The organism is Haloferula helveola (assembly GCF_037076345.1).
Lineage (GTDB): Bacteria > Verrucomicrobiota > Verrucomicrobiia > Verrucomicrobiales > Akkermansiaceae > Haloferula > Haloferula helveola.
Genome location: NZ_AP024702.1, coordinates 5,297,805 through 5,413,147, shown reverse-complemented (window position 1 = coordinate 5,413,147; position 115,343 = coordinate 5,297,805). Strand labels below are relative to the sequence as shown.

Here is a 115,343-nt window from a genome sequence, read left to right as displayed (position 1 = left end):
CTCGTTGTAGTTGCCGGTTCCGAGGTGGACGTAGCGCCGCAGGTGACCGGACTCCCGCCGCACGATCATGCAGATCTTGGCGTGGGTCTTCAGGCCCTTGACGCCGTAAACGATCTGCACGCCGGCGCGCTGCAGTTCCTCGGCACGGTCGAGGTTGCGGGCCTCGTCGAAGCGTGCTTTCAGTTCGACCAGCACCGTCACGCTCTTGCCGTTCTCGGCGGCACGGATGAGCGAATCGATCACGCGCGAGTTCTTCGCGGTCCGGTAGAGGACCTGCTTGATCGAAACGACATCGGGATCCTTCGATGCCTCGTCGATCAGGCGCAGCACCGGCTCGAAGCTTTCGTACGGATGGTGTAGTAGCACATCGCGCCGGGCGATCGCCTCGAAGACGGATTCGGCAGGCGAGATGTCGGGAGACTGCTGCGGTGGCCAGTCGGTGTCCCGGAGGTGGTCATAGCCGTCGGCGAATGCCAGCTCCATCAGGGAGGAGAGGCCGATCGGGCCGTCGCAGCGATAGACCTCCTCGGTGCCGGCCCGGCAGGCGTCGCGGATCACGGTGCCGAGGTCGCGGGACAGCGGCACCGGCAGTTCGAGGCGGACGGTGTCGGCGATCTTCCGCGCGGCGAGGACGTCCTCCATTTCTCCGGCGAGATCGATGGCATCCTCTTCCTGCACCGCGATGTCACCGTTCCGTGTGACGCGGAAGCAGGCGGTGGCGGTTGGCTTTTCGCCCGGGAAAAGGGACCCGATGTGAGCGGCGACGAGGTCCTCGATCAGGACGAATCCGCTGCCTCCGCCGGCACGGTCGACGGGCACGCGGCGGTTCAGGCTGTCCGGGATCGGGACAAGGGCGTAGCGGGTGGAGTCGTTCTCTTCATCGACAAGCTTGCAGGCGACGGTCAGCTGCAGGGCCGGAAAGTGGGGAGGTTCGTCCTCGGCGTCGATCGCGAGCGGCGTGAGAAGGGGTTCGACCGAGCTGTGGAAAAAGGCGGCGACCTGGTCCTTCTGGGTCGGGTCGAGATCGTTGACCTTCAGCAGGTGGATGCCTTCGGCTTCGAGGGCGGGAAGCAGTTCCTTGGAGAGAAGCGAATACTGGTCGGCGATCATGCGCTGGACCCGTCGGCGGATCGCCTGGATCTGACGTATTGGCGTGAGACCGGATGGATCCGGCCGGTTGCGACCGCCGCGGCGCATCAGGATCAGGCCGCCCACTCGCACTTGGAAGAACTCGTCCAGGTTCGAGGCGGTGATGGCGAGGAACTTGACCCGCTCAAGGAGCGGAAGGTCGGGACGCTGGGCCTCGGCCAGAACCCGCTGGTTGAACTCCAGCCAGGACAGCTCGCGGTTGACGTAGGGAAGCTTCATGACTTTCAGGCGGGATCTTCGATGACGACCTCGAGGCCGAAGACCTGTTCGAACAGGTCGCTCTTCCCGTGCATGGCCAGACGTTCGACGGCGACATCGGGGACCCCGGGAAGGGCAAGATGGAGTTGGTGCCGGTCCTGTCGGGTGACGATCTCATGAACCCGTTGGTCGTGGGTTCTTTCGAGGGCATCGGCGACGCGGAGGATGGCGGCGAGTTTGGAAACGAGAATCCGGTCGCTGGGAGCGAGTTCCCGGTAATTGGGATGATCGAGCCGCGGACCGGAGTGGCGATGGTAGCGGGCCACCAACGCGATCACGGTGACGTCCCTTCGATCGAGACCGAAGATCTCGCTGTTGAGGATGATGTACTCCGAGTGCTTGTGGTGCGCCCTCGGGCTGACGAAGGTGCCGACCTCGTGAAGGATCGCCGCGACCTCGAGCAGCATCCGGTCGTGGGTGCCGAGACCGTGGAGGTCGGCCAGGAGGTCGAAAAGGTGGAGCGAGATCTTGGCGACATGCTCGCCGTGGCTCGGATCGGAAAGGTATCGGGATGCCAGGATTCGGGCCGAGCGCAGCACTTCGAGATCGAGCGACTCCGTCAGTTGATTGGAGACTAGCAGGTCGAGAAGGAGGCCCTGCTCGTAGTCGCTCGACGGCACGTAGAGATCGTCGACGTCGAGCGCTTCGGCGATCGTGAGATTCGTCTCCATCGCCGGCACGAGTGCCTCGGCGGTCTGGTAGTCGATCTGGAAGTGCTGCACGAGCTCCAGGTCGCTCATCTGCGACGCTTGGGCCGAGAGCCGAGCGAGAGTCTTGCGGCTGCATCCCCCTTTTGAGTCGGTCAGGAAGCGGCTGATCTGTTGGATTTCGTAGCCGATCAGGACAAGAGCGTTGGCCTTGATGTCGTGGTAGTCGAACTTTAGCTGGCCGAGGTTGCCTGAAGCGTGCTCGCGGATCACGCGACGCATGGCTTCGCCTCCCGCGTAGGATCCCTCGATCGACTCACGGGTCCGGTGGGCACCCATCCGGTAGCTGGTGTAGCGGCTGATCGCTCCGTTCTCGAAAAGCAGTGCGCGGGTGTTGCCCGGGCCGACGTGGAGGACCATCGAGGTCTTCCGCTTCATCGGGGGTGTGTCCTTCAGCCTCCGGCGGGTCTTGAGGTAGATCAGCCGGGTCATCTCCCCGTCATCGATGGGATTAATCGCGAGGCCGCAGGCGATCCTCACGCGGTTGAGAAACCGTTCGTGATTGCTCGCTTCGACGAGGATGTTGGTCGCAACCGCGCGCGAAGTCGTATCGAGCCGGGCGCCCGTTTCGGCCGCGGCCGCGCGGAAGCCGTCCAGGATCTCGACGATCCGCTCGGTCGTCTCTCCGCCCACCTCGCCGTAGCGGAAGATGTCCCGCGCGAGCGGTGCCGGCTGCTCAAGAAAGTCGAGGGGCCGGTGGCTGCCGTCCTCCTGCTGCTCGGCGATGAGCATCGAAACCGAACTGGCACCGATATGGACCGCCGTCGCGGGCACGGGGGCGGGCATCGGGGCATCGGCCGGGTCGCTCATGAAGCTGCTAGGTTGGTCATGGAAGGGTCGCTTGCAACGCCGATTTTGTGACACCCGCCCGGATCGTGGCAATCGAATCAATTGATGCTTTCCAACTCACGGATGGGACGGAAGCATGAGGACGCATGAAGCTTGGAGATCCCCGAAAAGCCTATCGGATCGCCCAGGGAGCGAAGGTCCGGCTGAACGAAGACGACGCGGCCGACATGAGCCTGTGTCCCGAGGGTGGAAAAAACAGCACCCAAGGGCTCTTCGATTCCCTCCGCGACCGCATCCAGACGCTCCAGAAGGTGCTCTACGCCGAGAACAAGCGGCGGGTGCTGGTGATCATCCAGGCGATGGATACCGGGGGCAAGGACGGCTGCGTGAAGCATGTGTTCTCCCGGGTCGACCCGCAGGGCGTGAACGTGAAGGCATTCAAGAAGCCGACCGAGGACGAGTTGGCGCATGATTTCCTGTGGAGGGTCCACCCGCATGTGCCGGGAAATGGTGAGATCGTGATTTTCAACCGCAGCCACTACGAGGACATCATCGCGGTCCGGGTGAAGAAGCTGTTGCCGGAATCGGTCTGGAAGAAGCGCTACCAGCATGTCCTCGATTTCGAGCGGATGCTGGCGGAGGAAGGCACGACCATCGTGAAGCTTTTCCTCCACATCTCGAAGGACGAGCAGAAACGGAGGCTTGAGAAGCGGCTGGAGAATCCGGCGAAGCACTGGAAGTTCCATGTCGACGATCTGGCCGACCGGAAGCGCTGGCACGACTTTACCGGAGCCTACGAGGACCTGATCGAGCGCACGAGCACCGACTACGCCCCGTGGTTCGTGATCCCGGCCGACCGCAAGTGGTACCGCAATCTCTGCGTGGCCAAGTTGTTCGCCGACACCCTGGAGGATCTCGAACTGAATTTTCCGGAACGGGACTTCGATCCGTCATCCATACGGATCGACGATTGACAGCCTGAGGCGACGCGAATCATACACCGGCCATGGGTTCTTGGGACACGACCTCTTTCGGCAATGACGCCGCCTGCGATTGGCTGGCGGAACTCCTCGATTCCGGCTCGATGGCGATGATCGACGACGCTCTCGACAGCGTACTTTCCTCCGGCGACGAGCCGATCGAATCGCCGGCCGGCGAGGAGGCGGTTGCCGCATGCGAAGTGTTGGCCTGGATCCAGGGCCGGCCGGGCCCGAGTTCGGACGAGACCGAGGGTCTGGAAGACTGGGTCGACGAGCAGGAGCCCGACGAGGATGACGGGCGACTTCGGCGTGCGCGCCGCGCGATCGACCGGATTTTCAACCATCCCTGCGAGCTCCGCGAGGCGTGGGAAGAGTCGGCCGACTTCGACGAATGGCGCAAGTCCCTCACCGATCTCAAGGGACGGCTCGCCGATTCCTGAGGAACGGGCCGCACCGGGAGGATTCTCAAGGAGCCGGGGGAGTGTAAGGGTTTCGGGTTTTTCTCCCTGAGAATCCAAAGCCGGCAGCGGGCGGTCTGCGTCGACGCGGGGGGATTGGCGAATCCCGGGTGCGTAGGATCCGTATGAGGGAAACGGCCAACGGCTGCGGGCGGATGCCGTTTTTCTGAGAAACTTTCGGTTTCTGATTTTTTCGCGACCGGGTGCGTCCGATCCCGGCGATCCGGCGTTCCCCGGATGACATGTTCAAGGAACTCATCGCCCTCTCCTGCATCCTCATCGGTGCGCTCTGGATCATCGCGGTCGAGGGGCCGCTGTTCTCCAATCCGGCTCCGCACCCCGAGGTCGAGGCGCTGTCGGCGGATCCCGATCCGCGATTCCCGGACGCGAAGGCTGCCGGGGAAATCGACCCGGCAGGCGGGCTTGGAACAGAGCGCCTGATCGTGGCCGAGGAGCCGTCGGATCCTCGCTGAGAGCTCCTCGGAGTCGAAAAAACTATCGGACCTAGCCATGATTCTGCCTATCGTTTCCCCACCACTGGCCCGCCTTGCCGGAGCTGGTCCGATGACCATGGGAGACGATGCCAACCAGGATCTGCACCGGCTGACCGCCGAGTTGTTGGCACGGGTAGCCCACCAGGACGGGGATGCGCTTCGCCGCCTCTACCGCGAGCACGGCGGGCGGCTTTTGGGAATCATCCAGTCGGTCGTCCGGGACCGTGGCGAGGCGGAGGACGTTCTGCAGGAAGCTTTCGTCACCATCTGGAACAAGGCGGGCATGTATGATCCGAAGTTGGGCAAGGCGCTGACGTGGATGATCACCGTGGCGCGCAACCGTGCCTTCGACCGGCTTCGATCACTGGGTCGCAAGGCGGATCTCAAGCGCGAACAGGAGGGCGAGTTGCAACAGCGTGTGACCGAACAGCTCCGCCGCCAGTCGGAGCCGTCGCTCCCGGATGACGAATTGCAGGCGATCGATCGGGCGCTGAACGAATTGCCCGAAGAACAGCGGGAGGCCATCACGCTCGCCTATCTCAACGGACTGACCCAGCAGGAGATCGCCGACTGCCTCGACTCGCCGCTGGGCACCGTCAAGGCCCGCATTCGCCGCGGACTTGCGCGGTTGAAGTCGCGCCTCAGCCAGCAAACCTTCTACGACCAAGCCTGAAACCCCGAACGCCCTTGAAACTCGAACCCGAGGAACTCGCCGAGCTCGCCCACCTTTACGCAAGTGAAGGACTGGAAGGTGAACGCCTGCAGGCGTTCGAGGCATGGCGGTCCGCCGCCAGCGACGAGGAGCTTGCGCAGTTCGCGGCCATGCTCGACACCTGCGCGATCCTCGCCGAGGCGCACGCGCCGGTGGCGGATCTGCCGCCCGAGCTTGAGCAACGGGTGCTCGGCTCGATTCTCCCGACGGCTGAAGAGCCGACGCTTGAGGAGGATCACTTTTACCTGCGCAGTGACGAGGGCGACTGGGTGTCATTGCCGGTGCCGGGGGTCCGGCTGAAGGAGCTTTCCGCACGCGATGAGGATGGCGTGACCGTTTTCCTGCTCGAGATGGAAGCGAACACCCGGCTTCCGGCTCATTCGCATCACGGGGTCGAAATGGCATTCATGCTCGAAGGCGACCTGCGGATCGGTGACGTCGTGCTGACCGCCGGGGACTTCACCCGGGCGCCCGCCGGGAGCGATCACCACCAGCTTTCATCACGCGGCGGCTGCCGTGCTTTGCTCATCACCGCGAGCGAGAATTTCCCACGCCACACGGTCGGCGCGATGCAGAAATTTCAGGACACGATGCGCGCCCTCAAGGACGTGCTCGGTGGCGGGCCGAAGGGCTGAGCCATGTCCGCCTTCGCTGGCGTTGTTCCGGCACGCGCGTTCGCGGTTCTCCACCAGCCCCGAAGGGGCGACGGCGGTTAGCCCCGGGGTTCACCCCGGGGAATCAGGTAGCGAGAGCGATTCGAGCTCCGGAGGAGCGTAGGCAGAGTCCGAAACATCTCTCGGCTCGCCCTCCATCAGCGTAACCGCCCGGCAGCTAGAAACGGCAGGTTCCGGATAGCACCCACCAATGGGTGAGCAGGCTCAGCTTGCTGTTCGAATACTCGCCGGCGCGGTAGCCGCTGGTTCCGACCTTCTCGGTGCTGCGGAAGTCGAGTTGGTAACCGAAGTCGACTGACCAGGCCGGCTGACGATAACCGACCCCGACCGTTGCGGTGTGTTCGGCGATGGCTCCGTTGAGGGGCGTGACGTAGGCGGTCGAAATGGCGGAAGGCGAGTAGATGTAGCCCGCCCGGAGTTGCCAACACGCACCGAGGTCGTACTCGGCGCCTAACCGGTAAGTGAAGCGGTCCTTCCACGACAGCGGCACGTAATCGACGGCGTTGGGCAGGCCGAGTCCCGGATTGGTTCCGCCGGCGAGCTGCACCCGCATGCGCTCGAAGTGATCACTCCACGGAATCCAGTCGGTCTGGAACATCAGCCTGAAGTCATCGCACGCCCGCCAGACGAGACCGGCGCTGAGGATGTCCGGAAGTCGCAGCGCGACCTTCGCCTGATAGCCGAAGTCGGTGCGCGGAAGCATGGCGCCGAGGGCGGCAAGTTGTGCGGAAGCATTGCCGGTCGCCGTGCCTTCGCTCGAGAGGGTGGTGGTGGTCCGGTAGCGGATCCCGAAGTCGATGTCGTCGGTGACTTGATAGAGCAACCCGATGTCGGCATTGCCGGAGAAGCCCTCGGTTTCAAGGTCGAGCAACGTCTTGAATCCTGCTACTCCGGGTGTGCTCTGGAAGATGAAGGGCACGGTCAGTTCGATCCGGTCGTAAACCAAACCGGCACTGCCGCCGATTGAAAGACGGTCGGTGACCTTCCAGCCGATGCCGACCGCCGTGCGCACCGCGACAAACTCGGAGCGATGACGTTGGAAACCGTAGCTGACGGTTCCGTCGAGTCCGCCCGGGGCGTCGATGTAGCTCCAATCGCCGAGCAGAGCCGTTTCCGGAATGACCGAGAAACCGAGGGTCCCGCGTCCGCTGGCGAAGGGATGGGCATAGGCGATCTCGGCGCCGTGGCCGTCGTGGGTGTCGATGCCCACACTGCCATTCACCGCATTGGTGAAGTCGCCATGCGCGTAGGCGCCGAAGTAGCCGAGTTCGAAAGTCGGTTGGTCGATTCGTGTCAGCGCCGCGGGATTTCCCCACATCGCGCCGAGCGGACCTTCGGCCCCCGCCACTGAGGTGCCGGCGAGGCCGGTGGAGCGGGCGCCCGACCCATTGCGGAACAGGCCCGTCGCGTCGGCCGTCGGAATCAATAGCAAGCTGACGGAGAGCGCGAGGGGGAGCGGGGTTTTCATGTCTGGGCTTTGTTGAACTGCGAGCTAGCCAAAAGTGCGGCTCTGTCCGAGTCAAAACCGTCCTGCGTGATCACTAAAGGCTTCGGAGCAGGGCGATCGCTTCGTCGAGTTTCGCACGGGGCTTGACGGCATCGAGCCGGGGAAATCGGCCGCCTTCGAGAAGGATGTAATCGCCGTTCCGCTGCAGCATGAGACGCTGCCCCTTGATCTCGATATTCTCGACTCCCTTGCCCCCTGCGATCAGTCGGAGTCGGCTGATGTCGAGCAGGTTGGCTGCCTCGGCCGGCAGGCGGCCGAATCGGTCGGCCCAACGCTTCGACATGGCATTCAGTTCGGGTTCATCGAGGCACTCGGCCATTTCCCGGTAAGCGCCGACACGCAGACGCGTTTCGGCTAGCCAGCCGTGGGGAAGGAAAGCGGGCAGCAGGGGGCCGTCGCCGGATCCTCTCTGGAACTCGTTGTCGGAGAATGCGACGAAGTCGCTGCGGAAACCGGTCTCGATCCGGCTCCTCGGTGCCTTGCCCTGGAGTCGGTCGACCGACTGGCGGAGCAACTGGCAGTACAGCCCGAATCCGACGGCCGCGATCTGGCCGGATTGTTTGGTTCCGAGCAGATTGCCGGCGCCGCGGATCTCAAGGTCGCGCATGGCGATTTTGAAGCCGGACCCCAACGCGGTGTATTGCTTGATCGCATGGATCCGTTTCCGGGCATCGCCCGCGGTGACCATTTCCCGGGGCAGCAGGAGAATCGCGTAGGCCTGCTCGCCGGCACGCCCGACCCGCCCACGCAGCTGGTAGAGGTCGGCCAGGCCGAAGCGGTCGGCGCGGTCGATCAGGATCGTGTTGGCGTTCGGAATATCGATGCCGGTCTCGATGATGGTGGTGGCGAGGAGAATGTCGGCCTCGCCGTGGACGAACCCGCGCATGACGACTTCCAACTCGTCTTTCTCCATCTGTCCGTGACCGACGAGGATGCGTGCTTCGGGAACCAGGTCCGCGAGCTTCTTGCGCATCATCTCAATCGACTTCACCCGGTTGTGGAGGAAGAAAACCTGTCCGCCGCGCCGCACCTCGCGCCGGATCGCATCGCGGATGATGCGTTCGTCGTAAGGAGTCACGCTGGTGTGCACAGGCACGCGGTTCGGTGGTGGAGTGTCGATCGTCGACATGTCCCGCGCGCCCATCAGGGCCATGTAGAGCGTGCGCGGGATCGGTGTCGCGGAAAGCGTCAGCACATCGATCTGGCGGAACATCTCCTTAAAGCGCTCCTTGTGCTTCACGCCGAAGCGCTGCTCCTCATCGACCACCGCCAATCCGAGGTCCTTGAAGCGGATGTCGCTCGACAGCAGGCGGTGCGTTCCGATCACGATGTCGACCGATCCGTCGGCGAGCGCGCGGACCGTCTCGCGGGTCTCGGCCGCCGTGCGGAAGCGGTTGAGCAGGTCGACCCGGATCGGGTAATCGCTCATGCGCTCGCGGAACGTCCGCCAGTGTTGCTCGGCGAGCACGGTTGTCGGACACAGGATGACGACCTGCTTGCCGCCAGTGACGGCCTTGAAGGCGGCCCGGATCGCGACCTCGGTCTTGCCGAATCCGACATCGCCACAGACCAGCCGGTCCATCGGTCGCGGCGCTTCCATGTCGCGCTTGGCCTCCTCAATCGCCCGACGCTGGTCGGGGGTCTCGGTGAAATGGAACGAGTTCTCGAATTCCCACATCCACTTCGAGTCGGGAGGGTGGGCGAAGCCGGGAACGGACTCGCGCTCGGCCTGCACCCGCAGCAGACGCGCGGCGTAGTCGAGGATCGTCTGCTCGGCACTCTTGCGGACATTCTTCCATGCGGTGCCACCGAGTTTCGAAAGCTCGGGAGTGCGACCGCCGAGGCCGACGTAGCGGCCCACGAGATGGGCCTGGTCGATCGGAACGGAGAGGATCCCGCCGTCGCGGTACTCGATGGCGATTTCCTCCTCGCCCTCGGGAATCCCGATGAAACGGCCGATGCCGTATTCGCTGTGAACCACGAGGTCGCCCTCCGAAATGTCGTCCAGCGAAGCCCGGGCGGTGGCGATCCGTTGTTGCTCGGCACGGCTCCGTCGGGTGGCTCCCGGGTTCTGGTAGCGCCCGAAAATCTCACTCGACGAGAGCAACGCGAGTCTGGCGGTCGGGACGGTGAAGCTCTCCATCAGCTCGCCCCGGAGGAACTCCGGCCGCAGTTCGGCGTCGGTTGGTAAGAGCTCTTCGAAACGTTCTTCCTCGCCGCGGTTGGCGAAGACGATGCCGGTCAGCCAGCCGTCGCGTTTCCACTCGGCGAGCTGGTCGAAGAACCGTTTCCGCAACGCCTCCTCAAGCACGAAGTCACCTGCCTCGAACGAGCCGAAAGGGCGGGGATAACAGGCGGTTGAGAAGTCCTCCTCGGAATCCGGATCGACCGGGCCTTCGAGGATCGCAACGTCGGTAGTGTCGTCCGTTTCGCCGAGTGTGATCACCAGATCGTCGATATGACGGTAGGACTCGACGGCGTCGTTTGGATCGACTTCGCCCAGGAGCAGTTCCGCCTGCTTGAGCTTGCGGACGGATGCTTGGGAATCGACCTCGAACTCACGGACCGAATCGATCTCGGTGTCGAAGAATTCGATGCGCAGAGGCCGACCGCACTGCCATGGGAAGACGTCGATGATTCCACCCCGCACCGCGAACTGCCCTCGGTCCTGAACGAGGTGACCCCGCTCGTAACCCTGATCGGAAAGCAGCCGGGCGAGTGTCTCCGGGTCGTGCGTCTCGCCCTGCCGGAGAATGATCCGTCGATCCCGCAGGGTTCCGGGCTCGGGGGCCGGTTGCGTGAAGAAGTCGGGTGCGGCAATTACGACGAAACCGCCGCCGCGCGCCACGCGGGCGAGCAATTCGAGTCGGGCTGCCTCTCCTTCAGGATCGGTCATCTCCGATCCGTCGAACTCCAGGGAAGGGTCGGGCAAAACTTCCGCCCGGATCCCCCAGAGCTCGAGTTCGATCGCCAGGCGTTCCCGATGCTTGGGAGAGGGAACCCGGATCCAGGTGCGCTTGGCGCCATCGCCTGCGGCTTTCCGGATCAGGGCGAGAAGCCAGCCGCTTGCGGCCGGATCGATGTGATCGAACACGACTGTCCCTTCGCCAATGCCCACACGGGTCAGACGTTTCCGGAAGTCGGGTTGCTCGGTGGCCCGTGACAACCAGCGTTGGTGATCGTGCGCCGGTGGAGGCACGCCCGGAAACTGGAGGCTGGGCGGGGCTTTGGCAAGCGGACCCGCCGGCACGCATGCGGCCCGCGTTCTCTCGAGCGCGCAAAACTTCGAAATCAGCGGAACCGAAGTTTCCCAGCTTTCCGCTTGGGACAGACGGTGGTATAGGCGTTGGCATGAAAGCGTTGTTGATTCCGGTCCTCGGCCTGGTGGTGCTGGCGTCGGTCCAGTGCGCGAAGATCGATCCGGTTTCAGGGTACAGCGACGACAGTCTGCCGCTTTGGGGCGCATCCAGCGGGAGCGGAGGTTCTGCTTCGGTTCCCGTCAGCAGCTACAACGGAACGGCGGCATTGCTCCGCTCGGTAAATCTGAAACAGGACATGGTCGCAAAGGGGACCCACGGACGGCGGGTTGTGCGGCCGATGAACCCGCGATATATCACGATTCACTCGACCCAGAACTATTCCGCTGACGCCGATCGCCATGCGTTGGCATTGAAACGCGGTGCCTTGAGGGCCCCGAAGCGGCGGGGGGGCAACCGGATCGGTTACCTGATTTGGCACTACACGGTCGATGACCGTCATGCCGTTCAGCACATGCCGACCAGCGAGCAGGGCGAGCATGCTGACTTTGACGGCCCCGGCAATCGCTACTCGATCGGGATCGAGATGTGCGAGCAACGCGGATCGAACATCAACGCGACGATCGACCGGACCGCTCGGCTAACCGCCTACCTGATGCACCGCGAAGGTATCCCATTGAGTCGCGTCGTCCCGCACTACCACTGGGAGCGCAAGGGTACCAGCAAGCCGCACAAGAACTGCCCGCACTTCTTGATGGACAACGGGCGTCCCGGACGGAAGTGGAAGGCGTTTCTCTCGAAGGTGAATGGCTACTACAAGGCCGCTCAGGCCCAGCAAATGGCCCAGCGGTGATGTCGAGCGGAAGTCCGGCGAACCGGGAGGTGCTGCTCGACCCGGATACCTACTACGTTTGTCAGAGGTGCACCGCGTGTTGCCGCTGGCCCGGTGACGTCCGGATTGAGGAGGACGAGGTCCCTCGCATTGCGGAGTTTCTCGGCATGAGCGAAGAACGATTCCTCGAGAAGTACACCCGGCTCCGCACCAACCGTCAGGGACTCTCCCTGATCGAGCGGTCCGACCACTCCTGCATCATGCTTCAGGACGGCGGCTGCCGGATCCACGAGGTTAAGCCGTCACAATGCGCCGGCTTTCCCAACTACTGGAACTTTCCCGGCTGGCGGAAGGAATGCGAAGCCGCACCGATCCCGATGACCGAGGCGAGGCGTCTCGGCTTCGTCGATTGAGCGGCTAATTGGAGTCCATCGCACTGCTGCCACTCACAAAGCCCCGGAGGGGTGCAGGCAATTAGCCCCGGGGTTCACCCCGGGGATTTCCCCAATGGAAGATTCGAAGCGCCAAAGGTGCGCAGGCGAACTCCTTTCGTCCCCGCAGACCGAACCGACTTCGCCTTCGCCCCTCCGGGGCTCCATCCTGCTGGGCCGACACTTCCCCGGGGTTAAATCCGGGGCTAAACGCCGACGCACCTTCGGTGCTGAAGTGCCGGATCGTCGGTCATGGCGCATTCGAACGGAAATCCGTTGGCCTCCAACCGCGTATTCCGTTGATATGCTGACCATGCGATACCGCCTTCTCTTCACCGTCTTGTCGTCGTTCCTCCTCGGTCCGGCCACCCATGCCGAGCCCGCGGTCTCACTCTTCGACGGCAAGTCCCTCGATGGATGGGAGATCCGGAAAGGCGAAGAAGGCTGGTGGACCGTTGCAGATGGCGTGATCCGCGGCGGTTCCATGGAAAAGAAAGTGCCGCACAACACCTTCATCGCCAGCAAGGCCACCTACTCGGACTTTGAGCTGAAGTTGAAGGTCCGGTTGGTGAAGGGCGAGGGCTTCATGAATTCCGGAATCCAGGTCCGCAGCGTCCGTTTGCCGGACAATCACGAGATGAGAGGCTACCAGGTTGATGCCGGAATCGGTTGGTGGGGAAAACTCTACGACGAGTCCCGTAGAAAGCGAGTGATCGGCGAACCGGTGAATCCCGAGGCTTTGGCGGTTGTCGTGAAGGATTGGGATTGGAACGAAATCCGCATTCTTTGCGAGGGTCCGCGGATTCGCACCTGGGTAAATGGCGTCGCCGCGGTCGATTATACCGAGCAGGACCCGGATATCCCCCTCACAGGACGTCTCGGTCTCCAAGCCCACGGCGGCGGAAGGTTCGTCGTCGAGTTCAAGGACCTGACGATCCGGGAAGTCACGAAGTAGTTGCGGACCGGGAGGGATTGCCTGCGCTCCGCTCCGGCGATTCCAGTTTGGGTGCCCCGCCGGGCACCGGGCGTGCGTCGCCGTCACGGACGGCTCTCCGATTTCAAACCCGTCTCGCCTGCGGCTCGCCAGTGTCCTCGGCCCCGCCCGGAAACGCCACGACCCGACCCCAGCGAGCTGGGGTCGGGTCGTGGCGGACCGGGAGGGATTCGAACCCTCGATATGCCCGTCGCAAGCCTCTGAGCATGAGGAGTTAAGCGAAGGAGGGGGAGGGCGATCATCCCCCATATCATCCCCGCAAGCTGGGCAAGATCGGCCTGAGTTGGCCGAGATTGTCGATTCTTGGCCGAATCTCAGTGAGGACACGCGGCGGGCCGTTTTGGCCATCGTTCGCGCCAGCGGAAGGGAGGTGGTGCCGTGAAGCAGCCACCCCCGGACGAAAAGGGGGCCGCCGATGCGTCAACATCAACGGCCCCGAATCGAGCATCTTCCTGTGGCGGGAATCAGAACTCGACGGGATCCTATCCTGTGTCCCCGGATGGGGTCAACCCGCGGGAGGCCGGCGCCGGGGCGCACCTTGGGGCGCCCGGCACGGCTCCCGCGGTGGCTCGGCTCAAGGAACTGGCAGGATCTCGAGCGGAGGCGTTCTACTTCGCCCTTTGTCAGGCTCTCACGGGTCGGGACATCGACGTCGGCGCGAAGGACAAGCAGGATCAGTTGCGCGCCGTGCTCGTGGAGCAATCCTACCGGATCGCGGACGCGTTGGAGTCACAGGGCATCAAGGCGTACGGGACGGCCAAGCTCTCGATGGTCGGCGTGATCTCGGGTGAGTCCATCGAGCTACCTGACTTCCGCAACATCGTATTCATCCCGTTGGTCGCGCAGCGGAAACGTAGCCAGATGCTCAAGCAGCTGGAATACTTCGTCCAGGCTCACCCCTTCTCCCGAATGTGGGTGTTCACCACCGGCGTCCGGACGCCTCTTCACGAGGTCAAAGAGCGTGTCGAGTGGCTGTCCCGCAGGATCTCGAAGCTCAACGCACGCCCATTCATGCGTGCGGCCGGAGTTTCGATCGTATTTCGGTCAACGGAATTGGGGTGCGTCGCTCGCGATGAAACGGGGACTCCCACTTTCCACATCCACGCGCACGCAATTGTCGATGTGGAACGAAAGCTGCCGCTGGAAGAGTGGTGCAAGTTTAGGGACAAGGTTCAGACGTGGTGGAATTTCTACTTCCATGAAGCGGGGAAATTGGAGGGCGTTCGGGAAACCTGCAAATACGTGGTGAAGCCGGCCGAGCTCGAAATTCTGACGGCACCCGAGCTGGCGGAACTTCATCGGCAGCTGTTTGGGCGAAAGCTCGTGCAATGCCTCGGGGAGCTGAAGCTTCAGCGGAAAGAGCTTGAGGAGACGCGGCAGTGCTTGGTGCGGATTCCTGGCAGCGGTCAGAGCCACCTGAAAGCGCTTCCCAAATGGAACGGGGGAGGGTGCCGGAAGGAAGTCGAGGAGAAGCCGAAGCACTACGACGAGCCGCCGAAGGACTGGATCGTTGCGAATCTGCCCCCGTCCACGGTTCTAACCACGCGGGCGGAGCCTATAGTCGTGGTGATGAACTACACGGGATCCGGCCAGTTCCACGGGAATCGACGGATCGAGGCTTTGCGGGAAATCTGTGGCCCAAAGTTCGTGGGCGGCTCGGATCCACCCGAAGGAGAGTCCCCGACTCTTCTTCACCGAAGAAGAGTCATAGACGATCCCCAAAGCGGAGGGGCGGGCGGTCAAGCGGAATAGGGGTCGGACGTCGAAAAGGTTCCGCTTGATGGCCCGCCCCGGAGCTTTCCGGAACGACGTGGTGCTCTCGCGAGATCATTCCACAGATTCTCTGGTAGTGTGTAGCTTCCGGATTTCCTTGTCTCAATATTTAGTACCCGCCAAATATCCCCTGAGATGGTTGAGGATCCACGTCCAGCCATGGCAGCCGCTCTGCCTGCCGGCGGTATGGCGGAGAATCACCCGGTCCGCTCCCCGGGCCTCCCGTCCTTCAACGTTGGGCTAAGAAACTGAGCCCGGAGGCGTTCCAAAAGGATGAATCGCTTTCTTTGCATCATCCCGGTCCTTTTGACCACCGGGTGCGACGAATCCGAAACGGGGCAGGACGCCAAATTGGCCATCCCGGCAACCAAGCACGTAGAACCAGAATTCGAACAACCGATTGGTGCCGGTGAGGTCAACACCAGGATGGGACTGCACCCTGAATCGGCATCCCAGTCGTTCGAGCACGTAGAACCAGACTACGGGCAACTCATTGCCGAGCTTGGAATCGAAGCCGTGGTTCTGGCGATGCGGACAGATGGCGGAGAATTCGTAGAGTCCGAATCAGCGGGCAGAACGGACATGATTGCTGCCTGCCGGAGCCGGCTCGACACGCTAGATCTAAGCTTCCATGGGGAGGGCGTATTGATGATTTATGCCAGTCCCCGTTTCGGTGAGAGTCTGGATCAATCGAGCTCAGTCATTGGTGGGCGTTGCACGATCGTTGACATGGAGGAAGACGAGCTATCGGTTTCACCGGTCCTCTTGATCCGAGCGCTTCTAGAGGCATCTCGGCAAGTTTCTCGGGAGGATAAAGACACCAAATGAACAAGCCCAACAAGACACTGGAGGCGATCCCTCACAGCGGCTTTGTAGCAAGCTTGCCGCCCACTTCGGTAACTGATTGAATGCTTGCGGCGTTCCTGGTGAGGTTACCGGGATCGCCTCAGTTTTGACGTTGGGTGAAGACAACATGAACTCGCAGCTCCGACACTGGCTCCGAACAACTCAGATGGCGCTCCTCATTGTGCTATGTCTCGGGACAGTGCACGGGGACACATTGGCATCTTCTCTAATGCAAGCTCGCCAAGCTCAGATTGATGGAGACTACGAAGCAGCCCTCCGTGGATATCGGGGGGCGGTTGTCAAAATAGGCTGTTCTACCGGGTTCGTGCCATCGCGTTTGTGGTTTGAGGTCGGAGTTTGTGAGCGAGCAGTTGGAGCGCACGAGAAAGCAGTGGATGCGTTTGAAAGGGCAATTGAAGCTAATACTCTCCACCAAGAGAGTGTTGTATGGCTGGCCCGACTTGGGATGGCTCGGGCGTTGGAGGATCTTGGTCTTCACAAGGAGGCTGACGCAGCGCTCGAACCTTGTATTAATGAGCTGAGCTCCAAAGCTGCCGACAGCGAGAATGTGAATTGGAAACTTGAGAGGCTCGCCGTGACGCAAGATTGGTTGAGGAAGTGCAGGGCAAAAGAGAAATCCACGACCGGCGTTTCTCGCTGAGGCTCTTGGTGTGCTATGACGTTCCCCATTTAGGTTCACACCACTACCGCAACTGTCCACCCCCACTCACCGAGAACGTTGACGAAACTCCAACTTCCGGTTGACGTTCCGTAACTTTCCGGTATTTCTCGGGTCATGGCCCCCGAGGAAGCGCGAATTGTGGAGATCCCCGAAGAGATCCGGCATGTGTTCGGATCGTGCGTTCCGGGGACGCGAATGTACCAGGCCGAGGGCCCCGAGGGGACCTCTGGACCGTGGTTTGAGGCGGTCTGCGAGGTTGCCGGCCGGTGTGTCTCACCCGGTGGGGCCAGTATGTTTGCGCCCGTCTCTCGCGCTGCCGTTCACAAGAGCGTGAAGGAGGGAAAGCTGTCGGCTTTTTGTTTCTACGTCACGTCGACCCGCAGGAGCCTGTTTGGGAAGCAACGGCAGGCCCGCGAAACTCCGCTCGTCTACATTCCTGTCTGCGAGCTCAAGCTGTGGGCGTCCGAGCTTGAGGACCGGATGATCCGCCTCGGCCGAGTTACCCAGGAGGAACTCGAGGGGGACAGGCCAGATTGGGAAGGTAAGTTCTGGGAGTGGCACTCGCAGTGGCAGGCAAGCAAGAGGGGAGACTAGAAGTGAGTGAGGACGAGATTCTAACGCTCCGTGACGTGGCAGAGCGGCTTAAGACCTCGGTGAAGTCGGTTCGGCGCCGGATCCGGGACGGTCACCTGAGGGCATTCAAGGAGGGTGGTAGGGTCCTCGTTTTGAAGTCGGATCTCGACGATTACCTGAGGCGTCAGATTGAGGCGACGGCAACACGATGAGGGTTTTCAGGCAGAGTGGGTGCAAGACCTACCGCGTTCGGTTCTCCATTCGCGGTCGCCAATACGATGAACCGCTGGGGGTGCGATCGAAGGAGGCGGCGGAGTCACTTGCCCGGGAGCTCGTTCTGAGTCGCGAGAAGGAACTGGCCGGCATTCTGGTGGCGAAGATCCAGCGGGAATCCGCCCTAGCTCCTCTCTCGGAACTTCTGGAGCAGTGGATCGAGGAGGGACTTGCCCCGGACGTCACCGAAAAGCACCGGGTGAACTGCCGCAACAAACCGACGCGGGTGTTTCGGGATTGCGACTGGCGGCGGATCGGCGATGTGTCCGCCGTCGAGTTTGAGCGTTGGCGAAAGCTCAAGCGCAAGGGCGGTTTGCAGCCGAAGACGCTCAACGATCACCTCGCGCCGTTGAGCGCGTTCCTCGGTTGGATGGTCGACCAGGAGATGATTGAAAAGAACCCGCTCCGGTCCGTGAAGGCTTTGCGCGTGATTCGGGACGATGAGAAGCGGGCGTTCACGCTCGGGGAGCTGTCGTCCTTCATCCGAAGCGTTCCGGAGTATCGTGGCCACCTCTACACAGTCGCGGCGTTCACCGGTCTCCGGAAAGCCGAGCTGAAGGCCCTTGAGCGATCGCGAGTGACTTTGGAGGGGACGCGCCCCCGGATTGAGCTGGCTGCATCGACCACGAAGAACCGCAAAGGAGGCTGTCTCGTCCTTCACCCTGACGCCTTGGCATCGCTTCGCTGGCTAATTGCCAATGCGCCGGACGGATCGCGGAAAGTCTTCTTTAAAGGCGTTACTCAGATGGAGCGATTTCGGCTCGATCTGGCTTTGGCGGGAGTGGCCGAGTTTGACGACCGGGGCCGGGGGCTAGAGTTCCATTCCTTCCGGCGGACGTTTGCCACGTTTCTGACCTCTTCAAGCGTGTCTCCGGCTGTTGCTCAGAAACTCATGCGTCATGGGGACATTCGCCTCACGATGAATCTCTACACCGACGGCCATCAGCTCGAAATGGCGGGTGAGTTGGCCAAGGTGCCCCGGTTGCAATCATCCCCTATATCATCCCTCAAATCTGGGAAAAGTGGTCCAGCGGTGTCCAAGTCTGGCCACTTCTCCGACTCCCGTAGTAGTTCGGGATCGGCTCGTAAGTCCCTCAATGGGAACGGATTGGTCACCGCTGTCCATCGTTGTCCAAGGAGTGCGATGGCGGACCGGGAGGGATTCGAACCCTCGATACCCTTTTGGGGTATACTCCCTTAGCAGGGGAGCGCTTTCGACCTCTCAGCCACCGGCCCGGGACTTTGGTCGGGCGGAGGTTGCACACACGGGGCGCCCTTGGTCAACCGCCCGCGGGGAAAAAGTGACGGCAACTCACCGCTTGAATCGAAGAGGCTGCTGGCGACGCTAACGGTCCTGATGAGAGGCCTTCATTCGATCCTGTGCGCGCTCGCCTGTCTGTTGACTGCCGGCTGCGGGCTCTTCGGAAGCGACGACGAACCGGAAGAGTCGCCGACTGCGGCCAAGCTGGTCGGTCGCGTCGCATCGGTACATGAAGCGGATGGCTTCGTTTTGGTCCAAGGCTTCGATGACCTCAAACTCGGCGACGGATTGTTGCTCTCGGCTCGCGGAGAAGGGGAACAGACGGCCACCCTGGTGGTGACGGGCGAGCGCATGGGGCGCTACACGGCGGCGGATCTGAAATCGGGCTCGGTGTCGGTCGGGGATTCTGTGTATGCGCGACCGATTGAGGAAGAGTCGGAAATGCCGGCTACGGATGCGCCGATCGGTCTTCCAACAGGGGGGTTGGGCGCTGAGTAGAGGTGTTCAAACCCCTGTTTTAAAAGGAATCGCCAAAATAAGGTGATTTTTTTACAATTAGGTCTTGCTTATGATCAGCGGTAGTTGCTAGCTTTCTCCCCGCAAAGGCTGTGCTCCCTTACATGTCCCAACATGAACACTACAACCAGCCATCATGAAACTGAGCACCCCGGGGCCGAAGGGCTCCACGTCGCATGCCGATGCTGATCGCCTTGCTGACTTCGTCCTGTTCACGCAGCGTAGCTGCATCCTGAACCTCTCGTCGAAGCTCAACAAGGGTAACGTGTCGTTCCCCCAATTCTTCCTTATGGCCTATCTTTCGAGCGAGGAGTATCTGACGATGTCGGATATCGCGAAGAAGATGGGTCACTCGACCGCCGCGGCCACCGGCCTCGTCGATCGTCTGGAGAAGTTGGGATACGTGGAACGTGTCCACGCTGCCGAAGACCGCCGGAAGATCATGGTTCGCATCACCCAGAAGGGTGTCGAACTGGTCTCCAAAATGCGGAAAGAGATCGCGACGGATCTCGCCGGAATCCTGTCCGAGATGGATGAGGACCAGGCGGAAGCCGTTGAGCACACGAAACGCGCGCTGAACAGCCGCGAGATTGCGTGAGCATCGTAGCCTGCTGAAAAAACACATCCCCCCAACTGGCGGATTACCTGCGCCTCCGTTACGTTAGTGCCGTGACGGAGGCGCTCTGTTTTCTGGATCCCTTGGCCGAGTTGCCGGGGCTAAGGGTCGATTTCATTTCGAAAGTTCCCGGTGTCGACATCGACGGGGAACGCGACGAGGTGCTGGAGCGTCTTGAGCCATTCCACCGGGCGCATGTCCTCGAGACCTTCGGTCAGGACGACTGGTGGCGCGCGGCGCAGGTCCACGGACGAGAAGTCGCGGTGATTGAGGAGTCGTTCCGAGGGGAGCGGCGGCCGACGATTCCGGATGTCGATGGTCTGGTGACCGATGTTCCGGGGGAAATTCTCGGAATCTACGTGGCCGACTGTGGTCCGATCTGGCTGGCGGACCGCGTCAGCGGGGCCGTCGGGGTGCTTCATTCCGGCAAGAAGGGTACCGAGTTGGGAATTCTGGAGGAGGGACTGCGCGTGATGGCCGAGCATTACGGGACAGAGCCGGGCGACGTGACCGTCGTGCTGGGTCCGTGCATCCGCCCGCCTCATTATGACATCGACTTTGCCGCGGATATCGCCCGCCAGGCCGCGGGCGTGGGAGTCGGACAGTTTCACGACTGCGGCCGGGATACGGCCGTCATGCCGGACGACTACTACAGCTACCGTATGGAAAAGGGCCGGACCGGAAGAATGTTGGCGTTGATCATGCGCGTGCCGGAGGCATGATCGGTGGCGTGACCGTCGAGGCTCCCGCCAAACTCAACCTATCCCTGCGGGTGATCCGTCGCAGGGACGACGGGTTCCATGAGATCGACTCGGTGATGGTCACGCTCCCCGGTCTTCATGACCGGATTACGATCACTGGGGCCGATGAGGACCGGTTCGAGTGCGATGAGCCCGGGGTGCCGACGGACGGCTCGAATCTGGCGATGAAGGCGTTGGCGGTTTTCCGCGAGGAGACGGGGGAGATGGATCCGCTTGCAGTTAAGCTTGAGAAAAGGATTCCTCACGGTGCCGGTCTCGGCGGCGGGAGCAGTGATGCGGCGGCGATGCTCCGGGCGCTTGATACCCACTTCGGAACGAAGCTGGGTGTTGATGCCCTTGTGGAACTGGCGGCGCGAATCGGATCGGACATTCCGTTTTTCCTTGGGCCCCCGGTGGGTCGGGTGCTCGGCCGGGGGGAGATCCTCGAGCCGGGGCCTGAACTGCCCGAGTTGCAGGTGGTTCTGCTAAAACCGTCTTTCGGTGTTTCGACACCGGATGCCTATCGGCGCTGGAAGGATGCCCCTGCGGTTGCGGACGTTGATTTTGCGCCGCAGGTTTTGGATTGGGGCGAACTGGTGAACGATCTGGAGCGCCCGGTGTTCGGAAAGCATTTGTTTCTCGCGGAGATGCGGGAGTGGCTTCGCGCGAGACCCGAGGTCGCTGGAGCTTTGATGAGTGGCTCAGGCTCGACCGTGTTCGCGGTGCTGGAAGATCCGGGGAAGGCGGGAGAGGTAATCTCCGCCGCTAAAGAAGAGCTCGATCCGACCTTGTGGGCGTGGAGCGGGAAGACAGGGAGCGGCGTCTTTCAGGCGCCGGAGGGGATGCCGGAGTAGGCATTGGCGACTTCGAAGTCGCCACCCCGTCATATGGCGCTCGCAGAGCGCCACTCCTTACGCGTGGTGGAGCAGGATGGAGTTGGCGGCGATGTGGTCGGAGAGGAGGTCCGAGACGATCACCATCGGGCCGCCGGGTTGCACGAGACCGCGGTCGATGAGGAATTTGGCGGCGCGCTCGATGGTTTCGTCGATTCCTGCGGCGAAAGGCATCTTGAAGGCTTCGATGTTCCGGGTGAGCGCGAGTTGCCGGCAAACCGTTTCACGGGGCGTGAAGGCGTAGAATCCCGCGGTCTTCGGGCGGAGCATGGCGGTGTGGTTGGCCAGAACGCCGCGACGGGTGAGCACCACCAGGCGGGCATCAGGGAGCGAGTCCGACAGCGTCACCGCGGCCCGAGCGGTCTTCTGGCGCTCGTCGCGAAGCAGGACGCCGGTGCCGTAGCCAAGGCCTCCCGATCGTTCGATCCGGCTTGAGATTTTGACCAGTGCCTCGACGCAGCGCAGCGGGTGTTTCCCGATACTCGTCTCGCCGGAAAGCATGAGGGCGTCGGCTTCCTCATAAACCGCATTCGAACAGTCGGTCACCTCGGCGCGGGTCGGGGTCGGGTTCTGGATCATCGACTCCAGCAGCTGGGTCGCGACGATCACCCGGCGGCCGAGCTCATGGCAGCGTTTGATGATTCGGCGTTGCAGGATGGGGAGCTCCTCGAAGGCGACTTCGATGCCGAGGTCGCCGCGGGCGATCATGATCGCGTCGGACGCCTGGATGATCGCGTCGATGTGACGGACCGCCTCCTGGTCCTCGATTTTCGAAATGATCTGAGCGTTGCCCTCGAGGGCTTCGACCGCCGAGCGGAGTTCCTGGACGTGGGCGGCGTCGCGCACGAACGAGCCGGCGATGTAGTCGGCATCGCACTCGACCGCCAGCGACAGGTCCTTGCGGTCCTTGTCGGTCATCGCCGGAAGATTGAGGCGGGTTCCCGGAAGGTTGATGTGGCGTCGCGAGCCGAGCTTTCCGGCATTGCGGACCTCGCAGATGATCCGGTCGTCCTTTTTCGTCCGGATCTCCATCAACAGCGTGCCGTTGTCGACCACCAGGGTCTTGCCCTCGGAGACGTCATCCATCATTCCCGGGTAATTGACCGTGGTGGAAAGGGGGATCGACGGTTCGGTGTCGGCCTTCCTGAACTCGACGAGATCGCCGATCTTCAGTTCGTAGGGTTCCTTCAGGTCTCCGGTTCGGATCGAGGGGCCGGTCAGATCGAAAAGGACCGCCACATGGGTGTGTCGGGCGGCCGACTCCCGGCGCACGAGCTTGGCCATCTCGGCTGCCCACTCGTGTTTGGCGTGGCTCATGTTGAGCCGGAACACGTTCGCGCCGAGCTCGATGAGCTGGCCGATGGTTTCCGGGGATTCGGTGGCCGGGCCGAGAGTGACAACGAGCTTGGTCTTGCGGGGCATGGGGAGTGGCGGTGGCGGATTGGTTCAGGTCCCTGAGTGGATCGGGACGCGTTCGAGCAGGGACGATGCCACTTGGTGGAAGGCGGCGGAAGCAGGACTCGCGTCTGTAGGCAAAAGTGCGACCGGTTTGCCTTGGTCGCTCCCTTCCCGGACAGGCATCTCGATCGGGATTTGGGCAAGTAGCGGTGTTCGAAGATTGGCGGCTTCGCGCGCTCCTCCGCCATCACCGAAAATCGGGTAGCGGGTGCCGTGCTCGCATTCGAACCAAGCCATGTTCTCGATCATTCCGAGAATCGGCACGTTCACCTTGGCGAACATCGAGACGGCCTTGCGGGCGTCAATGAGTGCGACCTCCTGCGGTGTGGTGACAATGACCGCGCCATCGACGGCCACGGTCTGGACGATGGTCAGCTGGATGTCGCCAGTGCCGGGAGGAAGGTCGAGCACGAGATAGTCGAGATCGCCCCACGCGACCTGTCGCAGGAATTGCTGGGTGTAGCGGGTCGCCATTGGTCCGCGTACGATGACAGGCGACTTGTCCTCCAGGAGGAAGCCCATCGACATCAGCTTCAGCCCGTGAGCTTCGATCGGAATGATCTCGTCGTGTTCGTTGGCCATCGGGCGCTCATCCGAACCGAACATCATCGCGATCGAAGGTCCGTAGAGGTCGCAATCGCAAAGGCCGACCTTGGCGCCGGTGGCGGCGAGCGAGATCGCGAGGTTGGAGGCGACCGTTGATTTGCCGACGCCTCCCTTGCCCGACGCGACCGCGATGATGCGTTTCACGCCGGGGATCGAGCTCTTGCCATCCGATGAGTCTCCACCTCCGGCGCCCGGCGGCTCCTTGATGTCGATCTCGATCTTGACCGGTCCGATATCGGGTAGCTCGGCGAGGACGGCGTGACATTCTTTGAAGATCGTCTGCGGAACTTCCGGGTCCTTCGTGGCGACTTCGATCCTGACGAAAGAGCCTTGCTCATCGACCCGGATGTCCTTGACCAGGCCGAACGAGACGATGTCGCGGGAAAAGCCGGGATAGCGGACCTGCGTGAGAGCTTGCTTGATGAGTTCGGGTGTCATGCGTCTGGCCAGACCCCTAGGGAGGAATCCGGGCGGGATCAAAGAGAACTCAGGAAAAGCTTCGCCGCAGGTGGGAGGGGAGGATCCCCAGCTGGTCGCGGTATTTTGCCACCGTGCGGCGGGCGACGGGAATGCCCTGTGCCTTCAGAGCCTTGGCGATGGCGTCGTCGGAGAGCGGCTTGGCCGGGTTCTCAGCGGAGATCAGCCCCTGCATCGCCTCCCGAACCCCGGCGTTGGAGACCTCCTTGCCATCGTCGGTCTGGTAGCCGGCGGCAAAAAAGGAGCGCATCTCCATGAGGCCGTGGGGAGTGAGCACATACTTCCCGGCAACTGCTCGCGACACGGTCGTAGCGTGTAGCTCGAGTTCGTCGGCGATGTCGTTCATCGTCAGCGGCCGCAGGAAGCGCGGGCCCCGTTCGAAGAAGTCCGGCTGGTGCTGGATCAGCTTCTCGGCGATTGAGAGAATCGTTTCCTGACGCAAAGAAAGCGACCGGATCAGGGTGCGGCCTTCGCGGAGATTCTCCCTGAGGAAATGGCGGGCTTTGGCATCGCTCGAGGCCTTGCCCAGCAGGTCCTTGTAGAAGTCGTTGATCCGGAGCTTGGGCAGATACTCGTGGGTCAGGCGGGCGGTCCAGCCGTCCTCTCCGCGTTCGATGATCACATCGGCCCGGATGTAGGGGTTGCCGGTCGGATTGAAATCGCCACCCGGGTTCGGGCTGAGTCGGCCGATGGCAAGCGCCGCTTCGGAGATGCGCTCGATGCTGGTTCCGAGAGCGCGGGCAATCCGTGGAAAGCGTTTTCTTGCGAGGTCTTCGAGGTAGTCGCTGACGATTCGGAATTCGATCGTGTCGCGGTCTCCCCGGCGCTCGAGCTGGATCAACAAGGAGTCGCGGAGATCCACCGCGCCAACGCCGGCGGGATCGAAGCCGCGGATCAGCTTGGTGGCTTCGTCGATGTCTTCCTTTGCCAGTCCGAGACGGATGCCGAGTTCGCTCGGAGGCAAGTCGTAGAAGCCCCGCTGGTCCATGTTTCCCAGCAGGGCTTGGGCGGCTTCGCGAACCGACGGCTCCAGCAGGGATAGCTCCAGTTGCGCAGCGAGGTGCTGCTGGAGCGTCTCCGGGGCGACGATCGAGTTGTAGAGGTGCTCGCGGCGTTCCTCATCGTCCGCCGACCAGCTCAGATTCCGCCGTTCCATGATCGCCAGGTCCCGCCAGTCGTCATCCGTCTGGTTCATCGACTCGAGCGAGTCAGCCTCCTCGGGAGACGGTGAGTCCTCATCGAGGGAAATGGACTCGGTGACGTCCTCCAGCACCGGGTTGGTATCCAGTGCCTGACGCACCATCTGCGTCAGTTCCATCGAATTCGCCTGCAGGATCTCGAGGCTCCGCCGCATTTGGGGAGCCAGCGATTGCTGCTGGGAAAGCGATTGATGGAGCGACTGCTCAGCCATGGATTCGAGCCCGCAGAACCGCGGTTGCCCGAAACGTGGCGAAAAAGGGAACCGGTAGACAGCAGAAAATGTGCCAACCGGCAAATAAAAGTATTTGACCGAATGCCGGACCTGCCCCGATTTCGGGCGTGACGTGCGCCACGACCGGCTTAGGCGTGGGCGCAGCAACCCGATGCATCTATGAAAGCAGCAGACTTTTCGCCATTTGAAGAAAAAATGCAGTCCGCCGGTGTGGCGCGGGCGGCGATCGAGGCCTTCCGTCGCAATTATGAGGCCCTGTGCCGCGACGAGTCGGGGATGATTTCCGAAACCGATATCGAGCCGGCAACGGGGCTTCCCGAGTATCCCGAGTCGGTCTCGGAGCTCGATTCCGAGCTGCTTGCCCAAACAGTGCTGATCAAGCTGAACGGCGGCCTCGGGACCAGCATGGGGCTGGAGAAGGTGAAGAGCCTGTTGGAGGTCCGCCCCGGGGTGACATTCCTCGATCTCATCGTCCGGCAGGTTTCCTCGCTGCGGGAATCGTCCGGTGCTCCGGTTCGGCTGCTGTTCATGAACAGCTTCGCGACGAGCGAGGATACCCTCGGACACTTGGAAGAGCATGCGCCCGATGGTCTGAAAGGGGTGACGGAGGTCGAATTGATGCAGAATCAGGTACCGAAGATCAACGCCGGATCGTTGCAGCCGGTCGAGTGGCCGGAGAATCCGGCACTGGAATGGTGTCCTCCGGGTCACGGGGACCTGTATCCGGCGCTGATCGGCAGCGGGTGGCTGGATCGGCTGCTGGCCGACGGGGTTCGCTATGCCTTCGTTTCGAATTCCGACAATCTCGGTGCGGTGCTTTCGCCGGAACTCCTCGCATGGTTCGCGGAGTCCGACGCCCCGTTCCTGATGGAAGTGACGCGGCGCACGCCGGCGGACCGGAAGGGGGGGCATCTGGCCGTCCGCAAGGCCGACGGTCAACTGCTGCTGCGCGAGGTAGCCCAGTGTCCTGAGGAGGATCTTGAGGCCTTCCAGAACATCGACACCCACCGCTACTTCAACACCAACTCGATCTGGCTGAGGCTCGACAAGCTGAAGGAGGCTCTGGAGTCGGCAGGGGGAGTGCTCCCGCTACCGATGATCCGCAACCTCAAGACGGTCGATCCCCGCGACAAGTCATCCACGCCGGTGATCCAGCTCGAGACCGCCATGGGGGCAGCGATCGAGTGCTTCCCGGGAGCACGAGCCATCGAAGTTCCACGGTCCCGCTTTGCTCCGGTGAAGACCTCGGGCGACCTGTTCGCGCTGCGTTCCGACGCCTATGAAATCGGTGCCGACGGGCGGGTGCAGCTCATCGAGGAGAGGGCTGGGAAGCCGCCGGTTGTGAAGCTGGACGACCGCTACAAGTTCGTTGACTCACTGGCCTCGCTCGGAGTCCCGTCCTTGGCAAAATGCAATTCTCTAACCGTGACTGGGGAAGTCCGGTTCGAAGACGGCGCCGTCGTTGAGGGCGATGCGGTCTTCGACGGATCGGAGGATCCCGTCGTGGTCGAGAAGTAAGTGGTCGCTGGGAGTCAGCGGGTTGCGGAGGGCGAGACCGCGGGTGCACCGCCGTCCGTGACGAAAAACTGTGTTTTGAATCCTTGCCTTCGGCCCGCCGACTGCTACGCCGTCCGCGCGATGGCGAAAGTCGGTCCCCTTGAACTAGCTGTGGATGGCATTGAAGCCATCGTCTTCGACTGCGACGGAACCTTGGTCAATTCGATGCCCGCCCATTTCGCGGCGTGGTGCGATGCCCTGGCCTACTACGGCGCAGCCAATGTGTTCCAAGAGGACGTCTTCTACGCAATGGGCGGTCGCCCGACCAAGGACATCGTGGTCGACCTCAACGGCGAATACGGGTTGAGGTTGGATCCCGAGGCGGTCGCGATGAAAAAGCGCGAGGCGTTTCTGGAGCGGCTAGCAACCATCGAACTGATCGACGAAGTCGTCGAGTTCGCCCGGAGCCAGCGTGGCAAGCTGCCGATGGCGATCGCGACCGGCGGCACCCGGATGGTGATCGAGAAGACTCTGCAGGCGGTCGGGATTTCCGACCTTTTCGACGACGTGGTGACCGCTGACGATGTCGCGGTCGGCAAGCCGGCTCCCGACATTTTCCTCAAGGCAGCCGAGCTCCTTGGCGCCGATCCGCGGAAGTGTCTCGCCCTTGAGGATGCCCCCGCGGGCATCATGGCGGCCCAGCAGGCCGGGATGAGGGTCGTGGCGGTGCCGGCTCCGATGGATTTCGCCAATTACTGATTCGGAATTTCGCGCCGGTCCCGATTCGGGCTTGATTCAGAGCGGCGCGCTCCATTGACTCCGCCATGGCGGACATCACACTTGGGCTTTCTTTCGACGACGTCCTTCTCGTGCCCCGGTTGAGCGCGGTGCTCCCGGCAACCACCGACCTGTCCACCCGGCTTACCGGAGAGATCGATCTTCGAATTCCGGTCGTCTCCGCCGCGATGGACACGGTGTCCGAGTCGGAGCTGGCGATCGCACTCGCCCGTGAAGGCGGTATGGGTGTGATTCACCGGGCGTGCACCATCGAGCAGCAGGCGTCGATGGTCTCACGGGTCAAGCGCTCCGAGAACGCGGTGATCCTGAAGCCCCTGACGGTCCGCAAGGATCAGACGGTCGAGGATGTCCGTGCGATCATGCACGAGCATGGCTTTTCCGGCTTTCCGGTTGTCGACGAGAACGGCCGCCTCGAAGGAATGATCACCGGCCGGGATATCCGTTATCTCGATCGTGAGAACGCCGCGGTGTCCGAAGTGATGACGCCCCGCGAACGCCTCGTAACCTCGACGCCGGATACGGAACTCGAGGAGGCACGGCGGATTCTCTATCAGAACCGCATCGAGAAGCTTCCGCTGGTCGATGCCGATGGAAGGCTGGTCGGATTGATCACAGGTGCGGACATCGAAAAGCGCGCGGCTTTCACCGATGCCGCGAAGGATCCGAACGGTCAGCTCCGCTGCGGTGCGGCGGTGGGTGTCGGACCGGATTGCGTAGAGCGTGGCCAAGGCATGCTAGAAGCCGGTGCCGATGCGTTGTTCATTGATGCGGCGACCGGTCACACGACTCGCGTGATGGAAGTGATCAGCAAGCTGCGGTCGCTTTCCGACCGTCCTGTGGTGGCAGGCAATGTCGTCACCGAGCAGGGCGCAAAGGATCTCATCGATGCCGGTGCCAGCGCACTGAAAGTCGGTGTCGGTCCGGGTTCGATTTGCACCACGCGGGTGATCGCCGGTGTGGGGATGCCTCAGTTCACCGCGATTCAGAACGTCGCACCGTATGCCCGCTCGAAGGGGGTGAAGGTGATTGCCGACGGTGGTGTTCGTTACTCCGGCGATGTCGTCAAGGCGCTCGCTGCCGGCGCGGATCTGGTGATGCTCGGATCTCTGCTGGCCGGAACACGGGAGAGTCCCGGGCAGACGGTCTACTCACAGGGCCGCCGTTTCAAAACCTACCGCGGCATGGGATCGATCGGTGCCATGAAGAAGGGCGCGGGTGACCGCTACAGCCAGAACTCCTCGGGGAAACTGGTGGCGGAAGGTGTCGAAGGCCGCGTGCCCTACAAGGGGCCGCTTGCCGACGTGATTTTCCAACTCATGGGCGGCCTTCGCTCCGGCATGGGCTACCTAGGTGCCGGTTCGCTGGAGGAGCTCCGCGAACGTGCCGAGTTCACCCGGATCACGCCGGGAGGTCTCCGGGAAAGCCACGTGCACGACATCGTCATCACCGAGGAGCCGACCAACTACCAACCTATCAGCTGAGCCTCGAACACCTGCCATCATGGAGGAGATTCAACACGTAGCCGTCATCGATTTCGGCTCCCAGTACACGCAACTGATCGTACGTCGGGTTCGGGAGCTCGGGTATTTCGCCAAACTGTACGCTCTCGAGGAGTTCCCCGATATCGGCAAGCCGGGTGCGATCATTCTGTCGGGTGGTCCTAAGAGCACCAGCGAGCCCGACGCGCCGGATATCGATTTCGAGGCCTTGTCAGGATTCGGTGTCCCGGTTCTTGGCGTTTGCTACGGCATGCAGCTCCTCAACATCAAGTTCGGTGGCAGCGTGCATGCGAGCGACCGCCGCGAGTATGGTCCTGCCAAGTTGGTTCCGGCGGCTCCCGAAGGTCTCTTCGAAGGGCTTTCGCACGAGTCGCAGGTTTGGATGAGTCACTCGGATACCGTCGAGAATCTGGCGGACACCTGTTCGGTCATCGCCCGCAACCAGCATGGGACGCCTGTCGCTTTGAGCTGGGGCAACGGTTTCTTCGGAATCCAGTTCCATCCCGAGGTGACCCACAGCCACGAAGGCACCCGAATCCTCCACAATTTCCTGCTGCAGGCGGAGAAACTCGAACCGTTCCGGATCGAGGACTTCAAGAAGGAGGTCATCGACGGGATCCGTGCAACGGTCGGCGACAAGCAGGTCGTTTGCGGTGTGTCCGGAGGTGTCGATAGCACGGTCCTCGCGGTGCTCCTCAATGAGGCGGGAGTCAACGTCAGGGCGATCTTTGTCGATCACGGGCTGATGAGGAAGGACGAGGGCGACGAGGTCCGGAACAACTTCCACCGAATGGGCGTTCCGATTGAAACCGTCGAAGCCAGCGAGCTGTTTCTCTCGAGGCTTGCGGGTGTGACTGAGCCCGAGAAGAAGCGCGACATCATCGGGAACCTTTTCATCGATGTCTTCTGGGACGCGGTGGGCGACGCCGAAATGCTCGCGCAGGGTACCTTGTATCCCGACGTGATCGAAAGTGCGTCGAACGCGAAGTCCAAGGCTTCCAAAATCAAGACGCACCACAACCGCGTCGACCGGATTCTCGAACTGCAGGCGGAGGGCAAAGTCCTCGAGCCGCTTGCCGAGCTGTTCAAGGACGAGGTTCGGGCGCTGGGCAAGTCACTCGGAATCCCGCACGATATCCTGCACCGCCATCCGTTCCCCGGGCCGGGGCTCGCGGTTCGTTGTCCCGGTGAGGTCACGCAAGACCGGTTGGAGATCATCCAGGACTGCGACGCGATCTTCATCAACAAGCTCAAGGACTCCGGTTGGTATGACCGTGTTTGGCAGGCGTATGCGGCCTTGGTTCCCGTGAAGACCGTTGGGGTCAAGGGCGACGAGCGGAGCTACGAATGGGCGATCGCATTGCGGGCGGTCATCAGCGAGGACGCCATGACCGCCGACTGGGTGGAGCTTCCGTATCAGCTCCTTCGCGAGACAAGTCACGAGATCCTCAACGAGGTCGCCGGGATCAACCGGGTGCTCTACGATATCTCGACGAAGCCGCCGGCGAGCATCGAGTGGGAGTGATTCTCTAGGGTGCGGACCGGGGCGACTCGGTCCAGGCGAACCGCTCGAGCAGCCACTTGCCGTCGGTTTTCCGCCAGCGGCTATCGACATCGACGATGCCGTCCACCGGGCGCCGGTCGGGCAGGTCGACGACGGCGTCGGCCGAGAAACGGACGGTCGCCGTCTCGCCGTCCACGTCGACCGACTGGATTTTCAGGTCGTTGACGGTGATCGAGCGGCAGTACTTCGCGACCGCCGAATAGAGGGCCGAAACTGTGTCGCGATTCAGATCGGGGCCAAGGTCCTGGGCGAGCGAAGGTGGGGAATCGATCTCGAGGGAGCCGGCAACGAACTCGGCGACATTGGGACCGCGGGCACCCCTGCCGATGTCACTCATGGAAGCCGGTACGACAGCGGTGTCGATCAGACTCGAGACCCGCCGCTTCAGGACTTGGGTGGCGGAGAACCACCAGAGAAGGAATGCCACCGCGGCAGCGGCGATCGCGACGACCATGAGGGGTTTCTTCACCCGGAAAAGCTCAGGGTGGAGGCCAGCCCGGGCAAGTTTGGATTCGGGACTTTGTTGGCTTGCTTCCGGACGGCGATTTTGGGGTGCTGCGGCCTGCCATGACGCCGCTGTTGCGCAAATTGCTCGGAATCAACTGGGCGCTCGTCATCACGATGTACGGGTTGCTGGTGTTCGGCGTCTTTTCGATCGAGAGCGCCGCCCGGCATCTGCCCGGCGGCGGCGAGCAGTTCGCCAACGCGCAGAAGACGTGGATCCTGATCGGCTCAGGCGTTTACCTGATCACGGCTTTGATCGATTACCGGTGGTTCCGGTGGCTCGGGATTCCGATGTATGTGGTGGGTGTCGGTCTCTGTGCCGCGATCATGAATTCGGACAGCGAGGTGCACCAGATCACGGTTGCCGGTCTGAGCTTTCAGCCGGCGCAGCTCGCGATCGCCTCGGGAATCCTGATGCTTTCCTGGTTGCTACAGGATCTGCCCCGGCTCGGTCGGATGATCCCGAAGGTCGGTTGGCTGTTGGAGGAGCCGTTTGTGAAGGTCGGTCTCGTCGGAGTGCTTACCGGCATACCTTTTCTCGTGGTGGTGAAGATGGGAGATATGGGATCGGCGCTGGTCTGGATCCCGGTGGCACTGGTCGCCCTGATCGTGAGTGGCGTGCCTTTTCGCTACCTGAGCTTCATGGGGTTCATTGCGATGGCCATCCTGCCATTGCTCTACTTCATCGTCCTGCCGCAGGCGTCGGAACGCGGTGCGGCGCGGATCGACCTGTTTCTGGACATGCTTCAGGACAAGCCGGTCGACACCAGCGGAGATGCCTACGCGCCTTACAACATCGCGATCACCATCGGGCATGCGGGCTGGGGCGGTCTCGGTTGGATGGCGACGGAGGAGCACGGGTCGATGCACGACCGACGGATGATTCCGGTCAACACGGTGCACAACGACTTCATCTTCCCGGTCATCGCCGAGGAGCAGGGCTTCCGTGGCGGGCTGCTGCTGATCTCCGCGTTCATGCTGTTGCTGGTGATCTGTCTGTTCATCGCCAGCTACGCCCGCGACCCGATGGGCCGGATCATCGTGGGCGGGGTGGTTGCGCTTTTCTTCGCCCACATTTTCGAGAACATCGGGATGTGTATTCAGCTGATGCCGATTACCGGTATTCCGCTGCCGCTGATCAGCTACTCCGGAACCTTCGCGGTGATGTGCATGTTCCTGCTCGGGCTGGTGCAGAGCGTGTGGGTTCACCGCAAGCCGGTGAGGGTCGAGGCGGTGGTCGAGAAGGAGGAGCCTCAGTCGCCGGGATTGATCATCTCGAGCGACGTCCGGTAGGCCTTTTCGTCGAAGGGCTTCTTGGATCGGTACATCCGGTCGGTCTCCTCCGCCAGACATCGGGCGATCGCCTCGCGGGCTTCGTCATCGGACAGCCCGGCTTTGGTCAGCCGGTCGTACTGTTTCCGAACGTAGGGAGTGGAGTCCGATTCAAGTTGCTGGTCGACCGCGCCGAGCAGTTCTTCGAAGAACGCGTCAGCCTGTTCGTCTTCATCCATGGGAAAGTTCATCGCGGAGGTGGTCGAGGGGTGGATCGAGAATTTGGAGCCAGGGCGTGAAGTCGGATGGCACCGGGGCTTCGAACGAGAGTCGCCTGCCATCGAGATGATCAAAGGCAAGCCGCCACGCGTGTAGCATCAATCGCCCGGGCTTGGCTCGTTGTCGGGCGGGTTTGGCGTAGATCGGATCACCGATCAAAGGGCAGCCGGAGTGGAGCATGTGGACGCGGATCTGGTGTGTCCGGCCGGTGTGCAGGTGGCAGTGGACGAGGCTGCTGTCGGTCGCCGGATCGGTCACGAGCAGTCGGTAGTCGGTGATCGAAGCCCGTCCGCCGGGCGGGTTCACGACGGCCATTTTCATCCGGTTGACGGGGTGCCGTCCGATGTGGGTGAAAACGGTATCCTGTTCCTTCGGCGGCTTTCCCTGGACGACCGCGAGGTAGTGCTTGGCGGTCGAGCGACCGGCGAACTGTTCGACCAACGAGCGATGCGCGGTGTCGGTCTTGGCAACGACCATGCAGCCCGAGGTGTCCTTGTCGAGGCGGTGAACGATGCCCGGTCGCTCGACTCCGCCGATCCCCGAAAGCTTGCCCTTGCAGTGGTGCAGCAGCGCGTTGACGAGGGTGCCGTCGGGATTGCCGGCGGCCGGGTGGACGACCATGCCGTGGGCCTTGTCGATCACGATCACGTCGTCGTCCTCGTGCAGAATCGAAAGCGGGATGTCTTCCGGCAGCGCCTCGTCGGGTACGGCTTCCGGGACTTCGACCTGGATTCTGTCTCCCAGTGACACCGCATCCCTCGGTTTGGCCGGCTGTCCGTTGATCCGGATGTGCTGCTCCCGGATGAGAGACTGGATCCGCGAGCGTGACAGGTCGTCGAGCCGGGATGCCAGGTAGGCATCGAGCCGGGTGCCAGCGTCGTTCTCGACATGGATCTCCATGGGTCGGGCGAGCCTCGGTCCTCCGCCTCGTCCCTGTCAACCCGTGGGGCGGATCGGCGGATCCTTTGAATGTTTGAAGTTTTCCGCGAGACCCGTTCGTAGGTAGATTCGGCCATGTCGAAGGGAGAAGCGGAGATCGCGTACTGCCACGCCTGTGGTGGGGCGATGGACGTTTCGGCGGTTGAACCTTTCTCGAACGTCGAGTGCCCGAACTGTGGCAAACACACCCGGGTCAAACGGGAGTTCGGTCCCTATACCTTGCTGCGGCGGCACGCGATCGGCGGCATGAGCCTGGTCTTCACCGCTCAGGACAACACCCTCGACCGCGAGGTGGTCGTCAAGATCCTCAACAAGGAGTATTCGGAGGACGAGAAGAGGATCACCGCATTTGAGGAAGAGGCGCGGATCACGGCATCGATCAGCCACCCGAATGTCGTGCGGGTGTTCACCACGGGCCGGGCCTTCGGAAGGTTCTTCATCGCGATGGAATTCGTTCCGGGCGGTCACTTCGAGCACCAGGTGCGCGAACGGGGAACCATCCCGGAAGGTGAGGCGCTGCCGTTCGCGATCGAGGTGATCGAAGGGCTCAAGGCTGCGCACCAGTCGGGGCTGATCCACCGCGACGTCAAGCCGGGCAACATCCTCATCGATGGCTCCGGAAGTGCCAAGATCGTCGACTTCGGCCTGGCTCTGGTGACCAAGGGCGGCAAGGCGACCGCGAGCGAGATTTGGGCGACTCCTTACTACGTTCCGCCCGAAACCATCGAAGGCCAGAGCGAAGACTTCCGCTCCGACATGTACGCTTTCGGCGCGACCTTTTACCACGCCTTGGCCGGCAAGCCGCCCTGCAACGAGGAGTCGATGGATACCAAGCGGCTGCGGCAGGCGAAGCTTGAGGTGAAGCCCTTGGCGAAGGTCGCAAGCTGGCTCGATCCGGCGACCTGTGAGGTGATCGACCGGTGCATGGCCTATGATCCGAAAGGGAGGTTCAGGACCTACGAGGACCTGATCGCCGCCATGCGCGACGCGCAACAGATGGTCCGGCAGCGTCCACCCGCTCCTCAGAAAACGGCGGTGCCGGTTCCGTCGCTCCAAAGCAAGAAGCGGAGCGGTGGTGCCAAGGCGGGCATCGCGCTCGCCTGGCTTGCGGTGCTGGTCGCGGTAGGAGTTGCTGCCAAAGTCATCTTCGGCAGCGGTTCGAAGCCGCCCGGCGGAGCTGGCGGAGGGGCGGACGATACCGTCAATCCCGGTCCGATTGCCGTCGGAGGAAGCAATGCGGGCGCCGGCGTGGCGAGAACCTATCGCGAAGCCGGGGAAGCGTTGTCCGCACACGATTTCGCCACGGCAGCGAAGAAGTTCGCGGAAGTTCGCGACAATCCCGGCGTGCTTGAGCCGACCGGTTCGTGGGCCGCTTGTGAAGTGGTGGTCATGAACTATCTGGACGGCCGAAGCGGCGATGCCGACCGCGAGATCGTTCGCGCCATTGCCCACATTGAAAAAGCGCGAGGCCTGAACCGGCAGCTTCGCGACCGCTTGCTCGAGGCTCTTGGTGACTTGCGACGCTTCCCGCCGATCGCTCCCGATGAATCGAAGGGCCGTGGCGGAGCGGACGAGTTGGTCGCCATTTTGGGAGGTCTCAAGAACTGGGAGCAGGGCACGCTTGGGGCCGCGGAGCCGCTTTTACGGAAAGTGGCGGAATCTTCGACCGGGGGCGGGAATGCGTGGCTCAAACCTTACGCGGATCTGGCGAAGGACTACCTGTCGGATCTCGGGACGCTCCGACGGAATGAACCGAAGCGCTTCAATCTGGGTGCGTCCGGGTGCAGAGAGCGGATCGAGGAATTGAAGAACGTCGAGGGTTCGCTGAAGACCAAGGGACGTGCCCGTTTCAATGTTGGGGTTTGGATCAAGGAGTTCGAGAAAGCGGTGCATCTCCCGCCACCGCCACCGCCGCCGGGGTCGCTTCCCAAGGAGCTGAAGGATCTGCTGGCCGGTTGTCGGTTTGTGGAAGCGGTCGACGTCCTGCGTGCTTGGGAACCGCACGAACCGAAGCTAGTCGAGCAACGGTCGGCCCTGATGCTCCTGTGCCAATCCGCGGCAACCTTCGTTTCCGAACTTGGTGAGCTGGCCGGCCCGGAGGTGGGGAAAGTGAGCATTCGGAGTCGGACGGGCAGGAAGTTCGAGCGCGTTGTGGGTGGCGGAGATGAGGGGCTGCGCGTTGCCGATTCCGCCGGCTCCGAGGCGGATCTCAGGTGGGGTGAGCTTGACCCCAACAGCCTGATCGACCTGCACCGTGGTTTGGTGAAGGACTCGGTGAACGACTTGGACAAGTTCCGTCGGCATGAGCAGGCGGTGGCCTTCGATTTCCTGGCTGGGGATCCGGAACGTGCCAAAGCGGCGGGCGACCGTCTGGCAGGATATTCCGAGGCATTCCGCCGCCGGTGGCAGAAGGTCGCGCCAGCCGTGAGGCCCTGATTTTGTGGTCTTTCCCGGATTTCCCGATTGGAAAGCGGGGCCAGTGCCGGTTGGGTTTGCCGGTTGCATGCTTGCCACAGCGCGGCGAGGTATTTAGCTTTTCTTAAGGAAATTCCCCATGGCAGCGAACTACACTGAAGCCGACATCAAGTCCCTCGATTGGCGTGAACACATCCGGCTCCGGCCCGGGATGTATATCGGCAAACTCGGTGATGGATCGTCGCCGGATGACGGCATCTATGTCCTGCTGAAGGAGGTGCTCGATAACGCCATCGACGAGCACATCATGGGCTACGGCAAGGAGGTCCGGATCGATATCGATGACGAAGGTCGCGTCGAGGTCCGCGACTTCGGCCGGGGTATTCCGCTGGGCAAGCTTTACGACTGTGCGGCGCAGATCAATACCGGCGCGAAGTACGACAGCGAGGCCTTCAAGAAGTCGGTCGGCCTGAATGGTGTCGGCATCAAGGCGGTCAATGCGCTGTCCGACTTTTTCGAGATCCAGGCGTGGCGCGAGGGGCAGACGAAAGCCATCGAGTTCTCCCGCGGCGAGGTGACAGAGGAGATGAAGACCCCTCGGAAGGAGGCGGCCGATTCGGGCACGCGACTCGCGTTCGAGGTCGACCGGAGCATCTTCCCGGAGCGCGCCAAGTTCCGCGATCCGATCGTCGAGCGGATGTGCCGCTACTACAGCTACCTGAATCCGGGGCTGACGCTGGTATTCAACGGCAAGAAGTTCAAATCGAAGAACGGTCTTCTCGATTTGCTCTCGGAGGAGATGGAAGGCGAGTCGCTCTACGGGCCGATCCACCTGGTCGGAAAGGACATCGAGATCGCGTTCACGCACACGGTTGAGGGTGGCGAGGAGTACTACAGCTTCGTCAATGGCCAGAACACGACCCAGGGCGGCACGCACCTCGCGGCTTTCCGCGAGGCTTTGGTGAATGTCATCCGCGGTTTCTACAAGAAGCAGTATGACCCGAGCGACATCCGTGCGGGCATCGAGGCGGCGATCTGCGTGAGGATCGAGGAGCCGGTTTTCGAGTCTCAGACCAAGACCAAGCTCGGTTCGGCCACGGTCTCGCCGGAGGGCGAGACCCTGCGCACCTTCATCGGCAACTTCCTGAAGGAGCATCTCGACAACTACCTTCACAAGCATCCGCCCGCGGCCGAGGCGCTGCAGAAGCGGATCCTCGCGGCCGAGAAGGAGCGCAAGGACCTGAAGGGGGTGAAGAAACTCGCTCGGGAGCGGGCGAAGCAGGCGAAGGTGCACAACAAGAAGCTCCGTGACTGCCGCGCCCATCTCGGGACCAAGCACAAGCTCGCGAGTGCCAGTACGCTTTTCATCACGGAGGGCGACTCGGCATCGGGATCGATCACCAAGAGTCGCGACGTCGAGACCCAGGCGGTGTTCTCCCTGCGCGGCAAGCCGCTCAACACCTTTGGTCTCGGCAAGAAGGTGGTTTATCAGAACGAGGAGTTCGCGTTGCTTCAAGCGGCCCTCGGAATCGAGGACAGCATCGAAGGCCTGCGCTACAACAAGGTGGTGGTCGCGACCGATGCCGACGTCGACGGCATGCACATCCGCTTGCTGCTGCTGACCTTCTTCCTGCAGTTCTTCCCCGAGATCATCCGTGAAGGGCACCTGCACATCCTCCAGACTCCGTTGTTCCGGGTGCGGAACAAGAAGCAGACGGTCTACTGTTACGATGAGGCGGAGAAGGAAGAGGCCTTGTCGAAACTCGGGAAGACCGCCGAGATCACCCGATTCAAGGGGCTTGGAGAAATCTCACCGGACGAGTTCAAATTCATGATCGGGCCCGACATGCGATTGGATCCGGTGGAGTTCGAGGAAGGCAAGGGAGTGAAGGAACTGCTGGCCTTCTACATGGGCAAGAACACGCCGGACCGGCAGGAGTTCATCATCAACAACCTGCGCGAGGATGTGGACCGCCAGGTGGATGAGGAAGCGGCCTGAGGCGTGGATCTATCGACGGGCCGCGCATTCGCGGAATCAATGGTGCGCGGCAGCGCCGCGCGGTCGGCTCCGCCACGGAAGAAATCATCCCTACTCAGGGTTCACATCGACGCGGTAGAAAGCGGCCGGATCGGGAGCGCTTTTGTCCGGGAGTTCGTAGTCGAGGAAGGTCGATCCGACGACCGTGTCGTAAAGGGGAGCCCAGTTTCCAGGCTGCAGATTTGTGGACCTTTCGAGGGTGTAGCGGGTGCCGGGGATGACTTTCGACAACTCGAGGATCGCGGTGCTCGGGCTCCGGTCGACAATCCGGAATGTCAGGAACGATGACGGGTCGTTGGGGTCGTAGCCGGTCAGGAACTCGAAGAGGTTGTCGTAGGGGTCCGCATCGGGGTTCTCGCCGGGAGCGGCGTCGCTGTTCGGCGGCAGACCGAAGTTGCTCACCTGCCAATCGTCGTCGATGCCGTCCGCGGCATAGTCCTGATAGTTGTCGGGGTCCGAATCGATGACGGTAACAAGTCCGTCGCCCGAGATGCCCGCGTAAGTCGCGCGTAGAGTTCCCGTTTCGTTCTGGTACACGATGTCGGCGGTGGCGAGACCGCCAGCGGTGATGCCGGTGAAGGGCCCCGCCATGACTTCCCAAGCCGGCGTGGTGTTCGCGAGCGGAAGCAAGGTCGAGTCATCCATGACAACCGTGGCGGAGGCCTGGGTGGTGGCTTCCTCATCGACGGGATCCGGGCTGGCAGAGACGAGAACGGATACAGGTTCGTAGAGTTGTCCTGCGAAACCCGGCTTGGCGAGGTAGTCGGCGGAGGCTCCTTCCGCATCGGCCATGTGGCCGGTGGTCGCGGCCGAGGTGTAGTTGCTGGAGGTGATGATGCCACCTGCCGACGAGTGGGTATCGGCATGGACCAAGGTGTAGGTTGCCGGGATGACGAGCTTCGCGCGGAGCAGAACCTCGTTGCCGTCAAGCTCGGTCGCGATGACGGCCTCGTTCCGGTTGTTGAGGTTGCGGCCATGGCCCGAATCGTCGCCCATCGTGCCATTCAACGAAAGATCGCCGACCGTCTGGAACGTTCCCGGGGAGGTCTCCAGAGGGCTTCCTTCCTGGGCGATGAGTTGCAAGCCGTCCGCAACGGTCCAGAAGTAGAGCGCCTTGTCGTTGGCACCGGTGATGCCGGTTCCGGTGAGATCGGCGAGGACCAGAACGATGCCGTTGGCGTTGATGGCGAACCGGACACCGATGCCCGGGTTCAGATTGTTGATCAGGACTCCCGGTGCGAGGCCCTCGGCTTGGTCGCCTTCGCGAATCACCGGATGCAGGGTGCCGTCGAGCTCCGCGTAGATGGCGGTATTGTCGTCGCTGGTGACCGCCCCGGTCAGGCTGGAGATGAATGCGGAGTCCCCGTTGGAGGCGAGAGCGATGATCCGCTCGTCGGGATTGAGTGACTGATAGATGGAAAGGTCCACACCGGGCGGCAGACCGGGCGCCGGATCGCCGCGGCGGGCAACGATGCGGTAGTTGCCGGGTGTGCCGGTCCAGAGCGCGATGAAGTTGCCGGTGCCTGCGGTCACGTTTCCCGAAATCCCCGTGCCGGACAGGGAAGAGATGAACAGGAGCTCGCCGGCGTTATTGACCCTGACAGGGGAGTTGTTCGAGAACCCGAGGAACTGCGCATCGCCCGGAAGTCCGGGTGCCGATGCCGGGCTGCCGGATTGCAGGGCGAGCGTGAAGGCCCCGGGTGTGCCGAGAATGATCCCCGAGCCGTTGTCAGGTCCGCTGGCGCCCGGCCCGGTGAGGCTGGCGCAGTAGGCGGTGGTGCCCGCGCTGCTGGTGCGCGTCTCGTTGAGGACGCCATTGACAGAGTCGAAGAAGATGTCGCTCTCGCCATTCACGAGATCCCCTTCGCGCGCCAGCAGCTGCACGGAACCGGAGGGGCCGCCGCAGAGAACGTCGTTGTTGGCGCTGGTCACCATGGCTCCCTCGATCGAGCTGTGGAAAAATGAGCTGCCGTTGAGGGCGAACGCGGTGGTCTCCAGATTGCCGAAATTCATCTGGAAGGTCGTGCCGGGGGCTCCGGGAACCGCTTCGCCGTGGCTGGCGATATGCTGAAGGACTCCGCCGATGTGGGTGAAGATGCCAATGCCCGTACCATCGGTCGCGCCAATGAAGGCCGAGTCACCGTTGTCATTGATGATCGGATAGATGGCGCTGTAGTTCGCGAGGTTGTTGAATGCAGGATTCCCCGGGGCCGGGGACGCCTGGTTGCCCTCGGCAATCACCTGCAGAGCGGTGGGGTCACCCGCCCAGACGATCGGCCCGGCGCCGTTGGTGCGGCCCCCGAGGATCACTTCCCCGGAGTTGTTGGTGGAGCCCTTGTAGATGCGGGTTACGGTCGCGGCCGTGCCCGGGCCCGGATCACCCTCCGACAGGATCACGTCGAGTTCGATCGGCGCGGCAAGCGCGGACTGGGCAAGGACGAGCCCGATGTAAAACAGTCGGTTCATGGAATTCCGGGTCATTTGTCTTCGAGGAAAATCAGGTAGTTTGCGAACTCGGTCACGTCGCCGATCCGGAGTTGGGCCGTCTGTGGCTTCACGTCCCGCAATCGGATCCATGTGGCGCCGCCACTTCCGTTGGTGTCGAGGATCGTGCCGATGACTCCGGGATTCCCCTCGGTGGTGTTGAATCCGACGGGAAATGCGAGGTCAGGAATTTGGGGCGGCGAATGGAGCGAGATGTCCTCACTTCCCGCGAGCCACTTGTAACGCCCATGCTCGTATTCCCCGGGGTCCATGGCGATCCAATGGCATTCGTAGGTCGGTGACTGGGCGTACACCGTGAAGGTGGTCGCGGTCGTCGGTGCGTTCAGGCGGATCCACTCGGGATTGTTATATGGCGACGGCCGTGCGGCCATTACGAAGACGATCGGGGGCGCGGCGAAACTTTGGGGGAAGTTGATCACCTGCGGGTTCGAGGTGACGCTCTCGACGCCGGCCATGACGGATTTCCCCGAAATCGTGTGGACGCCCGGCTCGATGGCGAACCAGTGAACCCGATCGCACGCGGCATTCGTCCGAAATGCCACCTCGTTGGAGCGGGTTCCGTTCACCTGCTGGGCGATGAAGGTTCCGCCATTGTCGTCAATGGTCTCGTCGATTCCGGCAATGCAAACCGGGGTGGTGTCGAAGTTCTTCGGGAAGTGGATGAAGCCGCCCCAGTTGCTGGCGGAAATCGAGCCGGCGGTCGTGTTGCCCGCAAGCACCAGAGGATTGGTCGCGTATGGCGGCGGCAGTTCGAAGCTGAGCTTGCTCTCCGTGATCGAACTGTCGGGCACTGTCGCGGCTGCGTGTGCGAAGACAACGGCGGCGATCTGTTGGTCCGGCGCGAGTTGCTGGGAACCGTTGATGCCATTGTCGAACCAGGTCCGGAGATAGAGGGTCTCACCCGCCGGAGGAATCAGGTCGGACGGCAACACGGACTGCGGCGCTTCCCCCAACCGGAGGCTGTAAAGGCCTTGGGCAACGGCGAGGGAAACGGAAGTGGCCGGCTCGTTGAGGTCGGAAGGGGATGATTCGTCGTTCTTCCACACCGCGGTTTCGTTGCCTGATCCATGGTCGGCATCGGAGTCCGTGAAGAGTAGGAATTTGAAGTCACCCGTCCCGGTGAAGTTGACATTGTTCACGGTGATTCGCCCTTGGTGATGCAAGGTCGTGGGGACGTCGGCAAGGGCGACCGGGAAGGCTAAGACGATGACGGAAGCGATGAGGGGTTTCATGGGCTTCGGGGGCGGGGGCATGTAGGAGATCGGCGTGCGGAAGAACGGTCAGGGGGTCACGGTGTCGAGCGTGTAGGTGATTTCAGCGCCGTAGAGAGTTCCGCTCGCCGAAAGCACGTTCACTTCGAGCGAATAGAAGGTGTCGGCTTGAACCGTGTGCGGTGTGGACAAGGGGAAGTCGTAAGTCGCGTTTGCGGAGGGAACCGTCATGCTCAACGATTCGACAACCGTTGGGGTCCCGGCAGGAGTGTGGGTGCATGCCCATGGTTTCGCCTGGAGGGTTCCTGCGGTGGAATCGCAATGCACCTTGATGCTCTGGATGGTAGCGCCTTCGGGAAGGTTCAAGGCTGCCACGGTGTTCAGCCCGCTCGCTTCGGAGAGGGTTCCGCCTGGAGCACGGGTAGGCTCGCTGATTCCCGTGGGGGTGAAGGCGGCTGCGGGAATGCGCATCTTGAAGGTTCTCGCCGTGGTGTAGCGATAGTCGCCTGCGACGGACACGTCCCCGCTGCCGTCGGGCGCAAGATAGCCCGCGTCGTTGTTGAGCGACGAGATGTCGAGTCCAGTGATGTCTGCGTGACGCGCGAAGGCAACCGACGAAATCTGCTGGTCGGGTGTCAGTTGCTGGATGCCGTTGACACCATTGTCGAACCAGACACGGAGATACAGGTTCTCTCCGGGTGGTGGGATCAGGCTGCCGGGCAATCCGGCCTGCGGGCTTTCGCCGAGTCGCACGCTATAGAGCCCCTTAGCAACAACAAGCGAAAGGGCGGTGACGGGTTCCTTCAGGTCGGTAGGAGAGGGATCGTCATTCTTCCAGATTGCGACCTCGTTGCCGGAGGCGTGGTTGGTGTCGGGATCGGTGAAGAGTGCGAAGCGGAAGTTGCCGGTGCCGTCGAAGTTCACGTTGCTGACGGTGATGCGCCCCTGGTGGTGGAGGACGGAAGGAACGTCAGCCACGGCTGCGGTGGCGAGGCAGAGTGCGAGGCAAAGGGGATCGATCCTAGCTTTCATAAGAGCGACAAGGGTTAAGCTTACGGCTGGATGGAGTCGATGGTATAGTCCACCGTGGCGCCGAGGAAGCGGGTGCCGTTGGAGCTGCCGTTGGAGTCGATCTGGACAAGCAGGGTGTACTGCCGGGTATCGACAACGGTGGCATCGGCAATCGTGGTGATGGTCTGGACGTTCGAGTCGATCGCGAACGGATCACTGACCGTTCCCATCGTGGTCGTGCCGACCGAGCCTTGGTTCCTTCGTCGGAGCCAGCCGTCGAAGTTCGACCACGCGGCGCCGCCCTCCTCGTCGTCGAGATAGAAGCGCACCTCCGTGATGACGGCGCCCTTCGGGAGATTCACCTGAGCCGCGAACTGATGGGTGCCCGAGGCAGCGGGGGAGATGTAGTCGTCGACCGGTTCGTAGTTGGTCACCGCCAATGCATCGATTCGGAAGGCTGCCGGGCTCACGGTCAGACTGCAGCTCTTGGCGGTCTTGTACTTGAAGTCGCCGGATACCAACACGTCGTCGTTCACACAGAGCTCGCCGTTGAGTTCGGTGTCACCATTCTTGAGCATGACGAGCGCGTCGGCCTTGGCTGCGCTGCCCGTGCCATTGCCGATCACGAACAAGCGGTCGGCCGCATTCCATGCCGAAGTCGAAGCGGGTGCGTAGTCGGTATCATAGCGCCCGATGACCGTTTCGGCGAACGACTCCGCGGCCGTGTTTTCTCCGAAAGCGGTCGAACTGTCGCCGGCTGCGTTCGAGAGCCTGCCCCAAGCGGTCGACTGCAGGCCCGAAGAGACGCTGCTGATCCCCCAAGCGGTCGAGCGGACCCCGGAAGCGGTCGTCTGGCTGCCCCATGCGGTTGAGCTCGTGGTGGTGGCGTTTGACTCGAATCCCCAAGCCACCGAGTTCAGTCCAAGCGCCTCGGTGCTGTGCCCGAAGGCCACGGCGCGCTGTCCCGGACTGGCTGTGGTGGTCAGTCCGTTGCTGATCGAGTCGCTGACGTAGAGCGTTCCAGCGGTAATGGGCGAGGTGCTCAGATTCAGTGAGCCGTTGAGTGTCAGGTCCCCGTTCAGCGTGGTGTCTCCGGATTTCAGCACGACCAATGCGTCCGAGCGTGCGGCGTCACTGTCGCCATTTCCGATCACGAAGAGACGGTCGGTGGTGATCCAGGCAGTGGGGTCCCCGGCGTAGTCCGTATCGAACCTTCCGAGCACCGTTTCGGCCTCGGACTCCGCGACTGTGCGATCTCCCCATGCGGTTGAATGAGTTCCCAGTGCTTCGGCCTGAAATCCCCAAGCGGTTGCCCCGCTTCTCGTTGCAAGCGTTCCTGTACCCCATGCCGTTGCGACGACACCACTGGCTTCGCTGAGGTTTCCCCAAGCGGTGGCGCCTGTGTTGCTTGCCGTGCATGCGCCACCGAAGGCTGTCGCGTACAGGCTCTCGGCGCTCGAGAGTCCTCCCCATGCGAAGCAGTAGTTGCCGTCCACCGCGGTGCCGTCACCGAAAGCGACCGAATTGGTTCCGATGACCGTGCTTGTTCCGACGCTGATTGATCCGTTGATCGAGATGCTTCCGTTTCCCGACAAGTAGTTCGCATCGTTGGCGAGGAGAGAGACATTCTCGCCCTCCAGCATGACACCCGAAGGGAGGGAGCCAGGGAGTGTGGCGGAGGTGATGTAGCCTGCATCGTTGGCCAGCAGGGAGACGCTTTCTCCCTGTAGCATGATGTTCGGTGGCAAGGTGGCGGCTGTGAGGAAGCCCGTGTCGTTGGTGAGCTCCGAGACATTCAAACCTGCGATGGAGCTGATGAAGCCGGTGTCATTGGTGAAGTCGGACAGGTTTTCTCCGGAGGTACCCGAGTGAAGGGCGAAGGCGACCGACGCGATCTGTTGGTCGGGCGAAAGTTGCTGGGAGCCGTTGACGCCATTGTCGAACCAAGTGCGGAGAAACAGGCTCTCCCCAGGTGGCGGGACGAGGTCGGTTGGCAACGCGACCTGTGGTGCCTCGCCGAGGCGGATGCTGTAGAGGCCTTGGGAGACGGTCAGCGAGACCGCTGTGACCGGCTCGTTGAGATCGGAAGGAGTGGCGTCATCGATTTTCCAGATTGCCGTTTCGTTTCCGGAAGAGTGATCCGAATCGGAATCGGTGAAGAGGAGGAACCTGAAGCTTCCGTTGCCGTCGAAATTGACGTTGTTGACGGTGACCCGCCCTTGGTGATGGAGGACGGCGGGGAGTTCGGCGTGGGTAGTCAGAACAAAACCGGAAGTGGCGAAGACGAGATAGCAGGGGGCAAATGCCTTAAGAGAACGCATGATGGGAGGGGATGTTCAAAACGAGCATCCCTACAATGTCAGTCCGTTTGACGTAAAGGACATTGGGGTGACAGCTTGGTATGCTTGGGGTGAACAAAATCCCAACAGGCCATGCAATCTGCACCGGCCCACACGCGGAAGCCGACATGGTGGGCGAGGAATGTCGCTGTGGTTCAGGCGCGTGGCGCTCGTCCCTAACCAGGTTTGCGGAAGATCAGGAAGTGCTGCCACGGGAGGTGGCCGTGGTTCACCACGAATTCGAGTCCGACGGCTGCCATCTCCTTGCGAACCTGTTCCTCGCTCATCTTGTGGAGGCGCTTGATCGGAACGTCGGGATCCTCCGCGCGGTACTCGAGCAGGATGACACGCCCGCCCGGGCGAAGTGCGCGGACAATCGATTGGAGCATCTCCACCGGATGGGAGAACTCGTGGTAGGCATCGACCATCAGGGCCGCGTCGATCGAGTTCGTTTCGAGCTTGGTGTCCTCGATCGTGCCCAGCTGGGTGCGGACGTTGTTCACGCCGTTGGCTTTCGCACGCTTCTCGAGATGGGCGATCATCTCCGGCTGGATGTCGACGGCAATGACGCTGCCCTTCGGAACCAAGGGAGCGATACGGAAAGTATAGTAGCCGGAACCCGCGCCGATGTCGGCGAGGACGGCATTCTCGGCCAGATCAAGCCCCCGGATGGCTTTCGACGGTGCTTCCTCCTCTTCCCGGTTGTCACGTTCCAGCCAAGAGATGCCCCGGTGCCCCATCACCTGGGCGATCTCGCGTCCCATGTAGTATTTTCCGGTACCGCCGGAAGTCGTCTCACCCGTCTCGTAGGCCGGGGGATCGGGTAGGGGTGCGGGAGCCGGCTCGGTGACGGAAACCGATGGCTCCACTTGGGCACCGGGTGAGTCGGCCGCATCGGGTGTCTCCCCCGGTGCGCTCCACGGCTGCCACGCAAGGAGCGCGACGATCGCGATAAGCAGCAGAATGGGGAGTATGAGCGCGCGTTTCATGGCAGAAGAACGGGGTCGGGAGTCAAAACTTTCGGTGTAAGGGGGCCGGGTGGGACTTGAACCCGGGCGGGTAGGGGTTTCAATACCGGCAGTCAGACAAAATCCATGGGAAGAGCCTTCGAATGCCGCCGTCGTGCCAAGGAAGCCCGCTGGGACAAGATGTCCAAGGTGTTTCCGAAGCTTGCCAAGTCGATCACCCTCGCCGCGAAAAACGGGGGAGGTGATCCGGATATGAATCCCTCGCTCCGCTTGGCCATCTCCAACGCCAAGGCGGAGAATTTGCCGAAGGACAAGATCGAGGCGGCGATCAAGCGGGCGACCGGGAACGACGCCGCGAACTTCGTCGAAGTGAACTACGAGGGCAAGGGCCCCCATGGCTCGCTGTTTTACATCGAGTGCGCGACGGACAACTCGAACCGGACGGTCGGCAACCTGAAGACGGTGTTCAGCAAGAACAACGGGCAGATGGTCAACAGCGGGCAACTCGACTTCATGTTCAACCGCAAGGCGGTCGTCGAATTCGAGGTCACCGACGAGCTCAATATGGAGGAGGTGGAACTCGAACTGATCGACTGCGGACTTGAGGAATTGGATGTCGAGGACGGGCTCGCGCGGGCGATCGGCGATTACTCGGACTTCGCGAACCTCAGCGATGGGGTTGAGAAACTGGGGATTACCCCGAAAAAAGCGGGGCTTGAGCGGATCCCGACCCAGCCGGTGGAGCTGACCGAAGAGCAGATGAACGACGTTGAGGCCTTGCTTGAGAAGATCGAGGACGACGACGACGTGCAGTCGGTCTTCACCAACGTCGGCTGATCGGTTACCCGAAGAGCGCCTCGAAGTGCGGTGTGACGGCCGCACCGAACTCGTCGACCGTCACGGGGCGGCCGGCTTCGTTCTCGACGCAGCTCATCACGACGCCATCGATGCCGCAGGGTGTGATGGCGAAGAAGGGCAGCAGACATTCGCGGGTGACGTTGATCGCGAAGCCGTGCATCGATATCCACTTGCTGACGCCGACGCCGATTGATGCCAGTTTGCGGTTCTCGACCCAGACGCCGGTCAGTCCCTCGCGGCGTCCCGCATCGATGCCGAAGTCGCGACAGGCGAGGATGAGAACCTCTTCGAGTTTGCGCAGGTGCTCGTGGAGATCCTTGCCGCGCTCACGAAGGTCGAGGATCGGGTAGCCGACGAGCTGTCCGGGGCCGTGGTAGGTAGCTTGGCCGCCGCGATTGATTTCAAAAACCGGAGCCGGCAGACCGGTCTTGTCCTTGAGCGAGGATTGGTCGCGCCGTCGGCCGATCGTGTAGACCGGTTGGTGCTCGAGGAGGAAGACGGTTTCCTCGGTGGTTCCTTCAAGGATGCCGGAGACGGTTTCGTGTTGGAGGGAGAGGCCGTCTTCGTAGGCGAGGGGTTTGTCGAGGTGGCGAATCTTCATGGGAGAGCCCCCTGAAGGGGGAACTACGAACCACCGGAGGCCGGCTGCTAGAGGGGCTTGCGGTCAAGGAGTTTGGCCCGGAAAGGGTCGGATGCCTGGAGGTGGGCGAGGGCGATTGCGAGAGCGTCGGCAGCGTCGTGGGGCGGCGTTTCCGAGAGCCCGAGGAGGGCCCGGATCATGAAGGCGACTTGCGCCTTGTCAGCCTTGCCGTTGCCGACGACCGCCTGCTTCACCTTGCTCGGCGAATATTCGTAGATAGGCAAACCGGCATCCGCGGCGGCGATCAGGGTGGCGGCGCGGGCGGCACCCATGCTGATCGCGGTCTTGTGCGACTGGACGTAGATGATGCCCTCGACGGCGATTTCATCGGGCTCGTGGTCCTTGATGACGTTCGCGATATGGGTGCGGACGGCCGCAAGCGCTGACGATTGGGGAAGCTTCGAGGGGATCGAGATGACCTCGTAGCGGATGACCCGCGCCTCGCGATGGTCGCCCTCCACCACGGCATAGCCCGTGTTGCGGATGGCGGGGTCGATGGAGAGGACGCGCACGTCGGAAACTTGAAACCTTAAACTCGAAACTTCAACGCTTCCGGACGCTACCAACCTCCTGACTCCCGACGATGATGATTGGGAGTTGAGGCTTAGGGTTTCAGGTTCCTACCTCCGGCGCTTGCGCCCACCACCGCCTTTTCGCTTCTTGCGGAGCGGAGCGGGGTTCTCGTCGAGAAGCGCGGTGTAGATGTAATCGAAGTTCTCCAGCTTGCGGCGCGGGATGTCCTGCTCGATGAAGACTTCGACCGACTTGGCGAAGTCGAGTTCGTCTGCCGTGAGGATGGTGAAGGCGTCGCCTTCGGATTCGGCCCGGCCGGTCCGCCCGATCCGGTGGACATAGTCTTCGGCATTTTCGGGAACGCGGTAGTTGATGACGTGCGACACGCCGGAAATATCGATGCCGCGCGCGGCGACGTCGGTGGCGACGAGAACTTCATATTTCCCTTCCTTGAATCCGGCGAGTGCCTTCATCCGGTCGGACTGGTTGATGTCCGAGTGCATGGCCACGACCTTGTCGTGGCTCTTGTCCTTGATCATCGCGCACACCTGGTCGGCTTCCTTCCGGGTGCGGGTGAAAATCATCACCGAGTGGTAGTCGGTCTGGTCGAGGAGCGCGAGCAGCAGGTCGTCGCGCTGGTCCATCGAGACCGGGTAAAACGCGTGGCTTACGGTCTTGGCGACCGAGCGGCGCGCGATTTCGACTTCGACGGGATTGTCGAGGCACCACATCGCGAAGGTTTGGATCGCGGGCGGCATGGTCGCCGAGAAGAACAGGGTCTGACGCCCTTCCCACGGGCAGAGGTTCACGATCTTCCGCACCTGCGGCAGGAAGCCCATGTCGAGCATGCGGTCGACCTCGTCGAGGATCAGCACCTTGAGTTCACCGAAGCGCATCGAGCCGCGGTAGAAGAGATCGACGAGTCGGCCGGGAGTAGCGACGACGATGTCCGCGTCCTGCAGTTGATCGGTCTGGTTGCCGTAACCGACGCCGCCGTAGAGCAGCGCGACCTTGCAGCCGGTGTGCTTGCCGTATTTCTCGAACTGTTCGGCGACCTGGTGGGCGAGTTCCCGGGTGGGCTCGAGGACCAGCACCTGCGGTTTGCCGATCTTGTGAATCTTGCTCAGGGACGGCAGCGCGAAAGCCGCGGTTTTCCCGGTTCCGGTTTGCGAGGCACCGATGACATCCCGGCCCTCGAGGATGAGGGGGATGGCCTGCGCCTGGATCGGCGTCGGTGTTTCGTAGCCGGACTCCTGGACGGCCTGTAGGACGCCTTCCGAGAGGCCGAGTGTATCAAATCCCATGCGCGCGAGGCGTAGTCGGCCGAGGTGGCAGGGTCAAGGGTGGTCTGAGAAAGGATTGAGCCCTCTCAGTTGGGTATCGGGGACACCGGGGAGTGGATCAGCAGGCACTCTTCCAACAGCGGCTGGATCTCCTGAAGGAGGGGGTCGCCATGAAGGAGCGGCTCGTGGAAGGTCTTTTCGATCCTCCGGTGGGCGTAGTCGAGGTCCGGTTCGGCCAGCGGATCCGGACGGCCGCGGACCAAGGCGACGAGAATCGTCAGCTCCCCGTGCCGCACGCTCGCATGCAGGCTCTTGTCAAAGCGGAACTGCGTCCGGTCGGGCTGATCGGTGAGCTCGGTGGCCAGTTGGCTTACCGTCGGCCGGACCTTGCGCGGGTCGGAATGGCGGCTCGGTTTGACGCTGGCGAAGGAGATGAGTTCGAGCGTCGACTTGTCGAGCAGGTGGACTTCCTCGATGCGGAAACGGCGGATCTTACGATCCAGCGTTTCCTCGTAGCTGCGGCTCGAGACCAGCGCATCGAAGCGCCACAGCGCCCGGCGAAGAATGTCCGGGGGGTCGAAGGGGCTGCCAGTGTACTGCGCGAAAGTCCGGCGGAAGGCCGAGCGCAGGGCCGACTCGAACTCCTCAAGACTGCCAAAGGGCCCGGGGCTCGTGGCGCCGGTGCCGACCAAGGGGCGGAGGGCTTCGGCGAGGTCGCGGTCGCTGTAGCTGTCGCCGGCCGGACCCGGCAGTGGGTTCATCTGCGGTCGCTGCGCTTTCGGGGCAGGACCTCGTTGCTCCGGTTCCGCTCCGAGGGGCGCCGAGTAGTGCGGGGTGCTTGGGGCCGGTGCGGGGCTGGATGCGGAGTCCATCGGGGGTAGTCCGTGCACGCTTGAAGGAAGCGGGTTCGCTCCGGTTGGCATGCCGAAAGGCAAGGGGGGAATGGCGGAGGTGCTCATGGGTTCGGTTTCGGGGGGAGGGTGTCGGCAATAGCTTGGGCGGATGCCGCGAGTTGTTCGAAGGCGGCGTGGAGCCTTGCGGCGTCGGATTGGGCGGAAAGCTCACCGCGCATCCAGTGGCGCATCCGGTCGAGCTCTTCGCGAAGTTGCTGGATCAGGTGGTTCTCCCGTTTTTGCAGAGTCTCGTAGAGCTCTCCCTGCCAGCGGCTGAACCAAGGGCGGAGCTCGGTTTCGAGTGTCTGGCGAGCCTCATCGGCCATCTGGCGGCGTCCTCGGACCACCGCTTCGATGCGCTGGGCCAGCATTCTCGCCTCCTCCTGCTGACGGAGGCGTTCGGCGTCGAAGTCATCGCGCAGGCGCACTGCCGACTCGCGGGATTCCCGGCGCAGGGCTTCGAGTTCCTCGGTCCAGGCGTCGGATCCTCCGACCGGCATGGGCTCGAGCCGGGCCTCGAGTTGGTCGAGGCGCCTTTCGACGGCCTCCATCTGGCGACCGACAAGGATCTCGCGAATCCTTTCGACCTGGCGGGCGGGATTGGGTGTGGGGGATGTCGGTGGCATGGGTGATGCGCACGGGGGGATGAACCCTTCCAAAGTAGGGGATCGGGGAAGTTCGGGAAAGGGGAAGATGCACGCTTCGCATCGCCGGATGGTTTGGAAATGCGGAGTTTTTTTTTGGGAACCGGCTCCGATCCGGGAGTCGGTGAAAGACAAGGGTTGCGGCCCGTGGTATGGGGAGGCCCGATGGCTGACCAATCAGAGGACAAGGAACGCGAAAAAGTCCTGCAGGAAGCGTACGAGCAGACCCGGAAGAGTCTGATTGCACGCCTCGACAACTGGGAGGACCAGCGCACGTGGGAGGAATTCTACCAAACCTACTGGCGCCTGATCTACGCGGTTGGGATCAAGGCCGGATTGCGTCCTGAGGAGGCTCACGATTGCGTTCAGGAGACGATTCTCTCCATCGCCAAACAGAGTAAAAAGAAGCTCTACGACCCGAATCAGGGCTCCTTCAAGACTTGGCTGATGAACATGACCCGGTGGCGGATCAATGACCAGTTCCGCAAGCGGAAGAAGGATACCGCGATGGCCGGAGGTGATTGGGACAGCGATCGCAAGACCGCGGTGATCGACCGCTTCGAGGATCCGAAGGGCGACCTGCTGGAGCGTCTGTGGGACGTCGAGTGGAAGAAGAACATCGCCGACGCGGCGCTGGCGCGGGTCAAGGCGCAGGTTTCCCCCAAGCAGTATCAGATTTTCGACTACTACGTGGTCAAACAGTGGGATGCCAAGAAGGTGCAGGAGCACCTCAACGTGAGCATGGCCCAAGTCTATCTGGCCAAGCATCGGGTGGGTGCGGTATTGAAAAAGGAGCTAGCCCGCCTCGAAGAGAATGCCGACGACTAGAGTCCGCCCCGATCCGAAGATCCCGGACCATGAGGTTCTGAGGAGGATCGGCGGTGGCGCCTACGGCGAAGTCTGGCTCGCGCGTGGCGTGACCGGGGCCTTGCGGGCGGTCAAGGTGCTCTGGCGGGAGGATTTCGAGGACGAGCGTTCGTTCGAGCGGGAGTTTGAGGGCATCCTCAAATACGAGCCGATCTCGCGCGATCACCCCGGCCTCGTCAATGTGCTGCACGTCGGCCGCAGCCTCGAGGGGCCGGCGTTTTACTACTACGTGATGGAACTCGGGGACGACATCGTCTCCGGCGGCGACATCAACCCGATCGAATACGAGGCACGGACGGTGCGGAGTGACGTCAAGAGGGCGGGCGGCAAGCGGCTCGACACGGGATTGTGCATCGAGGTCGGGCAGCGTCTGGCCGAGGCGCTGAAGCACCTCCACGACAGCGGGCTCGCGCACCGAGATGTCAAGCCGGCCAACGTGATCTTCGTCAATGGCAAGGCCAAGCTGGCGGATATCGGCCTCGTCGCCACCCGCGGCCAGCGGACATTTGTCGGGACGGAGGGTTTCGTGCCGCCCGAGGGTCCCGGGTCGGCGCAGGCCGACGTGTATTCGCTCGGCAAGGTGCTCTACGAGATGGCGACCGGAAAGGACCGGCTGGACTTTCCTGAGCTGCCTGACGAGCTGCCCGACGGCCCCGAGAGGCGCCAGTGGCTTGCCCTCAACCAGGTAATCTGTGACGTCTGCGAGCCGCATGTCTCGCGCCGCACGATCCGGACCGCCGGTGAGTTGGGCGAGGCGCTCAACTCGCTGAGGACGGGAAGGCATCGTCGCCGCCGTCGGCCGATCGGCGCGTTCCTGATGTCGATGCTGCTCGGTGTCGGCTTGATGTGGGGCGGCTGGGAAGCGGTGCATCGCAGTCCGCTGGCGGATGCCTTCGGGCTTGTCCCTCCACCCACGCCTCCCGCGCCGCCGCGAAAGGCGTTCATCAAGGTGACCAGCACGCCCGACGGGGCCGACGTGATCGACGTGGTCGATCGGGAGTCGGGCATGGGCGAATTGATCGGCCGGACGCCGACCGACGTGCTCGATTCATACGTCGGCGAGGAGTTGTCGCTGCGCATCCTCCGGGACGGCTACCAGCCCTATGAGGTGACCACCGTGGTTCCGATGTCGGCGGCCGAGGAGCCCTTGGTGATTTCGGCGGTGCTGAAAGTTTACTCGCCACCGGCCCAAAACGAGCCATGGACGGATCAGGTCGGGGTGGACTATCGCCCTCTCGGCGAAGGTCATGAAAGTGTGGGACCGGTCGGGGAGAAGGCATGGAAGGCCTACGCCGAGGCCGAGCAGCGTCCACAGGACGTCGCGCAGATCATCAAGATGGATCTGGGTGGAAAGAAGGTCTCCGCGGTTGTGACCAGCGATGCGGAAGCGAAAAAGTACTGCGAGTGGCTGGTCCGCGCGGGAGTCGAGCAGGGGTACCTGACCACCGATCACGAGGCCCTGCCGCAGTTTCAGAAAGACTTCCCGAAGAACGGGCTGAAGCCTGCCGCCCGAAAGGAGAACTGGAAGCCGTTCCGGGTTCTGGTACGGCGGATCCCGTACAGTCGGGTGATGGTCGAGACCGTTCCTCCCGGTGCGGAGATCTATCTCAACGGTTTGAGCCAAGGGTCATCCTCGGGGCCGCTGCTTCTCGATCAGGTGCGGCCGGGGCGCATCGAGCTGATGGCATCCCTCGAGGGTTACAAGTCGGAGACCCGGACGATCAACCTCGGCGAAAAGGAGTTCAAGGAGCTGAAGATCGAGCTGCGGAAGAACAAGAGCGTGGTGATCACCGACCTCTGGGACAACTCGCTTGGCATGCGGATGATTCCTGCCGGTGACGGCTGGATGGTCGCGGCATGGGAGACGAGGCGGTCGGATTACCAAGCGTATGTCCGGGCGACCGGCGCCCGTTTGCCGGAACTGCCGATCGTCGGTGAAAAGGAGGGTGAACACCCGGTGGTGTCGGTCTCACGGGAGGAGAGCGAGGCGTTCTGCGAGTGGCTGACCGAGAAAGAGCGGAAGGAGGACCGGCTGACCCGCTCTCTGGAATACAGGCTGCCAACGGATTTCGAGTGGAGCGAATTGGCCGGGACGATGGAGATCGCCGGCACTTCGCCGGCGACACGCGACCGGCTGAAGCCGAGAATCTTCTTCTGGGGCGCCAACTGGCCGCCGGTCGCGGCGATCGCCAATCTCGGGCCGATCGAGGGATTTCAGGACGGCTACGACACGACCGCGCCGGTCGGCTCATTCCCTGCCAATGAGAACGGCGTCTTCGACCTATGCGGCAACGTCCAGGAGTGGGTGAGCGATTCCTACAGCCGCCTCAACAACGAGAACGGCGTACTCAGGGGCGGGAGCTGGGGCAGCGTGCAGGAGAAGGACCTGTATGTGGGTTCTCGCAATCCCCAGCCGCCGGACGCCACCGACCCGACCTACGGCTTTCGGGTGGTGCTGGCCAAGAAGAAGGCCGAGCCCGCCGAAGATCCCGACGAAGAATCCGAAGACGAAGATGGTTCAGATCCAGATTGATTATGAAGGGGAGCTTCATTGCTCCGCGGCGCATGGCCCCTCGGGCAATGTCATCAGCACCGATGCTCCGGTGGACAACAACGGCAGAGGGGAGGCGTTTTCGCCGACCGATCTTGTCGCGACCGCGCTCGGTGCCTGCATGTGCACGGTGATGGGAATCGCCGCCCGCCGGAAGGAGATCCCGATCGAAGGCATGAAGGTCACGGTGAGGAAGCACATGGCTTCGGATACGCCCCGGAGGATCTCGAAGTTGGAGCTCGATCTCCACGTCCCGCTGCCGCCGGATCATCCGGAAAGAGCTTTTCTCGAGGCTACGGGGCGGGCCTGTCCCGTGCACCACAGCATCCATCCGGATATTGAGGTGGTGATGAATTGGGAGTGGCTCGGTTGAGAGCCGCAGGTCCGACTCGGTTCCGCTTCTGATGCCCCACTTTTGGGGATTTTCGCTTGCGTCACAGGCAGGGGCGGTTGAGTCTCCGGCACATAAGTTTACAAAACAAGGTAACACACTAAGGTAATGCTTCCAGAGCACGCACCCTTTTCTCCCGAGCAGCGCAGCGCCGCGGCTTCCCTTCTGCAAGGCCTGACACCCGGCCAGCGGCTGTGGCTGGCTGGATATCTCTCGGCCGAATCCGGATCGGAAACGGCTGCTGCCACGCCGTCCGCCAGCCCCCTGCTCGTGCTTTACGGCACGGAGTCGGGCAATGCCGAGGCACTTGCCGATCTCACCGCGAAGCAGGCCAAGAAGCGCGGCTTCAAGCCCAGCGTGAAGAACATGGCCGACCTCTCACCGGCGGATCTTGCCAAAGCCGGCAAGCTGTTGGTGATCGTGAGCACCTGGGGCGATGGCGATCCGCCCGAGTCGGCCACTGGCTTCTACAACGGACTCATGCAGGAAAAGGTCGATCTGTCCGGTGTGAGCTTTTCGGTGTGCGCGCTCGGTGACACATCCTACGAGCAGTTCTGCAAGACGGGGAAGGACATCGACGCGCGTCTTGAGGCGCTCGGTGCGAAGCGGACGACGCCCCGCAAGGATTGCGACGTCGATTACGATGAGGATCATGCCGCGTGGCTGGATGAGGCGCTGTCCTCATTCGGTCCTGCGGTTGCCGCACCGGCTGCTCCTGCGGTCGCGATCCCGGTCGCCGGTGAGGCATTTGGGAAAAAGAACCCGTTCCCATCCGAGATGCTGGAGAAGGTTCTCCTGAACGGGGAGGGCTCGCAGAAGGAGACGTGGCACTACGAACTCTCGCTTGAAGGATCGGGCATGAGTTATCTGCCCGGCGATGCATTGGCGGTCGTACCCCTGAACGCCCCCGACATGGTCGAAGGCGTGCTCAAGGCCGCGAAGCTCAAGGGCACCGAGAAGGTGAGCCTCAAGGGTGGCGATGAGAAAGTCTTGGCCGACGCACTTCGCGAGGACTTCGAGATCACGGTCCTTTCAAAGGCGGTTCTGAAGAAGCTTCAGGCTGTCGCGAAGTCCGAGCGTCTCGAAGGTTTGCTCGCCGACGACGCGAAGGATCAATTGAAGGACTACCTCTGGGGTCGGTGGGTTGCCGACGCTCTCGCGGAATTCGCGCCGAAGGGTGTCTCGGCGGATGAACTCGTCGGAATCCTCCGCAAGCTTCCGCCGCGCCTCTATTCGATCGCTTCAAGCCCGCTCGCTCATCCGGATGAGGTTCACCTGACGGTGGCTTCGGTTCGCTATGAGGCGCATGGGCTGCAGCGCAAGGGGGTTGCATCGACCTTTCTCGCCGACCTTGTCGAGACCGGTCAGCAGGTTCGGGTCTATACCCACGTGAACAAGAACTTCCGACTGCCGGATTCGGACGACACGCCGATCATCATGGTGGGCCCGGGTACGGGCATCGCTCCGTTCCGTGCCTTCGTCGAGCACCGTGCCGAGACCGGTGCGAAAGGCGACTCGTGGCTGATCTTCGGAGACCAGCGCTACACCTACGACTTCCTCTACCAGCTCGAGTGGCAGGATCATCTCTCGAATGGTGCGCTCAACCGCTTGGACGTCGCCTTCTCGCGCGACCAACCGGAGAAGGTCTACGTTCAGGACAAGATGCGTGAGAACGCCGCCGAGTTGTTTGCATGGCTTGAGAAGGGTGCTCACTTTTACGTCTGCGGCGACGCCTCCCGCATGGCGCACGATGTGAACGAAGCGCTGATCGGTATCATCGAAGCCGAGGGCAAGCGCAGCAGGGAAGAAGCGGAGGCCTACGTCGAGGGGTTGCGCAAGTCCAAGCGCTACCAGCGCGACGTCTATTAATCATCAACGTTTCAGATTTTCAGAGAGATGAGTGAAGAGAAGCTTTCAGCAAACGAAGGGATCAAGATCCGTTCGAACTACCTGCGGGGAACCATCGCCGAAGGATTGGCTGACCTTTCGACGGGATCGCTGTCGGAAGACGACGGCCAGCTTTTGAAGTTCCACGGTTCCTACCAGCAGGACGATCGCGACCTGCGGCCGGGCCGTCGGAAGCACAAGCTGGAGAAGGCGTTTTCCTTCATGATCCGGGTCCGGGTTCCGGGTGGTGTTGCGACGCCGAAACAGTGGCTCGAGACCGACCGCATGGCGGATCAGTTCGCCAACGGTACGATCAAGCTGACGACCCGCCAGGCGTTCCAGCTTCACGGGATCATCAAGTCGAACCTCAAGCGGACGGTGAAGGAGATCAACGATGCCGCGATGGATACGATCGCCGCCTGCGGCGACGTGAACCGCAACGTGATGTGCAATCCGAATCCGCATCTGTCGTCGATCCACGAACAGGCGCTGCGCGCCGCACAGGAGATTTCCGACCACCTGACCCCGCAGACCAGGGCCTATCACGAGATCTGGCTCGATGGCGAGAAGCTCGAAAGCTCCGAGGAGGAGGTCGAGCCGATCTACGGCAAGACCTACCTGCCGCGGAAGTTCAAGATCACCGTCGCGGTGCCGCCATCCAATGATGTCGATGTCTACGCCAATGACCTGTCGTTCATCGCGATCGTCGAGGACGGCAAGCTCACAGGCTACAACGTCGCGGTCGGTGGAGGGCTCGGCATGACTCACGGTGCGGAGGCAACCTTCCCGCGGATTGCGGAGGTGATCGGCTTCTGCACGCCTGACAAGGTTGTCGATGTCTCGGAAAAGGTGGTGCTCGTCCAGCGGGACTACGGTGACCGGACCGATCGCAAGCACGCTCGGCTCAAATACACCATCCAGGACCGCGGGACCGACTGGTTCCTCGCCGAGTTGAACAAGTATCTCGGCTATGACCTCGAGCCTGCCCGCGATTTCCACTTTGAAGACAACGGCGACCGGTATGGCTGGGTGGAGGACGAGCGTGGCAATTTCCACTACACGCTGTTCGTCCAGGGCGGCCGTGTGATTGATACGCCGGGCTATCCGATGCGCGAGGGTCTGCGGGAGATCGCGAAAGTCCACGAGGGCGACTTCAGGCTGACCGCGAACCAGAACGTCATCATCGCCAATGTGGCGGAGGAGAAGCGTCCGGAGATCGAGGCGCTGCTCGAAAAGTACGGCATGCACCGGAGTCACGAGCGGAGTGCGATGCGCCTCGCATCGATCGCCTGTGTCGCGCTTCCGACCTGCGGTTTGGCACTCGCCGAGGCGGAGCGCTATCTGCCGGACGTCATTACCGATCTTGAGGAGAAGCTCGAGGAGTTGGGCCTTCGGCACGATGCGATCACCATCCGCATGACCGGGTGCCCGAACGGCTGCGGACGTCCGTTCATTTCCGAGATCGGCTTCGTCGGTCGTGGTCCGGGTCGCTACAACCTGTATCTCGGTGGCGGCTTTGCCGGGCAGCGGCTCAGCAAGCTTTACCGGCAGGATCTTGATGCCAACCAGATCGGTGCGACTCTGGGTCCGATTCTTGAGCACTACGCCAAGGAGCGCAGCGAGGGCGAGCGATTCGGGGACTTCGTGATCCGGGCCGGTTACGTCAACGAAACCATCCAAGGGCCGGACTTCCACGAGAACATCAAGCCGGAAGCCATTCAGAATTGAGCATGTCAGCGACCGCTCCAACCGCGGACGCCCTGACGTCCGAACTGACCGGCCTGAGCGCGCCCGACCGGATCCGGTTGCTACGCGACCGGTTCGAAGGTCGTCTTGCGGCATCGACGAGCTTCGGCATCCAGTCGGCAGTGATGCTCGACCTCCTGTCGAAGCACGCGCCCGATGTCCCGGTCGTCTTTATCGATACCGGCTATCTATTCCCCGAGACCTATCGCTACGCGGAGGAATTGGTGAAGCGTTTCGGAACCGATCTTCGTGTTTATCAGCCGCAGATGAGCGCGGCCCGGATGGAGGCGGTGCACGGGCGCCTTTGGGAAGAGGGAGGCGAGGGCTTGGAGCGCTACGGCCTGCTGACAAAGGTCGAGCCGATGGCCCGCGCGCTTTCCGAGCTGGGAGCGGAGGTCTGGCTGAGCGGATTACGGCGTAGCCAGTCGAGCACCCGGGCCGACCGCCCTTTCGCGGAGTCGCAGAAGCGGACACTCAAGGTCTATCCGATCCTGGACTGGGCGGACGCCCAGGTTTCCGCCTACATGCATGATCACGACTTGCCACCCCATCCGCTGGCGTCGCAGGGTTATGTGACCATGGGAGATTGGCACAGCACGCGACCGGCCGATCCCGAGCAAAGTGCCGAGGCCACCCGCTTCAATGGCGAGAAATACGAGTGCGGGCTGCACCTCGACTCCGGCAACAACGATTTCCAAATCTAACCCAAACCACCCCAATCATGGCTATTGCAGAGAACATGGTTGCCACCGTTGGCAACACCCCGCTGATCCGTCTCAACAAGGTCGGTGCCGATCTCGGTGCCGAGATCTGCGTGAAGGCGGAATTCTTCAACCCGCTGTTCAGCGTGAAGGACCGCATCGGAAAGTCGATGATCGAGGCCGCCGAGAAGGATGGCTCGCTCAAGCCGGGCGGACTCATCATCGAACCGACTTCGGGAAACACCGGGATCGCACTCGCCTTTGTTGCCCGCGCCAAGGGCTACCGCTGCATGCTCGTCATGCCTGAGAGCATGTCGATCGAGCGCCGGGTCCTGCTGCGGATGCTGGGCGCCGAACTCGTGCTCACTCCCCGTGCGAAGGGGATGGGTGGAGCGATCGCGATGTCGAAGAAGCTCCTCGAAGAGAACGAAGGATCCTTCGGGCCAGGACAGTTCGATAACCCTGCGAATCCTCAGGTTCATCGCGAGACGACCGCTGAGGAGATCTGGGCGGACACGGGTGGCGAAATCGCCGCGTTCGTAGCGGGTGTCGGAACCGGTGGAACGATCACCGGTGTCTCGGAAGTGCTCAAATCCCGCTGCGACATGAAGACCTTCGCGGTCGAGCCTTCGGCCAGCCCGGTGATTTCGGGTGGCGATCCGGGCCCGCACATGATCCAGGGCATCGGTGCCGGATTCATCCCCGGAAACCTCAATGTCGACATCATCGACGGCACCGTTCAGGTGAGCAACGAGGATGCGTTCGCGACCGCACAGGCGCTTGCTCAGGACGAAGGACTGCCTGCGGGAATTTCCACCGGTGCCAATGTCTGGGCGGCGATGGAGATCGCCAAGCGTCCCGAGTTCCAAGGGAAACGCATTGTTACGGTCGGATGCTCATCGACCGAGCGTTACCTTTCGACATTGCTCGCCGAAAAGATGCGCGAGGAAGTGTCGAACCTTCCGGTGGAAGAGGTCTGATTCGCACTTCGATAAGGTTTTGACGCGCTCCGTTCCGATGTCGGGACGGGGCGCGTCGGCGTTTCAGGGGGCGATTGTTTGACAAGGATTTGCGGCGGGCCGATGCTCCGCTGCAGAAACGTCATGTGGACTCCTGACGACACGTATGCGATCGCGCGCATCGACTTGCCGAGTGCCAGCACTCACGGCTGGCAGGTGCGGCTGCAACGTCGGGGGGAGAAGTTCGGCAAGTACTTCGCCGACCGGCAGTGTGGCGGATCCCGGGCGTCCTATCGTGCGGCGAAGGCATGGCGCGATGCCTTGGTCGAGAGGCTCAAGGAGCAGGATCAGGCGCCGAGGATCTGTCTGAAGTCGGCGCGGAACTCATCCGGCGTGGTAGGGGTTTCAAAAGTCGCCGTGTCCGCCTCGAACGGGGAAACCTACTATTTCTGGCAGGCGACATGGTGTCCTGAGCCGGGCCAGCGGCGATGTGTGAAGTTCTCGATCCGCCGTCATGGCGACCGCAAGGCCTTCCGTCTGGCGGTCGAGGCTCGGCGGGAGGGCGTCGCTTCCTGACGCCGGATCCGCGATTTGGACTTGGATTGTCGGCTGGAGGGTTTCTGAATCGCCGCAATGTTCAGCGCCAGCCAACTCACCGAAGACCAGAAGTCCGCCCTTCATCAATGGGCCGCCGAGGGCGCGACGATCGCCGATCTCCAAAAGCGCCTGAAGGACGAGTTCGGTGTGGGTATCACCTACATGGACGCGCGGTTCCTTGTGCTCGATCTCGGAGTGCAGATCCAGGAAGAAAAGGAGGAGGAACCCCAAGCCCAACCTGAAGAGGCGGTGGTCGAGGAGTCCGCTCCCGCAGGTGGGGGTTCCGTCACTGTCACGATGGACAGCGTCGCGGTGCCTGGTGCGATGGTCAGTGGCAAGGTGACGTTCTCCGACGGCGAAGGTGCGATCTGGATGATCGATCAGATGGGGCGTCCTGGCCTTGACCCGGACACCCCCGGCTACCGCCCGTCACCGGAGGACATCGAGTCGTTCCAAAAGCAGCTTACCGAATTGGTGAGGCAGCAGGGGATGTGACTCACTTCAACTCGTCCGCCGTCCACGGCCGGCCGGAACGTTCCGCAGTAGCGGCACGAACTTTCTTGGCCGTTCCCGCTTCCACAGCGGAAGCTTTGTTGTCCCACTCGTTGCGGATGTAGGTCGTGATGTCGGCCAAACGGGCATCGGTCATCGCCGGGTTGAACGAAAGGCCGGGCATCGCGGCCGGCGGGTTGTAGGTTTCCCCGGCGACCTTGACGGGTCCGGTCATCCCATGGAGCAGGATCTTCAGCAGGCGCTCCGGATCTCCCGTGACCCATTCGGAGCCGTCAAGCGGCGGGCCGAGATTGGGCAAGCCGGCACCGTCGGCACCGTGGCAGCCGACGCAGGCGGCTTCTCCGTGGTAGAGCTCTTTGCCGCGGCCATAGGAAGCGAGTGCGGCGCCCTTCAGGTTCGGGCCGGACTTCTTGCTTGGAGCCTTCGCTGCTTGTTCGAGCCAACCCTTGAGTTGTTTGTCCTTCAGGGCTTCGGGGTGGGAATCGATGAAGCTCCGCTCGTGTCCGGAGAGGCCCGCCACCGCCGCTTCGCGAACGAATGGCTGCTTGCCGGATTCGAGCAGCAGCTTGGCAAGGGCTTCCAAGGCGGCAGGATCGCCGGTCTTGCCAAGGACCTTCGCTCGGTAGGGAAGCGACTCGCCGTCGCCCTTTGAAGAGGCGAGCGCGCTCGCGATGGCACCAAGCTGGGAATCCGGCAAACGCGTGGCCGCCCACAGGGCGCTGGCGCGGAGTTTCGCCTCGGTCGAGGTGAAAACCGGAAGTAGATCGTTGGCTTCAAGGACTCCCAGACCCTCAAGGCACCAGATCGAGTGGATCGCACCGAGACCGTTGTCCGGCTTGATCTGGTCGCGGAGCAGCGGCGCATACACGGAAGGATCGCTCTGGACGATCAAACGCTGGGCCATCTCCCGGTGCCATGCATTCGGGTGGGAAAGCAGCGCGACCCGCTTTTCGGGTGAGAGCCCGGCGAGGTCTTCCGGCTTTTCCAGTTGTCCCTCTTGCGCCCGGATCCGGTAGATCCGCCCGTGCCCGTAGCCGGGTTTGTCCAGACCGCGGGACAGCGTCTGCTCCCGCAGATAGCTGGTCATGTAGGTCTTGTGCTGGATGATCCCGTGATACATGTCGACGAGGTACAACGATCCGTCCGGCGCGCTGTAGAGATTGACCGGACGGAAACGCTCGTCGGTCGATGCGAGGAACTCGGTTTCGCCGGGAAGGTGGCTTCCGGTCAGCTTGCCATCCTTGTCCTCGATCTTGATCGCTTTGACGAGGTTGGCGGTCGACTCCGAAACAAACGCGGTGTCTTTCCATGCCTCGGGGAAGTTGGTGCCGCGATAGACGGTCATGCCGGCCGCGGCCGTGCAATTGATGAGCTTGTGCGTCTTCGGATCGAGCGTCTGCTGGCTGTAACCGTTTCGCTTGTCCATGTAGGCGCGGTTGACGGCCGGGGTAACGCGGATCGGCCACACGCGATTAGTACCGAGACGGGTCGTGTCGTTGACCTTCATCTTGGCATTCGGATTGCCGGTCAGGAGGTTCGGGACGACGAGATCGCCGACAAGAAACGTCGAGTTGTTGTTGTGGTAGAGGCGGCCGTAGTCATCGCGCGCGATGCCCCACTGCCCACGGAACTGCGTCTTCTCGATCTCCCACTTCCCGTTGATCCGGCGGATGCGCTTGTCGGACTTCGCGAGGTAGAGCCAGTTGTCGAGGTTCCAAAGCAGGCCGTTGGGCTTGTGCTCGACATTGCCTCCCTTGGCGAACTCGGCGTCGATCACCTCGACATCGCCGGACGGTTTCAGTCCGTCGCGCTTGACCCAGCACAGCCGCATTTCATCGATGAAAAGGATCCCGTCTTCGTAGATGGCCACCGAGCGGGGAAGCAGGAGTTTGTCGAGAAACACGGTGCGGGTCTCAGCCTTGCCGTCGCCGTCCTTGTCCTCGAGGACCACGATACGCCCCTGCGGGATGCTTTCCTCCTTGCCGTCGATATCGGGCATGTAGCCGCGCATTTCGCAGACCCACATCCGCCCGGCGGAATCGAAGTCCATGCACACCGGCTTCTCGACCAAGGGCTCGGCGGCCACCGGCTCGATGACGAAGCCCGGCTGGAGCTTGAAGGTCTTGAGGGCCGCGTCGACATCTAGGACGGGTGCCGGAGGAATCAGATTCTCGGGAACCACCGGTTCCATATTGTCGTGACCCTTCCGGTCGCCGCGTTGGGCAAAGAGCGGAAGTGCGAGAGCAAGCGTGATCAGAGCGATGCGCATGCCTGATCTACGTGCACAACACCCGATTTTTCAACGAAAAGGACCGATTTGTCCTACAAATCTTGCGCCATTGGGCGAGTGCCTGATCGCTCAGGCGAACCACTGGACTCCGGCCCGGAACAGGGGCTGGTGTTTTTCGCCCGGGATGTTGCGAGCGACGTGAGTGCCGCGACGCTCGGTGTGTCCCATCTTGCCGAAAACCCGGCCGCAGGGGCTGGTGATGCCCTCGATGGCCGCAAGGGAGCCGTTGGGATTGAAACGGATCTCCATCGAAGGATTTCCGGCCGAGTCGCAGTACTGGGTCGCGATTTGTCCGGCGGCGGCCAGACGACTGATGGTCTCGGCGTCCGCGACGAGCTTGCCTTCACCGTGAGAGACCGGGATCCGGTGAATGTCGCCTTCCTCACAGGCGGCCAGCCACGGCGACAGGACGGACGTCACACGCGTGTGAGCGTAGCAGGAAACGTGGCGACCGATGTCGTTGTGGAACAGGGTCGGCGCATCAGCGGCGGGCTCCCGGATCTCACCGTAGGGAACCAGGCCCGTCTTGATCAGCGCTTGGAAGCCGTTGCAGATGCCGAGGATGAGACCATCGCGATTCTGGAGAAGATCCATCACCGCATCGGCGACTCTGGGGCTGCGAAGGACGGCGGCGATGAACTTCGCCGAGCCGTCGGGTTCATCCCCGGCACTGAAGCCACCGGGGAGCATCAGGATCTGCGATGCACGGATCCGGTCCGCGAGGGCTTGGAGTGACTCGTCGAGTGCCTCGGGAGTGAGATTCCTCAACACGAGGATCTCCGCTTCCGCTCCGGCTTCGTTGAAGGCCTTGGCGGAGTCGTATTCGGAGTTGGTACCGGGGAAGGCGGGAATGATGACCTTCGGTGCGGCGTGGGAAGTGGAGCCGGTGGGGCGAGTGGCTCCGGCGAGCGGAACCTCTTGCAAAGCGGCGGCAGGTTCCTCCGCCCGGGTCGGGTAGACGGACTCGAGGGCCCCGGTCCATTGCTCCCTCAAATCGTCAAGTGCGACCGGGACACCCGCAGGCTCAAGAAGGAGGGAGGGCTGCTCGGTTACGCTGCCGATTGCCACGGCACCCAGAGAAGCGGGCAGTGGCTCGCCATGCTCGATGAGGAACGCGGAGATGCCGCTCGCCTTCGGTAAGGCCGAGGAGGCCTCGAATCCCAGACCATTGCCGAAGCAGCAGGTCGCGAGGGCATGCTCGAGGCCGGCGGCGCCGATGTACTTCATCGAGATGATTCCGCCCGATCGGTTGAGCTCGTGGAGTGCGGCGGAGCTTGCCAGAACTGCCGGATAGTCTGGCAGGTTTTCCTCGGTCGGCGTGATCTCAACCACGCTGACCTTCGAGCCGGCCTGCTTGAACTCCGGGGAGAGCGCGAGGCTGGCCATGCCGGGAGCGAGTGCAAAGGAGACGAGGGTTGGCGGCACGTCGAGATCGTTGAAAGAGCCCGACATCGAGTCCTTGCCTCCGATGGCGGCGAGACGGAGGCCGTGTTGGGCGTCGAACGCGCCGAGCAGCGCGGCAAACGGAAGCCCCCATCGGCTCGGATCCGAACCCAGCTTCGGAAAGTACTCCTGAAGTGTCAGGCGGATGTCGGAGAGCCGTGCGCCCGCTGCGACACACTTCAGCGCAGACTCGGTGACCGCCCACGCGGCGCCGTGGAATGGGGAGTCGGAACTACGGTAAGGATCGTAGGCCCAGCTCATGTAGGTGCACGAGTCGGTGTCGCCCTCGAGCAAAGGCAGCTTGGCGACCATCGCGTCCGGGGGCGTGAGTTGGTGATCCCCGCCGAAGGGCCACAGGACGGTGCCAGCTCCGACCGAGCCGTCGAACATCTCGCCCAACCCCTTCTGGGAGCAGTGATTGAGATCCGCGAGGACTCCGGCCGAAATGGAGGGGATGTCCGCCGGTTCCTTCGATGCGGTCGGCGATTCGACGCGGATCGAGGCGGATTGCTGGACGCCGTTTGTGTCGAGAAAGGCACGGGACAAATCGACGATGGTCTTTCCGCGCCAGGTCATCCGCAGGCGGCCGTGGTCTCCGACCGTCGCCACATGGGTGCACTCGAGGTTCTCTTTCGCGGACTCGGCGATGAAGAAATCCCGGTCCGCGGGATCGACGCAGACCGCCATGCGTTCCTGTGACTCGGAGATCGCGAGTTCGGTTCCATCGAGGCCGTCGTATTTCTTCGGTACGGCATCGAGGTTGATGTCGAGCGAGGGAGCGATTTCGCCAATTGCCACGGAAACGCCACCGGCGCCGAAGTCGTTGCAAACCTTGATCCGCTTCGCCAGATCCGCCTTCCGGAAGAGTCGCTGGATCTTGCGTTCGGTCGGTGCGTCGCCCTTCTGGACCTCGGCTGAGTTCTCGAGTGCGGAGTCATCGTGCTCCTTCGACGAGCCGGTCGCGCCGCCGACGCCGTCCCGGCCCGTGCGGCCGCCGATCAGCAGAATCAGGTCGCCGGACGCGGGAGTGCCGCGGAAGACATTCGACCGGGGAGCCGCGGCGACGACTGCGCCGATTTCCATGCGCTTGGCGACATAGCCCGGATGATAGACCTCGGTGACCTGACCGGTCGCGAGTCCGATCTGGTTGCCGTACGACGAGTATCCCTCCGCCGCGATCTGGCAGATTTTGCGCTGGGGAAGCTTGCCTGGAAGGGTTTCCGCAAAGGGTGTCCGGGGATCCGCGGCCCCCGTGACCCGCATCGCCTGGTAGACATAGGAGCGGCCCGAAAGCGGGTCGCGGATGCATCCTCCGAGACAGGTCGCCGCACCACCGAACGGCTCGATCTCGGTCGGGTGGTTGTGCGTCTCGTTCTTGAACATCACCAGCCACTCTTCCCGGACGGGATCGGAGAAGGAGGATCCGGGTGTCGGCGTGATCTCGACCGGCACCACGATGGAAGCGGCGTTGATTTCTTCGGAGACTTCCAGATTGTCGAGTTCACCGCTGGCCCGGAGCTCGCGCATGCCAATCAGCGCGATGTCCATCAGGGTGACGGGACGATCCTCCCGGCCAAGATCCTTGCGGACCTGCCGATATGTTTCCCAAGCCCGCTGAACAGGTTCAGTGCCGGGTGCGAACTCCACCTTGTCGATCTTCGTGAGAAAGGTCGTGTGCCGGCAGTGGTCCGACCAGTAGGTGTCGAGCATCCGGATCTCGGTGATCGTCGGTGGACGACCTTCCTCGTCGCGGAAGTAGTTCTGGCAAAAGGCGACATCCTCCGGGGACATCGCGAGACCAAGTTCCTTCCTCAGTTCGGCCGGATCCAGGCTTTCGAAGCCTTCCAGAATCGCGACATCGGCCGGGGTGGGGGTCGGCACGCTGATCGTTTCGGGCAGCTCGAGCGAAGCCTCGTGCGAATCGACCGCATTGATCACGTAGTCCTTGATCCGTTCGAGGTCGCCTTCGGTGATGTTCCCCTCGAGCAGGATCACGTAGGCTGACGCGACCTTCGGGCGCTCCTTGCCGGTGAGGATCTGGATGCACTGGGCGGCCGAGTCGGCGCGTTGGTCGAACTGACCCGGCAAATACTCCACGGCGAAGGCGTGCTGGTTCGCGGGGATCTCGAGTGTGGTTGACGCGGTATCGACCTGCGGTTCGGCGAGGACGTTGCGGACGGCGAGGTCGAATTCCGAGTCGGTGAGACCATCGAGATCGTACCGCTGGACAATCCGCAGTCCGTCGAGCGCCGGGAGTTCGAGCGATTCGCGGAGTTCCCGCAGGAGGTGTCTGGCAGCGTTGGCGAAAGCGGGTCGTTTCTCGACGAAGATTCGGTGCATGAAGGGAACGCTCGGTGGAAGCCGGGGAGGGTAGCGGCTGCCGGAAAGAGGGCAAGGCAGAGCTGTTCCAGTCTGCGTGGGGGTCCGCGGGCGCCTATTTCGGCGTGTAGTGCGAGGCTTTGCCGAGCTCGATGCAGTCGCAGACCCAGTCGATCAGGCTCGCGGTTTCTCCGCTCTCGCGGCGCAGCGCTTCGAGGGCTCCCCAGTCGATGTGCTGGCGATGCCGGGGAGCGGCGATCCGATCGAAATTGATCCGTTCCATCAGGGCCTCGGTCTCCTTCGGATGGGCATTGAGGATGTTGGCGGCCCGCGGCAGGTCATCGAGAGTCTCGATACCAATCCCGAACGAGCTGACACCGACGCCGAAAGTGGCGTTCAGGGCACGCAGACCGTCGGCGAGGGCCTCGTCCTCGATCGGGGCGGCGTAAACGAGTTCGCCGCCCTGGGTCCACATCGATGCGGAGAGGGTTTGGAAAAAATCCTCGCGGAAGCTGTGCAGCGACGCCTGGATCCGCAGCCGGGTGGCGCTGAGACGGAAGGGGGGCAGCCCGAGGCGTTGTTTGAGCGAAAGCATGCGCGACTCGAGCGCCATGTCCTCGTCGGAGTCCTCGCCGGTTTGCCAGTCGACGACGACCAGTTCGGGATACTTCCAGAGATTGCCGAGTGGCGACCCTGCGGTAAACGCATCCCGGTATTCGAAGGGAAAGCGGCCGTTGACCTCGCTGAACCGGCGGACGATCGCGCGGAATTTCTTCACCCGCTCCAGCGCGTGGTCGACGGCACCCCGGTCGGCATTGAGATCCTCCAGCCTGCCTTGGCTGAGCGCGAGCAGCTCCTGGGCCCCCGACAGCGCGGGAACCGGTGCCGAGCGGCGGTAATACCCCTGTCCCTTCTCCACCTTGGCGATCGGCGAGGCCGGATCGCAGGACATGATCGAGAAATGGTAGCGCAGTGAGGCGTCTGAATAATTGCCGCTGAGCTGCAGGCGCACGAGCCGGATCAACTCGGTGCCTTTGATGGCTTCGGAAGGATTTTGGGGGAGAAGGGCTGGGAGCAGGTCCGAAAGCTGGGTGCGGAGACTCATGGAGGTCTAAGGGGGACGGCAACGGATTCGTTGCAAAGTATCCAATGGACCGGCCGGATTTCCGGCAAGCTCCAATGGTGGAAATTTGGAAAAATCCGCCAATCCGGCCGCTGTGTTTTTTGAATACGGGGAAGCACTTGCACGTTGGAGGTGAAACAGCGATTGTTCAGCGATGATGAAACAATGGATTTCAACGACCTTGGCGGTGGCGGTGCTGGCGATGCCGGCGTTCAGCCAGACCGCCGAGCAGCTCATGGAGCGCGCCCGGCTCGCCGCGACTCTTCAGCAAGCCGATTTGACGGGCAACATCAGCGGGCCAGGGGGGAAGACGAATGTCGCGCTGTTCCTGAAAGGGAAGAACATCCAGTTCCAGTTTCTGGAGAACAAGAAGTGGGTACCCTTTCACCTCCGTCTTGGTGGTAACCAATTTGACCTGTTCGAGTTCAAGGACGGCAAGACCTTGAGATTCCCCAACGAGAAACTCCGGCAGCCGATTGCGGGAAGCGATCTGACTTACGAGGACCTGTCGTTCCGGTTCCTCTACTGGCCCAAGCCGTCACTGCTGGGTGACGAACGGGTCGGTCCCCACAACTGCTACAAGATCCGGGTCAACAATCCCGGTGCCGGTGGTGCCTATTCCGTCGTTTACGTCTGGGTCCACAAGGAGTTCGGCGCCTTCATGAAGATCGAGGGATTCGATCGGAACGGCACCCGTCTCAAGCGATTCGAAGTGGATGGCGTGATGAAGCTTTCGGACGGAAGCTACACGCTGAAGGAAATGACGGTCGCGACGATGAATGGCGACCGCGCGGCCAGCCGGAGCAAGCTTCGCTTCGACAAGCCGACGCGGACGGCCCCCGGTGGCGGACCCCGGTAGGGCCGCGCCGTCAGTGGAGGAATTTGATCGCGAGGATTCCGATCACGACCAGCGCCCCGAGTCCGAGGAAGCACCATTCGAGGTGCTTCTCGATGAAGGGGCGCACCTTGGGGCCGAAAATCCGGATGATGCCCGCGACGACAAAGAAGCGGAATCCTCTGCCGATGATCGATGCGATGATCAACTGAGGCAGGCTGTAGTGGAACAGGCCGGAGGCGATGGTGAAGACCTTGTAGGGGATCGGGGTGATCGCGGCGATCAGGATGCCCAGGAATCCATAGTCCGCATACCAGGTCTGGATCTTCTCCTGGGTGTGGCCGTCGCCATCGAAAAAGTTCAGCAGGGGCTGCGCGACCGACTCGGCAAGTCCCCAACCGATCAGCCAGCCGGCGATCCCGCCAAGGACCGACCCTGCCGTGCAGACCAGTGCGTATTTCGCCCACTTCTTTCGCGCTCCGAAGCAGAGGGCGAGGAGCAGCACGTCGGGTGGAATGGGGAAGAACGACGACTCTGCGAAGGCGATGAGGAAAAGCGCCCACGTTCCCCCGGGGCGGTCGGCCCACGAAATGGTCCAGTGATACAGACGCCGGATGATGCCCGGCCGCTTCTCGGTTTCGGAGACGGCAGTCATGAAATGGTTCAGTCGGTCTCCGGTCGGGGGTCGCGGTTGAGCAGTTCACTCAGAGCGCGTGCGGCCGGCATGTCCTCGTAGAGGATTGCGTAAACCGCATCGATGATCGGTGTGCGGGCTCCGGCGGCTCGTGCGGCTTCGTAGATCGATTGGGTGTTCGGAACGCCCTCGGCGACCATGCCCAGCGAGTTGACCGCATCCTCAAGGGTTTTGCCTTCGCCCAGTGCGTTGCCGACCCGGTGGTTTCGGGAGTGGGGAGAGAAGCAGGTGGCGATGAGGTCGCCGACCCCTGACAGTCCGGAGAATGTTTCGACACGCCCGCCGAGTTGAACCCCCAAGCGGGTCATCTCGGCCAATGCCCGGGTGACCAATGCGGCAATCGCGTTGTCGCCGAGTCCGAGGCCGGCGGCGATGCCTGCGGCGATGGCGTAGATGTTCTTGATCGCTCCACCAAGTTCAATGCCGGCGATGTCGTCGCTGGTGTAGCTCCGGAAATGCGAGGCGGTAAAGAGTTGCTGCAACCCGCAAGCGAGCTCCTCGTCGCGGCATCCGATCACCGCGCAAGTGGCTAGGTCGGTCGCGATCTCCTCCGCATGATTGGGACCGGAAAGGACGGCCACGGGGTTGTCGGGGAAGCCCTGCTGGATGATGCTGCTCATGCGCTCGCCGGTACCGCGCTCGATGCCTTTGGCGCATGAGAGCAGGGCGGTCTCCTTCGGCAGGCCGAGCGAGGCGAGTTTCTCGACCGTTCCGCGGGTGGCTGAGGTCGGGATACAGAAGAGCACGAGGTCGTGTTCCGCAGCGGACGCGAGTTCCGTGCCGGCCGTAACCGACTCAGGCAACGATGCGCTGGACAGATAACGCGGATTCCGATGGTCGCGGTTGATGGTCGCGGCGACATCCGGGTCGCGCCCGATCATCGCCACGGAGTCGAGCTGGCGCCCGATGATGTGGGCCAGCGCAGTGCCGAACGATCCGGTTCCGAGAATAGCGGCGCTTTTGAACATCGGATCAGGCTTTCGATTTCGGGGTGAACCGGTGCTCGGTGCCGTCCATCAGCCGGCGGATGTTGGTCCGGTGCTTCCAGATCGCCAAGGCGGCGATGACCACGCTGAAGAAGAACAGCGGCTTGTTCCAAGTGTCGGCTTCCCACAGCGAGACCCCGGCGTCGTTCTTGTGGAAGCGCGCTCCGACATGCGTCAGAACCGGTAACGCCGCCGCCGCTCCGATCGAAGCAACCGAGACATACCGGGTGATGAGAAAGAGAAGGCCCCAGACGGCGATCAGCAGAATGACCGCGAAAGGCATGAGCCCGAGGACGACGCCCGCGGAGGTGGCGATGCCCTTGCCTCCTTTGAATCCCACCCATGGCGAATAGTTATGGCCGAGGATCGCGCACAAGGCGGTCACGACGTGGACGAGTTGTCCTTTGAACTGTTCCGACGCCGGAAGCTCCATTGCGAGCGAGTCAAGAAACCCGAGGTGCGGAACGATCGCCTTGCCGTCGATCTGGATCAGGTTGATCGCGATCACCATCGGGATGTAGCCCTTGAGAAGATCGAGGAACAAACAGGTGATCCCGTATTTCTTGCCGACGATCCGAAGAACATTCGTTGCGCCGATATTCCCGGAGCCGTGGGCCCGGATGTCGATGCCCTTCATTCGGGCAATGATCAGGCCGAAGGGAATCGATCCGAGAAGGAAAGCGAGGATGGGGCAGATCCAGAGCTGCATGCCGGGGCGGAATTAGGGGAAAGCGGGGCGGTTGTCACCTGCAGAACCTCAGGCGGTCCCGCGGGCTAGGGTTTCCAGTAGTCCGCGACCCATGGCACCGGTTTCACCCGATGGTGCAGTTTCTTGCCCCGGAACCCCTCGACCGCGTCGTGAGGATCCGGCTGCCCGTGGAAAACGAGGAATTTCGCACCCTTGGGCTTGGGCGGCGACATGACGAGGTTCAGCGGGAACGGCGGACGGCAGTTGAACTTGAAGCTGCGGACCCATTCCTCCGGCCACCAGTAGCGCTCCTTCATGGCGTAGGTCAGGAAGTGCTGCTCGGTGACGAAGATCGAGCGGTCCTGGGCGCGATCCAGCTCCCTCACGAAAGTGTCGTAGATGTACTGCGACTTGCCGGCCTCGAAGCGGAAGATCGAGGAGTTTCCGATCTCCGGCCGCTTGCGGAACAGTTGCTTCCGGCGCTCCCACCAGTTGTGGATGATGCAGTTCTTGCCCGGCTTGTAGTCGAAGAAGCAGTCAATCGAGTCGAGAACCACCAGGTCGAGATCGAGAAACAAGGTGGGACCTTCAAGATTCTCGAAGCCGTCGCGGGTCATCACCAGCTTCATGAACACGTTCGGCCACTTCGATTGCGTGACCCCCGGGTTCTCGGGAAACGGCCGCGCTTCGATTCCCTCAACGAGATCGGAAGGGTCGTCGGTCAGGCATAGGAAACGGAACGGGCGCGAGAGGTTCCGCTGGATCGACCTGTAGAGGACGTTGACGTAGTGGGCCGGATACCGGGTGCCCCACTTCATGCAGATGATGTTGACCATGCCTTGGAAGGATTGCGGCGCGGCGGCACCGGATTGTCAACCACGGCTCAGACCTTTTGGTCCGAGGAGCGGAGCAGGATATCGCCGATTTCCACGTGTGCCGGGGTTTCGAGCATCGTGATGATGCAGCGGGCCACGTCCTCGGGTTCCAGCATGGTCATGGCCTGCCGGGTCTTCTGCAGGGAATCCTCCCGGCCACGGAAGTAGTGCTCCAGCAGTGGCGTGTCGACGAACCCCGGCGAGACACAGCCCACCTGGACCGGAAGCCCGGCCGCCTTGATTTCAAGACGCATGGAGTCGGTGATCGCCCGCACGGCGAACTTGGTGGGTGCGTAGAACCCACCGGTCGGCGGCACCCGGTGACCGCTCATTGAGGACACGTTTACGATCCGTCCTCCGGTCTTGGGGAAATGGCGGAGGGCGAGTTGGGAGCAGAGCGTGAGAGCGAACACGTTGACCCGCCACATCTCCTCCCAGTCGGCCGGATTGCCATCGATGATGCGCGACAGGTAGGCCATGCCGGCGCAATTCACCAGAGCATCGATCCGGTCGACCTTCTGGAAGATTTCAAGGATGTCTTCGCGCCGGGTCAGGTCGGCCTCAATCGGCCGGACACCCGATGGAAGTGACGAAGGTCTGCGCGTCACGCCAAGCACCGTCGCGCCACGTGCCATCGCCATCGAGGCCGTCACACGTCCGATGCCGCTTGATGCCCCGGTCAGAAGCAGGGTGCGTCCTTCAAGTGGGCTGCTCATGCCGGGACGCTTTCAGTGTTCTCCGGCTCTGGCAACCCTTCGAACAGGGCGGGAAGGTCAGGGAGGTCGGCCTGGGTCTTTGCCCGCTGCGCCGCGAGGATATCATTGTCGTGAAAAAGGAACGCGCCCGGAAGTTGGAGGCCGTCGCCGGCGACATGGCCGATCCCGCATCCCCGGAACAGGGCAATGATCAGGGGCAGCCACACCCGCGGACCGAAGAGCTCGAGGAAGCCACCCTTTCCGAGGTCAAAGGCACGGTAGAGTTCGCACATCGGGTCCGCGATTCGCGCGATGTTGCCCTTTCCATCAAGATACTGCTTCTCACCGCCGGGTGACAGCATGTGAACGAGGACGAGTCGCGCGCCGTGTCGGTCCGCCTCCCGTTTCAGGTCCTCAAGTTCTCTGAGAATCTTGCGTGTGAAGGTGCAGCCGAAGTGCCGGAGGAACACAAGGACAAGCACCTGGTCCTTGGCGGCGGCACCGAGCGTGACGCCGGTCGACAGGTGATACTGCTGGCCTGCTTCCTCGAGCGTGAGCGGAGGGTCGCCGGACGGTGGTCGTCCGGCGTGCGCTTCCGCCGCTGCCCACAGCATGGCGGCGAAAGGGAACCACCAGAGGAGGTCGTCGATCACCACCAGCCCGAGGATTTGATAGGGAAGGGGACCATCGATCCGGATCGTGATGAAGCTGATGATGACGAAGTTGAATTTGAGGAACCCCATCAGCACGAGCGGCCAGTGGCGGACGGGCGACCGCGAGGCGATAAGGAATCCGCAGCCGAATGCGGCCGACAGGAGTCCGACACCCCGCCAGAGCATCGGGTGGTTGGGACGGTCGCAGCCGATCCAGTCGAAGTAAAGATTCGGCCAGAAGTTGGCCCAGACACCGAACAGCAGATGAAAGACGCCCGCGGCAATCAGCACGCGGGGCATCCAACGGGGCGTCGAACACGCGCCGTTTCTGCACTCGATGACCATGGGCGAGGTTAGTCCGACTCTCTCCCGCCGCAAGCGGGGATGCCGAACGTGCTCCAGATCGCTTGGAGCCGGTCTTGACCGCCACGTCCCGAGTTTCCATCGTCCGCCGCATGCGAATCCTGACCGGCCTCCAACCGAGCGGCAAACTCCACGTCGGCAACTATTTCGGCGCGATGGAGCCGGCGGTGAACCTCCAGGAGAAGGGGGAGGCATTCTACTTCATCGCCAACTACCACGCGATGACGACGGTGAGGAATCCGGACGAGCTCCGGGAGTTCACCCGTGAACTCGCGGTCGATTTCCTGGCCTGCGGCCTCGATCCGGAGAGGGCTGTGTTCTTCCGCCAATCCGACGTGCCGGAAGTCAACGAGCTCGCATGGATCCTTTCGACGGTGTGTCCGGTCAGCATGCTCGAGAAGGCGCACTCGTACAAGGACAAGACCGCCAAGGGCATTTCTCCGAACCACGGCCTGTTCGCCTACCCGGTGCTGATGGCCGCGGACATTTTGCTCTACGACTCGAACCTGGTCCCGGTCGGCAAGGACCAGAAGCAGCACCTCGAGATGACGCGCGACCTCGCGGGTAAGGTCAACGAGGCATACGGCGAAGGAACTCTCGTCGTTCCCGAACCCATGATTCGCGAGGGAGTCGCTGTCGTGCCGGGACTCGATGGTCAGAAGATGAGCAAGAGCTACGGCAACACCCTGCCGTTGTTCGGCGATGAAAAGCCGTCGAAAAAGCTGATCATGCGGATCGTGACTGACTCGACTCCTGTCGAGGACCCGAAGCCGGTCGACGGCTCGCTGATCCTGCCGTTGTTCCGTCTGTTTGCCGACGACGAGGCCTACCGGAGAATGGAGGAGGACCACCGCAACGGAGGATGTGGCTACGGCGACTTCAAAAAGCGTCTTGCAGAGGCTTACTGGGACTACTTCGAACCGATGCGACGCCGGCGCACCGAGTTGCTGGCCGATCCGGGCTACGTCGACTCGGTCCTCGCTGCGGGTGCGGAAAAGGCGCGAAATGCGGCCAGCCTCGTGATGGACCGGGTAAGGAAGGCCGTTGGTCTCGCCTGACGCCCTGAAATTCCGGGCATTGGCGGCGGAAGATTTCCTTTGCCAAACCGTTCCGGTCCGGGCATCGTTTTGGCAGTCCGATTGAGGCGGCACCTGTGATTCGGCAGGTTGTCACGGTCCGGGTTCCCGCTCCCGCCCAAGGTTTTTGGGGCAATGATTGCGGGGTTCAGCCCGACCGGAACCTCTCCATCGTTCCATCTCCTTTGTGGGAATACTCCGAGGCGGAGCCATTCCATCAGAGGGATTCCACCATTCGTTCATGGCAGGTCACAACAAGTGGTCAAAAGTTAAGCATATCAAGGCACGGGTCGACGTGATCCGTGGCAAGGTGTTCAGCAAGTGTGCCCATGAAATCGCCATCGCGGCCCGCGATGGTGGCGGTGACCCGACGATGAATCCCCGGCTGCGCGCGGCGATCGACGGCGCCAAGGCCGTCTCGATGCCGAAGGACAACATCGAGCGCGCAATCAAGAAGGGCACCGGAGAACTCGGAGGTGAAGCCATCCAAGAGGTGAGCTACGAGGGTTACGGACCCCAGGGAATCGCTTTCCTGATTGAGGCGGCGACCGACAACCTGAATCGGACGGCTGCGGACATCCGCTCGATCTTCACGAAAGGTGGGGGGAGCGTCGCGACACCCGGAAGCGTCGCCTACCAGTTCGACCGGAAGGGTGAGATCACGCTGCCGGCCGAAGCGCTGGGTGAGGACGAAGTGATGGAGGCCGCGATTTTGGCAGGCGCCGATGACGTACGCAGCGATGAGGAAGGTCACATCCTGCTGACGGCTCCGACGGAACTCTACGCAGTCTCCAGCGCGCTTCGTGAGAGCGGCCATGAGCCGGCTTCCGAGAAACTCGTTTCTATTCCGCAGAATCCCACCGTGATCGACGATCTGGAGCAGGCCAAGCAGGTCCTGAAGCTGTACGAGAAGCTCGATGAGCATCCCGACACCATGAATGTGTTCACCAATTTCGAGGTCAGCGATGATGTGCTCGCGACGCTTGATGCCTGACACCAACCGATCTCACCCCCGAAACCGATTTCATGAGCGAAGAGAGCACCCGAGAGGCCGATCGTGACGCTTCGAGCGCGCCGAAGAAGAAGGCCGCCAAGACCGCTGCGCGGAAGACAGCCAAGAAGGCTGCGAAGAAGGCCGTTAAAAAGATGGCCAAGAAGGCTGCGAAAAAGACGGCTGCGAAGAAGGCCGCCAAGCGGGCGCCGAAGAAGGTCGAGTCGGCCCAGGGAGAGCTGGCTCTTGATGCGCCGAAGAAGGAAGTGTCTGGCGAGGCAAAGCCCGCCGAAGCTGCTCCTGCTCCTCGCCCCGAACCGAAAACCGAAGCTCCACGGAGCGAAGGAAAGGAAAGTGCTTCGCCATCCGTCGACAAAACCGACGGCGACCGTGAGGTCAAGTTCGGCCGGGTGCCGGGCGGTGGCCCGGTCCGACGGTCGGAAACGCAGGACGACAATCGATCGGGTGAGCCGGCCGCGCGCCGGGATGACTCCCAGGAGTCCGGCCGATCGGATAGCCGCAGTGAGAAACGCCGGCGTCGGCGTCGTCGGCGGCGGGACCGCGGCAATCAGGGTGGAAACGAGTCTGGCGATGGAGGTCGCGACGAGAACGAACAACGCCCTGCGGTCCTTGAAGGGCCCAAGGTGGAAGTCGACGGCTTGCTCGAACTCGCGCCAAAGGGCTTCGGATTCCTGAGAAAACCGGACAAGAATTTCGAGCAGGCGCGGGACGACGTTTTTGTCTCTCCCGATCTCGTCAGGAAGCACGGCCTGCGTGTCGGCGTTTGGATCAAGGGCCTCAGTCAACAGGGTCCTCGGGGACCGCAGATGGTCGAGATCACCGAGATCAACGACATGCCGCCCGAAGAGGCCAAGCGTCTCCCTGCGTTTGAAGAGCTCAAGGCGGTCAATCCTTCAAAGCGGATTTCGTTCGAGACCACTCCGGAGCGATACACGACCCGGGTGATCGATTTGATGTCGCCTGTCGGACGCGGTCAGCGCGGTCTGATCGTGTCACCCCCTCGATCGGGCAAGACGACGCTGTTGCTCCACATGGCGGAGGCCGTGCAGGAGCTTCACGATGAAAGCCTTCACCTGATGGTGCTGTTGGTCGACGAGCGCCCCGAGGAAGTCACCGAGTTCCGGCGGGCTCTGCCGGGCGTGGAAATCTATGCCAGCTCGAATGATGAGCACCTCCGCAACCACACTCGCATTGCCGAGATCGCGATCGAAAGGGCAAAGCGCTTGGTCGAGGCCGGCAGGCATGTGTTCCTCCTGATGGACTCGATCACCCGTCTCGCACGCGCCTACAATGGTGGCGGTGGCGGTGGCGGAGGCAAACGGAAGAAGGGGCGGGGAATCGGCTCTGGTGGGATTATGGTCGGCGCGCTCGAGACGCCTCGCAGGCTCTTCGCCGCGGCCCGCAACACCCGCGAGGCCGGGTCGCTGACGATTCTGGCGACGGCCCTGATCCAGACCAACAGCCGCGCGGACGATGCGATTTTCCAAGAGTTCAAGGGAACCGGGAACATGGAGCTCGTGCTCGATCGGAAAATCGCCGAGAACTACGTCTATCCGGCTGTCGATATCTTCAAATCCGGCACCCGCCGCGAAGAACTTCTGCTCCCGGAACATACGCTGCATAAGATCCACATGATCCGGCGAGGGCTTTCCGGCCACCGGCCGCTGGAGGCAATGGAACGTCTGCTGTTCTTCCTTAAGAAGTTCCCGAATAATCCTCAGATGCTGTTGGAAATCAAGGGATAGCACTTAAATATCCGGAGTTTGCAAATGTTGTGAAACCGATCTCGCTTGTCGAACCCTCGGGGCCGCTCTGCGTAAAAAATCGTAGTCGACGAAAGTTTGACTGAAACAAACGCCCCTCTGCGGCGTTTAGTCAGATGTAGATCCTGACAGAAAAACGGGATCGCGAGTTTTGCCGAGGGGCATCAACCCTAAGGTAGGAGGCTCGGTCGATTGCTCCTCAGGTTTTTGGGTTTTTTCCTGGGGAGTGGAGGCCGGGCCTCCGTCGCATTCAGGGCATGGCTTCCGATGCGGCGTGGATCCCCGCTTCGCCCTTCTTTACAAAACCGGGGGGCTCTGGCATCCCTCCGCCGCAATGTCCGAATTGGCGAAAGCGTATGAGCCGCAAGCGGTGGAGGAGAAGTGGTATGCCGCTTGGCTGGAGGGAAAGTGCTTCGAGGCGGATCCGAGATCCGAAAAGCCGGCCTACTCGATCGTCATTCCTCCGCCTAACGTAACGGGGATTCTTCACCTCGGCCACGTACTGAACAACTCGCTGCAGGACATCCTCGCCCGACGCGCCCGTCAGACCGGGCATGAGGTGTTGTGGCTGCCCGGCACGGACCATGCCGGGATCGCCACCCAGGCCAAGGTCGAGCGCGAGCTCCGAGAAGCGGAAGGCAAGAGCCGCCGCGATCTCGGTCGGGACGCTTTTCTCGAGCGAGTGTGGGATTTCAAGGATCGCCACGGCGACATCATCATCAAGCAGCTCAAGCGTCTCGGCTGCTCGTGTGATTGGTCGCGCGAGCGCTTCACCATGGACGAAGCTTACACCAAGTGGGTCAGTCATGTGTTCGTCGAGCTCTTCAAGGAGGGCCTGATCTACCGCGGCAAGCGGATGGTGAACTGGTGTCCGGTTTCACTGACGGCACTTTCCGACGAGGAGGTGATCATGAAGCCGCAGCGCTCGAAGCTGTATCGGATGCGCTACGAACTGGTCGATTCACCTGGCGAGTATCTGGAGATCTCGACGACCCGTCCGGAAACCCTGATGGGGGACGTGGCGGTGGCCGTGAATCCCAAGGACCCCCGCCACGCCGCGAATATCGGGAAGATGGTGCGGCGTCCGTTTCCGGCCGCGGAGATTCCGATCGTCGCCGACGAGCATGTCGACATCGAGTTCGGAACCGGTGCCCTCAAGATCACCCCGGCCCACGACAAGGCGGACTTCGAAATCGGTCTCAAGCACAACCTCGAGATCATCGACGTGCTGCATCCGGACGGGACGATCAACTGTCCGGACTGTCCGGATCTCGACGGGTTGGATCGCTTCAAGGCCCGCAAGCTTGCAGCGGCAAAGCTGGAGGAGATGGGCCTGCTGGTCGAAGTCGAGGAGTATGAGAACAACGTCGGGTTCTCCGAGCGGGCCGATGTCCCGGTGGAGCCGAGGATTTCGATGCAGTGGTTCCTTCGGTATCCGTGCGTGGATGAGGCGGCGAAGGCGGTGGAGAGTGGTGAGATCGCCTTCCGTCCGGATCGCTGGCGCAAGACGTATGCGCACTGGATGGAGAATCTGCAGGATTGGTGCATCAGCCGGCAGCTGTGGTGGGGTCACCAGATTCCGGTGTGGTATCGCAAGGAGAAGCTTGAGGCGCTGAAGGGAGCGGAGTCGCTCGACATGGCGGACTTCGACAAAGGCGACATCCACGTGGGGGTGGAGGAGCCGGCCGATGCGGATGAGTGGGTCCGCGACGAGGACGTGATGGACACGTGGTTCAGTTCTTGGCTGTGGCCGTTCGCGACGATGGCCGGGGTTGGAGAGCGGACCGACGAACTGAAGAAATTCTATCCGACGAGCGATCTCGTGACGGGGCCCGACATCCTGTTCTTCTGGGTCGCCCGCATGATCATGGCGGGGTACCGCTTCGAAGGTGAATTGCCGTTCCGCAATGTCTACTTCACCGGTCTGATCCGAGACATGAAGGGGCGGAAGATGAGCAAGTCGCTCGGTAACTCGCCCGACCCGATCGACCTGATGGAGAAGTATGGCGCGGACGGTTTGCGGTTCGGACTCACGAGGATCGCTCCTGTCGGCACTGACATCCGATTCGATGAATCACAGATCGAGGAGGGCCGGAACTTCGCCAACAAGCTCTACAATGCCTGCCGTTTCCGCCAGATGGCGGAAGGATCGGCGTCGTATGCGGTTGGCCCCGCCTCCCTCGGCGAGCTGCCGCCGTATCACGTCGATATCATCGCGAAACTCGACGCGCTGGCTTCGGACCTCGATCGTCTCTATGCCGACTACCGCTTCGGTGAAATCGCGCAGCGGCTTTACGAGTTCCTCTGGAGTGATTTCTGCGACCGCTTCCTCGAGGCGGTGAAGGGGGATCTGCGTGAGGACGCGTCCGCGGATGCCCGCGACAAGACTCTCGCGGTATTCGATGCGGTGATCTCGCGTTACCTGCAACTGCTCCACCCGTACATGCCGCATGTGACCGAGGAGCTGTCGCAACGGATGGGCTTTACCGGCGATGGCGAGTTCGTCATGGAGAAGGAACTCGCCGCCGACGGCTTGCTTGCCGGGGCCGATCGTTCGGCAGTCGAGGCCGAGCAGGCCAAGGCGGCCGCGATTTACGAGTCGGCGGGTCGCCTGCGGAACCTCAAGGCGGAGTACAACGTCGCCACGCGCCGGGACGTGAAGTTCGTGGTGAAGGGTGCGCCCAACTGGTTGGAAGGGGAGAAAGGTGTGCTCGCGCTGCTCTCGGGAGCCGGTGAGATCGCGATCGATGCATCTTATGAAGCACCGAAGGGAACGCCGGCGGCACTTACCGATATCGGTGAGGTGGCACTGCCTCTCGAGGGGTTGATCGATGTCGAGGCCGAGAAAATCCGCCTCGGGAAAGAGATCGAGAAGATCCGGATCGAGGTGAGGAAATCCGAAGGCAAGCTCGGCAATGCCAGCTTCGTCGAGCGGGCTCCTGCCGAGGTCGTGGACCAGGAGCGGGCCCGGCTCGAGGAGTGGAAAGGCAAGCTCTCCCAGCTTGAGGAGATGGTAGCATCCCTCGGATGATGTCTTGTTCCGAGGCGAGGGTTGGATAGTCTCCGGCCTGTCGCGCAAGACGACCCATGGTCGCGTTCAAATCCATCGAAGGCATCGAAGACGGAGAAATCGAACTGCTCGAGGCGGCCGGTTTCTCCGATGTGCGCGAGCTTGCGACCGTGGAGCCCGAGGCGCTTCACGCCGAGTTGGTGAAAGCCAATAGTGTCTTGGGCTTGCTCGATGCGGCTCCTGGCATCGAGTCGGTCCGCGCGTGGGTCGGCTTTTCCCGGCAAACCACCGAGGGCAATACGGTGGCCCCGCAGAGTGCCGTAGCCGGGCCTGCGGTGGTTTCCATCGGCGTGGTGCAGGAGGCTTCGGTCGAGGTGGATGAAGTGGCTGAGGCAGAGGCGGTTGAGGAAAGCGAGCCTGTCGTCGAGCCTGAGCCGGTGCCTCAGGGGCCGGTCAATTTCGAGGCGGATCCGGACGTTCAGGACATGCTTGACCGGGCGCCCGTGGCGCTACCGATCCCGAATCGTCTCTTGATGGAACAAGGAATCCGGCCCTCGGAGATCGAACCGGCAGAAGTGCTTAATCGGGCGGTCAGTGATCTCGAGGTGGCGGTGGCGTCGAACTCGAAGAAGCCCGCGCCCGGGTCGATCGGCAAACCACGGGGCAAGGCGGGAGGTCTCAAGCAGGTTGCGGACTTCCGGTCGGGTACCCGATTGGGGATCGACTCCGCCCGCGTGCGCAGCATTGACGATGTCCGGGATGAGCCGCTCGCCGAACCATCGAAAACCGAGCAGGCGCCGGTGGATGAGCGGGTGCGTTTGATCCGCACGGCTCGGGAGTCGACCAATCGGGGCAAGGATCCGAATTCCCGATGGTTCATCCGCGGAGTGCTTCACGACCGTCCGTTCCTCGTTTGGTTCGGCTGCGTGATCTTCATCCTTTTCCAGCTGGCGGTTCCGCTCGGTCTTGTCGCCGCACCATTGCTGATGCTTTCGGATCACCCTTCGAACAGCTTTGCCTGGGTTCCGTCTTGGGTGATCGCTTTTCCAATCGCGATTCCGGTGTTCGGTCTGCTGTATTTCGCGGTGTCCTGCAGGGTGAAGTGCCGTGTCTGCGGACAGAAAGTCCTGATGCCGAGGAAGTGCCTCAAGAACCGCAAGGCCCACCACATTCCGGGTATCGGCTACATCCTCCCGCTCGCTGTGCACACCATCCTGTTCCGATGGTTCAACTGCACGTTCTGCGGAACCTCGGTGCGGATCAAGGAGTGAGCCGGGGCTGGGTCGGCCGCGCGATCACTCCCGGAGCTTGGAATCGATGAGGATGGTAACCGGACCGTCGTTAATGAGCCGGACTTTCATGTTGGCACCGAACCGGCCACGTCCCACCGTTCTTCCCGATTCTTCTTCGAGCCTGGCGCAGAACGCCTCGTAGAGCGGTTCCGAGTGCTCGGGGCGGGCAGCCCGGATGAAGGACGGCCGGTTGCCCTTGCGGGTCGAGGCGTGGAGTGTGAACTGGCTGACGACGATCGCTCCCGCCTCCGGTAGATCGAGCATTCCGAGATTCATCTTTCCCTCTGGGTCCGCGAAGATCCGCATCCGTGCGACCTTGGCGGCGAGCCACGCGAGATCGTCGTCGGTGTCGGTCTCCTCGATACCGAGAAGAATCAGAAGCCCGGTTCCGGTTTCCGCGACGGTCTCGCCGGAAATCACGACGGATGCTTCGGAGACCCGTTGGACAATCGCTCGCACGGTGGTTCTAGTACTTCGGGACTTGCGGGTCGATGCGGTCGGACCAGAGATCGATTCCTCCCGACATCGACCATGCCTGATCGAGACCCAGCGATCGCAGGAAGGCGGCAGCCCGGAGCGAGCGCATGCCGTGGTGGCAGTAGACGATGCACGGAATACCGTCGGCAGCCGCCGCTTCGGCGCCCGGGCGGAAGTCGGAAAGAGCAATGTGGCGGGCGTTGGGCAGGCGGTTGATCGCCCATTCGTCCGCCTCCCGGCAGTCAATCAGGCGCCAAGTGCCGGATTCGATCTTCGGAGCCAGTTCGGAGACCTGCTCGACGGTCAATTCGATGCCCTGCGCCGGGTCGAAATCGGAGGTCATCGCTCGACGATCACCGGAGTGCCGACTTCTACATTCTCGAAGAACTTCCTGGCCATCTTGTCGGGCATCCGGACGCAGCCGTGGGACGCGCTGTAGCCGGGCAGGTAACCGGTGTGCATGCCGATTCCGCCATTGAATCGCATGAAGTAGGGCATCGGGGCGCCGACATAAATGCAGCCGGGAGGACACTTGTCCTTGGTGGTGTCGACGTCATCGTTGACGACCTGACCGGTCACCTTGTCCTTGAAGACACCGTAGAGGTTGGACCGGTGATCCTTGTTCTTCTGGATGATCTTGAACTGGCCCGGGGGAGTGTCGTGACCTTCCTGACCCGTCGAGATCCGTGACACGCCGACCAACTTGCCGCCTTTGTAAAAGTGCGCCTTCTGCTGGCTCAGGTTGATGCGGACAAGGGGAGAGCCTTTCACGTGGTCGCCTGCCCAATACGACGCGTCATCCGGAAGGGCGGCTCCGGGGTCGGTCGGAGATCGTTGCTCCTGCTGGGGTGGTCCGTAGGCGGCGAGGTAGCGGCTGGTCCGGTCACCTGTGACATTCCAGTTGCAGGAAGCCAGCAGCAGGCAGGCGGGAAAAAGAAGCGGGAAGAATCTCATGGTCGCGGTCCGGTGCCGGAAGAGATACGCGCAAGAGGCTGCGGGTCAAGGGCGTGAGTGAGTGGCCCCACGATTCAAACCGAGGGGTTGCAAGGGGAAGCGGACGTGGTAGAGGGGGCGGCGCAAGCGACATTGGCCATGCCGAATTACGACTACGTCTGTGAGAAGTGCGGGCACCGGTTCGAGGTGTTCCAAAGCATGAATGACCCCAAACTGACGGATTGTCCGGCCGAGGGCTGCGACGGCAGCGTGCGTCGTCTTTTGGGAACCGGGGCGGGGCTGATCTTCAAGGGTGGAGGCTTTTACCAGACCGACTACCGCTCCGAGTCCTACAAGAGCGGCCAGAAGAAGGATTCGGAGACCGGGAAGAAGCCTGCCGCCGAGAAGTCCTCGGGTTCCGACCCGAAACCCTCGAAACCGGCCTCCTCTGACTCGGCCTGAGCCGGGCTTGGCAAAACTCCGGCATTTGTCCATAACGCCCGGGCATGGGAGATAAGGACGCAGGTTCTGAGAAGAAAAAGGGCGGTTGCTTGGGGAAGTTGGCGACGTTGATCGCCTTCCTCGGGTTGGCCGGACTGGGTGCCGCGATTTACTTCATCTCCCAGCCCCAGGATCTTTCGGACCTCGATGGTAGGGGGCCGGGTGCGATCGGTAAGCGGTCGAGAGACCTGCTCGAGGTGCTCACGAACGCCTCCGACCGGGACTACGACGTCAGTATTTCCGAGGAGGAGATCAATCTGTTCCTGCGGGACACGCTGTCTTCCAAGCAAGGGGGCATCCTTGCCGACCAAGTGAAGATCAAGGATGTCGCGGTGCGTCTCGAAGATGGCCGGGCCGAGGTGATCATCGTGCGCGACGTGGCGGGCTATCCTCTGACCCTCTCGATGTATCTGCGGGTCGAGCAGTTGGAGCAGCCGAGCGGCAAGATCACCACGCAGATCTTTCGTGATGGAGGCCCCTACCACGACAGCTTGCCGAAGCCCGGAGTGGGTGGAAGGTTCGGGCAGTTGCCGGTGCCCGAGGGCTTCCTGATTCTCGTGCTGCCGTCATTCCAGGAGCTAGCGGGTCTCTACCGAACGCCCGGCGACCGCCGCAAACCCGAGAAGGAACTCGATTACGTAGAGGAGATGACCCGGATTCGGATCGAGGAAGGCAAGCTCGTGCTGGATCCCTCGCCGAATGCTTTGGAGATGCCGCTTCCGGGAGGGCTGCGATGAGGTGGCTCCGGTCATTCTTGGCCGGATGGCTGGTGGTGCTTCCGCTTCTGGCGGAGGAGCCCGGGAGGGCGGTTCCGCTGCTTGATCGGGACGCGGTCGATCCGGGTGACGAGTATGTCCCCTTGGAGATGGAAGAGCCGAAGATCGATCCGGGGATCCAGTTGCGAGACCGGGTCGAATCGGCGAGCGGGCAATTCGGGGTGTCCGGTGGAGTCGGCCCGCAACGAAGCTCGCTGGCTCTTGAGGCGGAATCGGTGCGCGAACGGTTCAACCGTCTGATTGGCGAAAAATCGCCGGATGTCACGATGCCGATCGAGATCATTCTCCACGGACAACCGGGCGATGAGCCCCGGGCACGCCCGCTGGCGTTCGAACTGCGGTTCACAGCCGAGACTTACCTGCTGCGGATCCATGTCGATCTGGCTCGCGGGCTGGATAATGAGAAGATGGAGCGAGCGCTGCTCACTGGACTGCTCTACCAAAGGGCGCTCAAGGGTGTGAAACCGGGCGGGCTTGGTTCTCCGCTAAAGGCTCCGGTGTGGCTCGTGGAGGGTCTCCGCGAAGCGGAAAAGTGGCGCTCAGGCCTCGGAGATCGGGCGCTCTACCAAGGGGTGTTTGAACGGGGCGGACACTTCACCATGGATCAGCTGCTCGGGATCGACGAAGCGGGTTTCGCTCGTCTCGACGGCGTCTCGCGGACCATGTTCCGCGTGCTATCCGGGGCTCTGGTGATGGCATTGCTCGAGCAACCTCGGGGGCAGGAGGCCTTTGCGGGATTCTGCGACGAGATCGCCCGCTTTGAAGGTGAGTATCCGATCCTGATGCGGCGCCACTTTCCCGAGCTGAACCTGTCCGAGCGCAGCTTGGTGAAGTGGTGGGCATTGACCTTGGCGAAGCTGGCCGATGCTCCGATCACCGACTCGATGGGCATTGCCGAATCCGAGAAGGCATTGGCGGCGGCATTGACTCTCCGGTACGAGGATGGTGAAGGACTTGCCCGCACCGCGTCTTTCGAGTCGCTGGAGAATCTGCCGGATCTCGATGAAGCTGAGAGATTCATGGTGATTCGTCCCGCTCAAGAGGCCTTGAACCGTCTCAGCTACCGGTGTTTCCCCTCCTACCGGCCCCTACTCTTCGAGTATCAGGAACTGCTGGTCAGCTGGGCCGACAAGGGGGCGAAAGGTTCGACTGCGGAAGCTCTGGCCGACCTCGCGGAAATGCGGGAAATCATGGCCAGCCGGGCGCTGCGGGCACGGGACTACATGGACTACGTCGAGATTTCCCAAGCGAACGAGCTAAGCGGCAGCTTCGATGACTACCTCGAGCTCAAGAAGGAGTTGGAAGAACGGCCACGGGTTGAGCGCGATGATCCCATCTCCGGCTATCTCGACCGGTTTGACCGGGTCTATGATCCACGCGTGGGTCGAAAATAGGCACAATCTGTGGGTGGATTTGACTTTTGATCCTCTGATTTTCAGGTTCCCGGCGTGTCAGAGTCCCTGAAGAGCTCGCCCATCGAATCGGTCCACTTGGAGCTAGGCGGCCGTATGGTGCCCTTCGCGGGCTGGAACATGCCGGTGATGTATTCGTCGATCATGGACGAACACTCCGCAGTTCGAACGACCGCCGGAATTTTCGACATCTCCCATATGGGGCAGTTTTTTGTCAGTGGAGGTGCCGCGCTCGAGTGGCTCAACCGGATGCTGGCAAACAATGTTGCCAAGCTGGCCGATCGGCAGGGTCAGTATTCCTTTCTGCTGAACGAGAAGGGAGGCGTGATCGATGACCTGATCATCTACCGCCTCGGAGATGAGGAATTCTTTCTAGTGGTGAACGCGTCGAAGATCGACGAGGACCGCGAGTGGCTCGCTTCCCATGCTGCTGAAGGCACCACGCTGCTCGATGACAGCGACAATTGGGCCGGCGTCGCCGTCCAGGGACCGGAGTCTGCGGCTGCCTTTGCCAAGGTCTTTCCCGACGCCGAACTCCCCGAGCGGAACGGGATCTCCCAGATCGGATTGGGAGTGATCGTGTGCCGGACCGGCTACACCGGTGAGGACGGCTTTGAACTCTTCTGCTCCGCCGCGGAGGGTGCGTCCGTCTTCCGCAAGTTTGTCGATGCCGGCGTGAAACCGTGCGGTCTTGGTGCGCGGGACACCCTGCGCCTCGAAATGTGCTATCCGCTCAACGGTAATGATCTCGCCCCGGACCGGACGCCGGTCGAGGCGGGACTTGGCTTCTTCGTCGATCTCGAGAAAGGCGACTTCACGGGGCGCGAAGTGCTCGCCCGCCAGAAGGAATCCGGACCCGACCAGCGTCTGGCGGCGATCGAATACCTCGAAAAAGGAGCGCCTCCCCGCGCCCACTACGCCGTGCACTCGGCGGATGGAGAACTGCTCGGCGAATTGAGCAGCGGGGTGCTGTCGCCGAGCCTCGGGAAAGGAATCGGTTTGGCATACCTCCCACGGGAATCGGCGAAAGTCGGCACCGAGCTCCAGATCGACGTGCGGGGCCGCAAGTTCCCGGCCGTTGTCGTGAAGAAACCGTTTTACAAGCCCTCCGCGAAAAAATCATAAGTTCCGCACCGATGAACGTACCCGACGACCTCCGCTACAACCGCTCCCACGAATGGATCCGCCTTGATGGCGACACCGCTACGGTGGGAATCTCCGACCACGCCCAGGAAGAGCTGACCGACGTCGTTTTCGTGGAACTGCCTGAGGTCGGTCGCGAGGTCGACGCCGGCGACCCCACCGCCGTGGTCGAATCCGTCAAGGCCGCCAGCGATATCTATGCGCCGGTGTCCGGTGAGGTCGTGGAGGTCAATGATGCGGTCGAGGGCGACCCTTCGCTGGTGAATACGGATCCGTATGGCGCCGGCTGGATCTTCAAGCTCAAGGTCAAGGACGCGGCACAGGTCGAAGGCCTGATGGATGCCGCCGCCTACACCTCGATGATCGGCTGATCGACCGAACTCCCTTTCGAGTCCCGGCGGGCGTTGCCCCCGGGCTCTCTTCATTTTCAAGCACCCCGACATGCCTCTGCACTCCGACTTCCGCAGCCGCCACCTTGGCACCACAGGTTCCGAACTCTCCGGACTTCTCGAAGAAGTCGGCTATGACTCGATCGACCGGTTGATCGACGATGCCGTGCCTGCCGGGATCCGTTCGGAAAGGCCGCTCGAGCTTCCCGAAGCGCTCTCCGAATCGGGGGCCCTTGAGAAGCTGCGCGGAATCATGTCGGGCAACACCGTGCTCCGCAGCTACATCGGGCAGGGGTATCACGGGACCTTGGTCCCGACCGTGATTCAACGGAACATCCTTGAGAACCCGGGCTGGTACACCGCCTATACACCCTATCAGGCCGAGATCGCCCAAGGCCGGCTCGAGGCCTTGCTCAATTTCCAAACCCTCATCACGGAGCTGACGGCCCTCGATGTCGCGAACGCGTCCCTGCTCGACGAGGGAACCGCCGCGGCGGAGGCGATGAGTCTCGCGCTTGCCGGCGCTCCGAAAGGGAAGGTGATGTTCGTTTCGGAAGCCTGCCACCCGCAGACGATCGATGTGGTCAGGACCCGGGCGGAGCCGCTGGGGATCACGATTGAGGTCGGCGACTGGCGGACCTTCGAACCTTCTTCCGTCGAAGGCTTCTTCGCGGCCCTCGTCCAGTATCCCGATACCTTGGGCAGGGTGGAGGACTACTCGGCCTTCTTCGCGAAGGTGAAGGAAGTCAAAGGCCTCAGCATTGTCGCAGCTGACATTCTCGCTCTCACGGTCCTGAAGGCACCGGGTGAGTTCGGGGCCGACATTTGTGTCGGGTCGAGCCAGCGCTTCGGGGTGCCGATGGGTTTCGGAGGCCCGCATGCCGGATTCATGGCGTGCACCGACCGTCTCAAGCGGAAGCTTCCCGGCCGTCTGATCGGCGTTTCGAACGATCCGAAGGGTCGTCCGGGATTGCGTCTCTCCCTTCAAACGAGGGAGCAGCACATCCGTCGGGACAAGGCGACTTCGAACATCTGCACCGCACAGGTCCTGCTCGCCGTGATGGCGTCGATGTATGCCGTCTACCATGGCCCCGAGGGGTTGGTTGCGATTGCGGGCAAGGTGGCAGGATTGGCGGGTCGGCTTGCCGGTTCGTTGAAGGCCGGTGGGGTCAAGGTGCTGGCTGACGAGGGCTTCGACACGGTCGTGGTGAACGTGCAAGGCGAAGCATCCCAGCTATGCGACAAGGCAGTTGGGAGTGGATTCAATCTGCGGGAGATCGATGCGGATCATGTCGGGATCACCCTCGATGAAACCTGCGGTCCCGATGATGTCGAAAGGGTCTGCAAGTTCTTCGGTGCGGCAATGTCTGAAGAGGGCGAGACTGGCTGGATTCCGACCTCGCTCCGTCGTGAGTCGGAGTTTCTCAAGCAAAAGGTCTTCAACTCGTATCACACCGAGACCGAGATGCTTCGATACCTGAAGCGTCTCGAGTCGAAGGATCTCGCGCTCAACGAATCGATGATCCCCCTCGGTTCGTGCACGATGAAACTCAACGCGACGTCCGAGATGATGCCGCTGAGCTGGAATGAGGTGGCGAACCTGCATCCTTTTGTTCCCGCCGGCCAGAGCGCGGGATATCGGGAAATGCTTTCCCAACTCGAAGCATGGCTCGCTGAGATCACCGGTTTTGCAGCAGTGTCTCTCCAGCCGAATGCCGGTTCCCAAGGGGAGTATGCCGGGTTGCTGGCGATCCGTCGCTATCATGAATCAAGGGGTGATGCGGATCGCGACGTCTGTCTCATTCCTTTGTCGGCCCACGGCACCAATCCGGCGTCGGCCGTGATGGCTGGCATGCGGGTGGTTGGCGTTGCCTGTGACGACGCCGGCAATATCGACGTGGCCGATCTCCAGTCCAAAATCGACGAACACGCCGATCGGCTTTCGGCCCTGATGGTGACCTACCCTTCGACGCACGGCGTGTTCGAAGACACCATCGTGGACATCTGCGAGCGGATTCACAGCGCGGGCGGGCAGGTCTACATGGACGGCGCGAACATGAACGCCCAGGTCGGACTCACGAGTCCCGGTCGTATCGGTGCTGATGTGTGCCACCTGAACCTGCACAAGACCTTCTGCATTCCACACGGCGGTGGCGGCCCGGGTGTCGGTCCGATCGGTGTTGCCGAGCAATTGGTTCCCTTCCTCCCGGGTCATTCGGAACTGGGGGACACCGCGGGCGTCGTGTGTTCCGCTCCGTGGGGTAGTGCTTCCATCAACACCATTTCCTGGATGTACATCGCCATGATGGGTGCGGAAGGACTGACGGAGGCGACCAAGGTCGCGATTCTCAATGCCAACTACATGGCCCGGCGTCTCGCTCCATTCTATCCGATTCTCTACACCGGCAACAAAGGCCTCGTCGCGCACGAGTGCATCATCGATCTGCGTGGTCTGTCCGCCAAAAGCGGTATCACCGTCGAGGATGTCGCCAAGCGCCTCATGGACTACGGCTATCACTCCCCGACGATGAGCTGGCCGGTTGCCGGGACGCTGATGATCGAACCGACCGAATCGGAGTCGAAGGCTGAACTCGACCGCTTCTGCGATTCGCTGATCTCGATTCAGGGCGAAATCATGGCCGTCGCCAATGGTGAAGCGGACCCGACCGACAACGTTCTCAAGAACGCCCCTCATCCGGCCGAAGATGTTTGTGCGGATGACTGGAGTCATTCCTACACCCGCGAGCAGGCCGCCTATCCGCTGGCGGCCCTGCGCCGACACAAGTTCTGGCCGGCGGTCGGTCGCGTCGACAACGTGGCAGGTGACCGGAACCTCGTCTGCACCTGCGACAGCGTCGAGGCCTACGCCGCGGCTTCCGAATGAGCGTGCGGTCGGGCACCGGTCGTGCTTGAAACCCTGCGTGCCGATGGATGACTCACCGATCGACTGGGCAAGCTGGAGTGCGCCGGTTCACGCGACCCTGATGTTCGTGATCCGCGACGGCGAGATCCTGCTGATCGAGAAGAAGCGCGGCCTGGGTGCGGGAAAGATCAATGGCCCCGGGGGCAAGATCGACCCCGGCGAGACTCCTCTGGAATGTGCGGTGAGGGAAACCGAGGAAGAACTCGGAATCCGGGTGCCGCGTGCGCGGAAGATGGGAGAACTCCATTTCGCGATGTCCGACGTTCCGGACATCCTTTGCCATGTCTATCTTGCCGGTTCCTTCGAAGGGCGGCCGGTTGAAACACCCGAGGCAGTGCCTCTCTGGTGCCGCTTGGATGACATTCCCTACGACCGCATGTGGAGTGACGACATCCACTGGTTGCCGCTGATGCTCGACGGAACGACCTTCCTCGGCCGATTTGTTTTCGATGGCGAGGAGGTCGGCTGGTTCGACATCGAGACCGATGTCTTCTGGCCTTCGGGTAGGTGACAATGAAAACGCCCCGGTCCTCGTTGGAGGACGGGGCGTGCCGTAATTCGGGCTGGTTCGGACGTTACAGCGAGGCCTTCAGGCTCTCGAACTGCGACTGGAGTTTGGCAAGGGTGCTCTCGGTGCGGGCGATCTCCTTGTGGAGACTCTGAAGCTTCGCGAGCTTCTTCTCGATCGAGCCGCCGGTTGCGGAAACCTTGACGGCTTTCGCCTTGCGGCCGCGCTTCTTTTTCGGTGCGGCGCCAGCGGACTTGAGCCAGCTGGAGATCGTCAGCGGAGAGATCTTGTATTTCTTCGATGCGGCGCTCTGGCCACCGCGTCCCTTGGCGGAATTCACTTCTTCGACGTAGGCAAGGATCTCGGCCTTTTCCTGATCGGTGTAGCGTTTCCCTTTGTTGGTCTTTTTCGTTTTGCTGCTCATGGCGAAGGCCGGGATACTGAGGGTCAGTGTCTTGCGCAAGATATAATCGAGTTGTGAATGCAGGGCAGAACAGCGCCTCAACGGTTGCTGCGCCTGCCTTCGGCCCAGTTGATATTACGGAGCGACCGTACTTATGCCTCGAAGGCATCAAGGGCACCCGGAGAAGCCGCATTGAAATCGGTTATCCAGAGATCGGCTCCCTTCCTCACCGGTTCGCGTTCCACCACTCCACCATAGCCGATGAACAGATCGACTGCTGTCTTGGATTCCATGTCCGAAATCCCGTCCCCGACCATGATGGTGCGTTCCGGAAGCATCGCCTGTTTCCACGCCTCGATGACCTCGGGTTTGCCGCCGTTGCGGGTGGTGGGGAAGCCCGATCCGTAGCCTGAATATTCGCCTTCAGTGCTGAAATACAAGGGTACGGCCTCGATGTGCCGGATTCCGAGCTCCTTGGCCAAAGGCTCAATGAGTGGAGCGAAGCCTCCGGAGAGAATGACCGGCGTCCAGCCGCTCTCCTTCAACTGACTGATGAATGAACGGACGCCCGGTGTCTCGGTTTCGATGTACTTGCGGGCCACCGAATCGCACAAGTCGCGGTTCGGGCGGATGATCTCCATTCGCTTTGGAAACACCTCATGAATCGGTATCTCACCATTCATCGCCGCGTTGGTGAGTGACTCGACCTTGCGGAAGACTTCATCACCGCCGGCACGTGCCAATTCATCAATTCCCTCAATGCTCGAGAGGGTTGAGTCACAGTCGAAGAAGATAAGTTTCCCGCTCGGTCGTGTCTTAGGGAAAATACGTATCCTCGTTCCGATATCCACGAGATCGAACAATTCGATCACCGCCTCAGGCGACATTCGGACGCAGCCGCAACTCGCCGGGTGTCCCAAGTCATCAATATGATTCGTGCCGTGGATGTAGATGTATCGGTCTTTGGTATTCGCGTTCGCCGGGTCCGTTCCGCCCAGCCAAAGGATCCGGGAAAGAACCAGATCGGCATCGAGTTGGGAACCATCCCACGCACCATCGGGCTTGCGGCTTCTGAAGATGGTGGCCGCATCAGCACCGTCTCCGATCTTATCCGATATCACGAAATTGCCGGTGGGTGTGCGATAGCTGCCCTCCTCGAAACCGACACCTTTGGCTGCGGTCGAAATCGGCCATCGACGCACTGGTTCTCCATTCCGAAGAAGGCGGAGCTCCTGGTCATCCACGGAGACATCGATCGAGAGCGCGTTCATGATGGCAGGGAGATGGCGGCGAGGGTGTGTTTGCCCCCGAGTGCGGATGCGATTTTGAAGACGAGTGAGCCGGGGGGAAGCGGAGGGGTTGTCATGCCTGTCTGGGCAAGGGCGAGCTCAAGCAAACCGCTCGAGCCGATGCAGTGTCCGGTGCGGGACTTGAACTCGACAACCGGCATCGAGGCGCCGAATTCGGATTCGATCGCTTCTCGCTCGACGCTTCGGTTCTGTTCGGTGCCGCTGGCGTGGGCGACACACAGGGCGGGAACTCCATGTTGGGTGCTCGCCGAGTGAAGGAGCTTGCGCAGTGCATGGGGGCTTCGTCCGGAAGAGACCAATGCCTCGGTGTCCGAGATGGAATGGCACTGCAGCAACTGGGCGAGATCTTGAGCTCCGGCCTTCTCGATGCAGACAGCGGCGGCACCTTCGGCAGGCCGCATCCCGGGACCGTCACCGGAAGCGAGGAGTCCAGTTCTCCGGTAGGCGTCGAGAATCGGGCCGACAAGGGGGAGGTCCACCGCGATCACGAGAGCCCGCTCAATCCTGCCTGCTTCGATCCACAATTCGGCGGTCGCGAGAGCGTCGAGACCGGCGCAGCAGCCTGTGGAGACCACGTGCCATGGCCCGCGAATCCCGAGTTCGGCTGACACGGCTGCGGCCGGCTCCGAAGCGAGTGAGTTGCTGGCGGCGAGGAGGTTGAAGTCGCGGCGACCGGGCCACGGTTCCAGCCAACCGGCGAGAGCGCCCCGGCTGGTGCCGAGGAAGACGGCGGTTTCCGCAAGATCGTCAGAGGACCAGCCGGCCGCGTTCACTGCTTCACGGGCGACGTGGAGGGCTGCGGCGCTGGACGGCGACCACTTCCGGTGGACCAGCAGGGAGCGGGGGCGGATCCATCCGGCGGTCAGATCGTCGAATCCGGCGGGAGAATCGGGGAGTTCAGAGAGAGGACGGAGGGCGGGCCGGCCACTCCGCAAAGAGTCGAGATGATCTTCCAGACTGTTCCCGAGGGCGCCGAGGCAGCCCGCACCGCTGATGGTCGTGCTCAAATCAGCTCCTCAAGGAATCGCGCCTTGTTGAACAAAGCGAACTGTTCGGGCTCCTCACCAGTCCCGATGAAACGGGGCGGGATTCTGAGTTGCTCATAAATCGGCACGATGATGCCGCCCTTCCCTGAGCCATCCATTTTCGTGACGATGAGGCCGTCGAGGGGTGATGCCTTGTGAAACACCTTGGCCTGCTCGAGGGCATTCGAGCCGGTCGTCGCATCAACCGCGAGAAGCGTGAGGTGGGGCGCTGACTCATCCTGCTTCGCCAGGGTGCGCCGGATCTTCGCCAACTCCTCCATCAGGTTATGCCGAGTATGCAATCGACCGGCGGTGTCGCAGATCAGATAGCGGGCTCCGTCGGTGATCGCCTGCTGGTGGGCGTTGTAGCAGACGGAAGACGGATCGGAATTCGGTGGCCCCTTGACGACCGGAATCCCGAGCCGCGTGCCCCAACGTTCGAGTTGTTCGGTGGCCGCGGCACGGAAGGTGTCGGCCGCCGCAAGCACGGTTGGAGCGCCGCGTCCTTGGAGCCAGTGGGCCAGTTTCGCGCAGGAAGTCGTCTTTCCGACGCCGTTCACGCCTACGACGAGAAAGGTGAAGGGTTTGCCGGCTGAGAGCGGCAGCGGCGGTGGGGAATCGGCCGGAAGGCGTTGCGCGATGTGCTGGCGGGCTGCCTCGACGACATCGTCGGCCGAAACTTTCCTTCCTAGATCCTGGAGTTCGTCCACCAGCAGCATGGAGAGCTTCGGCCCGAGGTCGGCGCCCACGAAATCCGCCTCGAGTTCGTCCCAGTCGATCTCGGCCTTGTTCGCCAGTTTGTTGTAAATGGAGGAGAGAAAGCCCGCCATGGCGGCGGGGTTCTAGGGCGGGATGGCTCCGGTCGCAAGAGATTCGAGGGATTGGCGGCCATCGGTGCTGCCCGGGAGCGAGGTTGCCAGAATTCCCGCGGCGGATAGGTTGGGCGCCGATGAAATGGATTTGGTTTTTGGCGATTCTCGGCAGCCCGGGTGCCGCGATGGCTGCCTCCGAGGTGATTCAGGCCTTCGAAGGTGACGGTCTGGGGGATTGGTCGGTCGAAGGAATGGCTTTCGGTGACGCCCCGGTTCCCGGCGAAATGGCCGGGCTGAACGGCAAGCTTACGGGGTTCAGCGGCAAATCGCTCGTTTGCTCCGCCCACGGTGGCGACGAGGCGACCGGATCACTCACTTCTCCGCCCTTGAAGGTGAAGGCTGACTACCTCGCCTTCACGATTGCCGGAGGCAAGCATCCGGGCAAGACCGCGGTGCAGATGCTGGTCGGTGACAAGGTGGTACTCGAGGAGACGGGCAACAATGACCTGATGTGCCGACGCATCGTCTGGAATGTGAAATCCTGGCGCGGCAAGGAGGTCCGTTTGCGGATCCTCGACAACGAGACCGGAAGTTGGGGTGTTATCGCCGCCGACCACTTCGTTTTCGACAACTACTCGAATCCGATCATGCCGCCGCAGCTCGGTGAGAAGGGTGTCGCCGGTCTGGTTCCTTTCGCCGGGCTTCCCGGGTCGAGCATCCCCCAAGGTACGATGGGGCGGGTTGTCGCGAACCATGCTAACCAGGACGTGACTTCGCCGACAGCGCTCGCATTCGACGAACAGGGAGTGCTCTACGTGGCCGAGACCCATCGTTTCCGCCATGGTATCGAGGATAACCGGAATCACCTCTATTGGCTGCTCGACGACATCGCCAGCCGCACGGTCGAGGATCGCGCCGCGATGTTCAAGAAGTGGAGCGATAAGGTCAGCGAGAAGTATCTCACGGAGGTTTCTGAGCGTGTCCTGAGGCTCGACAAGCAGGGCGACGACGGAAGCTTTTCGGAAAGCGGTGTCTTTGCCGCCGAGTTCAATGGCGCTCTCGAGGGAACCATGGCGGGGGTGTTTCCCTATCGCGGGATGGTCTATGTCGCGAACATCCCGAGCATCCTCGGGTTGGTCGACAAGGACGGCGACGGCAAGGCGGATGACCGGGTGGTGATCGAGGATGGCTTCGGAGTGCGCGTGTCGTTTTCGGGGCACGACCTGAACGGCTTCGAACTCGGGCCTGACGGACGGATCTACGGCACGGTTGGTGACCGGGGATTCAATGTGGGGACGCGGGAAGGTGTGCATTACGAGTATCCGAATCAGGGTGCCGTGTTTCGTTTCGATCCCGACGGCAGCAATTTCGAGGTGATCCATACCGGCCTGCGCAATCCGAAGGAGATCGCATTCGACGAGTATGGGAACGCCTTCTCGGTCGACAACAATTCGGACCAGGGTGATGCGGCGCGGCTCGTGTATGTGGTCGAGGGTGCGGACTCCGGATGGCGGATGGGGCATCAGATCATGCATTCGTTCCACCGGCAGATCGGCCTCGAGCAGCATCCGCCGAACTTCTGGATGGCGGAGGAAATGTGGAAGCCGGCCAACGACAAGCAACCCGCCTCGCTGCTGCCGCCGGTCGACAACATCACGTCCGGTCCGTCCGGCCTCGCTTACCACCCCGGGACCGGGTTCCTTGAGGAGGAAGTCGGGCGGTTCCTCATTTGCGACTATCGCGGATCGGAATCGAGCTCCGGAATCCAGTCGTTCGCGGTCAAGCCATCGGGTGCGGGGATGAAACTCGTGGACTCACGACGCTTCATGTGGGGCGTGTGCGCGACCGACGTCACCTACTCATGGGATGGCCGGGTATTCGTCAGCGACTTCGTGACCGGTTGGCGGTCGCACGAGGATGGACGTGTCATCGAGTTGTCAGCGGGCGAGGCCTACCAGGCCGATGCGGCTCGAGATACTGCGAAGCTCATCCGCGAAGGCTTTGATCAACGAGAGTCGAAAGAGCTGGTGGGGCTCCTGAAGCATCCCGACATGCGTGTGAGGACGCGAGCCCATCTTGCCCTCGTCGGAAAGGCCGACGGGCTCGACTCGCTCAAGGAGGTTGCCACCAATGGCGAGGGGCTTGAGCGTCTGCACGCGATCTGGGGCTTGGGCGTGATTGCGAGGCGGGGGAACATGGCGCTTCCGAAGGTCGACGACGATGACTTCGGGCCGGTGCCCGGAGGTCGTCAGCGCGAGCAGGCTCAGAACGTTCTCGTGGATCTGCTCAAGGACGGCGATCCGGAGATCCGGGCACAGGCGGTCAAGGTGTTGGGAGACTCGGGAATCGTTGGCGATAAGATCAACTTCAGCGGTCTCCTCGCCGACGTGTCGGCACGGGTGCGGATGTTTGCCGCGATCAGCGCGGCGAAAACCTCGGCGGTGGGCTCGCTGCCGTTTATCTGGAAGATGCTGGAGGCGAATTCGGACGCGGATCCGTATCTGCGGCACGCCGGAGCGTATGCGCTCGCCGAGTTGGCCAATCCGGTAACGCTGACCGGGCTGACGACGCACGAAGACAAGTCCGTGCGCCTGGCTGCGGTAGTGGCGCTGGGGCGCAAGCATGATGCCAGTGTCGCTGGCTTCCTTCGCGACGAGGATCCCGAGGTCATGCGTGAGGCGGTCCGGGTGATTCACGACAACCGGATTGAGGATTCCCGCAGTGTGCTTGCGGAGCTCTTGGACCAACCCCGCTACGACGACTTCACCGAGATGATTTGGAGGCGGCTGATCCACAGCGCTTACCGGGTGGGTGGCGAGGCCAACGCGAAGCGCTTGGTGGATGCCGCGATGAACCCCAAGGTTCCTGCTCCGGTCCGACGTGAGGCGCTCCGCCTGCTTGGCGATTGGAAGAAGCCATTCGTGGTCGATACCTCGACCGGCACCTTTGATCCGCTGCCGGAACGGGACGGTTCGGCGCTTGCGGGATCCGTTGGAGGAAGGGTGGATGATCTTTTGAGGATCGACGGATCCCTGCTTGAAGACGCGGTTTCGATGCTCGCCAAGACCGCGACCGATTTGAGCAAGGTTGATCCCGCCCTGCTGAAGGCAAAGGTCTCCGATCTTTCGCTGCCGGGTGGTGCACGAGCCGGGCTCCTCGATCTTTGGGCGAAACGCAGCGGGAACTCGGGCAAGGCCACCTTGATGGAACTTGCTGCAAGTGAGTCGGACGAAGTGGCGTTTGCGGCGATCGGATGGCTTCAGAAGCAAAAGGCTCCTGAAGCCTCGGAGTTGCTGGTGAAGGAAACGGAGTCCGCAGAGGCGGCGCGGGCTCAGAAGGCTTGGGGGCTTCTACAGGCCATGGAGGGGGAGAAGGTTGCCCTACGGTTCGCGAAAGCGGTCGACGGCCTCATCGCATCGAGCGGCAAGGGAGCGGCTGCCATCGAGATTCTTGAAGGCGCGCGGAGTCGTCCCGAGGATATCGTAAAGGCCGCTGTCGAACGCTACGACGCGGCTGTGTCGAAATCGGAGGACCCGCTTTTTGCGAGTTACCCATCGCTGCTGGGCGGGAATGCGGAGAAGGGTGCCCGCCTTTTCGAAAGCCATCCGGCCGCGCAATGCATGCGGTGCCACCGTGCCGATGGAACAAACGCGGCGGATCTGGCCGGACCGGAACTTTCGACGGTCGGGAAGAGGCTCCCGCGTCTGAAACTCCTCGAGTCCCTAGTGATGCCGGGAGCCGAGGTCGCGTCGGGATATGGTGTTGTCGCGGTAACGTTGAAGGATGGAACTTCCGAGGGTGGAACCTTGGTGGAAAAGCAGTCTGAGTTCGTCGAACTTGATGTCGCAGGAGAGAAGAAGCGGATCCCGCGAGACAAGATCGAGACGATCAGCGAGCCTGTGTCGGCCATGCCGCCGATGGGCGCGCTGCTGAAACCGGATGAACTGCGTGACCTCGTGGAATGGCTGAGCCGCAGGAAAGGGAAGTAGTCGTTGCAGCACTTGTGATCGGCACCGGTGCCGCCTAGCTTCACGCTTCCGATGACCGAGGCAAAGTCGAAGCCCGAGCCCCATCCGAGCATCGCCGCGACGGCGATCTCCGGGATGGCTCTCGTGCTTGCCTTGGTGCTGCATCTGATCGGCCCTCTCCGGGGAGTTGATGATGCACTCGCGGCCTGGGTCACCGGTTTGCCGATGGGTGGCGAGATTCATCCGTCACCTCCGTTCCTCGTTTGGGTCTGGACAGTCCTGCTCGTCATCGGGCTTCCTCAATCGGTTCTCCACGTCCGCGGTCAGTGGCGTCGATGGGTGCTCGTGGTGAGCGCGTTGGTGCTCACGCTCTCGTGGGTGCCGGTACTCGCGCTTGCCGGAGTCACTGTCCCCGTGGCAGCGCCTCTGGCCGCGCTGATTTGGGCCTCAGGCGGCTCACTCATCTATGCGGTCCGCCACCGTGAACCTACCTGACCTAGAAGAACCGCCATGGCACGAATCGAATATCCTGAGGCAGTCGGCCGCGTGGTCGAAGCGCTGAAGACCTTGCCCGGCATCGGTCCTCGGAGCGCCGAGCGGATCGCGATCTGGCTACTCCAGAGTCCGAAGTCCGATCCGGCGGAACTCGCCACGGCGCTAACCGAGGCAAAAGTCGCGATCACCTCGTGTCCGACCTGCGGGTTTTTCGCGACCGAGGCTCGCTGTGCGATCTGTGATCACCCTTCGCGGGAAACCACATTGTGTGTGGTTGAGCAGCCTACCGATGTTCTGCCGATGGAGCGCTCGGGTGTGTTCAAGGGCAGGTATCACTGCCTCGGAGGTCGGCTTTCGCCTTTGGACAACGTCACTCCGGAAGACCTCAGAATTGGGGGACTGGTTTCGCGGATCGAAGATGAAGGGATCGAGGAAGTGATTCTGGCCCTCGGTGCCGACGTCGAAGGGGAGGCAACCGCCAGCTACCTATGCGACCTCCTTCGCAGTCGATGCCGGGTTACCCGTCTTGCACAAGGTTTGCCCGCCGGAGGTGGACTTGAGCATGCGGATGCGTTGACCTTGGCCCGTGCGTTCGAGGGACGGCGCGAGTCATAGGGCCGATTGCCACATACAGACCGAGCACTTTTCAAGATGTCCGACCGACCTCCAAAACGCCGTCCGTTCCAGCGCAAGTGGGCTGCGAAAAAGAAGCGACCCGTTTTGGCGAAGAATGCCGGAAAGGGCTGGGATCCGGTCGCGGCGTGGTACGACCAGTTGGTCGGCAAGAAGGGCTCCGACTATCACCGCCATGTCGTCCTGCCGGCCGCCATCGAGATGATCGGGAATGTCCGCGGTGCACGCGTCCTGGATCTTTGCTGCGGACAGGGGGTCTTCGTGCCTCTGTTGTTGGATGCCGGAGCGAAAGAGGTCGTCGGGGTCGATGCGAGTCCCCGGCTTATCGATTCGGCCACCGAACGATTCACAGACGAGCCTAGAGTTCGCATGCTGGTCGCGGACGCCTGTCTTGATGGGGATTGGGCGGACGGAAGCTTCGACGCTGCCGTCTCCCTGATGGCAGTGCATGATGTGCCGGATCTCCCGGCCATGTGCCACAACATGGCGGCTGCTCTGAGACCGGGTGGCCGGTTTGTCGCGATTTTCATGCACCCCTGCTTCCGCATTCCCCGGCAAACGCATTGGGGCTGGGATGAAGGCAGGAAGCTCCAGTACCGGCGGGTCGATCGTTACGGGGTTGATCTTGAGATCCCGATCGTCACCCATCCGGGGAAGGGCGGGGGAAGCGAGACGATCTTTTATCACCGGCCCTTGGGTGAGGTTCTTACCGCCTTCGGTGCCGAGGGGCTCGCCATCAGCGAGACGCGTGAGTTGATGAGCCACCGACGTTCCCAAGCCGGTGGGGCACGGAGCAAGGGCGAGCACCGTGCGGCCCGGGAGTTTCCGATGTTCCTTGCGATCGCCGGGACGCGTCTGTCGCCGACTTGAGGCATTGCCCACGCAGGACTGCCGAATCGGCACGGCGTGGCGCGAGATTCCCCTTTCCCGTGGCGGGCATGCCCCTTAGTTTCCCGCCCAATGAGCGGCTGCCACGGGCCAAAGATGCGGATGGATCCCGGTCTCCACCAGGACAAGAAACCGTCGTGGATCAAGGTCCGGCTCCCGAATGATCCGGTCTTCTGGTCGACCAAATCCCTGATCACCGATCTCAAGCTGGTAACGGTTTGCGAGGAGGCCCAGTGCCCGAACCGCTGGGAGTGCTGGGGACAGGGAACGGCGACTTTCATGATCGCCGGCGAGAAGTGCACCCGCGCGTGCGGCTTTTGCGCCGTGAAGACCGCCAAGCCGGATGCCTTGGAGCAGGATGAACCAATCCGGGTCGCTGAGGCCACACGTCGGATGAAACTTCGCCACGTGGTGATCACCGCGGTTGCCCGTGACGATCTCCGGGACGGCGGAGCCGAGCATTTCCAGCAGACCATCGAAGCGGTGCGGGCGGTGAATCCCGGGATTATCATCGAGGTTCTCGTTCCAGACTTCAATGATCGGGATTGGGCGCTGCAGATGGTAATGGACGCACGTCCGCACATCTTCAACCACAACCTCGAGACGGTGGAACGCCTGACGCCACTCGTCCGATCCCGGGCGAAGTATGACCGCAGTCTTGCCGTGCTCAAGAAAGCCAAGGCGATGGTGGACGGAAAGGTCGCGACCAAGAGCGGATTGATGCTAGGGCTTGGCGAACGCCGTGAGGAGTTGCTCAAGGCGATGGATGACCTCCTTGAGCACGATGTCACCGTGTTGACTCTCGGGCAGTATCTCCGCCCGACACCGCGGCACCTTCCGGTGGTCGACTACATCCACCCCGATCAGTTTGCCGAGTTCAAGGAGATCGCGTTGGAGAAGGGCTTCAGGCACGTGGCGAGCGGTCCGCTGGTCCGCAGTTCCTATCATGCTGCCGACTTCAGGCCTGAGCTCGATATCCTTGAGGATGTGGAGAAGACCGCGCCGGTGCATGGGTTGGACCTCCAACCCGAGGATCTGCCAATCCCGCAAGCCCGCACCGCGATCGTGCGGGGTTCGGTCGCCTAGTCGGTCTCCCGGGCAGGGCGGAAGTCGAAGCCTGCCGTCACAGGCCGGTGGTCGGATCCCAGTTTCGGACCAGTTGATCGGAGCACGCAGGGTCCGAGGCCCCGCGTGAGAATGTGATCGATAGGCACTGCGAGGATGGGATTCTCGCGTGACCACGTGGCGCTGAATCCGTGGCCGCGAGCCGAATCGATGTAGCCGTCTTCCCAGAAGCCGGTCATCGCATGACTCCAACGGGTGGCGTTCAGGTCCCCGACAATCACAGTCGGCAAGTTCGATCGTGCGGCCCGCTCACGGAGTTCGGCCAGATAGGCATCCCGCTCATCCGCCCAAAAGCGGGTTGCGGGTGGTACCGGATGCGCACCGAGAACACGGATCTCTCCGCTCGGTGTCTGAATGACGGTATCAAGGAGCGGCAACGCCAATCGGCCGACCGATTGAATGTCGGTCAGATGGAAAGGGTGCTTCGAGCGGAACGCGAAGCCGAAGCTGCCGTTGAGTGGGTGGTCGATCGAGTAGGGATACGCCTCGTCCAGCTTCGACAGTTCCGCGATCCATTCCGGTGTGGCCTCGGCGAAGTAGAGGAAATCCGAGCCCTCTTCGATGGCCCACGTCACGGTGGTCTCGTAACGATTGTTCCCGCCGTACACGTTGAAAGTCGTAACTTGGAGCGTCTGGGGCTTAAGCGGGACTCTCGGGAACCAAAGCTCTGCGAGACGCACGCCCGGGATGAGCGCGAGCAGCGATGGGATCGCAGCAGCCCTAAATTGCCGCCGAATCACGAGCCAAAGAACAAGGAGGGAGAGGAACCCGAAATACTGGGCTTGGAAGTGGTTGCAGAGGTCCAGCAACCAAATTTGCCCGCCTATCCAGCCCGATATGGGCAGCAAAGCGACGATTCCGGCCATGAGTACAACGGCCTTGGTGGCTTTTCGGGGGGCTTGGCGTTCGCTCATTCGTTTAAAGACTCAGGCACTCCCCGGCAGCTTGGAGGCCCAAGATCGTCGGAAAGTGCGCACTTCAAAGACCGTGAGTCTCGCAGGGTGCCTAGGAGCGGCAATCCCTGAATTCCTTATGGTTGGCAGCGGTTTTTTATCAGGAAAGTATGACAGATCGGTTGCTGGGACGATCGGCTAAAAAGAAAATTTAAGAAAATTTGGAAATCGGGCTAGCAGGGCGCGATTGGAGGGAATGATGACGAACTTCACCCCATCCCAAGTTGCGCTGGAAGGCGGTAACGATCTGGGGGGAACGCATCGCCCGAAAGCTGAGCTTGGGTGGGGTGGGTTCGCGTTCTCCGAATCCGGTTCGGAATTCGGAGGCGCCATCGAAGATTTCCACAACGGGACCCGGCAAATGGGGGAACCGGCGGTGGGTTTCGGATCCGAAAACGAGGTCGGGGGGCCTCTGGAACCGATGCCGAGCGCCGACATTCGCTCCGGATCCCAGGAAGAAACGGCACCTGAATCGTTCGGGGGGATGACTCGGGTGCCGCTTCCGCCTCTTTCTCAGGATGACAATGGCCAAGTAGTGTTCATGCAAAGATCCCGACCGGATGGTCGGGATCGCGGCTAAGACTCCAACGAGTCGGCGCCGTTCAGGCCAAGATACAAAGAAATCGGGACCGCGCGCTTGGGGAAGCCGCTCGGTCCCGATTCTTTTTCGGGTTGAGGCCTCATCGGGAACCGACGCTCAGCGGCGGACCTGCTCGAGAAAGGGCACCAATTCCTCAACGCCGAAGTCGGCGAGCACTTCGCCGTTCCAATCCATCGTGGGCGCCTTCGTCTGTCCGGAGAGCTCCACCATTTCCCGCATCGCTTCGGGGTCGACCGAGACATTGCGAGTCTCGAACCGGATCCCCTCACGGCGGAGGTAGTCGATGACTTCGACGCACCAGGGGCAACCCGGCTTGATGTAGAGAATCGGCATCAGACGAACCGGACGGCGTGCTTCTTCGAGAGCTTCAACACATCACCGGCCGCGGGAGTGACTGCCGCCGCCGGATCGGTGAGCTTCTCGCCATTCATTTGGACGGACCCCGGAATGATGAACTGTTTCCGGAGCTCGCCGTTCGACTTCTTCAGGTCGAACGCCACTTCAAATGCATGGGCGGTGAGGCTCAGCACCGTTGCGCCAGAAGGAATGTCCGCAAGGGCGAGTTCGGCAGCCCCGGCTCCGAGGTCCCGCTTGGAGAATCGCGCCTCCCAGGTCGACCTCGCCTCCGCGCCGGCGGCGTCACCGTGGTAGCGGGCGGTCAGACGTTGGGCGAGGGCCTTCTTCGTATCCATCGGATGTCCGCCGGCGGGCAGCTCCTCGCCGAGCAGCAGGAGGTGGTAGCGTGCCATGAGATCATCGGAAATGCTCATCAGCTTCCCGAACATGTCCTGGGGTTCGTCGTTCACCCCGACGTAGTTGTCGTAGGACTTCGACATCTTCCTCACTCCGTCGAGGCCTTCCAGCAGAGGAACCAGCATGACCACTTGCTGCGGCTGGCCTTCCTCTTTCTGGAGGTCGCGACCCACCAGAATGTTGAAGAGCTGGTCGGTGCCACCGATCTCGACATCTGACCGGATCTCGACCGAGTCCCAGCCCTGCATGACCGGGTATTGGAGTTCGTGAAGCCGCACTTCCTGGGCCGCATCGATGCGATTGCGGAAGTCCTCGCGCTGCAGCATCTGCTGCAGGGTCACACGCGCGTTGAGCCTCAGCACATCCTCGTAGCTCATCTTACGGAACCAGTCGCCGTTGTAGACAATCTCCGTGCGGTCACGATCAAGCACCTTGAACGCTTGGGATGTGTAGGTTTCGGCGTTGGCGAGCACTTCGTCCCGGGTCAGAGGGGGGCGGGTCGCGGATCGGCCGGAGGGATCTCCGATGGTCGCGGTGAAGTCGCCGATCAGCAGCACCGCCTGATGCCCGAGTTCCTGGAACTGCCGCAGTTTTTCCAAAGCCACGGTGTGCCCGAAATGGATATCGGGAGCCGTGGGATCCACACCGAGCTTGATTCGGAGCGGTCGGCCGAGCTTGAGCTTTTCCAAGAGCTCCTTCTCCGAGAGCACCTTGGCGGTTCCGGCGACGAGGATTTCGAGTTGCTCTTCGGGCGTCACGTCGCGGGAATTAGGGGAGCCGGACGTCCATTGCAAGCGGCGAGGGGACCGGATTGAAGGTTGTGATAGGGTCGGGGATCTGTCAGCTTCCGCGCCCATGACCCGTCCCGCCCATCTCGGATGGATGCTTTTGAGCGTCTCTCTGCTCGCCTCGTGCGGGACGGACGAGGTCGGCGTGGCGGATGCCGGGGCATCTCCGCAGCAGGGCTTCAAGATGAAGAGCGGCGAGATGTTTGACGACGATTCACAGAAGATTCTCGGGCGTTACGGCACGACGAATCCGATGTTCTCGAACGGGCAAGGAGGTTCGGCGAGCGAGGCGAGTTCGGTCAATCAGCAGTTCACGGGCGAATACTCGAAGCGCGAGTTCCAGGGAAAGAACTACGACAAGAAGTCCTTCTGGGGGCGCAAGGATTACGCCAAGCAGGTTTACAGCGGGAATCTGGATGGAAGCCGGTTCCAGCACGGCGCGCGTGAGGGTTCACAGTTGGCTCGTGAAGGTTCAACGACCAGCCGGGAAGCCGGTCGGGTGTTCGCAACCGGGGAGTCCCCGACCTCAGCAGCCCGCGAGGCAGACAAGAAGGGCATTCCCACAAACTCGGATGCTGAGACGGATGTCCGCCGCCGGGTTTTCCAACAACCTGAGGTCCGTGACTGGCGGAACCAGCGAGCCCTGAGTGTCGAAGACACTAAGGACATGCTCGGCCGCTGACGCGGTCAGCGGATCGAGTGGATCGAATCGATGACCGCCTTCTTGAAGGGCGTCCACGCGACAGGGCTCCCGTCGAGAAAGATCGACTGGGCAGCTGAAAACCTCAGCGACAGGAGTCCGGGGTGCCGCTTCCGAAGAAATGCGCCAAGTCCCTTGGTCGGCGAGGCGACGTCGCGGATCACGGCGTTCGGAAGCTTGGTGAGCATGGCATCGCGCCAGCTCCTGGCGAAAGCGGCCTCGCCATCGACCCGGAGATCATACTCGATCTCGACCCAAGCGTCCCGAATGTCCGGCCGCGTATCAAAAGAGATGTGGATCGCGGTTTCGCCGCGTTGCACGGCGTTCTCGACCCGCGCCTCTAGAGCGTTGAGATAAACCGACTTTTGCCTCTGATCGAGTTTCTCACGCTGCTCCTCGGTGAGGGTCATCGAGTGTTCACTCCACCTCGCCGGATCGGTCGGATCCTTTGAGAGGTCGATCAGAAGGCGGGTCATTTCGTTGTGAAGCAACTGGGCATGGAGCTTCATGGCGACGCCTTGGGCAAGATTGAGAGCGCCGGGCGACCATCCGGCTGACGAGGTCACCAGGTCCTCTTTGCCGTTGAAGACCGCACGATGCCACTCCGGCAATGCGGAGACCGCGGTTTCGCAAGTGGGAATGATTGTGGCCATCGGGTCTACGTCGGATTCAGAACGCGGTGCCGATGGCGAAATGCCAACTGCCACTCGGGTCGCGCCCGTCTTGAGTCAGATTGTGTCCGTACTCAAGCCTGACCGGTCCGATGGGAAGATCCAGACGAAGCCCGAGACCGACGGCCATCTCCGGATCGCCCGTGCCGAAATCCTCCCAATCCGGGCTCAGGCCGCCTGCGTCGAAGAATGCCGCCGCCTTCAGCGGGCCGGCGATCGTGTGGATATACTCGATATTGGTCACCCAGTAGCTCTGCCCGCCGACCGGATAGCCCGTTGTCGACCACGGGCCGAGTTCCCGGTCCGGGAAGCTCCTGACGCTGCGTGCTCCGCCATTGAAGTAGCGTAAGTCGATGGGCAATCGTCCGGATCCGCCACTCGGGATCAGGAACCCGGCCCGGGCGCCGACCGCCAATTGGCCGCTCTCGCCGATCGGACGATAATATGAGCCCTCGATGCCTGCCTTGAAGTACGCCGAGGAGTTGTCGCCGATCGCCGCGCCGAGTTCTACCGGCAGCTCGAGATGCCAGCCTTCTTTGGGAAGAACCGGATTGTCGCGATAGTCGAGAGTCTGGGTGATCCGGAGATAGGGGTTCTGGTAGTCCTGTTCTCCGAGCTGTGCGATCGGCAATCCGTCGGCATCTGTCGACACGATGGCCCAGCCGAGCGACGCGTCGACCGTGTAGTGCTCCGTGACCGGCCAGATGGCGGAGGCTTCGATGCCGGAGCGCAGGGCGTTGTAGCCTTCGTAGTCCTTCGACAAGGCGTAGAGACGTGCCTTGCCCGCCACGTCGCTGCCGGCCAGCCACGGATCCGCCAGCGAGATCTCGCCAAGCAGAGACCGCTGGGTGATCTCGAAGCCGGCTGAGAAGTTCCGGACCTTGCCCAAGAAATTCCGATCGTAATACGCCGCACCTAGTAGAAACCCCTCGAATGAGTCGAAACCGGCGGTGCCCGAAATCCCTCTGGCTTCGGCTTCCGTCAAGCGGAGGGTCACATCGACCGTTTCGCCTGCGACGGGTTCGATCTCGGTGCGGACGTTCGAGAATGCGCCGGTAGCAATGAGCTGGCGGATTCGCTTCTCGGCGACATTGCCGTCGAGATACTCACCCTGGAGATCGTCCAAGCGGGTAAGCACACGGTCCGGATCGGTCTTCCCGAGACCGGCAAGCTCGATGTTCCGCAGCTTGAAGCGTTGGCCCCGCGTGACGTCGAACACCGGAGTCAGCTGTAATCCTTCGCGTTCGATACCCATCCGGATCTTGGCACGCAGGAAGCCGGCTGCCTGGTACTGCTCGGAGACGCGTGCTCTCACGGAGTTGAGGTTGGGCGTGGTCGCAGGCTCGCCGACATACTGGCTGACGGCCTCGGCGAGACCGGGTGTCGTCTCACCGCGGAAGACCGGTGGGGCGATCTTTGAAATCCGGCCTGCCTTGACGTCGAACGTGAAATCGATCTTGCCGGTTTCCGGATTCGGCTGGCGACTGGCGAGAATGACTTCAGCATCGTAGAACCCGATGCTCTGCATCTGGGCCTCCATCAGCTGGATACCCGCAGGAACATCCTCGTCGCGGATGGGAAACTCGTTGAGTCCGGTCGCCCGCTTTTTCGGGTTGAGTTGGAAAAGTTCGACCAGAGTCTCGTTCAGCTTCGGATTGGGTACGTTGTTGATCGTGACTTCACCGATTACGTCGCGTTTGCCCTCATCGATCCGCAGGCGGATCGTGTTTTTGTCGACCACCTTCCAGTAGACGGTCACATCGTTGAAGCCGGCGAGTTGGTAGGCTTGTTCGACGAGGAAAGCAGCATCGGCAGCCCGCGGACGGGTAGCTTCACGAAGGGTGATGTGGTCGAGCCTGCCCCCGAGGTTCGTCAGAATCTCCTGCTCTGACAGGGATTGGTTGCCGACGATCCTGACGGCGGTTTCACCAAGAACCGGTCCTGCCGCCGCTAGAAAAGCAGCCAGTATGATGGGGGCGCGGTGACTCACTCGAAGCGGAGCAGGTAAGTGACCTTGGTTCGGGTGTTGCCCTCATCGCTGATTCCGGCGGTCAGCAGCCAGTTGTCATCGAGGTTGAAGGTGGCCGAGTTGTATTTCTTGCTGGTGTAGGGATCGACCTCACCGACCTGGAAGTCGACCTTGTCCAGAACCTTGAAGACCGGGCGAAGCACTTTGACCGCTCCGATGCGACCGCGTCGGGCCTCTTCGATCAGCAGCTGCGTTGCGCGTGCCGTGGCAGCGCTCGGATCCTCGAAGCCCCGGGTTGTCGTGCCTGTGGCGATGAGCGTCATGACTTCCGTTTCGGCGAGCGGAGGACTCGAAGTCGGCTGGATATTCGGATCCGAGACCGGGCCGTAGATATAGATGGTGACGTCATACGGGCGGATGCGCGAGGTGCCACGGATGTCGAGAACCGGGTCGAAAGGGTGATCGGGACGGAGCGTGATCTTGCCCGCGTCGATCTCAAGCGTGCTGAACGGGAGTTTCGCCTCGATCTCGCGAAGCTTGATTTCACCGCTTGGGCGGGGAGTGCCGACGGCGCCCCCGATCCGCGCATCCACATACACTTCGCCGTTTGCGAGGTTGCCCCGGATGAGGAACGGACTGCCCGTCTTCAGCGAGACATCCAAGGACCAATCGTTGAAGGGAGCCGGCACTTTTGCTGCAAGCTCGGAAGGGGGCGGGGCATCGATGGCCGGCAAGCTCGGCTCGGCGACCTTGTTGACCGGCACGCCAATCGGCAGCAGCTCGATGTCCTTGAAGAACAGGCTGTCGACGACCTTGATGCCGCCGGAGATGCGGGCGGTCTCCCAAGGTCCGCCAACCTTCAAATCGGAACTGATCCGGACAATCATCGATTCGTTGCGAACCGCCGGGAGCGACTTCGCGTCGATCGCGAGATTCACGTCACCCGGCTTCCCATCGTTCAGCTTGATCCCGCCGTTGATCACGAGTGTGCCCCCGGAAACCTCGGCAGACAGATTCTCCAGGTTGACTTCGGCGGGAGTTGCCGTGACGCGCAACGCACCCTTGCTCACACGCGGCACTCCGGGGTCGTGCATCTCGAAGGCGCCGCCATCGAGAGTGACTTCGGCCCGAGGAGCCGGTTCGCCAACCGTGCCGGTGACCTCCACCATGGCATTGATCTCGCCCGACAGCTTCTTGGTCTTGGGAAGGAACGACCCGAGGGTTGCGATGTTGAGGTCCGTCAGCGTGAGCCTCGCATCGAGGCTGGCGGCTTTGACGGTATCCGGATCCTCAGCCCATTGGTCCGGATCCCAGTTCGTCACCGCACTGATGACCGCGGGAGGATAACCCGGCGCGGTGACCTCGCCCTCGAGCTTGAGGGTCTTCTCCTTCCCGACGGCCTCGAGTTCAATGTTTGCAAGCGGAACGTCCGGTTGGCTCACCAGGCCGAGTTCAAGTGCGGTGAGATTGGTATCCAACTCCGGATTGGCCGGGGATCCCGTCAGGTGAATCGAGAGCTTGGCGCGGCTCGAATCCACGAACCTGGAGCTCTCCGGGAGAAACGGATGAAGTTTCGAAAGCGGCAGCTCGGGTGTTTCGAACTTCAGTTCGATCGGCCGTGTTTCCCGAAGAAGAGCTTTCCAGTCGGAGAGATCCTCGGGAACGGGAATGCTGGCATTGCCGGAAGCAAGGACCTCGTCGGCGTCGCTCCACTCGAGTTGTTCAAGCGTCAGGGTGCGGTCGGACAGTTCGGCACGGGTCTCGATCTTCTGGGTGGAAAGCTGGACGTTCAGAGGGGCCAGCTTGACCGACTCCGGCCATGCATATTCAGCGGAAGCGAAGGCCTTCAGCGTGTCGGAGTCTTCGTCTCGCTTCCACTCGGCGCCGTTGATCTCAAGTTTGCCTTGGTGCCTGTTCTGCTCGAGATCGCCGGAACCTTCCCAGTCCAGGGTGGCTAGGATGCCGTCGGGAACTTCGATGCCGAAGGGCTGGAGCCACGCTCTCAGCGAGCTCGGTGTGAATGAATCCAGACTCGCCGTCCCTTCGTAGGTCTTCGCCTCCAGCGCGAAGCCCCCATCGATTTCCACCGCCGGGAGACGGACGGCAGCCGTGATTTCCTGCGAGTCGTTCCAAGTCGCATCGATTGAAACGGGCGGGGCATCGACGCTGCTGACGATTGCGAGTTCGGCGCGAGCGGCGGAAGGCAATCCCTTCGTGAAGTCAGCGGAAGCGTTGACCTTGAGCGACGATGCTGGCACCTGCACGGGATCATCGGAAGGAGTGAAGCGGTCCCTTACCGCTGTTAGGATTCGCTCGAGATTCGGCGTCTCCAGGTTGGCGGTCGCGCGGGTCGGGAGGAGTTCCATCTCGGAACGCGACAATTCGGCCTCCGCGCCAAGCTGGAGAGGGGCACCCAAGGCGATTCCCGTCAGGCCGAGGTCGGCCCGGGAGCCCTCGAGTGTGGCGCGGAGCTCGAGCACTTCAGCGGTCCAATCATCGTAGGCGACGTCTCCCAACTCGAGTTCGAGTTCTCCCGCCAGGGTTTCGAGACCGCCATCGATTCCTGTGACCTTGAGGTCGAGCTTGTGCAGCGCGCCCTCCGCAGGGAGTTCGAATGCGAAAAGCTTGGCTGTCTCTTTGAGGGAAGGGATCTCCTCACGAAGGATGACAGAGGCGACACTTAGATCCGTCGTCACGTCGATGCGCTTTTCGTCGAGAACAATACCCGCGCCGAACTCCGGTTGCTCGCCTTCGGCAAATCGCGCGAGCACGTCGCGGACAGATATTCCGTCCATCAACTTCAACTTGTCGATGGTGAGTTCGCCGGGCGTCCACGATAGCGTCGCTTGCTGCGCGGCGATGGCACGCCCTCCGGGCAGTTCCATGTCACCGAGATCGAGCTCGAACTCATCTTCATTGGGGGAATGCAGCAGGGTCGTCGGTTCGATGGAGAAGAGGAGCTCGTCACCGCGCCGGATGATCGCACTGATGTTTCGCAACTCGATCTGCATCGGCACCAGCCTTTGCCTGAGGTTGGCCAAGAGCTCGGCAGGGTCACTCGGCTCGGATTCCTCGTCTTCCTTCGGCGGAACGGCCGCGAGGTCCACGTCGACGTGCAGATTGTCGAGAATAACCGACTCGACCTCCCCCCGGACCACTTTCGGGAGCAGGTAGCCGACCTTCAGCGAGTCGAGGCCGGCGACTTTCACAACCGCTTCGTCGCCGGTCAGACTGACATTCGAAACGCTCAGCTCCCCGGATGACAGTCGACCGTCGACTTCGAACTCCACCTCATACCCGAGCTCCGGAAGGTAATGACTCGCCGCCTTTTGGGCGATCCAACGCCAACCGGGACCATCGAGCCAAACCAATCCGGCAACGAGCAGGAAGAGCGTCCACCACCGCTTCTTGCGCCAGAACCGTCTCTTCGCCTTCTTCGCGGGCTGCTTCTTGGCTGGTTTTTCCTCATCCGCCATCCGCAGGCAGAATGAACCCCGTTTGCCGAATCGGCAACTACCGGCTGGCAACGATCTTCAATTCCGGCGGCTTGTGGTCGGCCATCCGAGTTGTCAGCCTGCCCGCATGGTGGACTCAGAGGGCACCCGGGAAAGGTGGCGGGAAATCATCTTCGAGGCCGAGACTCCTTCCGGCCGTCGCTTCGATGTCGTGCTGCTGGTGCTGATCCTGCTCAGCGTTCTGGCGGTCGTCTTGGAGAGCGTTCCTTCCGTCCGGAGGAATGTCGGCGAGGAGCTCTACATTCTCGAATGGGTCTTCACCGGCCTTTTCACGGTCGAGTATTTGCTGAGGCTATGGACGTCCCGTCAGCCGATCCGCTACGCGAGAAGCTTCTTCGGGGTCGTTGACCTGTTGTCGATCCTACCCAGCTTTGTCGGGCTGCTTCTGCCCGGTGGTCAGGCCCTGATGGTGGTCAGGATCCTTCGGGTGCTGAGGGTGTTCCGGGTCCTCAAAATGGTCCGTCATATCAGCGGTGCGACGGTCCTGATGCGGGCGCTCTACGCGAGCAGGGCGAAGATTACGGTCTTCTTTCTCGCCCTCGCTACCGTCGCTTTGATTGCCGGGGCGACCATGTATCTCGTTGAGGGTGAGGCGGGCGGCTATACCAGTATCCCCGTCGGGGTCTACTGGGCGGTGGTCACCATCACGACCCTCGGCTTTGGTGACATCACTCCGACGACCCAGCTCGGACAGTTGCTGACCTCGGTCCTCGCTCTGACCGGTTACGCCATCATCGCGGTCCCCACTGGCATCATTTCCTCCGAGATCTCGAAGATCGATGGGGATGAATCGACGCTTGCTTGTCCCTCGTGCGGGGTTCACGGCCACCTTCCGGATGCAAAGTATTGCCGTCGTTGTGGCGCGAAATTCGGGTGATCGAAGGGGCAACGTGAATACCCTGTTCCTACCGAGGGAAAAACCTGGGCAGGCTGCCCATCCGGCCGGTTGACAAAGGGGGAGCCGCTTGACCAATGTCCGACACCGCAGGAAGTTTCCGATTCTTTCCGAAATCTCTCCAGCGGGAACGACCTAAAGGCCCAAACCTCAAGTGTTCTCAAACGAAGATTATCTCGCCGATCTGCTGGTCGAAGCAGGTGCCACCACTCAGGAGCAAGTCGATCAGGCCCGGTCCGGCAAGGGATCGCTGATCGAGAATCTGCTTGAGAACACCGAGCTCACCGAGGCGACGATCGCGGGTGTTCTGGCGACCAATGCCGGAATCGAAACCGTCGACCTGGGAGAAGCCTCCATTACCGCCGAGGTAACATCGTCCGTGCCAGACGACATCGCGGTCCGCTACAAGGTGGTTCCGGTCGCGGATGACGGTGTCTACCTCACGGTCGCGGTCGCGGATCCATTCGATTTCGAGACGATGGACAGCCTGCCGACCATTCTCGGTCGGGAGCTGATGTTCGTCTGTGCCACCCATTCCGCGATTCAGGAGTTCCTCAAGCAGTTCTACGGCGCGCAGGACACTCTGGGCGGTGACATGAATGTCCCGACCAGCGAGGGCGCCGAGGTCGAGGAAGGCGACGCTCCGATCATCCGTCTCGTGCAGCATATGCTCGCCGAAGCGATGAAGATGCGTTGCTCGGACATCCACATCGAGCCGCTGGAGACTTCCGTTCGGATCCGCTACCGGATCGACGGCCGCCTCGTGGAGGTGGACAATCATCCGAAGAAGCTGCTGCCCGCCATCATCGCCCGTCTCAAGGTCATGAGCGGATCGATGTCGATCGCGGAAAAGCGCCTGCCGCAGGACGGCCGGATCCAGCTCAAGGCCGGTGACAAGGAGATCGACCTTCGGGTTTCTTCGGTCCCTTCGAATCATGGCGAGTCGATCGTCATGCGGATTCTCGACAAGAGCGCGTTGGTGCTCGGTCTGCCCGAACTCGGATTCTTCTCGGACGACCAGTCCGAGTTCGAGGAGCTGATCGGTTTGCCGGACGGCATCCTCCTTGTGACCGGCCCGACCGGTTCCGGCAAGACCACCACGCTCTACACCTGTCTCAACGTGATCAACCGGCCGGACCGCAAGATCATCACGGTCGAGGATCCGGTCGAATACGAGCTTCCCGGCATCAATCAGGTGATGGTGAAAGCTGACATCGGCATGACCTTCGCCGCGGCACTGCGCTCGATGCTGCGTCAGGCGCCAAACATCATCATGATCGGTGAGATTCGGGATGCCGAGACCGCGAATATCGCCATCAACGCGGCGCTCACCGGTCACCTCGTGCTTTCCACGCTCCACACGAACGATGCTCCTTCGGCAGTTGCCCGTCTGGCGGATATCGGGATCAAGCGCTTCCTGATCGCATCGGCCGTCCGTGCCATTCTCGCCCAGCGGCTTGTCCGGAAACTCTGCCCGGTCTGCAAAGCTCCCGCGACGCTCAACGACAAACAGTTGCGGGCGCTGAATCTCGACGCGGCCCGGCTCTCCGAGAGCACCATCATGGGACCGACCGGTTGCGAGAAATGCCGCGACCTCGGTTACCGCGGCCGTATGGGCATCTTCGAGCTCTTCAAGATCGACGATGAGGTCCGGCACATGGTGAACGAGAACCTGACGACCTCCCAACTCCGACGCCGGGCCCGCGAACTTGGCATGCGCTCGATGCGTGAGGACGGCATCCGCAAGGTCCAGGCTGGACTGACCTCCGCCGAAGAGGTGCTGCACGTGACGATGTCCGACGCCGATTGATCCCTTTCAAAACCCGTTTCCATGGATAGCAACCAGCTAGTAGATCTCTTTATCGGCCGCGGTCTGATCGACCGCTCCCTCGGGCAGGAAATCCTGAACGAGGTGGAAAACAGCGGCAAGGAGGCGGGGGAGGTCCTCGCCGACTTCCAGGTCATCCAGACCAAGGACGACATTTGGCCCGTGATCGCGTCCGAGCTCGGCGCCCAACAGGTGGACCTGACCGATTGGACGCCGCCGGACGAGTTGCTCGCCCTGATGCCGGCCGGCACGGCACGTCTTCACGGTGCGCTCCCGGTCAATCTGACCGACGAAGGACTGCACATCGTGTTGGTCGACCCGATGAATCCGCAGACCCTGGAGGACCTGCGGTTCGCACTCGACCGTGAACTGGTGCTGGCTGTGGCGCCCGACTACCAGGTCGAGGAAAAGATCAACGATTGTTACGGCGGAGAAGGCGGTGGTATGGACGCGATTCTCGAGCAACTCGAGTTCGGCGGCCCCGATGGCGACCTCAACGCGGCCGAGTTGGAGAACGAGGCGAACTCCGCGCCGATCATCCGCTACGTCGACCTGGTGCTTT

97 protein-coding genes, 1 tRNA gene and 1 pseudogene (2 of these 99 cut by a window edge) are annotated in these 115,343 nt (G+C 62.1%); 56 read left to right on the top strand and 43 right to left on the bottom strand.

What is annotated here, in order from left to right; genetic code table 11:
* Both ppk1 and HAHE_RS20660 read right to left on the bottom strand, forming a co-directional pair.
* Nucleotides 1-1,368, bottom strand: partial view of a polyphosphate kinase 1 gene (ppk1, locus tag HAHE_RS20665; RefSeq protein WP_338687178.1) — the 5' portion only. 735 nt of this gene lie to the left of the window's left edge; only the first 1,368 of its 2,103 coding nucleotides appear in the window; its start codon is at nucleotides 1,366-1,368; its stop codon lies off the left edge, out of view.
* A 5-nt stretch (nucleotides 1,369-1,373) separates the two neighbouring features.
* Nucleotides 1,374-2,924, bottom strand: coding sequence for an HD domain-containing protein (locus tag HAHE_RS20660; protein WP_338687176.1), 1,551 nt, complete (start codon nucleotides 2,922-2,924; stop codon nucleotides 1,374-1,376).
* A gap of 125 nt (nucleotides 2,925-3,049) precedes the next feature.
* Here HAHE_RS20660 and HAHE_RS20655 point away from each other — a divergent pair, with 125 nt between their 5' ends.
* The 5 genes from HAHE_RS20655 to HAHE_RS20635 all read left to right on the top strand — a co-directional run bounded on the left by HAHE_RS20655 (nucleotide 3,050) and on the right by HAHE_RS20635 (nucleotide 6,182).
* Complete coding sequence (locus tag HAHE_RS20655) at nucleotides 3,050-3,877, top strand: PPK2 family polyphosphate kinase (protein ID WP_338687174.1); 828 nt, start codon at nucleotides 3,050-3,052, stop codon at nucleotides 3,875-3,877.
* A 32-nt stretch (nucleotides 3,878-3,909) separates the two neighbouring features.
* Nucleotides 3,910-4,323, top strand: coding sequence for a DUF4259 domain-containing protein (locus HAHE_RS20650; RefSeq protein WP_338687172.1), 414 nt, complete (start codon nucleotides 3,910-3,912; stop codon nucleotides 4,321-4,323).
* Between the two features lie 260 nt (nucleotides 4,324-4,583).
* The gene (locus HAHE_RS20645) at nucleotides 4,584-4,814 is read left to right on the top strand and encodes a hypothetical protein (RefSeq protein ID WP_338687170.1); all 231 of its coding nucleotides are present in this window, start codon (nucleotides 4,584-4,586) and stop codon (nucleotides 4,812-4,814) included.
* Nucleotides 4,815-4,851: 37 nt separating this feature from the next.
* A complete protein-coding gene (locus HAHE_RS20640) occupies nucleotides 4,852-5,508 on the top strand; it encodes an RNA polymerase sigma factor (RefSeq protein ID WP_338687169.1) in 657 nt (218 codons plus the stop codon).
* Between the two features lie 14 nt (nucleotides 5,509-5,522).
* The gene (locus HAHE_RS20635) at nucleotides 5,523-6,182 is read left to right on the top strand and encodes a cupin domain-containing protein (RefSeq protein WP_338687168.1); all 660 of its coding nucleotides are present in this window, start codon (nucleotides 5,523-5,525) and stop codon (nucleotides 6,180-6,182) included.
* 196 nt (nucleotides 6,183-6,378) lie between these two features.
* Here the strand turns inward: HAHE_RS20635 and HAHE_RS20630 are convergent, their stop codons facing one another.
* Nucleotides 6,379-7,689 carry an OmpP1/FadL family transporter gene (locus HAHE_RS20630; protein WP_338687167.1) on the bottom strand — a complete coding sequence of 437 codons (1,311 nt, stop codon included), beginning with the start codon at nucleotides 7,687-7,689 and terminating at the stop codon, nucleotides 6,379-6,381.
* 73 nt (nucleotides 7,690-7,762) lie between these two features.
* Nucleotides 7,763-10,927, bottom strand: coding sequence for a transcription-repair coupling factor (mfd, locus tag HAHE_RS20625; RefSeq protein WP_338687165.1), 3,165 nt, complete (start codon nucleotides 10,925-10,927; stop codon nucleotides 7,763-7,765).
* Nucleotides 10,928-11,079: 152 nt separating this feature from the next.
* Here mfd and HAHE_RS20620 point away from each other — a divergent pair, with 152 nt between their 5' ends.
* The 8 genes and pseudogenes from HAHE_RS20620 to HAHE_RS21790 all read left to right on the top strand — a co-directional run.
* Nucleotides 11,080-11,838: a peptidoglycan recognition family protein gene (locus HAHE_RS20620; RefSeq protein ID WP_338687164.1), complete on the top strand. Its 759-nt coding sequence runs from the start codon at nucleotides 11,080-11,082 to the stop codon at nucleotides 11,836-11,838.
* Complete coding sequence (locus tag HAHE_RS20615) at nucleotides 11,838-12,230, top strand: YkgJ family cysteine cluster protein (protein ID WP_338690833.1); 393 nt, start codon at nucleotides 11,838-11,840, stop codon at nucleotides 12,228-12,230. Before HAHE_RS20620 ends, HAHE_RS20615 begins: the two co-directional genes overlap by 1 nt.
* A 331-nt stretch (nucleotides 12,231-12,561) precedes the next feature.
* Nucleotides 12,562-13,203: a DUF1080 domain-containing protein gene (locus tag HAHE_RS20610; protein WP_338687163.1), complete on the top strand. Its 642-nt coding sequence runs from the start codon at nucleotides 12,562-12,564 to the stop codon at nucleotides 13,201-13,203.
* A gap of 603 nt (nucleotides 13,204-13,806) precedes the next feature.
* The gene (locus HAHE_RS20605; protein ID WP_338687161.1) at nucleotides 13,807-14,994 is read left to right on the top strand and encodes a hypothetical protein; all 1,188 of its coding nucleotides are present in this window, start codon (nucleotides 13,807-13,809) and stop codon (nucleotides 14,992-14,994) included.
* A gap of 294 nt (nucleotides 14,995-15,288) precedes the next feature.
* Nucleotides 15,289-15,843: a hypothetical protein gene (locus HAHE_RS20600; protein ID WP_338687160.1), complete on the top strand. Its 555-nt coding sequence runs from the start codon at nucleotides 15,289-15,291 to the stop codon at nucleotides 15,841-15,843.
* Nucleotides 15,844-16,873: 1,030 nt separating this feature from the next.
* On the top strand, nucleotides 16,874-17,137 hold the full coding sequence (locus HAHE_RS20595) for a hypothetical protein (RefSeq protein WP_338687159.1): 264 nt from the start codon (nucleotides 16,874-16,876) through the stop codon (nucleotides 17,135-17,137).
* Nucleotides 17,098-17,328 (top strand): helix-turn-helix domain-containing protein, encoded by a 231-nt coding sequence (locus HAHE_RS21705; RefSeq protein WP_343218190.1) that lies wholly within the window; start codon nucleotides 17,098-17,100, stop codon nucleotides 17,326-17,328. Before HAHE_RS20595 ends, HAHE_RS21705 begins: the two co-directional genes overlap by 40 nt.
* Nucleotides 17,325-18,314, top strand: a pseudogene (locus HAHE_RS21790) (tyrosine-type recombinase/integrase); the annotation flags it as partial. The gene HAHE_RS21705 and the pseudogene HAHE_RS21790, both read left to right, overlap by 4 nt.
* 220 nt (nucleotides 18,315-18,534) lie before the next feature.
* Here the strand turns inward: HAHE_RS21790 and HAHE_RS20590 are convergent.
* A tRNA-Ser gene (locus HAHE_RS20590) sits at nucleotides 18,535-18,625 on the bottom strand.
* Between the two features lie 121 nt (nucleotides 18,626-18,746).
* Between HAHE_RS20590 and HAHE_RS20585 the strand changes: the two genes are divergently transcribed.
* The 4 genes from HAHE_RS20585 (at nucleotide 18,747) to ispE (ending at nucleotide 21,376) form a co-directional block, all read left to right on the top strand.
* Nucleotides 18,747-19,148 carry a hypothetical protein gene (locus HAHE_RS20585; RefSeq protein WP_338687157.1) on the top strand — a complete coding sequence of 134 codons (402 nt, stop codon included), beginning with the start codon at nucleotides 18,747-18,749 and terminating at the stop codon, nucleotides 19,146-19,148.
* Nucleotides 19,149-19,302: 154 nt separating this feature from the next.
* The gene (locus tag HAHE_RS20580; protein WP_338687156.1) at nucleotides 19,303-19,764 is read left to right on the top strand and encodes a MarR family transcriptional regulator; all 462 of its coding nucleotides are present in this window, start codon (nucleotides 19,303-19,305) and stop codon (nucleotides 19,762-19,764) included.
* A 71-nt stretch (nucleotides 19,765-19,835) separates the two neighbouring features.
* The gene (locus HAHE_RS20575) at nucleotides 19,836-20,504 is read left to right on the top strand and encodes a polyphenol oxidase family protein (RefSeq protein ID WP_338687155.1); all 669 of its coding nucleotides are present in this window, start codon (nucleotides 19,836-19,838) and stop codon (nucleotides 20,502-20,504) included.
* Nucleotides 20,505-20,512: 8 nt separating this feature from the next.
* Entirely contained in the window at nucleotides 20,513-21,376 is an 864-nt protein-coding gene (ispE, locus tag HAHE_RS20570) for a 4-(cytidine 5'-diphospho)-2-C-methyl-D-erythritol kinase (protein ID WP_338687153.1), read from the top strand.
* Nucleotides 21,377-21,433: 57 nt separating this feature from the next.
* Here ispE and pyk read toward each other — a convergent pair whose 3' ends face one another.
* The 3 genes from pyk to rpoN are packed head-to-tail and all read right to left on the bottom strand — an operon-like array spanning nucleotide 21,434 to nucleotide 25,367.
* A complete protein-coding gene (pyk, locus tag HAHE_RS20565; protein WP_338687151.1) occupies nucleotides 21,434-22,837 on the bottom strand; it encodes a pyruvate kinase in 1,404 nt (467 codons plus the stop codon).
* 24 nt (nucleotides 22,838-22,861) lie between these two features.
* A complete protein-coding gene (locus HAHE_RS20560; protein ID WP_338687149.1) occupies nucleotides 22,862-23,917 on the bottom strand; it encodes a P-loop NTPase in 1,056 nt (351 codons plus the stop codon).
* A 49-nt stretch (nucleotides 23,918-23,966) separates the two neighbouring features.
* Nucleotides 23,967-25,367 (bottom strand): RNA polymerase factor sigma-54, encoded by a 1,401-nt coding sequence (rpoN, locus tag HAHE_RS20555; RefSeq protein WP_338687148.1) that lies wholly within the window; start codon nucleotides 25,365-25,367, stop codon nucleotides 23,967-23,969.
* Between the two features lie 216 nt (nucleotides 25,368-25,583).
* On the opposite strand from rpoN, the gene HAHE_RS20550 reads away from it, so the two are divergent.
* The 4 genes from HAHE_RS20550 to guaA all read left to right on the top strand — a co-directional run bounded on the left by HAHE_RS20550 (nucleotide 25,584) and on the right by guaA (nucleotide 30,707).
* A complete protein-coding gene (locus HAHE_RS20550) occupies nucleotides 25,584-26,906 on the top strand; it encodes a UTP--glucose-1-phosphate uridylyltransferase (RefSeq protein ID WP_338687147.1) in 1,323 nt (440 codons plus the stop codon).
* A gap of 120 nt (nucleotides 26,907-27,026) precedes the next feature.
* Nucleotides 27,027-27,644 carry an HAD family phosphatase gene (locus HAHE_RS20545; RefSeq protein WP_338687145.1) on the top strand — a complete coding sequence of 206 codons (618 nt, stop codon included), beginning with the start codon at nucleotides 27,027-27,029 and terminating at the stop codon, nucleotides 27,642-27,644.
* A gap of 65 nt (nucleotides 27,645-27,709) precedes the next feature.
* A complete protein-coding gene (gene guaB / locus HAHE_RS20540) occupies nucleotides 27,710-29,164 on the top strand; it encodes an IMP dehydrogenase (RefSeq protein ID WP_338687144.1) in 1,455 nt (484 codons plus the stop codon).
* A 28-nt stretch (nucleotides 29,165-29,192) separates the two neighbouring features.
* Complete coding sequence (gene guaA / locus HAHE_RS20535) at nucleotides 29,193-30,707, top strand: glutamine-hydrolyzing GMP synthase (RefSeq protein ID WP_343218223.1); 1,515 nt, start codon at nucleotides 29,193-29,195, stop codon at nucleotides 30,705-30,707.
* A gap of 4 nt (nucleotides 30,708-30,711) precedes the next feature.
* On the opposite strand, the gene HAHE_RS20530 is transcribed toward guaA, so the two are convergent.
* Nucleotides 30,712-31,215: a hypothetical protein gene (locus HAHE_RS20530; RefSeq protein ID WP_338687142.1), complete on the bottom strand. Its 504-nt coding sequence runs from the start codon at nucleotides 31,213-31,215 to the stop codon at nucleotides 30,712-30,714.
* Between the two features lie 110 nt (nucleotides 31,216-31,325).
* Between HAHE_RS20530 and HAHE_RS20525 the strand changes: the two genes are divergently transcribed.
* A complete protein-coding gene (locus HAHE_RS20525; protein ID WP_338687141.1) occupies nucleotides 31,326-32,543 on the top strand; it encodes an FtsW/RodA/SpoVE family cell cycle protein in 1,218 nt (405 codons plus the stop codon).
* Here the strand turns inward: HAHE_RS20525 and HAHE_RS20520 are convergent.
* Nucleotides 32,504-32,761, bottom strand: coding sequence for a hypothetical protein (locus tag HAHE_RS20520; RefSeq protein ID WP_338687140.1), 258 nt, complete (start codon nucleotides 32,759-32,761; stop codon nucleotides 32,504-32,506). The genes HAHE_RS20525 and HAHE_RS20520 overlap by 40 nt on opposite strands.
* A complete protein-coding gene (locus HAHE_RS20515; protein ID WP_338687139.1) occupies nucleotides 32,754-33,701 on the bottom strand; it encodes an RluA family pseudouridine synthase in 948 nt (315 codons plus the stop codon). The genes HAHE_RS20520 and HAHE_RS20515 overlap by 8 nt, the downstream gene beginning before the upstream one ends.
* A gap of 114 nt (nucleotides 33,702-33,815) precedes the next feature.
* Between HAHE_RS20515 and HAHE_RS20510 the strand changes: the two genes are divergently transcribed.
* A complete protein-coding gene (locus HAHE_RS20510; RefSeq protein ID WP_338687138.1) occupies nucleotides 33,816-36,176 on the top strand; it encodes a serine/threonine-protein kinase in 2,361 nt (786 codons plus the stop codon).
* A 118-nt stretch (nucleotides 36,177-36,294) separates the two neighbouring features.
* Complete coding sequence (locus tag HAHE_RS20505; RefSeq protein WP_338687136.1) at nucleotides 36,295-38,154, top strand: DNA topoisomerase IV subunit B; 1,860 nt, start codon at nucleotides 36,295-36,297, stop codon at nucleotides 38,152-38,154.
* Between the two features lie 90 nt (nucleotides 38,155-38,244).
* Here the strand turns inward: HAHE_RS20505 and HAHE_RS20500 are convergent, their stop codons facing one another.
* The 5 genes from HAHE_RS20500 to HAHE_RS20480 form a co-directional block, all read right to left on the bottom strand.
* Nucleotides 38,245-40,659, bottom strand: a complete 2,415-nt coding sequence (locus HAHE_RS20500; protein ID WP_338687135.1) for a DUF7453 family protein — start codon at nucleotides 40,657-40,659, stop codon at nucleotides 38,245-38,247.
* A gap of 11 nt (nucleotides 40,660-40,670) precedes the next feature.
* Nucleotides 40,671-41,930, bottom strand: coding sequence for a hypothetical protein (locus HAHE_RS20495; protein ID WP_338687134.1), 1,260 nt, complete (start codon nucleotides 41,928-41,930; stop codon nucleotides 40,671-40,673).
* A gap of 48 nt (nucleotides 41,931-41,978) precedes the next feature.
* Nucleotides 41,979-42,941: a hypothetical protein gene (locus HAHE_RS20490; RefSeq protein ID WP_338687132.1), complete on the bottom strand. Its 963-nt coding sequence runs from the start codon at nucleotides 42,939-42,941 to the stop codon at nucleotides 41,979-41,981.
* A gap of 20 nt (nucleotides 42,942-42,961) precedes the next feature.
* Complete coding sequence (locus HAHE_RS20485) at nucleotides 42,962-45,241, bottom strand: hypothetical protein (RefSeq protein WP_338687130.1); 2,280 nt, start codon at nucleotides 45,239-45,241, stop codon at nucleotides 42,962-42,964.
* A gap of 194 nt (nucleotides 45,242-45,435) precedes the next feature.
* A complete protein-coding gene (locus HAHE_RS20480; protein ID WP_338687128.1) occupies nucleotides 45,436-46,248 on the bottom strand; it encodes a class I SAM-dependent methyltransferase in 813 nt (270 codons plus the stop codon).
* 105 nt (nucleotides 46,249-46,353) lie between these two features.
* Here HAHE_RS20480 and HAHE_RS20475 point away from each other — a divergent pair, with 105 nt between their 5' ends.
* Nucleotides 46,354-47,064: a YebC/PmpR family DNA-binding transcriptional regulator gene (locus HAHE_RS20475; RefSeq protein WP_338687127.1), complete on the top strand. Its 711-nt coding sequence runs from the start codon at nucleotides 46,354-46,356 to the stop codon at nucleotides 47,062-47,064.
* A 4-nt stretch (nucleotides 47,065-47,068) separates the two neighbouring features.
* Here the strand turns inward: HAHE_RS20475 and lipB are convergent, their stop codons facing one another.
* From lipB to HAHE_RS20450, 5 genes are all read right to left on the bottom strand, one after another.
* Entirely contained in the window at nucleotides 47,069-47,686 is a 618-nt protein-coding gene (lipB, locus tag HAHE_RS20470; protein ID WP_338687126.1) for a lipoyl(octanoyl) transferase LipB, read from the bottom strand.
* A 47-nt stretch (nucleotides 47,687-47,733) separates the two neighbouring features.
* Nucleotides 47,734-48,237, bottom strand: coding sequence for a crossover junction endodeoxyribonuclease RuvC (gene ruvC / locus HAHE_RS20465; RefSeq protein ID WP_338687124.1), 504 nt, complete (start codon nucleotides 48,235-48,237; stop codon nucleotides 47,734-47,736).
* 108 nt (nucleotides 48,238-48,345) lie between these two features.
* Nucleotides 48,346-49,542, bottom strand: coding sequence for a DEAD/DEAH box helicase (locus HAHE_RS20460; RefSeq protein ID WP_338687123.1), 1,197 nt, complete (start codon nucleotides 49,540-49,542; stop codon nucleotides 48,346-48,348).
* Nucleotides 49,543-49,607: 65 nt separating this feature from the next.
* Nucleotides 49,608-50,282 (bottom strand): hypothetical protein, encoded by a 675-nt coding sequence (locus HAHE_RS20455; protein ID WP_338687121.1) that lies wholly within the window; start codon nucleotides 50,280-50,282, stop codon nucleotides 49,608-49,610.
* Nucleotides 50,283-50,476: 194 nt separating this feature from the next.
* Nucleotides 50,477-51,040: a hypothetical protein gene (locus HAHE_RS20450; RefSeq protein ID WP_338687119.1), complete on the bottom strand. Its 564-nt coding sequence runs from the start codon at nucleotides 51,038-51,040 to the stop codon at nucleotides 50,477-50,479.
* Between the two features lie 183 nt (nucleotides 51,041-51,223).
* Between HAHE_RS20450 and HAHE_RS20445 the strand changes: the two genes are divergently transcribed.
* The 9 genes from HAHE_RS20445 to HAHE_RS20405 all read left to right on the top strand — a co-directional run bounded on the left by HAHE_RS20445 (nucleotide 51,224) and on the right by HAHE_RS20405 (nucleotide 61,252).
* Entirely contained in the window at nucleotides 51,224-51,886 is a 663-nt protein-coding gene (locus HAHE_RS20445) for a sigma-70 family RNA polymerase sigma factor (RefSeq protein ID WP_338687118.1), read from the top strand.
* A complete protein-coding gene (locus HAHE_RS20440) occupies nucleotides 51,873-54,458 on the top strand; it encodes an SUMF1/EgtB/PvdO family nonheme iron enzyme (protein WP_338687116.1) in 2,586 nt (861 codons plus the stop codon). The genes HAHE_RS20445 and HAHE_RS20440 overlap by 14 nt, the downstream gene beginning before the upstream one ends.
* A complete protein-coding gene (locus tag HAHE_RS20435; RefSeq protein ID WP_338687114.1) occupies nucleotides 54,439-54,849 on the top strand; it encodes an OsmC family protein in 411 nt (136 codons plus the stop codon). The genes HAHE_RS20440 and HAHE_RS20435 overlap by 20 nt, the downstream gene beginning before the upstream one ends.
* 126 nt (nucleotides 54,850-54,975) lie before the next feature.
* Entirely contained in the window at nucleotides 54,976-56,736 is a 1,761-nt protein-coding gene (locus tag HAHE_RS20430; RefSeq protein ID WP_338687112.1) for a diflavin oxidoreductase, read from the top strand.
* A gap of 27 nt (nucleotides 56,737-56,763) precedes the next feature.
* Nucleotides 56,764-58,482 carry an NADPH-dependent assimilatory sulfite reductase hemoprotein subunit gene (locus HAHE_RS20425; RefSeq protein ID WP_338687110.1) on the top strand — a complete coding sequence of 573 codons (1,719 nt, stop codon included), beginning with the start codon at nucleotides 56,764-56,766 and terminating at the stop codon, nucleotides 58,480-58,482.
* A gap of 2 nt (nucleotides 58,483-58,484) precedes the next feature.
* Nucleotides 58,485-59,204, top strand: coding sequence for a phosphoadenylyl-sulfate reductase (locus HAHE_RS20420; protein ID WP_338687108.1), 720 nt, complete (start codon nucleotides 58,485-58,487; stop codon nucleotides 59,202-59,204).
* A 17-nt stretch (nucleotides 59,205-59,221) separates the two neighbouring features.
* A complete protein-coding gene (gene cysK / locus HAHE_RS20415) occupies nucleotides 59,222-60,181 on the top strand; it encodes a cysteine synthase A (RefSeq protein ID WP_338687106.1) in 960 nt (319 codons plus the stop codon).
* 102 nt (nucleotides 60,182-60,283) lie between these two features.
* Nucleotides 60,284-60,736: a hypothetical protein gene (locus HAHE_RS20410; protein ID WP_338687104.1), complete on the top strand. Its 453-nt coding sequence runs from the start codon at nucleotides 60,284-60,286 to the stop codon at nucleotides 60,734-60,736.
* Between the two features lie 57 nt (nucleotides 60,737-60,793).
* Nucleotides 60,794-61,252, top strand: a complete 459-nt coding sequence (locus HAHE_RS20405) for a hypothetical protein (protein WP_338687102.1) — start codon at nucleotides 60,794-60,796, stop codon at nucleotides 61,250-61,252.
* A gap of 1 nt (nucleotide 61,253) precedes the next feature.
* Here the strand turns inward: HAHE_RS20405 and HAHE_RS20400 are convergent, their stop codons facing one another.
* The 3 genes from HAHE_RS20400 to HAHE_RS20390 all read right to left on the bottom strand — a co-directional run bounded on the left by HAHE_RS20400 (nucleotide 61,254) and on the right by HAHE_RS20390 (nucleotide 68,427).
* The gene (locus HAHE_RS20400; RefSeq protein ID WP_338687101.1) at nucleotides 61,254-63,539 is read right to left on the bottom strand and encodes a DUF7133 domain-containing protein; all 2,286 of its coding nucleotides are present in this window, start codon (nucleotides 63,537-63,539) and stop codon (nucleotides 61,254-61,256) included.
* Between the two features lie 90 nt (nucleotides 63,540-63,629).
* Nucleotides 63,630-67,343, bottom strand: a complete 3,714-nt coding sequence (locus HAHE_RS20395; protein ID WP_338687099.1) for a phosphoribosylformylglycinamidine synthase — start codon at nucleotides 67,341-67,343, stop codon at nucleotides 63,630-63,632.
* A gap of 94 nt (nucleotides 67,344-67,437) precedes the next feature.
* Nucleotides 67,438-68,427, bottom strand: coding sequence for a hypothetical protein (locus HAHE_RS20390; protein ID WP_338687098.1), 990 nt, complete (start codon nucleotides 68,425-68,427; stop codon nucleotides 67,438-67,440).
* 175 nt (nucleotides 68,428-68,602) lie between these two features.
* Between HAHE_RS20390 and HAHE_RS20385 the strand changes: the two genes are divergently transcribed.
* Entirely contained in the window at nucleotides 68,603-69,304 is a 702-nt protein-coding gene (locus HAHE_RS20385; RefSeq protein WP_338687097.1) for an outer membrane lipoprotein-sorting protein, read from the top strand.
* 10 nt (nucleotides 69,305-69,314) lie between these two features.
* On the opposite strand, the gene HAHE_RS20380 is transcribed toward HAHE_RS20385, so the two are convergent.
* From HAHE_RS20380 to HAHE_RS20355, 6 genes are all read right to left on the bottom strand, one after another.
* A complete protein-coding gene (locus HAHE_RS20380; RefSeq protein ID WP_338687096.1) occupies nucleotides 69,315-69,935 on the bottom strand; it encodes a YqaA family protein in 621 nt (206 codons plus the stop codon).
* An 8-nt stretch (nucleotides 69,936-69,943) separates the two neighbouring features.
* Nucleotides 69,944-70,942, bottom strand: coding sequence for an NAD(P)H-dependent glycerol-3-phosphate dehydrogenase (locus HAHE_RS20375; RefSeq protein WP_338687095.1), 999 nt, complete (start codon nucleotides 70,940-70,942; stop codon nucleotides 69,944-69,946).
* A 4-nt stretch (nucleotides 70,943-70,946) separates the two neighbouring features.
* Nucleotides 70,947-71,669, bottom strand: coding sequence for a glycerol-3-phosphate 1-O-acyltransferase PlsY (gene plsY / locus HAHE_RS20370; protein ID WP_338687093.1), 723 nt, complete (start codon nucleotides 71,667-71,669; stop codon nucleotides 70,947-70,949).
* 65 nt (nucleotides 71,670-71,734) lie between these two features.
* Entirely contained in the window at nucleotides 71,735-72,484 is a 750-nt protein-coding gene (locus tag HAHE_RS20365; RefSeq protein ID WP_338687091.1) for a hypothetical protein, read from the bottom strand.
* A 47-nt stretch (nucleotides 72,485-72,531) separates the two neighbouring features.
* On the bottom strand, nucleotides 72,532-73,239 hold the full coding sequence (locus HAHE_RS20360; protein WP_338687089.1) for an SDR family oxidoreductase: 708 nt from the start codon (nucleotides 73,237-73,239) through the stop codon (nucleotides 72,532-72,534).
* Entirely contained in the window at nucleotides 73,236-74,171 is a 936-nt protein-coding gene (locus HAHE_RS20355) for an AhpC/TSA family protein (RefSeq protein ID WP_338687087.1), read from the bottom strand. Before HAHE_RS20355 ends, HAHE_RS20360 begins: the two co-directional genes overlap by 4 nt.
* 155 nt (nucleotides 74,172-74,326) lie before the next feature.
* On the opposite strand from HAHE_RS20355, the gene trpS reads away from it, so the two are divergent.
* The 5 genes from trpS to HAHE_RS20330 all read left to right on the top strand — a co-directional run bounded on the left by trpS (nucleotide 74,327) and on the right by HAHE_RS20330 (nucleotide 82,366).
* The gene (gene trpS, locus HAHE_RS20350; RefSeq protein ID WP_338687085.1) at nucleotides 74,327-75,292 is read left to right on the top strand and encodes a tryptophan--tRNA ligase; all 966 of its coding nucleotides are present in this window, start codon (nucleotides 74,327-74,329) and stop codon (nucleotides 75,290-75,292) included.
* 259 nt (nucleotides 75,293-75,551) lie between these two features.
* Nucleotides 75,552-76,304, top strand: coding sequence for a YebC/PmpR family DNA-binding transcriptional regulator (locus tag HAHE_RS20345; protein WP_338687083.1), 753 nt, complete (start codon nucleotides 75,552-75,554; stop codon nucleotides 76,302-76,304).
* Nucleotides 76,305-76,336: 32 nt separating this feature from the next.
* On the top strand, nucleotides 76,337-78,067 hold the full coding sequence (rho, locus tag HAHE_RS20340) for a transcription termination factor Rho (protein ID WP_338687081.1): 1,731 nt from the start codon (nucleotides 76,337-76,339) through the stop codon (nucleotides 78,065-78,067).
* A 352-nt stretch (nucleotides 78,068-78,419) separates the two neighbouring features.
* Nucleotides 78,420-81,116, top strand: a complete 2,697-nt coding sequence (locus HAHE_RS20335) for a valine--tRNA ligase (RefSeq protein ID WP_338687079.1) — start codon at nucleotides 78,420-78,422, stop codon at nucleotides 81,114-81,116.
* A 56-nt stretch (nucleotides 81,117-81,172) separates the two neighbouring features.
* Complete coding sequence (locus HAHE_RS20330) at nucleotides 81,173-82,366, top strand: DUF4332 domain-containing protein (RefSeq protein WP_338687077.1); 1,194 nt, start codon at nucleotides 81,173-81,175, stop codon at nucleotides 82,364-82,366.
* Nucleotides 82,367-82,390: 24 nt separating this feature from the next.
* On the opposite strand, the gene dtd is transcribed toward HAHE_RS20330, so the two are convergent.
* Genes dtd through HAHE_RS20315 form a run of 3 tightly spaced genes read right to left on the bottom strand, consistent with a single transcriptional unit; the run spans nucleotide 82,391 to nucleotide 83,818 of the window.
* Nucleotides 82,391-82,846 carry a D-aminoacyl-tRNA deacylase gene (gene dtd / locus HAHE_RS20325; RefSeq protein ID WP_338687076.1) on the bottom strand — a complete coding sequence of 152 codons (456 nt, stop codon included), beginning with the start codon at nucleotides 82,844-82,846 and terminating at the stop codon, nucleotides 82,391-82,393.
* Nucleotides 82,847-82,853: 7 nt separating this feature from the next.
* A complete protein-coding gene (locus tag HAHE_RS20320; RefSeq protein WP_338687075.1) occupies nucleotides 82,854-83,207 on the bottom strand; it encodes a rhodanese-like domain-containing protein in 354 nt (117 codons plus the stop codon).
* Entirely contained in the window at nucleotides 83,204-83,818 is a 615-nt protein-coding gene (locus HAHE_RS20315; RefSeq protein ID WP_338687074.1) for a L,D-transpeptidase family protein, read from the bottom strand. The genes HAHE_RS20320 and HAHE_RS20315 overlap by 4 nt, the downstream gene beginning before the upstream one ends.
* A 138-nt stretch (nucleotides 83,819-83,956) precedes the next feature.
* Here HAHE_RS20315 and HAHE_RS20310 point away from each other — a divergent pair, with 138 nt between their 5' ends.
* The 7 genes from HAHE_RS20310 to HAHE_RS20280 all read left to right on the top strand — a co-directional run bounded on the left by HAHE_RS20310 (nucleotide 83,957) and on the right by HAHE_RS20280 (nucleotide 91,452).
* The gene (locus HAHE_RS20310; RefSeq protein ID WP_338687073.1) at nucleotides 83,957-84,259 is read left to right on the top strand and encodes an FmdB family zinc ribbon protein; all 303 of its coding nucleotides are present in this window, start codon (nucleotides 83,957-83,959) and stop codon (nucleotides 84,257-84,259) included.
* A 44-nt stretch (nucleotides 84,260-84,303) separates the two neighbouring features.
* Nucleotides 84,304-85,035, top strand: coding sequence for a hypothetical protein (locus tag HAHE_RS20305; protein WP_338687072.1), 732 nt, complete (start codon nucleotides 84,304-84,306; stop codon nucleotides 85,033-85,035).
* Nucleotides 85,036-85,052: 17 nt separating this feature from the next.
* Nucleotides 85,053-86,468, top strand: a complete 1,416-nt coding sequence (locus HAHE_RS20300) for a hypothetical protein (RefSeq protein WP_338687070.1) — start codon at nucleotides 85,053-85,055, stop codon at nucleotides 86,466-86,468.
* Nucleotides 86,469-86,522: 54 nt separating this feature from the next.
* A complete protein-coding gene (gene gcvT, locus HAHE_RS20295; protein WP_338687069.1) occupies nucleotides 86,523-87,611 on the top strand; it encodes a glycine cleavage system aminomethyltransferase GcvT in 1,089 nt (362 codons plus the stop codon).
* A gap of 11 nt (nucleotides 87,612-87,622) precedes the next feature.
* On the top strand, nucleotides 87,623-88,000 hold the full coding sequence (gene gcvH, locus HAHE_RS20290) for a glycine cleavage system protein GcvH (protein ID WP_338687068.1): 378 nt from the start codon (nucleotides 87,623-87,625) through the stop codon (nucleotides 87,998-88,000).
* A 70-nt stretch (nucleotides 88,001-88,070) separates the two neighbouring features.
* On the top strand, nucleotides 88,071-90,902 hold the full coding sequence (gene gcvP, locus HAHE_RS20285) for an aminomethyl-transferring glycine dehydrogenase (protein ID WP_338687067.1): 2,832 nt from the start codon (nucleotides 88,071-88,073) through the stop codon (nucleotides 90,900-90,902).
* Between the two features lie 43 nt (nucleotides 90,903-90,945).
* Entirely contained in the window at nucleotides 90,946-91,452 is a 507-nt protein-coding gene (locus tag HAHE_RS20280; protein ID WP_338687065.1) for an 8-oxo-dGTP diphosphatase, read from the top strand.
* A 64-nt stretch (nucleotides 91,453-91,516) separates the two neighbouring features.
* Here HAHE_RS20280 and HAHE_RS20275 read toward each other — a convergent pair whose 3' ends face one another.
* The 4 genes from HAHE_RS20275 to ftsY all read right to left on the bottom strand — a co-directional run bounded on the left by HAHE_RS20275 (nucleotide 91,517) and on the right by ftsY (nucleotide 95,017).
* On the bottom strand, nucleotides 91,517-91,873 hold the full coding sequence (locus HAHE_RS20275) for a hypothetical protein (protein ID WP_338687063.1): 357 nt from the start codon (nucleotides 91,871-91,873) through the stop codon (nucleotides 91,517-91,519).
* A gap of 131 nt (nucleotides 91,874-92,004) precedes the next feature.
* The gene (locus tag HAHE_RS20270; RefSeq protein WP_338687061.1) at nucleotides 92,005-93,123 is read right to left on the bottom strand and encodes an HAD-IB family phosphatase; all 1,119 of its coding nucleotides are present in this window, start codon (nucleotides 93,121-93,123) and stop codon (nucleotides 92,005-92,007) included.
* The gene (locus HAHE_RS20265) at nucleotides 93,120-94,169 is read right to left on the bottom strand and encodes a beta-ketoacyl synthase N-terminal-like domain-containing protein (protein ID WP_338687060.1); all 1,050 of its coding nucleotides are present in this window, start codon (nucleotides 94,167-94,169) and stop codon (nucleotides 93,120-93,122) included. The genes HAHE_RS20270 and HAHE_RS20265 overlap by 4 nt, the downstream gene beginning before the upstream one ends.
* On the bottom strand, nucleotides 94,166-95,017 hold the full coding sequence (ftsY, locus tag HAHE_RS20260) for a signal recognition particle-docking protein FtsY (protein WP_338687059.1): 852 nt from the start codon (nucleotides 95,015-95,017) through the stop codon (nucleotides 94,166-94,168). The genes HAHE_RS20265 and ftsY overlap by 4 nt, the downstream gene beginning before the upstream one ends.
* A gap of 119 nt (nucleotides 95,018-95,136) precedes the next feature.
* On the opposite strand from ftsY, the gene HAHE_RS20255 reads away from it, so the two are divergent.
* From HAHE_RS20255 to lipA, 5 genes are all read left to right on the top strand, one after another.
* On the top strand, nucleotides 95,137-98,988 hold the full coding sequence (locus tag HAHE_RS20255; protein ID WP_338687058.1) for a DUF7133 domain-containing protein: 3,852 nt from the start codon (nucleotides 95,137-95,139) through the stop codon (nucleotides 98,986-98,988).
* Between the two features lie 51 nt (nucleotides 98,989-99,039).
* Complete coding sequence (locus tag HAHE_RS20250) at nucleotides 99,040-99,462, top strand: hypothetical protein (protein ID WP_338687057.1); 423 nt, start codon at nucleotides 99,040-99,042, stop codon at nucleotides 99,460-99,462.
* A 15-nt stretch (nucleotides 99,463-99,477) separates the two neighbouring features.
* Nucleotides 99,478-100,077, top strand: coding sequence for a recombination mediator RecR (gene recR / locus HAHE_RS20245; RefSeq protein WP_338687055.1), 600 nt, complete (start codon nucleotides 99,478-99,480; stop codon nucleotides 100,075-100,077).
* Nucleotides 100,078-100,113: 36 nt separating this feature from the next.
* Nucleotides 100,114-100,965, top strand: coding sequence for a class I SAM-dependent methyltransferase (locus HAHE_RS20240; RefSeq protein WP_338687053.1), 852 nt, complete (start codon nucleotides 100,114-100,116; stop codon nucleotides 100,963-100,965).
* Between the two features lie 90 nt (nucleotides 100,966-101,055).
* Complete coding sequence (lipA, locus tag HAHE_RS20235) at nucleotides 101,056-102,069, top strand: lipoyl synthase (RefSeq protein WP_338687051.1); 1,014 nt, start codon at nucleotides 101,056-101,058, stop codon at nucleotides 102,067-102,069.
* On the opposite strand, the gene HAHE_RS20230 is transcribed toward lipA, so the two are convergent.
* The 3 genes from HAHE_RS20230 to tyrS all read right to left on the bottom strand — a co-directional run bounded on the left by HAHE_RS20230 (nucleotide 102,066) and on the right by tyrS (nucleotide 105,173).
* Entirely contained in the window at nucleotides 102,066-102,974 is a 909-nt protein-coding gene (locus tag HAHE_RS20230) for an endonuclease/exonuclease/phosphatase family protein (protein WP_338687049.1), read from the bottom strand. The genes lipA and HAHE_RS20230 overlap by 4 nt on opposite strands.
* A 784-nt stretch (nucleotides 102,975-103,758) precedes the next feature.
* Nucleotides 103,759-103,995, bottom strand: a complete 237-nt coding sequence (locus HAHE_RS20225; protein WP_338687047.1) for a glutaredoxin family protein — start codon at nucleotides 103,993-103,995, stop codon at nucleotides 103,759-103,761.
* The gene (tyrS, locus tag HAHE_RS20220; protein WP_338687046.1) at nucleotides 103,995-105,173 is read right to left on the bottom strand and encodes a tyrosine--tRNA ligase; all 1,179 of its coding nucleotides are present in this window, start codon (nucleotides 105,171-105,173) and stop codon (nucleotides 103,995-103,997) included. Before tyrS ends, HAHE_RS20225 begins: the two co-directional genes overlap by 1 nt.
* A 97-nt stretch (nucleotides 105,174-105,270) precedes the next feature.
* Between tyrS and HAHE_RS20215 the strand changes: the two genes are divergently transcribed.
* Nucleotides 105,271-105,885: a hypothetical protein gene (locus HAHE_RS20215; protein WP_338687044.1), complete on the top strand. Its 615-nt coding sequence runs from the start codon at nucleotides 105,271-105,273 to the stop codon at nucleotides 105,883-105,885.
* A 5-nt stretch (nucleotides 105,886-105,890) separates the two neighbouring features.
* Here the strand turns inward: HAHE_RS20215 and HAHE_RS20210 are convergent, their stop codons facing one another.
* Genes HAHE_RS20210 through HAHE_RS20200 form a run of 3 tightly spaced genes read right to left on the bottom strand, consistent with a single transcriptional unit; the run spans nucleotide 105,891 to nucleotide 112,019 of the window.
* Nucleotides 105,891-106,556, bottom strand: coding sequence for a hypothetical protein (locus HAHE_RS20210; protein WP_338687043.1), 666 nt, complete (start codon nucleotides 106,554-106,556; stop codon nucleotides 105,891-105,893).
* Nucleotides 106,557-106,572: 16 nt separating this feature from the next.
* Complete coding sequence (locus HAHE_RS20205) at nucleotides 106,573-108,564, bottom strand: BamA/OMP85 family outer membrane protein (RefSeq protein ID WP_338687042.1); 1,992 nt, start codon at nucleotides 108,562-108,564, stop codon at nucleotides 106,573-106,575.
* Nucleotides 108,561-112,019, bottom strand: coding sequence for a translocation/assembly module TamB domain-containing protein (locus HAHE_RS20200; RefSeq protein WP_338687041.1), 3,459 nt, complete (start codon nucleotides 112,017-112,019; stop codon nucleotides 108,561-108,563). The genes HAHE_RS20205 and HAHE_RS20200 overlap by 4 nt, the downstream gene beginning before the upstream one ends.
* 106 nt (nucleotides 112,020-112,125) lie before the next feature.
* Between HAHE_RS20200 and HAHE_RS20195 the strand changes: the two genes are divergently transcribed.
* From HAHE_RS20195 to HAHE_RS20185, 3 genes are all read left to right on the top strand, one after another.
* Nucleotides 112,126-112,935 (top strand): ion transporter, encoded by an 810-nt coding sequence (locus HAHE_RS20195; RefSeq protein WP_338687039.1) that lies wholly within the window; start codon nucleotides 112,126-112,128, stop codon nucleotides 112,933-112,935.
* Between the two features lie 172 nt (nucleotides 112,936-113,107).
* Complete coding sequence (locus HAHE_RS20190; protein WP_338687037.1) at nucleotides 113,108-114,763, top strand: GspE/PulE family protein; 1,656 nt, start codon at nucleotides 113,108-113,110, stop codon at nucleotides 114,761-114,763.
* A 21-nt stretch (nucleotides 114,764-114,784) separates the two neighbouring features.
* On the top strand, nucleotides 114,785-115,343 hold the 5' end (the start) of the coding sequence (locus HAHE_RS20185; RefSeq protein WP_338687035.1) for a GspE/PulE family protein. Its footprint extends 1,118 nt past the window's final position; only the first 559 of its 1,677 coding nucleotides appear in the window; the start codon lies at nucleotides 114,785-114,787; its stop codon lies beyond the right edge, outside the window.

Bases quoted from the DNA above. Each gene is read 5' to 3' on its own strand.
- HAHE_RS20660 (WP_338687176.1), bottom strand. From the start codon at position 2,924: ATGAGCGACCCGGCCGATGCCCCGATGCCCGCCCCCGTGCCCGCGACG.
- HAHE_RS20655 (WP_338687174.1), top strand. From the start codon at position 3,050: ATGAAGCTTGGAGATCCCCGAAAAGCCTATCGGATCGCCCAGGGAGCG.
- HAHE_RS20650 (WP_338687172.1), top strand. From the start codon at position 3,910: ATGGGTTCTTGGGACACGACCTCTTTCGGCAATGACGCCGCCTGCGAT.
- HAHE_RS20645 (WP_338687170.1), top strand. From the start codon at position 4,584: ATGTTCAAGGAACTCATCGCCCTCTCCTGCATCCTCATCGGTGCGCTC.
- HAHE_RS20640 (WP_338687169.1), top strand. From the start codon at position 4,852: ATGATTCTGCCTATCGTTTCCCCACCACTGGCCCGCCTTGCCGGAGCT.
- HAHE_RS20630 (WP_338687167.1), bottom strand. From the start codon at position 7,689: ATGAAAACCCCGCTCCCCCTCGCGCTCTCCGTCAGCTTGCTATTGATT.
- HAHE_RS20620 (WP_338687164.1), top strand. From the start codon at position 11,080: ATGAAAGCGTTGTTGATTCCGGTCCTCGGCCTGGTGGTGCTGGCGTCG.
- HAHE_RS20615 (WP_338690833.1), top strand. From the start codon at position 11,838: ATGTCGAGCGGAAGTCCGGCGAACCGGGAGGTGCTGCTCGACCCGGAT.
- HAHE_RS20610 (WP_338687163.1), top strand. From the start codon at position 12,562: ATGCGATACCGCCTTCTCTTCACCGTCTTGTCGTCGTTCCTCCTCGGT.
- HAHE_RS20600 (WP_338687160.1), top strand. From the start codon at position 15,289: ATGAATCGCTTTCTTTGCATCATCCCGGTCCTTTTGACCACCGGGTGC.
- HAHE_RS20585 (WP_338687157.1), top strand. From the start codon at position 18,747: ATGAGAGGCCTTCATTCGATCCTGTGCGCGCTCGCCTGTCTGTTGACT.
- HAHE_RS20580 (WP_338687156.1), top strand. From the start codon at position 19,303: ATGAAACTGAGCACCCCGGGGCCGAAGGGCTCCACGTCGCATGCCGAT.
- pyk (WP_338687151.1), bottom strand. From the start codon at position 22,837: ATGCCCCGCAAGACCAAGCTCGTTGTCACTCTCGGCCCGGCCACCGAA.
- HAHE_RS20560 (WP_338687149.1), bottom strand. From the start codon at position 23,917: ATGACACCCGAACTCATCAAGCAAGCTCTCACGCAGGTCCGCTATCCC.
- rpoN (WP_338687148.1), bottom strand. From the start codon at position 25,367: ATGGCTGAGCAGTCGCTCCATCAATCGCTTTCCCAGCAGCAATCGCTG.
- HAHE_RS20550 (WP_338687147.1), top strand. From the start codon at position 25,584: ATGCAGTCCGCCGGTGTGGCGCGGGCGGCGATCGAGGCCTTCCGTCGC.
- HAHE_RS20545 (WP_338687145.1), top strand. From the start codon at position 27,027: ATGGCGAAAGTCGGTCCCCTTGAACTAGCTGTGGATGGCATTGAAGCC.
- guaB (WP_338687144.1), top strand. From the start codon at position 27,710: ATGGCGGACATCACACTTGGGCTTTCTTTCGACGACGTCCTTCTCGTG.
- HAHE_RS20520 (WP_338687140.1), bottom strand. From the start codon at position 32,761: ATGGATGAAGACGAACAGGCTGACGCGTTCTTCGAAGAACTGCTCGGC.
- HAHE_RS20515 (WP_338687139.1), bottom strand. From the start codon at position 33,701: ATGGAGATCCATGTCGAGAACGACGCTGGCACCCGGCTCGATGCCTAC.
- HAHE_RS20510 (WP_338687138.1), top strand. From the start codon at position 33,816: ATGTCGAAGGGAGAAGCGGAGATCGCGTACTGCCACGCCTGTGGTGGG.
- HAHE_RS20505 (WP_338687136.1), top strand. From the start codon at position 36,295: ATGGCAGCGAACTACACTGAAGCCGACATCAAGTCCCTCGATTGGCGT.
- HAHE_RS20500 (WP_338687135.1), bottom strand. From the start codon at position 40,659: ATGAACCGACTGTTTTACATCGGGCTCGTCCTTGCCCAGTCCGCGCTT.
- HAHE_RS20495 (WP_338687134.1), bottom strand. From the start codon at position 41,930: ATGAAACCCCTCATCGCTTCCGTCATCGTCTTAGCCTTCCCGGTCGCC.
- HAHE_RS20490 (WP_338687132.1), bottom strand. From the start codon at position 42,941: ATGAAAGCTAGGATCGATCCCCTTTGCCTCGCACTCTGCCTCGCCACC.
- HAHE_RS20485 (WP_338687130.1), bottom strand. From the start codon at position 45,241: ATGCGTTCTCTTAAGGCATTTGCCCCCTGCTATCTCGTCTTCGCCACT.
- HAHE_RS20480 (WP_338687128.1), bottom strand. From the start codon at position 46,248: ATGAAACGCGCGCTCATACTCCCCATTCTGCTGCTTATCGCGATCGTC.
- HAHE_RS20475 (WP_338687127.1), top strand. From the start codon at position 46,354: ATGGGAAGAGCCTTCGAATGCCGCCGTCGTGCCAAGGAAGCCCGCTGG.
- lipB (WP_338687126.1), bottom strand. From the start codon at position 47,686: ATGAAGATTCGCCACCTCGACAAACCCCTCGCCTACGAAGACGGCCTC.
- HAHE_RS20460 (WP_338687123.1), bottom strand. From the start codon at position 49,542: ATGGGATTTGATACACTCGGCCTCTCGGAAGGCGTCCTACAGGCCGTC.
- HAHE_RS20455 (WP_338687121.1), bottom strand. From the start codon at position 50,282: ATGAACCCACTGCCGGGTCCGGCCGGCGACAGCTACAGCGACCGCGAC.
- HAHE_RS20450 (WP_338687119.1), bottom strand. From the start codon at position 51,040: ATGCCACCGACATCCCCCACACCCAATCCCGCCCGCCAGGTCGAAAGG.
- HAHE_RS20445 (WP_338687118.1), top strand. From the start codon at position 51,224: ATGGCTGACCAATCAGAGGACAAGGAACGCGAAAAAGTCCTGCAGGAA.
- HAHE_RS20440 (WP_338687116.1), top strand. From the start codon at position 51,873: ATGCCGACGACTAGAGTCCGCCCCGATCCGAAGATCCCGGACCATGAG.
- HAHE_RS20435 (WP_338687114.1), top strand. From the start codon at position 54,439: ATGGTTCAGATCCAGATTGATTATGAAGGGGAGCTTCATTGCTCCGCG.
- HAHE_RS20430 (WP_338687112.1), top strand. From the start codon at position 54,976: ATGCTTCCAGAGCACGCACCCTTTTCTCCCGAGCAGCGCAGCGCCGCG.
- HAHE_RS20425 (WP_338687110.1), top strand. From the start codon at position 56,764: ATGAGTGAAGAGAAGCTTTCAGCAAACGAAGGGATCAAGATCCGTTCG.
- HAHE_RS20420 (WP_338687108.1), top strand. From the start codon at position 58,485: ATGTCAGCGACCGCTCCAACCGCGGACGCCCTGACGTCCGAACTGACC.
- cysK (WP_338687106.1), top strand. From the start codon at position 59,222: ATGGCTATTGCAGAGAACATGGTTGCCACCGTTGGCAACACCCCGCTG.
- HAHE_RS20410 (WP_338687104.1), top strand. From the start codon at position 60,284: ATGCTCCGCTGCAGAAACGTCATGTGGACTCCTGACGACACGTATGCG.
- HAHE_RS20405 (WP_338687102.1), top strand. From the start codon at position 60,794: ATGTTCAGCGCCAGCCAACTCACCGAAGACCAGAAGTCCGCCCTTCAT.
- HAHE_RS20400 (WP_338687101.1), bottom strand. From the start codon at position 63,539: ATGCGCATCGCTCTGATCACGCTTGCTCTCGCACTTCCGCTCTTTGCC.
- HAHE_RS20395 (WP_338687099.1), bottom strand. From the start codon at position 67,343: ATGCACCGAATCTTCGTCGAGAAACGACCCGCTTTCGCCAACGCTGCC.
- HAHE_RS20390 (WP_338687098.1), bottom strand. From the start codon at position 68,427: ATGAGTCTCCGCACCCAGCTTTCGGACCTGCTCCCAGCCCTTCTCCCC.
- HAHE_RS20385 (WP_338687097.1), top strand. From the start codon at position 68,603: ATGAAACAATGGATTTCAACGACCTTGGCGGTGGCGGTGCTGGCGATG.
- HAHE_RS20380 (WP_338687096.1), bottom strand. From the start codon at position 69,935: ATGACTGCCGTCTCCGAAACCGAGAAGCGGCCGGGCATCATCCGGCGT.
- HAHE_RS20375 (WP_338687095.1), bottom strand. From the start codon at position 70,942: ATGTTCAAAAGCGCCGCTATTCTCGGAACCGGATCGTTCGGCACTGCG.
- plsY (WP_338687093.1), bottom strand. From the start codon at position 71,669: ATGCAGCTCTGGATCTGCCCCATCCTCGCTTTCCTTCTCGGATCGATT.
- HAHE_RS20365 (WP_338687091.1), bottom strand. From the start codon at position 72,484: ATGGTCAACATCATCTGCATGAAGTGGGGCACCCGGTATCCGGCCCAC.
- HAHE_RS20360 (WP_338687089.1), bottom strand. From the start codon at position 73,239: ATGAGCAGCCCACTTGAAGGACGCACCCTGCTTCTGACCGGGGCATCA.
- HAHE_RS20355 (WP_338687087.1), bottom strand. From the start codon at position 74,171: ATGCCCCGCGTGCTGATTGCCGCGGGCGTCTTTCATCTGCTGTTCGGT.
- trpS (WP_338687085.1), top strand. From the start codon at position 74,327: ATGCGAATCCTGACCGGCCTCCAACCGAGCGGCAAACTCCACGTCGGC.
- HAHE_RS20345 (WP_338687083.1), top strand. From the start codon at position 75,552: ATGGCAGGTCACAACAAGTGGTCAAAAGTTAAGCATATCAAGGCACGG.
- rho (WP_338687081.1), top strand. From the start codon at position 76,337: ATGAGCGAAGAGAGCACCCGAGAGGCCGATCGTGACGCTTCGAGCGCG.
- HAHE_RS20335 (WP_338687079.1), top strand. From the start codon at position 78,420: ATGTCCGAATTGGCGAAAGCGTATGAGCCGCAAGCGGTGGAGGAGAAG.
- HAHE_RS20330 (WP_338687077.1), top strand. From the start codon at position 81,173: ATGGTCGCGTTCAAATCCATCGAAGGCATCGAAGACGGAGAAATCGAA.
- HAHE_RS20320 (WP_338687075.1), bottom strand. From the start codon at position 83,207: ATGACCTCCGATTTCGACCCGGCGCAGGGCATCGAATTGACCGTCGAG.
- HAHE_RS20315 (WP_338687074.1), bottom strand. From the start codon at position 83,818: ATGAGATTCTTCCCGCTTCTTTTTCCCGCCTGCCTGCTGCTGGCTTCC.
- HAHE_RS20310 (WP_338687073.1), top strand. From the start codon at position 83,957: ATGCCGAATTACGACTACGTCTGTGAGAAGTGCGGGCACCGGTTCGAG.
- HAHE_RS20305 (WP_338687072.1), top strand. From the start codon at position 84,304: ATGGGAGATAAGGACGCAGGTTCTGAGAAGAAAAAGGGCGGTTGCTTG.
- gcvH (WP_338687068.1), top strand. From the start codon at position 87,623: ATGAACGTACCCGACGACCTCCGCTACAACCGCTCCCACGAATGGATC.
- gcvP (WP_338687067.1), top strand. From the start codon at position 88,071: ATGCCTCTGCACTCCGACTTCCGCAGCCGCCACCTTGGCACCACAGGT.
- HAHE_RS20280 (WP_338687065.1), top strand. From the start codon at position 90,946: ATGGATGACTCACCGATCGACTGGGCAAGCTGGAGTGCGCCGGTTCAC.
- HAHE_RS20275 (WP_338687063.1), bottom strand. From the start codon at position 91,873: ATGAGCAGCAAAACGAAAAAGACCAACAAAGGGAAACGCTACACCGAT.
- HAHE_RS20270 (WP_338687061.1), bottom strand. From the start codon at position 93,123: ATGAACGCGCTCTCGATCGATGTCTCCGTGGATGACCAGGAGCTCCGC.
- ftsY (WP_338687059.1), bottom strand. From the start codon at position 95,017: ATGGCGGGCTTTCTCTCCTCCATTTACAACAAACTGGCGAACAAGGCC.
- HAHE_RS20255 (WP_338687058.1), top strand. From the start codon at position 95,137: ATGAAATGGATTTGGTTTTTGGCGATTCTCGGCAGCCCGGGTGCCGCG.
- HAHE_RS20250 (WP_338687057.1), top strand. From the start codon at position 99,040: ATGACCGAGGCAAAGTCGAAGCCCGAGCCCCATCCGAGCATCGCCGCG.
- recR (WP_338687055.1), top strand. From the start codon at position 99,478: ATGGCACGAATCGAATATCCTGAGGCAGTCGGCCGCGTGGTCGAAGCG.
- HAHE_RS20240 (WP_338687053.1), top strand. From the start codon at position 100,114: ATGTCCGACCGACCTCCAAAACGCCGTCCGTTCCAGCGCAAGTGGGCT.
- lipA (WP_338687051.1), top strand. From the start codon at position 101,056: ATGAGCGGCTGCCACGGGCCAAAGATGCGGATGGATCCCGGTCTCCAC.
- HAHE_RS20230 (WP_338687049.1), bottom strand. From the start codon at position 102,974: ATGGCCGGAATCGTCGCTTTGCTGCCCATATCGGGCTGGATAGGCGGG.
- HAHE_RS20225 (WP_338687047.1), bottom strand. From the start codon at position 103,995: ATGCCGATTCTCTACATCAAGCCGGGTTGCCCCTGGTGCGTCGAAGTC.
- HAHE_RS20215 (WP_338687044.1), top strand. From the start codon at position 105,271: ATGACCCGTCCCGCCCATCTCGGATGGATGCTTTTGAGCGTCTCTCTG.
- HAHE_RS20210 (WP_338687043.1), bottom strand. From the start codon at position 106,556: ATGGCCACAATCATTCCCACTTGCGAAACCGCGGTCTCCGCATTGCCG.
- HAHE_RS20200 (WP_338687041.1), bottom strand. From the start codon at position 112,019: ATGGCGGATGAGGAAAAACCAGCCAAGAAGCAGCCCGCGAAGAAGGCG.
- HAHE_RS20195 (WP_338687039.1), top strand. From the start codon at position 112,126: ATGGTGGACTCAGAGGGCACCCGGGAAAGGTGGCGGGAAATCATCTTC.